A 110,909-nucleotide genomic window follows, 5' to 3' on the forward strand; every position below is an offset into this window, starting at 1 on the left:
TTCATCGAACTGGGCGGCTTCTACACCTCGTTCATGAGCGGCAACACCACGCAACTGGGCGCCGGCCTCGCACATCTGGGCCCCGCGCTGGCACTCCCCGCCGGTCTCGTGGTCATGTTCGTCATCGGCAGCTTTCTCGGCAGCCTAGTCTCCAGTATCGGCAATCGTCGCGGCCGGGTCGGCGTGCTGGCCATCGTGATTGCCGGCCTGCTCATAACCCTGACGCTCCACACCAACGGCTTTTCCGCCGCACAGGCGATGCTCGCGCTGGCGGCTGCCGCGGGGGCACAGAACGCGGTGCTGCCGCAACCCGGCGCCGTCCGGCTGGGCACTACCTTCGTCACCGGGACGCTGTTCGCAGTAGGCCAGGATCTCGCGCGCGCCGTCCGCCGCGAAGCCCCGCCGTTGCGCTGGGCCCAGCACCTGCTGGTCTGGTTTGCGCTGCTGTTCGGCGCCTTCATTGGCGCTGCCGCCTACGGATATTGGCAAGTCGGGGCGCTGGTCATCCCGGGAGCGGTGTACCTGCTGTTCATGATCGGCTTCATCGTCCGCAGGCCGGACTAGTCCATACGCTTTGCGACTCCCGGCAGAGGTGCTAGCCTCTCAACAGTGATGTTCTGAGCATTAGTTCGTCGACATTCTACCCTAGACTTGCTGGTCCAGGCGTTAGCACCCGATGATGACTGCCTCGCAACTCCGTGCCGCTCGGGCCCTGCTCGGTATCGACCAGAAGACGCTGGCCGACATGGCCGGGGTGTCGCTGCCCACGATCCAGCGGATGGAGGCCAGCGACGGCACCGTGCGTGGCATCGTCGAAACCCTCACCAAGGTGATCGAAGCGCTGAACGAGGCGGGCGTCGAACTGATCGGCGACAACGCCCGCAGCGACACGGGCGGCCGCGGCGTGCGCCTCCGACGACCCATGCCCAAGATCGATTGAGTTCCAGACGTCATACGGGCGATCACGGCCCCAGCCCCCGATGATCGCCGCGCTTGTTAGCGAAAGGCGAATGATCCGATGGCCAGTACTGCCCCGACTTCCCGCGCCGCTCGGCCACCCGCACTCGCCGACCTGTTCACCCCCAAACTGATCACAGTCCTCCGCGAGGGCTATGGTCTCGCCGACCTGCGGGCGGACGTTCTGGCCGGGCTGACCGTGGCCATCGTCGCGCTGCCGCTCTCCATGGCCATTGCCATCGCCTCTGGCACCACGCCCGAACGAGGGCTGTTCACGGCGGCCATCGGTGGCTTCCTAATCTCGGCGCTGGGCGGCAGCCGCTTCCAGATCGGCGGCCCGGCCGCCGCCTTCACGGTGCTGGTCGCCGCCACCATCAGCCGGCACGGGCTCGACGGGCTGCTACTCGCCACTATCATGGCCGGGATATTCCTGCTGCTGATGGGCGTGTTCCGCCTCGGCAGCTACATCAAGTTCATACCCTACCCGGTGACCGTCGGCTTCATCTCTGGCATCGCCGTGATCCTGTTCGTCGGCCAGATCCAGGATCTGTTCGGACTCAAGCTGCCGGCTGCAGTTCCCGGAGATATTCTTCCCAAACTCGAGGCGCTTGCCGGCGGCATCGGCACGACGAGCCCCGCCGCGCTCGGCATCGCTGCCCTCAGCGTCGGCATCATCGTGGGGCTGAGGCGCTGGCGGCCGCACTGGCCCGGCATTCTCATCGCCGTCATTGCCGCTTCGCTGGCCGCGGCGCTGCTGAACCTGCCCGTCGAGACGATCGGCACCCGCTTTGGCGGCATCCCCAACTCCCTGCCCAGTCCCTCGCTGCCGTCGTTCTCGCTCGACAAGGCGCAGGCCGTCCTGCCCGACGCCATCTCATTCGCCCTGCTCGGGGCCATCGAGTCGCTGCTCTCCGCCATGGTGGCCGACGGCATGACCGGCCGGCGGCATCGATCGAACATGGAGCTCGTCGCCCAAGGCATCGCCAATATCGGCTCGGCGCTGTTCGGCGGCATCTGCGCCACCGGCACTGTGGCCCGTACTGCCACCAACGTCCGCTCGGGCGCCCGCAGCCCGCTCGCCGGCATGTTCCACTCCGCCTTCATCGTGCTGTTCATGCTGGTCGCGGCACCTCTGGCGAGCTTCATCCCGCTTGCAGCGCTGGCTGGTGTGCTGGTGGTCGTTGCCTGGAACATGGCGGAGAAGCAGGCCTTCGCCACGCTGCTCCGGACGTCACCCGGCGACGCCGTGGTGCTGCTCGCGACCTTCGGCCTCACGGTCTTCCGCGGCCTCACCGAGGGCATCGTCGTCGGCTTTGCGCTCGGCGCGCTGCTCTTCATCCACCGCATGGCGCAATCGGCCGGCGTAGAGGTGCACGTACCGCCCGTCCCCGAGGATCAGGCCGACAGTGCCGGCGCGGCCCGCGGTCCCTATGATCCCAGCATCGCCACCGACCCCGACGTCGCTGTTTACCGCATCACCGGCGCCTTCTTCTTCGGCGCTGCATCGACGGTTGGCTCGGTCCTCGACCGCATCGCCGACCAGCACCGCGCCTTCGTCATCGACTTCTCGGCGGTACCTTTCATCGACTCGACCGCCGCCAACACCATCGAGGGCATCGCCCGCAAAGCCGCCCGCCACCACGTCGTGCTGCTGATCTCGGGCACCACGCCTGCCGTGCGAAAGTCCCTGACGTCGCACGGGGTACGGCCACCGGAGGTGATCTACGAAAGCACCATCGAAGCAGCGATCGCCGCAGCGCACCGCGAAATCACGCGACGAAACGGCTCGGAACCCGCGGTTCCGGCCTAGGTCAGGACAGGAACTCGGTCTGCTGCCGCTCGATCACCAGCGAGCGGATCGCCACGTTCGGTGGCTGGCCGAGCACATAGAGGATCGCCTCCACCACATCGCGATCGGTCAGCGGATCGGCCGCGCCGCGCGGCACGTCCCAGCCCTCCTCGAGCGGCGAGCTATCCTCGATATGTCCCGGATGCACCGACGTGACCCGCACGCTCGTACCGATCATCTCCTCGGTCAGCGCCTGCACAAAGCCGTTCTGTGCATGCTTCGCCGCGACGAACGGCACCGACGAGCCGCGCATCCGTGCATAGGGCAGCCCGCTCATCGATACCACCGTGTGGATGTCGGCATGCGGCCGTGCCCGCAGCAGCGGCAGCAGCCGACGGGTCAGCGCCATCGTTCCGGTCACGGTGGAATCGACCACTGCCGCGATCTGCGCGTCGGTCATCGCCTGATAAGCGCCGCCCACCCATTGCGACCCGGAATTGACCAGGATGTCGAGCTCCGGGCAAACCGAACCGATCTTGCTTGCCGCACCGGCCACCGACACCGGATCGGCAAGGTCGCACACGAATGCATCCGGGCGCTTTCCCGTCCGCACCTCGATCGCCTCGGCAACCGCTCCAATGCCTGCCGCATTCCGCCCCAGCAGCAGGGGGATCATACCGCGGTCGGCCGCGACGATGGCGAGGGCCGCTCCCAGTCCCCTCGCAGCGCCGGTTATCGCGATGGTCTTGCCTGCAAGTCCCATTCGTTCCTCCCCAAGTCTCACCGTCAAGAAAAAGGCCGGGATCGCTCCCGGCCTCGTCTAGTCCCTGCATGGGAACTCAGCTTTTCTCTTCCGCCGGCTTGTCGGCAGCCTTGGCCGGCTTCTTGGCCTTGGGCGCCGGGATCGCCTTGGGCCGGGCCGGCCGCGGCGGAACCGCGATCAGCTCGAGCTTGGCATCCGGGCCGATACCGACCACGGCGACAGTGACCGAACCGCCGTTCTGCAGTTCGCCGAACAGCACCTGGTCGGCCAGCGGCTTCTTGACGTGCTCCTGGATCACACGGCCCAGCGGACGCGCACCCATCTTCTCGTCATAGCCACGGACGGCCAGCCACTCGGCCGCTTCCGGGGTCAGCTCGATCGTCACGCCACGCTCGGCCAGCTGGCCTTCGAGCTGCAGCACGAACTTCTCGACCACGCGACGCACCGTTGCCGGCGGCAGCGGCCCAAACGAGATGATGGCATCGAGGCGGTTGCGGAACTCCGGCGTGAACATCCGGTTCACCGCATCCTCGTCGTCGCCTTGCTCGCGCTTGCGGCCGAAACCGATCGGCGCCTTGGAGAGCTCCATGGCACCGACGTTCGAGGTCATGATCAGGATGACGTTGCGGAAGTCGACGGACTTGCCGTTATGGTCCGTCAGCTTGCCGTGGTCCATCACCTGCAACAGGATGTTGAACAGGTCCGGGTGGGCTTTCTCGATTTCGTCGAGCAGCACCACGCAGTGCGGATGCTGATCCACGCCATCGGTGAGGAGGCCGCCCTGGTCGAAGCCGACATAGCCCGGAGGGGCACCGATCAGCCGCGAAACGGTGTGCCGCTCCATGTACTCGGACATGTCGAAGCGCAGCAGTTCCACACCCAGCGTATCCGCCAGTTGCTTTGCCACCTCGGTCTTGCCGACGCCGGTGGGGCCGGTGAATAGGTACGAGCCGATCGGCTTTTCCGGTTCGCGCAGGCCGGCACGGGCCAGCTTGATCGCCGAAGCGAGCGCAGTGATCGCCTGGTCCTGACCGAACACCACCGTCTTGAGGTTGCTTTCCAGGTTGGCGAGCAGTTCGGTATCCGACTTCGACACCGACTTGGGCGGGATGCGGGCCATCGTGGCGATGGTCTGCTCGATATCCTCCACGTCGATCGTGGTCTTGCGGTTCTCCGGGGTCAGCAGCATCTGGCTGGCACCGGTCTCGTCGATCACGTCGATCGCTTTGTCCGGGAGCTTCCGATCATTGATGTACCGGGCGCTGAGCTCGACAGCCGCCTTCAGGGCGTCATCGGTGTACTTGAGCTTATGGTAGTCCTCGAAATACGGCCGTAGCCCCTTCACGATCTCGATCGCATCGGGGATCGTCGGCTCGGCGACGTCGATCTTCTGGAAGCGCCGGACCAAGGCCCGGTCCTTCTCGAAGAACTGGCGGTACTCCTTGTATGTGGTCGAGCCGATGCAGCGGATGTTGCCCGAAGCCAGAGCCGGCTTCAGCAGGTTGCTGGCATCGAGCGCGCCGCCCGAAGTGGCACCGGCGCCGATCACGGTGTGGATCTCGTCGATGAACAGGATAGCGTCCGGGTGCTTCTCGAGCTCCTTCATCACGGCCTTCAGCCGCTCTTCGAAGTCGCCGCGATAGCGGGTCCCGGCTAGCAGAGAACCCATGTCGAGCGCGTAGATCACCGACTCGCGCAGCACCTCGGGCACGTCGCCTTCGATGATCTTGCGGGCCAGGCCTTCGGCAATGGCGGTCTTGCCCACGCCGGCGTCGCCGACATAGAGCGGGTTGTTCTTCGACCGCCGGCAAAGGATCTGGATCGTGCGGCGCAGCTCGGCGTCGCGGCCGATCAGCGGGTCGATCTTGCCGGCGCGAGCCTTCTCATTGAGGTTCACGCAGAAGTCGGCCAAGGCTGAGCTCTGCCCGTTGCCGGACCGCTCGCCTTCCTCGCCCTGCCCGCTGCCACTCGGAGTTTCGGCGCCACGCACGCGCCGCTCCTCGGTCTGGCCCGACTTGGTGATGCCGTGCGAGATGAAATTGACCGCGTCGAGCCGCGTCATGTCCTGCTGCTCAAGGAAATAGGCAGCGTGGCTCTCGCGCTCGGCAAAGATAGCGACGAGCACGTTCGCACCCGTAACCTCCTCCTTACCGGACGACTGGACGTGGATCACCGCGCGCTGGATGACGCGCTGGAATGCTGCCGTCGGCCGCGCATCTTGCCCGTTGGGCACCACGAGGCTGTCGAGCTCTTCGTTGATGAAGTCCTCGAGGTCCGACTTCAGAGCCTCGATGTCGACGTCGCAACCGGTGAGCACCGCGATGGTGTCACGGTCGTCAGTCAGGGCAAGCAGCAGGTGCTCCAGGGTCGCGAACTCATGCGCCCGTTCGCGGGCCAGGTTCATTGCCTGATGGAGGGCCTTCTCAAGTCCGCGGGAGAAAGAGGGCATATGTCGGTTCCTATTGCTTTTCCATCACGCACTGAAGTGGGTGCTGGTTCTTGCGCGCCGCGTCCATGACCCGGGTGACCTTGGTCTCGGCCACCTCGAAGGGGAACACGCCGCATTCGCCTACGCCCTGGTTGTGGACGTGAAGCATGATGCGCATGGCCTCTTCGCGGGTCTTGTTGAACACATCCTGCAGCACCAGGACGACGAACTCCATGGGAGTGTAATCGTCATTCAGCAGCAGCACCCGGTAGAGGCTGGGCCGCTTGCTCTTGGTCTTCGGCTTGGTGATGGTCGCCGTATCGTTCTTGCTTCCCCCATTGCCGTTGCCGTCCTTGCGGTCGTCGTCGGCCCCGCGCAGCGGTACGCCAGAGGCGCCAACCGTCAGGAGCGTCAGGTCGATGGCTGCACGCATGGCTCGGGTCTGGGGAAGATCGGTTCGAAGCAGCATGGTGAGGCCATTATGTAGGCAAAACTCCCCCACTGTTAAGTGCCGAACTACCTAAACTTTGGAGCAGGTCGCGCGGGTCACCTCCGCTTAACCAAGTGCCCGAAATCCATCGCATTTTACGGAATGGTAAGACCGCTTGCCTAAGCTGCCGTCTGACAGGGAGCGTGGCGGGTCTCGTTTGGGGAGGACCTGCCGCCGCTTCTCCAAGAGTAGAGTACGGGTGGCGTTACCGCCCGAGAGTAGTTGGAGTACCGGGTGCTTTCGCAAAAGCATTTTTCCCTTATGCGCGGGCTGTTTTCGCGCCTTGTGGCAGCGGTGATGCTGGCCTTTGCATTGATCCTGCCCATGGTCAGCGCAGCCGACGCCGCGTCCGTGCCGCGCAAGTTCGCGGGCATCGTAATCGACGCCAAATCCGGCAAGGTGATGTACGAGAGCTCGGCAAACGCCGCGCGCTACCCGGCGTCCGTCACCAAGGTGATGACCCTCTACGTCCTGTTCCAGGAACTCGAGGCCGGTAACATTACCTTGAAGACCAAGTTCACCGTCTCGAAATACGCCTCGCAGGCGGTGCCGACCAAGCTCGGCCTCAAGGCCGGCTCGACCATCACCGTCGAGAACGCCATCAAGGCGATCGTCACCATTTCCGCCAACGACATTGCCCGCGTCATCGCCGAGAACATCTCCGGCTCAGAGAGCGCGTTCGCAAAGCGCATGACGTCGACAGCCAAGGCGCTCGGCATGGCCAGCACCACCTACCGCAACGCCTCGGGCCTGCCGGACAAGGGCCAGGTTACCACGGTGCGCGACCAGGCCATCCTCGGCATCGCCGTCTACCAGCACTTCCCGAACTACTACGAGTTCTTCCAGACCAAGAGCTTCTCGTACGGCAAGCGCACCTACGGCAACCACAACCGCTTGCTCGGCAACAATGGCGTCGACGGCATCAAGACCGGCTACACCAATGCCTCGGGTTTCAACCTGCTCACCGCCGCCCGCGCCGATGGACACCACATCGTCGTTGCCGGGTTCGGCTTCGATTCCAGCGGCGCCCGCGATGCGAAGGTGCGCGAGCTGGTCAAGAAGTACCTGCCCAAGAGCCGCAGTGGCGGCTATCTCGATGTCGCAATGATCCCGCAGCCTGGCCGCAAGGGCGCCACCGTCATGGTCGCCTCCGCCGATCCGGTGCCGGTCATGCCTGCCCCCTACCCATCCTTCCGCCTCGATGGCGGCACGGTGAGCGTCACGGCCAAGCTGCAGCCGGTGGAAGCCGCGCAGCAGCCCGACGATATCGTCGTCGCTTCCATCGGCGAAGCCGCGCCGTTGCCGGAGGCACGTCCGGCCGACCTCGGCTTCGACGAGGCAGTACAGGCAGCGAACACTCTCGCCACCCGGCCGACCATCGCCAGCATCGCCCCGCAGGAAGAGCGTCCGCTCGATGTGATCGGCGCCTGGCTCAGCGATACCTTCTCGCTCGGCGCAGCCCCGGCCCCGCTGGGCCAGACCGCCCCGTCCGCTCCGCTGCTGCCGCCTGTCGGCATCGGCGAGGAAGGCCAGCCGATCGACCTGATGACGTCGGGCGGCATCGGCGACACCGCGCCAGATATCATCGAGGACCAGACCCCTCCGCCGGCGCTGCAGGTCGCAACCGTGACCGAGGAGCCGCAGGCCGTCACCGGTGGCTGGATCGTCCAGATCGGCGCTGCGCCCACCGAAGGTGGCGCCAACTCGCTGATCACCGATGCCTCTTCCAAGGTCGGCGACCTCACCGGGTTCCGTTCTTACGTCGAGCGGTTCGAGAAGAACGGGCAAGTGTTCTTCCGCGCACGCTTCGGCGGCTTCGGCGGCCGTGAAGATGCGGCCGGTGTGTGCAACGAGCTCAAGAAAGCCAAGATGAGCTGCCTCGCGATGCAGTCCTAAGCACGCGAAAGGCAGCCGCCCCAGGGAAGCGAATTTGTGGCCTGTGTTGGAGTAGCCCAAATGAGCGATACGTCTAGCCTATCCGAACTCGCCCGATTTGTAGGGCAGTCGGCCCTCGCGTCCGAAGATGCCGTTGTCCGCAGGCAGGCGGTCAACGCCATGGTGACGCGCTTCAATCCGGGCCTCAAGCGCCGCGGTGTCGGGGATCTGCTCGGCGTGGTGATGGCACTCAGCGCCCGCACCCGGCGCATGCTGATGCCGCATGTCGAGATCGAACTCGACGTGTTCGATCCGGACGGCGCACGCGCCGTTCACATCACCCTGCCCCGGCGAACCTGAGTTCTGCCGCGCCGCGCCTGAGGTCTATTCGCCGGCCATGTGCTCGAAGGTGACCGGCTCGCCCGCCGTGGCGGCCAGCGCCTTCTCGCCTTCGATCCGCGCCTTGGCCCGCTCGCTCACCGGCAGCTTCAGCGCCTCGACCAGCGCGCGGTACTCCTGACGGGCACTGAGATGCGACATCGAAGGCAGCCCGCCGAGCATCTCTTCGTCGAGCGGATCGAACACGGTCATCCCGGTCGGGAACAGCGAGCGAAAGATCACGCGCTCGGCTATGCCTTCTGCCACACGGCAACCGAGCCTTACTGCAATCTTCTCTATGGCGCCCTGTACGATCCGGGTGCTGCGCGACGGCAGCATCGAGATGCGATTGCGCACGATCACCCAGTCGATGGTCCGTCCATCGATCGACAACCGCTCGGTCCGCGCCCGTTGCACCAGCCGTGCGTAATGGCTCATCTCCCGCGGATCGCCGGTTACCGGATCCACGTGCGCCATCACGTCGAGGTCGATGATCGAGTCGTTCAGCGGGGTGATCAGCGTATCGGCCAGCGAGTGCGCCAGCCGAGTTAGATGGGTGTCAAAACCCGGCGTATCGACGATCAGGAAGTCCGCGTCGCCCTCGACCTCGATGATCGCCTGCCGGAACAGGTCGAACTCGACTCGCTGGTTCTCCTTGACCGAATCCGACTTCGACAGTGGCAGGTGATAGTGCGTCGCATGCGGCAGCTTCAGGTCGTGTGCCTGGGCCCAGTTGCGGCGGTTGCGGACGTACTGGGTGAGGGTCTGCTGGCGGCTGTCGACGTCGATCGAGGCGACGCGAAAGCCTTGATACATCAGGAAAACGGCGAGATGGAATGCAGTGGTCGACTTGCCTGAGCCGCCCTTCTCATTGCCCACGACAATGACATGCGTCCCTGTCCTGCCCATCAGTCTCCCCTGCCGCTCCGGTGACCCGAAGCGACGCGATTTCGGGATTCGGTATGTATCTGCCCGCCGGAACTATTGATGAGATCGCCTGCACCGTTCAAGGGGTGTTTCAGCATCTGCCGATGACGGGCGTAGACCGTCACCCTAAAGCCGCGCTTCCAGCTCCGCGCGGTCGGCAAGAAACAGCACCTGTCCGCGCTTGTTGCTCTCATAGACGAAGTCGCGCAGCGATGGGCTCTCGGCGGTGAAGCGGGAAATGTCGCCGAGGATGGCGACCCGGAAGCCATACTGCTGGAACTTCTGCAGCACGGCACCGGCGAGCCTGCTGCTCAGCCAGAAGAAGTCATCCACCAGCCGCTCCACAGGAATCGCGATGAGATCGACGCCCAACCCGTAGGTCGAGCCGATTACATCGTTCGAGTCCGCTTCGGTCGCGATGGTCGGCCCCTCGTAGAAGCCAACAGTGACGCCCTTGATCTCAGTCACGTCCATCAGATCAATCCCAATCGTGCCAGTTCCTCGGCGATCTCTATCGAGCCCTCCTCCTCGAAGCCGCCCTGGCCAATGTCGGGCGGAGCGTCCTTCGGGTCGAGATAGCGCCACCCCTGGAACGGCGATTTCGGCCGCGGGATCGTGCGCACCATATCCGGCGCCATGATGATGTCGCAGCACTTCAGACCCTGCTCATCCACCGCTTCGGCGAGCCGCAGGATCGGTTGGCGGCAGCGCACGACACCCGAGATCACCCAATAGATCGAGCCCTGCCCCTCCATCTCGTCCTTGCGCTTGGGCATGGTGCGGGTGCGGTGGACATGGACGTCCTCGCCATAGTCGGCGCCCCACCAGTGAGCCCGCTCGTTGCGATAGCTCTCCAGTTCCTCCAGCGTCGCCACACCGACGCAGAGCTTGATCATATGCATCATGCGTTGCCGGCCGCGTCCCGCTTGGCGTTGATGATGTCGATCTCGTCTTGTTCGACCACCCAGGGCTCCTTCACCGCTTCGGCCAGCCACTCTTGGAACGCCGGAAGCGCATAGATCGCCTCGACATATTCCTGCGCCAGGTCGCTGACCGGCAGCTCGTAGGTGCGGATGCGAGTGGCCACCGGGGCGAACATCGCGTCCGCGGCGTTGAACGCGCCGAACAAATACGGCCCGCCCGAGCGCGACAGCAGATCGCCCCACAGCCGCTCGATGCGCTTCAGGTCATCGGCGACCTCGTCGAAATCGACCTTGCCCGGATGCGAGGCACGCAGGTTCATCGGCGCAGCGTCGCGCAGCGCGTTGAAACCGCCATGCATCTCGGCTGCGGCAGAGCGCGCATATGCCCGCTCGACCCGGTTGGACGGCCAGATGCCCTTCGCCGAGTACTTGTCGTGCAGGTACTCGAAAATGGCGGTCGTCTCGGGGAGCACGACGTCGCCATCCACCAGCACCGGCACCCGGCCGCTCGGCGATTTTTTGCGGAGGTTTTCTTTCCAGCCTTCGCCGCTGAGCAGGACCAGGTCCTCGTCGAAGGGGATTCCAAAGTGGCGGAGCACCAGCCAGGCGCGCAGCGACCAGCTCGAGTAGTTACGGTTGCCGAAGATTAGCTTCATGGTAGGCCTCAAATGCGGAAGGGCGCCGGTGGCCCGGCGCCCTTCCAAAATTCTGTACTATCGAAGGACCTTCAGGTCCAGTTGCGCTCCGTCCTAGGCGCCGGCAACGATAGTGAACACGAGTGACATTGCCAGCAAACAGACCAGTGTCCAGGACACCGTCGGCACTGCCGAACGCCACCATTCGGTCTTTGATTGGCCTCTCATCAAAGCTCCTTCTTGCCGTTCACAGGGCTGCCGCAACCACACACAGTGACGGAATTGCGACAGTAATGATTCGTTAACCCGGCAAGGGCGTGGTTGGGAAGTGGCGGGAAAGCCACAGTGGATAGGTCGTGTATTACTTGTGGACGGCTTTCAGAACAGCCCGAACCACAGCCCCGCCAGCCCGAGAAACGCGAAGAATCCAATGACATCGGTCACGGTGGTGACGAACACCGAGGAGGCGATCGCGGGGTCGACCTTCAGCCTGTTGAGGCTCAGCGGGATCAATATTCCAGCGCTGCCTGCCGCAATCATGTTGATGATCATGGCGAGGCCGATCACCAGCCCCAGACTCAGATTTGCGTAGCGCAGCCAGGTGACCAACCCGATCAGCACCGCGAAGATGCAGCCATTGAGGAAGCCGCCGGTGACTTCGCGGGTGATCAGCCGGCGGACCCGGCCGCGATCGAGGTCGCGCGTCGCCAACGCACGCACCGTCACCGTCATGGTCTGCGTTCCGGCGTTGCCGCCCATCGAGGCGACGATGGGCATCAGTGCGGCAAGCGCCACCATCTGCTCGATGGTGCCATTGAACAGGCTGATGACGAACGAGGCCAGCATCGCGGTGAAGAGGTTGACCACCAGCCACGGCGCTCGGCTGCGCACGGTCGACAGCACGTTGTCCGACAGTTCCTCATCACCCACGCCGCCGAGCAGCTTGATGTCTTCGGTGGCCTCTTCGTGGATCACGTCAACGATATCGTCGACCGTCAGCACGCCGACGAGCCGCTTGTTCTCATCGACCACACCCACTTCGACGAGATCGTAGCGCTCGAAGTCGCGCGCCGCCTCTTCCTGGTCCTCGGTCGCATCGACGGTGAGGACATCGCGGTTCATCAGGTCTTCGATCCGCACCTGCCGCCTGGCGCGCAGGAACTTGTCGAGCGGAATGGTGCCCAGCACCCGGTAGCTCGGATCGACGACGTAGAGCTGGAAGAACTCGTCTGGCAGATCCTTCTCGACGCGCAGGTAGTCGATGGTCTGCCCGACCGCCCAGAACGGCGGGATGGCGATGAAATCGGTCTGCATCCGCCGGCCGGCGGAGTCCTCGGGGAAATCGAGGCTGCGCTTGAGGCTCAGCCGCTCGAAGGCCGGCAGCTGCGCGAGGATCTCCTCGCGGTCGCCGGCATCCATGTCCTCGAGGATGTAGACGGCGTCGTCGTTGTCGAGCGTCGCGACGCCGCGGGCCACGTCCTCGGCGGGCAGTTCCTCGATCAGGTCGGTACGAACGTTGTCGTCGACCTCGGTCAACGCCAGGTAGTCGAACTTATCGCCCAGCATCTGGACAAGCGCGACGCGCTCGTCCTGCTCCAGCGCCTCCAGCACGTCGCCCGCATCGGATGCGTGCAGCGGCTCCATCATCTCGGCGACGTCATGCTCTTCGCCAGCCGACAAGTGGGCGCGCAGGCGCTCGATCCACTCCTGGTTAAGGTGATCGTCCGGGCCGCGAAGCGCGTTCGGATCGGGCCGGGTTTCCCCGATTTCCGCGATGTCGGATTCGTTGGTCATGGAGACCCCGGGAGGCTGGCGCTTCGGGTTCAAGGCTGGTGTAGCCAATCGGTTGCAGATGCGCCAGACTTGCTGCCCAGTCGACCGCTGTTTTTTGCTTCGCTCAGAGGGAGATGGCGATGGCGAGGACCAAGGAAGCCGAGATGGCCCGCATGCTGCGCCTGTGCTCGGCGCTAGGCCTGCCCGAGGTCAGTCAATCCACCAGCTACGGCGCGCCATCGATCAAAGTGAAGGGCAAGAATTTCGCCTCGGTGCGCGGCCCGCAGGAGATGGTCCTCCACTGCCCGCTTGAGCAGAAGGAGCTGCTGATGGAGATGGCGCCCGACATCTACTGGCAGACCGACCACTTCAAAGGCTGGCCGGGCCTGCTGGTGCGGCTCGAAGTCATTGGCGACGAAGAATTGTCGCTGCGACTGGAGGACGCTTGGCGGTTCCGCGCCCCGAAGCGGTTGGCCGACGCGTACGCCGCCTCGAAGTCTTAGGGCGTCAAATCCCTCGGCGGCTCGATGCCGTTGATCAGCGATGCCGTCGTCACCGTATTGGCCAACAGGCACACGATGGTCATCGGCCCGACACCACCTGGCACCGGCGTGATCGCTCCTGCCACTTCCGACGCGGCCGCGAAGTCGACGTCCCCAAGCAGCCGCGTCTTGCCCTCGCCGCGCTCCGGCGCCGGGATGCGGTTGATGCCCACGTCGATCACTGTGGCGCCCGGCTTGATCCAGTCGCCCTTGATCATCTGCGGCCGGCCGACCGCCGCCACGACGATATCGGCCCGGCGCACAACGTCCGCGAGATCCTTGGTCTTGGAGTGCGCCACCGTCACCGTGCAGTTCTCGCGCAGCAGCAGTTGCGCCATGGGCTTGCCGACGAGGTTCGAGCGCCCGACGATCACTGCGTTCAGTCCTTCGAGCGAGCCGAGCGTGTCGCGCAGCAGCATCAGGCAGCCGAGAGGCGTGCACGATACCGGGCCGGGAAGGCCGATCTGCACCTTGCCGACACTAGCCGGGGTGAAGCAGTCGACATCCTTGTCCGGCGAGATGGTGGCGATGACCTTGTTGGGGTCGATCTGCTTGGGCAGCGGCAGCTGCACCAGGATGCCGTGGATGGCCGGATCCTCGTTGAGGTTCTTGACCAGCGCCAGCACTTCGGCCTCCGAAGCGTCCTCGGGCAGCTCGTACTTTTCCGAGTGCATGCCGACCTCGACGGTCTGCTTGGCTTTCTGACTCACATAGATCTGGCTACCGGGATCATGCCCGACGATCACCACAGCCAGCCCCGGCGTCACGTCGTGCTCCCGCTTCAGCCGCTCGACATGGCCGGCGATGCGCGCGCGCAGCCCCTCGGCATAGGTCTTTCCGTCGATGATCTTGGCGGTCATGGAGGCTCCTTGGGCTGGAGCCGCCGATATGGAACAAGTCGCGCGCCGGTGCAACCTCAGTAAGGCGCGCGGATCGCGATCCCTTCCGCCTGCAGCGCCTGCCGCACGGCGCGCGCAATCGCTACCGCCTCCTCGGTATCGCCGTGAATGCAGAGCGAGGTGGCCCGGGTCTGGATCACCGACCCGTCGATCGCCACCAACTCCCCAGCCCGCGCCAGCCGCACTGCCCGCTCTGCAATCGCGCCAGCGTCGTGCAGCACCGCCCCCGACTCCGACCGCGGCACCAGTAGCCCGTGGGGCTGATAGGCCCGATCGGCGTACGCCTCCCGCACCACCGGATAGCCAAGCGTCTCCGCCACCTCGACCTGTGCACTGTCGTCGATCGCCAGCACCGACAGCCCCGGCACCAGTCCGGTGACCGAGGCGAAGCACAACGCCGCCACCGCCGGCTCTTCGGCGGCCATGTTGGCCAGCGCACCGTGCAGCTTCAGATACCGCACCGGGACACCTTCCTCCTCGGCGAACTCCACCAGCATCTGCACCTGGCTGCGCACCTGCTCGTCAAGCTCCTCCGGCGGCAGGAACAGCCGACGCCGTCCGAAATGCTCGCGATCGGCAAACCCCGGATGCGCCCCCACCGCCACGCCGCGCGCCTTGGCAGCGCGCAGGGCCAACCGCATCGTCGTCTCGTCGCCTGCGTGCCCGCCACAGGCAATCGAGGCCGACGAGACGATGTCGAGCAGCGCCGCATCGTGCGGCATGCCCTCGCCAAGGTCGGCATTGAGATCGAGTTCGTTCACCGCTTCAGTCCTTCAGCATGCGCCACCGTCACTGGCTCGAACCGCACCTCGGCCCCTGGCCGCAACTGCGCGAACCGATCGAAATCCGCCGATGCAACGGTCGCGATCCGCGGATAGCCCCCGGTCGGCTGGTGATCCCGCATCAGCACGATCGGTGTTCCATCGCCGAGGATCTGGATATCCCCCGGCACCACGGCATCGGAAACCAGCGACAGTATCTTCGCATCGGCGAACACCCCACCGCGGTCTCCCAGTCGCACCCCCATCCGGTCCAACTGCGGCGACACGACGAAGCTTTCCGTAACGAACCGCTGACGCGTCACGGCGGAGAAGCGATCGGCGTGGATGCCCCAGACGATACGAATGGGGCCATCCGTCACCGGTGTCGGCCGCGGATGTTGCGATGGACGCCGGGGCGACGGGTCGCCGAGGCTCAGGAGATCACCAGCCATCAGGGCCCGTCCACCATACCCGCCAATCCCGGCGATCGAACTGGTGGACCGGCTGCCCATCACCAAGGGCACGTCGATCTCCCGATCGAACCGCAGATAGCCATAATTGCCCGCCGGGCCCGGCCTGATGTCGACTACGGCATCCGCCTTCAGCACCGCCCGCGTCGGCCAGGATTGAGCCACGTCGTCGATGCTCAGTTCGAACACTCCACCATCGCAGGCCATGCTCACGTTGCCGCCGACCGCAAAGCTCAACCCTGCCATCGTGAACTCGATCCCGGTCGCCCCAGCCGCGCCGAGCCAGCCCCCGGCGCGCTCGAACGCCGCGCGATCCATTGGACCCGAGGCGCTGATCCCATGTCGCAGCAGCCCCGGCCGCCCACCATCCTGCAGTGTTACCAGCGGCCCGGCACGAACGATGCGGATCGAGATCACGAGGCAACCTCGAAGCGAATCTGGTCGCCGGCGCGCACCGTCGTTGGTGGTTCACGAGCAGGATCGAAATTCCGAAAGCCGGTGCGGCCGATGACATGCCACCCGGTCGGGATCGGCGTCGACGTTATCGCCGTCTGCCCCGCCGCAAACAGCACGGTACCAGCCGGCACCTGCCGTCGCACGACCGTGCGCCGCGGCACGACCAGTGCCTCCGCATGCATGCCGCAATAGATGAACCCCGGGGCAAACCCGGTCGCCAGCACGCGCAGCGGCGCGACGTTGTGGCCCGCGACGAATGCTGTAGCCGACAGCTTCGCAAGACTCGCCACCTCCTCGAGGTCCGCGCCATCGAACGTCACCGCCACCTTGTGCCGCCTCCCAGGGGGCACCGCGTTACCCGGACCGGAGATCAGTAGCCGCACCTCACCAGCCAGTCGGTCGAAAGTGATCGTCGCGGGCTCGTAACGCAGCAGCACCGAGACAAGGTTCGGCACTACCTCGACGACACCGGGAACGTCTGCTGCCTCAACCCGCGTCGCAAGGTCAATCGCCGCGCGGTTGGCCTCGTCGGACAGCGTCTCGCCGAACCGCACCAGCAGTCCCCGGTCGCCCAGTGGCAGGATCAGCGGTGTCAAATTTGGGCTCCGGACGCTCACGCTCCTGACCTAGCATGGGCCCGCCGCGCCGAAAGCCCCAATCTCCATTTGCTGCCGGTCGTGCGGCGCGCTAGAGCCGGATCATGTCCATTCCCGACTCCAGCGTCATCGTCGAAGGCCACGCCATCGTCTCGGTGGACGGCATGATCGCCGCCGCCGGCGGCACCATGCCACCGGCGCTGCGCAATGAGGCCGACTGGCGCATCTTCCAGGCGGCGCTCGACGCGGCGGCGTTGGTGGTGCTGGGCCGGCTCGGGCACACACGGCATCCCAATCCCGGCCGTCGCCGTCTCGTGCTCAGCCGCTCCGTGGCCGACCTGCGGCCCGATCCGGACGACGCGCTGACCACGCTGTGGAACCCGTCCGGCATGGAGATCGGCGTGGTGCTGGAGCGCCTCGGCATCGCCAAAGGCGTGATCGCCATCACCGGCGGGACCGGCACGTTCGACCACTTCATCCCCTTCTACGACCGCTTCGTGCTGTCGGAAGTCCGTGGGCTCAGCCTCGAGGATGGCATCCCCTGCTTCAGCAAAGGACACCCGCGCTTTGTCCTTCCCGGCGCAGGCCTCGAAGCTCGCGACATGGAACTGATCGACCGTGGCGTGGTGCAGACCCAGTGGGTGCGCCCGTAAGCGATCAGCTCGGATCTTCGATGCGGAAGCCGACCTTCAGCACCACCTGATACTGGGCGACCTTCCCCTCGAAGATGGAGCCACGCACCTGCTCGACCTCGAACCATTCGAGGTTCCTCGTGGTCTTGCTGGCCCGCGCGATGGCCCCCTCGACGGCGTCGGTGATGGACACCGACGACGAGCCGACGAGATCGATCTTCTTGTAGACGTGGTTTGGCATGTCAGTCCCCTTCGGTTGAAGAACGGGCGATGAGCCTGATGCCGCCGTGATCCGGCAGACAAGTTACGGCGCTCTCTTTCGCAAGGACTGTCAAGGGTCGCGTCGGCGCCCGGTTCTTGCTAAATGCCGTCGACAGAATACCGTGATAAGGCCGCGCCGCCCGATGGTGAGCCGCCCTTTCCGCGAAAACTCGAGGTTGTACGACATTGAAGAAGATCGGTTTTCTCTCGTTTGGGCATTGGACGCCCTCCTCGCAGTCGCAGACCCGGTCGGCTTCCGACGCCTTGCTGCAGTCCATCGACCTTGCGGTCGCGGCCGAAGAGCTGGGGGCTGACGGCGCCTATTTCCGGGTCCACCATTTCGCGCGGCAGCTGGCTTCACCGTTCCCGCTGCTGGCGGCCGTTGGCGCCAAGACCAGCCGCATCGAGATCGGCACCGCTGTCATCGACATGCGCTACGAGAACCCGCTCTACATGGCAGAGGACGCCGGCGCCGCCGACATCATCGCCGGCGGCCGCCTGCAGCTCGGCATCAGCCGTGGCTCGCCCGAGCAGGTAATCGATGGCTGGCGCTACTTCGGCTACGCCCCAGAGGAAGGCAAGACCGACGCCGACATGGCCCGCCGCCATGCCGAGGTCTTCCTAGACGTGCTGCAGGGCAAGGGCTTCGCGCAGCCCAACCCGAGGCCGATGTTTGCCAATCCGCCCGGGCTGCTGCGTCTCGAGCCCCATTCGGAGGGATTGCGCGACCGCATCTGGTGGGGCGCCGCGACGACCCCCACGGCGCAATGGGCCGGCACGCTCGGGGTGAACCTGCAGAGCTCGACCCTCGTCATGGCCGAGTCCGACAAGCCCTTCCACATCCAGCAGGCCGAGCAAATCGCCGCCTACCGCAAGGCCTGGGCCGATGCGGGCCACACGCGTACGCCGCGCGTCTCGGTCAGCCGCTCGATCTTCGCTTTGGTCAACGACATGGACCGCGCCTATTTCGGCGGCGATGGCCAGAGCCAGGACCATTTCGGCTACATCGAGCCGGGCAAGCAGGCGGTCTTCGGCCGCAGTTACGCCGCCGAGCCCGACGTGCTGGTCAAGGAACTGGCCGAAGACGAAGCCATCAAGGCCGCCGACACGCTGCTGCTCACCGTCCCCAACCAGCTGGGCGTCGACTACAACGCCCACGTAATCGAATCCATCCTGACCCACGTAGCGCCCGCGCTCGGCTGGCGCTAGTCGGCTCTTGGCGACCGGGCATCCGTCCGGTCGCTCCGGCTGTCGATCTGGTGGAATGGCGGGCAGGGAGGGATTCGAACCCCCGGAACGCTTTCACGTTCGCCGGTTTTCAAGACCGGAGCAATCAACCGCTCTGCCACCTGCCCGACGGTCACGCGTTTAGCGTCAGCCGCGCCTTACGGCAAGAGCAGCGTCGAGCCGGTGGTGGCCCGCGCCTCGAGCGCCTTCTGCGCTTCCACGGCTTCGGCGAGGGGGCGAGTCTGGTCGATGGCGATCTTGATCTTGCCCAGCTCGATGAGGTTGAACAGTGCATCTGCGGCGATGCGCAGGTCTTCCGCCGTACGGAAGTACCCCGCCCCAGTCGGTCGCGTGACATAAAGCGACCCCTTCTCGGCAAGGATGCCGAGCTTTGGGATCGACACGGGGCCCGAGGCGTTGCCGAAGCTGACCATCAGGCCACGCACCTTGAGGCAGTCGAGCGACGGCTCGAACGTCGCCTGCCCCACCCCGTCATAGACCACGTCGACGCCCTTGCCCCCGGTGAACTCCTTCACCCGCGCCACGAAGTCGTCGGTCTTGTAGTTGATCGCTAGGTCGGCGCCGTTCTTGCGAACGATCTCGCACTTCTCCTCGGAGCCGGCGGTGCCGATGACATTGGCGCCGATGGCCTTGGCCCACTGCGTGAGGATCTGCCCGGTGCCGCCGGCGGCCGCGTGGACTAGGATGGTCTCGCCCGCCTTCAGCTCATGCGTCCAGTGCAGCAGGTAGAATGCGGTGGCGCCCTTCAGCAACGCGGCGGCGGCCACCTCGTAGCTGATGCCGTCCGGCAGATGCACGGCCTTCTCGGCCGGCAGCAATCGCTCGTCGGCATAGGCCCCTACTGGTCCCTGATAGGCGATGCGATCGCCGACCTTGAAGCCGGCAACGCCCGGACCGACAGCGATCACCTCGCCGGCCCCCTCGTTGCCCGCGGTGAACGGTAGTGGCGTCTTGTAGAGCCCGGTGCGCTGGTAGACATCGACGAAGTTGAGCCCGATCGCCTTGTTGCGGATCTTGAGCTGCCCTTCGCCGGGCGCACCAACTTCGACCTGTTCGAGCTTCAGCTGCTCGGGGCCACCATACTCTCGGACGACGAAGGCGCGGCTCATGGCTTACTTCCTCGGCGCTGACTTGGGCTTCGCGCGGGCGCGCGACGACGGCGTGGATTTGGGCTTCGGCTTGGACGGCGCGATCGCTTCAGCGGCGGCGTTTGCCGGCACCAGCGCGGCGGCGGCGGCCTTGTGCGGCAGGCCGGCTGCGGCGGCGCGCTTGTTCCGGCGCTCCTTGGCAATGATGTTGATCGCTTCGACCAGCACCGAGAAGCCCATCGCGGCGTAGATATAGCCCTTGGGAATGTGGAAGCCGAGGCCATCGCCGACCAGCGACACGCCGATCAGCAGCAGGAAGGCCAGCGCCAGCATCTTGGTGGTCGGATGCTTGGCGACGAAGTCGGCCACCGGGCCGGACGCCACGAACATGATGCCGACCGCGACGATCACCGCGGCGATCATCACCTCGACATGGTCGGCCATGCCGACTGCCGTGACGATCGAGTCGATCGAGAACACCATGTCGATCACGATGATCTGGCTGATGATCGCGGCGAAGGCCATACTCGCCTGCTTCTTCAGGTCCGGCTCGTGCGGCTCCTCGATCTCGGCATGCATCTCGTGCGTCGCCTTGTAGATCAGGAAGGCGCCACCGGCGATGAGGATGAGGTCCTTCCACGACGGGGCAAAGCCATTGAAGTCAAATACCGGCTGGGTCAGGCCGATGACCCACGAAATCACCAGCAACAGCAGGATGCGGAAGATCAGCGCCAGCGACAGGCCGAGGCGGCGGGCCCTGTCGGCCTGCTCCTTGGGTAGGCGCGAAACCAGTACCGAGATGAAGACGATGTTGTCGATGCCGAGAACGATCTCCATCACGGTGAGGGTCAGGAAGGCGGCCCACACGTTGGGATCGTAGAGGAGTTCCAGCATCGACAGCTCCGTTTTGTTTTTGGCGTGGCGACATACTTAGGGCGCTGAGCCCACAGTTGAAAGAGTTCGCGGCCCGCTCAGCACAGGGTGCGGTTTTTCACCGCGCCCCCTGGCCGTGGGATGATCGCATCGTGCCGAAGCTGGTCCGTCGACCCTGCCGCTGATACTGTAAGTGCCAGATCCCATTCGAAAGTTCCTCAATGGACTCGTTCTCTCCTATCCCCGCCTTGATTGGCGGTGTGCTCATCGGGCTCGCCTCGGCGGTGCTGTGGCTCGGCAACGGCCGCATCGCCGGCATCTCTGGGATTTTTGGGCAGTTGCTGCCGCCGGCGCGCACCGTTGTGTGGCGCCTGGTGTTCCTCGCGGCTCTGGTACTAGGCGCCCTTGCGGCGTCGTACCTCTTCCCAGGATTGGGCGTCGGCGGTCCCCGCGGTCAGCCGGCGCAGCTTGCCGCACCTCCGGCGGGCTGGGGCATCCCTGCCCCGCTCTGGATCGCTGCGTCGGGCCTGCTGATCGGATTCGGCACCAAGATCGGCAACGGCTGCACCTCCGGCCACGGCGTCTGCGGTATCGCGCGGCTATCGAGGCGCTCGTTCGTCGCGGTCGGCGTGTTCTTTTCCGTTGCTATCCTCACTGTCGCCATCACCGGGATCGTCTGACATGGCCGCCTCCATCCGCCTCCCCTATCTCGCCACCGCCGCCGTCAGCGGCCTGCTGTTCGGTGCCGGGCTCTACATCTCGCAGATGGTGGATCCCCTGAAGGTGCTGCGCTTCCTCGACTTCACCGCCATCCCCACCGGCGGCTGGGATCCGAGCCTAGCCTTCGTCATCGTCGCGGCGATCGGGGTGATGTTCGTTGCCATCCGCATCGGCCGCCGGCGCCAGGCGCCGCTGTTCGATGCGCAGTTCCATGAGCCCGAGTTCCACCATATCGACGCCCCGCTGGTCGGTGGCGCCGCGCTGTTCGGCATCGGCTGGGGCATGTCGGGCATCTGCCCGGGCCCGGCTATCTCGCTGATCGCCTTCTGGCCGGACAACCTGCTGCTGTTCCTGCTTGCGATGTTCGCCGGCTCCTATGCCGGTGCGTTGATCATCCCGAGCGGACGCGACAAGCGGCTGGCGCTGGCCCGATGAGCGGCGCGCCCGAAGCTGTCGTCGTGGGTGGTGGGCTCGCCGGGGTCGCTGCCGCGGTCGCCGTAGCGCGCGCCGGGCTGCGTACCGTCCACCTCGCGCCCAAGGGGCCGCCCGATCGCCGCACCTCCGCCCTGATGGGGCCGAGCGTCGACTACCTCCGCGCTTCCGGCCTCGTCACCGATCCTGCCGCGCTGGGCCACCCGCTGACCCAGATCCGCATCATCGATGCCACCGATCGGCTGATCCGGGCGCCGGAGACGCTGTTCGACAGCAAGGACGCGGGCCTCGATGCCTTCGGCTGGAACTTCCCCAACATCAAGCTGCTCGAAGCCTTCGAGGCGGCGCGTGCAGCGCTCGACAATCTCGAGACGCGCGAAGTGGCCCTCTCCAGCATCGATCGCGGCGACAACGGCTGGGTGCTCACCCTCGCCGATGGCGGCATCATCGAAGCGCCGCTGGTGGTCGGCTCGGACGGCAAGAAGTCGCTGGTGCGCGTCGCCACGGATTTCCGCGCCCGCGAGCACGGCTTTACCCAGTCGGCATTGGTCTGCGACCTGGAGCTCGGCCGGCCGCTCGGCGGCGCTTCCGTCGAGTTCCATTACGAGCAGGGGCCGTTCACCCTGGTCCCTGCCGGCGACGCCCGCGCCAACCTCGTCTGGATCGACGATCGCGAGGTCCTGAAGACAGCGCAGGCCGCCGGCCCGGAAGGGCTGCGCGAGATCTTCCTCAAGAAATCGCAGCGGCTGTTCGGCGACATCAAGCTGCTGACGCCGGCGCACATGTTCCTGCTCTCGACGCTCACCGTCGAGCGGGCCGGCATGGATGGCATCGTGCTAGCCGGCGAGGCAGCGCACGCCTTCCCGCCCATCGGCGCCCAGGGGCTCAATCTCGGCCTGCGCGATGTCGCGGACCTCGCTGCGTCGCTCATAAACGTGGACCGCGGCGCTCCCGGCTGGCCCAACGCCGTCAGCACCGACTACGCCGCCCGCCGCGCCGACGATCTCGAGCGCACCGGCGGCATGGTCGACGCGCTGTTCCGCTCCCTGCTCAGCGACTTCCTGCCGGCACAAGCGCTGCGCGCTGGCGGCCTCTGGGCGTTGCGCCTGCTGCCGCCGCTACGCAAGCAGGCCTTCGGCCTCGGCATGGGCAGCCGCTGACACAAAAAAGGGCGCCCGAGGGCGCCCTTTTCAATTCAATCGTCGGACCCGCTTACTGTGCGGGAGGCGTCGCCGGCGGAGCAGCGCCATCGGTGCCGAGCTGCTTGCGCAGTTCTTCGGCGCGATCCTGCAGCTGCTTTTCCAGCGCGGTCGGCGCGGTCGACTGCTTGTTGAACTCGTCGAAGGTCATCGCCGCCTCGCCGTCATAGACGGTGGTGAAGCCGGCCAGCGTGATGTCGATCACGAGGTCCTTGTTCTGGCGATTCTTGGCGGTGAGCTTCAGCACGCCGCCCTTCTTGAGGCTGTTCACGTAGGCCTCGTTGATCACCAGCTGGGTGGCGCAGCTCTGCGGATCGCAGAGCATGAACGGCACGCGGATCGGCTTGCCGCCATCGATCTGCCAGGTGAGGCCGAAGGGCAGCAGCACCCCGAGCGGCACCGCCGCAACGGCGAGCAGACGGCTCTCCTGGCCCGGATCGTCGCGCAACAGGAACGAGCCGAGGAACTGGCCGTTGGCGACGACGACCTGGCGCATAATGCAAGCCTGCTTTCCGCCGTCGATCGGGTCGCAGACCTTGAGCCAGTTCTGGCCCGGGTTGGCAGCGGCTGCCGGCGCGGCGGCTGCATCAGCAGCAGGCGCCGCCGGTGCGGCCGCACCCTCGGCGGGGGCTGCCGGGGCGGCGTCCTGCGCGAGCGCCCCGAAAGAGGGCATCATCAGTGCGGCGACCGCGAAACCAGCAACGACGAGCTTTTTGAGGGTCATTGAATTTCCTTGTGGTGTCCTACCATCGGTGGCTCTCCCGGCCACCCTTGTTCGTGCGCTCTTCAAGGCACGAAACGCGGCAATAACATGACCGAGAGGGCTTCCGAAAGCTTTAACCTGCAAGTGTTGCCGCAGCGCCTGACTCCGAGGCCAGCCGGGCCATCCTTGACAGAATTGCCGCCGTTCCCTTCAGCCGCGCCTCCGGACTCGGCCAGTCACGACTGAACACGAGTTTCTGATCGGGTTTGATCCGGACCTGCATCTGCGGGTCGGAGACCATGCGTACCAGTCCGGCGGGGTTCGGGAATTCCTTGTGCCGCAGGGTCACGACCGCGCCCTTCGGGCCGGCATCCACCTTCTCGACATTGGCCGTGCGGCACAGCGCCTTCACGAGGATGACCTTCAGCAGCGCCTCGACCTCTTCCGGCAACGGCCCGAAGCGGTCGATCAGCTCGGCACCGGCCGCATCGATCTCTCGTGCGTCCGAGAGATCGCCGAGTCGGCGATAGAGCTGCATCCTCAATTGCAGGTCCGGCACGTAGTACTCGGGGATCATCACCGGCATGCCCAGCGAAATTGTCGGGCTCCACTCACCGCGATCCTCGTACTCGGCATCGCCATCGCGCAGCGCCGCAACGGCCTCCTCCAGCATCGCCTGGTAGAGTTCGAAACCGACCTCGCGGATGTGGCCCGACTGCTCGTCGCCAAGCAGGTTGCCGGCGCCGCGGATATCGAGATCGTGGCTCGCCAACTGGAAACCTGCCCCCAGCGTCTCGAGCGACTGCAGCACGGTCAGGCGCCGCTCGGCGGTGTCGTTGAGCTTGCGGTCAGGCGGTATCGTGAACAGCGCATAGGCTCGCTGCTTGGCCCGGCCGATGCGGCCGCGGATCTGGTACAGCTGCGCGAGCCCGAAATTGTCGGCCCGGTGCACCACCAGCGTGTTGGCGTTCGGGATATCGAGGCCCGATTCGACGATCGTGGTGGCCACCAGCACGTCGAACTTGCCGTCGTAGAAGTTGTTCATGATGTCGTCGAGCTCGCTCGGCGGCATCTGGCCGTTGGCCACGACGTAGCTGACCTCCGGCACCTGCTGGCGCAGGAACTCGGCGATATCGGGCTGGTCCTTGATCTTGGGCACCACGTAGAACGCCTGTCCGCCACGATACTTCTCGCGCAGCAGTGCCTCGCGCACGCTCAGCGGATCGAACGGCGAAACGAACGTGCGGATGGCCAGGCGGTCGATCGGGGGCGTCGCCAAGAGCGACAGGTCGCGCACGCCGGTGAGCGCCAGCTGCAGGGTGCGCGGGATCGGTGTCGCGGTCAGCGTCAGGACGTGCACATTGCCCTTCAGCTCCTTTAGCCGCTCCTTGTGGCCGACGCCAAAGTGCTGCTCCTCGTCGATGATGAGAAGCCCGAGATCCTTGAACTGGATAGATTTCGCGAGCAGCGCGTGGGTGCCGATGACAATGTCGACGGTGCCCTTGGTCAGCTCTTCCCTCGTCGATTTCAGCTCGGTCGAAGAGACCAGACGCGACGCCTGCCTGATCCTAAGCGGCAACCCGGAGAAGCGCTCGGTGAAGGTCTTGAAGTGCTGCCGCGACAGCAGCGTCGTCGGCACCACCACCGCCACCTGCCGCCCTGACATCGCCACTGCGAACGCGGCCCGCAGCGCCACCTCGGTCTTGCCGAAGCCGACGTCGCCGCACACCAGCCGGTCCATCACGCGACCCGACGACAGGTCCTCGAACACAGCGTTGATCGCCGCCAGTTGATCCTCGGTCTCGTCGTAGGGGAAGCGAGCCGCGAACTCCTCATAGAGCCCCGGCTGCACGTCCATCGGCTGCACGGTCGACAGCTGCCGCAGCGCTGCGATCTTGATCAGTTGCTCCGCCATGTCGCGGATGCGCTTCTTTAGCTTGCTCTTTTTGGCCTGCCACGCCACGCCGCCGAGCTTATCGAGCTCGATGATCGCATCTGCGCCATAGCGCGACAGCAGCTCGATATTTTCGACCGGCAGATAGAGCTTGGTGTTCTGCGCGTACTCGATCTCGACGCAATCGTGCGGCGCGCCCTGCACCTCGATGGTCTTTAGCCCGAGGAACCGCCCGATGCCGTGATCGACGTGCACCACGAGGTCGCCAGCGGCGAGGCCAGCGGCTTCGGTCAGCGCATCCGAGGCCCTCTTACGCTTCTGTGGCCGCAGCAGGCGTTCGCCGAGGATGTCCTGCTCGGACAGCACCAGCATGTCGTCGGTCTGGAAGCCGGTCTCGAGCCCCAGCACGACCAGCGCCGTGGTCTCCGGCGATGTCGTCTCCGCGTCGCGCCAGTTCTCGGCCAGGCGCGGATGCGCAAGACCATGATCGGCGAGCACCTGCGCCATGCGGTCGCGGGAACCTTCCGACCAGCACGCGATGATGGTCTTCCGCGCCTTCTTCCGCTCGGCGCGGAACAGGTTCACCACCGACTCGAACAGGTTGACGTCCTGCGCCTGCCGCTCTGCGGCGAAGCTCGGCGCTACGCGCCCACCGGCATCGTCGGCATGCTTCATGTCGGGCGTCGCGAACGGCGACAGCTGCACCACGCCCCCGTCCGGTGCCAGCGCGTAGGGGTGCCGCTCCATCTCGTAGAGCTGCGCTGGCGGTACCGGCTTGTATGGCGCGGCGCCCTGCGAGGACTGCTTCTCGTGCCGCGCATCCTCACGCGCCTGATAGTAGTCGGAAACCTGTGTCTGCCGGTCGGCGAACGCTTCCCTCGCCTGATCGTCGAACACGAACGGTGCATCGCCGGCATAGGCGCCGAGGTGGTCCAACTCGTCGTAGAAAAACGCCATCCAGTGCTCGACGCCCGGGTAGCGCTGCCCAGCGCTCACCGCCGCATAGAGCGGATCATCGACGGTATTTCCGCCGAACATCGTGGTGTAGCGTGCCCGGAAGCGACGGATCGCCTCGTCGCTGAGGAGCACTTCGCTCATCGGCGCCAGCGCGATGCGCTTCAGGTTGCCGGTGGTGCGCTGAGTGTCCGGGTCGAAGGTCCGGATGGTCTCCAGTTGCTTCCCGAAGAAGTCGAAGCGCAGCGGAAACTCGACGCCGGCCGGATAGAGGTCGATCAACCCGCCACGCACCGCGTATTCACCTGTCTCGCGCACCGTCGGCACGCGCAGGTAGCCGTTGCCCGAGGCCCAGGCGATCAGCTTCTCGCTGTCCACCACCTGCCCTGCCGCAGCGGCAAAGCTCATCCCCGCAACCGCGTCGCGCGGCGGCAACTTCTGCACCAGCGCGTTGACCGTGGTGAGGACGATCGCGCCTTTCGCCGCACCGCTGGCGACGGTCGACAGCGTCGTCATCCGCGCCGCGATGGTCACTCCGTTCGGCGACACGCGGTCATACGGCAGGCAGTCCCATGCCGGCAGCGTCAGGATCTGGTGCCCCGGCATCATCTGCTCGAGGATCTCCACCATGCGCTGCAGCCGCCGGCCGTCGCGGGCGACGAACACCGCGCTCACGGTCGCATCGGGTGCGGCCTTCAGCCGGTCCTCGACCAGGCGCGCGAGCACCACCGGCTGCATGCCGTCGGGGACATTGGCGATCGTGCGGTCGGCGCGCTGGTCGGTCATTTGGCGGTTCTGAACTTGAGCAGGTCGGCGAGCAGGTCGGCATCGGCGTCGGCGGGTATGGGCTCCTGGCCCATCAGCCACTTCAGGAGATCGGTGTCGGCCTCCTCCAGAAACGTCTCGAAGCGGTCGAGTTCCGCCACCTCCATCCCTCCCAGCCGGGCGTCTGCGTAGGGCCCGAGCATCAGGTCCATCTCCTTGGTGCCGCGATGCCAGGCGCGATAGCGGAGGCGCCGGAGCCGCATAGACAATTCTTCACCGGCGTCTTTTTGAAGGGCCATGATTGGGTGGTCTCGGGGATGTGGATGGCGTGTTTACGCGGATATCGAGCCTCTGTCACGTGGCAGACCTGAACTGTCTCGGCTAGATTCTGGGCCGGAGGTTCCCCGACTCGTGTCCCGCCCGGCTGCCCTCGATCCGTTGTTTCGCTCGCTCCACTCCATCAAGGGCGTGGGGCCGCAACTGTCCGCGCTGCTCACCCGCTTCTTCGGCGCGCCCGAGGGACAGGAAGCGATCGCGCTCGACCTGTTGATGCACATGCCGACCGGCATCGTCGATCGCCGCCGCATGGATGGCATCGCCGGCGCCATACACAACAACATCGCGACGCTGAAGCTCCACATCGACCGCCATCAGCCGCCGCCCAAGGGTCGTCCGAACATCCCACACCGCGTGTTCGCGCATGACGAGACCGGCGAGATCCAGCTGGTGTATTTCCGGGCACAGGGCGGCTGGGTGGAGAAACTCCTGCCGGTCGGCGAGACGCGCTACGTCTCCGGCACCATCGGCTTCTTCCAGGGCGAAAAACAGATCACCCACCCCGACTACGTCGTCGAGGCCGACAAGTTCGAGGACGTGCCGCTGGTCGAGCCGGTCTATCCGCTCACCCAGGGCCTGAGTTCCCGCGCCCTGATCAAGCTCACCCGCCAGGTGCTCGAGTCGTTGCCCGATCTCCCCGAATGGATGCCCGCCCAGCGTATCACCGAGTTCGGCTGGCCCACCTTCCGCGCCGCCATGACTTCGTCGCATGCGCCGGTTGATCCGGAGGACGCACAGCTCTGGTCGAAGAACCGCATGCGCCTCGCCTATGATGAGTACCTCGCCGCCCAGCTCGCCCTCCTCATCGTCCGCTCACAGCTCATCGCCCCCCGTGGCATCGCCCGCACGTTTACCGGCGAGATCACCGCCAAGGTGCAGGCCGCCCTGCCCTATACCCTCACCGAAGGGCAGCGCCTCGCCGTCGAGGACATCCGCAACGACCTCGCCGCGCCCGAGCGCATGTCCCGCCTGCTGCAGGGCGATGTCGGCGCCGGCAAGACCGTGGTGGCGCTGATGGCGATGGCCGGCATGGCCGAAAGTGGCGCGCAGTCCGCGCTGATGACGCCGACCGAAATCCTCGCCAGCCAGCACTACAAGACGCTGAAACCGCTGTGCGACCAGGTCGGTCTCGGCATCGTGCTGCTCACCGGCAAGATGACCGCCGCCGAGCGCCGCGCCGTGCTCTCGGGCATTGCCGATGGCTCGACCAGCATCGTCGTCGGCACCCACGCGCTGTTCCAGTCCGGCGTCGAGTTCCACAACCTGGGCCTGACCGTCGTCGACGAGCAGCACCGCTTCGGCGTCCACCAGCGCCTCGCGCTCAGCGATAAGGGTTCGCACGCCGACCTCCTCGTCATGACGGCCACCCCGATCCCACGCACACTGGTGCTCACCCATTTCGGCGACATGGCCGTCAGCATCCTGCGCGAAAAACCGCGCGGCCGGCAGCCGATCGACACCGCCGTGCTGTCGATCGGTGAGTACGACCGAGTGATCCAGCGGCTCGCCTCACGCATCGAGGAAGGCGCGCAAGCCTTCTGGGTCTGCCCGCTGGTCGAGGAGAGCGAGCATCTCGAAGTCGTCGCCGCTGAGGATCGCTTCGCGGAGCTGAAGAAGGTCTTCGGCGAGCAGGTGGTCCTCATCCATGGCCGCATGAGCGCTGCCGCCAAGGCGGAAGCGATGGACCGCTTCCAGCGCAACGAAGCCAAGGTCCTCGTCGCCACCACCGTCATCGAAGTCGGCGTCGACGTCCCCAATGCCACCATCATGATCATCGAGCATGCCGAACGCTTCGGCCTCGCGCAGCTCCACCAGCTCCGCGGCCGCGTCGGACGCGGCAGCCAGCGCTCGGCCTGCCTGCTGCTCTACAAGGAACCGCTGAGCGAAACCGCCAAGGCTCGGCTCGAAACCACCAAGGGCACCGAAGACGGCTTCATCATCGCCGAGAAGGACCTCGAGCTCCGTGGCCAGGGCGACGTGCTCGGCACCCGCCAATCCGGCATGCCCGGCTACCACCTCGCCGTCCCCGACGTGCACCGCCATCTGCTCGAGTGGGCTCACGAAGACGCCAAGGATGCGCTGACGCGTAACCCCGGACTTACGGGTACCGATGGCGAGGCGCTGCGCACCCTGCTCTATCTGTTCCGCAAAGACCTCGCGATCCCTTTGCTGAGAGCGGGCTAGCCCCATGCATATCCGCCCCTTCGAACGCCGCGATACCGACGCGGTCATTGCGCTGTGGCAGGCCCGTGGCCTGACGCGGCCCTGGAACGATCCGCTGAAGGACATCGAGCGCAAGCTCGCCGTGCAGCCCGAGCTGTTCCTCGTCGGCGAGTTGGACGGACAGATCGTTGCGACCGCCATGGGCGGCTACGATGGACATCGCGGCTCGGTCTATTATCTCGCGGCATCCGAGGGGCATGCTGGCAAGGGCTACGGCGCCGCGCTTCTCGCCGAACTCGAACGGTTACTCACCGCAATGGGCTGCCCCAAGCTCAACCTGCTGGTTCGCGCCGAGAATGAGGCCGTCGCCGCCTACTACGCGCGCCAAGGCTACGAGCAGCACGCATCCTACAGCTTCGGGAAGCGCCTCATCCCCGACTAGTCGATCGCGTACTTCCTCAGCACCTCGAGCTCGACATATTCGAGCACTGACTAGTGCGTCGCCTCGAGCACGACCTTGGGCGCCATCCCGGCCTCCAGGGCCTCGATCCAGCGCAAGGCGACGAGGCACCAACGATCGCCCGGCTGGAGGCCCGGGAACGCATATTCAGGGATCGGTGTGCTGAGGTCGTTGCCGCGGGACTTCGAGAACGCCAGGAACTCGGCCGTCATCTCGGCGCACACCGTGTGCCGGCCGACATCCTCCGGCCCAGTCATGCAATGGCCGTTACGGAAGAACCCGGTCAGCGGGTTGAGCGAACACGGCTTCAGCGGCTCGCCATGAACGTTCAGTTCGGGCTCTGCCTCGAAGAATGGCTTATTCAACCGTGACGCTCTTGGCGAGATTGCGCGGCTGGTCGACGTCCGTGCCCATGAACGAGGCGGTGTGATAGGCCAGCAACTGCACCGGGATCGTCGCCAGGATCGGCGCCACGAAGCTCGCGACCTTAGGGAGCACGATAACCTCCGCCACGTCGGGACCCACGCTCTGCTGCCCGACTTCGTCAGTGATCAAAATGATCTTGCCACCACGGGCCGCGACTTCCTGCATGTTGGAAAGGGTCTTGGCCATCAGCTCGTCGGACGGCGCGACGACGATCACCGGCATCAGTTCGTCGACCAGGGCGATGGGTCCGTGCTTGAGTTCGCCCGCCGGATAAGCTTCAGCGTGGATGTAGCTCAGTTCCTTGAGCTTCAGAGCGCCTTCCATGGCAATCGGGAACATCTGGCCGCGGCCGAGATAGAGCACGTCCTTGGCCTTGGACAGCCGCTTGGCGATGGCTTCGACGTGCCCCTCGAGCGCCAGCGCTGCCGAGATGGCAGCCGGTAGCGTGGTGAGGCTCCGCACCAGTTCGGCTTCCTGCGCAGGCCCGATGGTACCCCGCGCCACGCCCGCCGCGATCGCAAGGCTGGCGAGTGCCGTCAGTTGCGCCGTGAACGCCTTGGTCGAGGCGACACCGATCTCGGGACCGCACAGCGTCGGAAATACCACCTGGCTCTCGCGCGCCATGGTCGATTCCGGCGAGTTCAGCAGCGAGGCGATGTGCTGCCCCTGCCCGGCGCAATAGCGCAACGCCGCGAGGGTATCCGCCGTCTCGCCCGACTGCGAAATGAACAGGCTCAGCCCGTTCTTCTCCAGCGGCGGCTCGCGATAACGGAACTCCGACGCCACGTCGACATCGACTGGCAGCCGCGCATAGCGCTCGAACCAGTACTTGGCGACCGTACCGGCAAACGCCGCCGTGCCGCAGGCCGAAATGGTCAGCCGCGACAGCCGAGCGAAATCGAACGGCAGCGTCTCGCGCAGCGCCACCTTCTCGGCGCCCATGTCCACATAGTGGCTGAGCGTGTGCGAGACGGTCTCGGGCTGTTCGTAGATTTCCTTTGCCATGAAGTGGCGGTGGTTGCCCTTGTCGACCAGCAGCGCCGAGGCAGCCGAAACCAGCATCTCGCGCTGCACGATCGCGTCGGAGCCATCGCGGATGGTGACGCCGCTCTTGGTCAGCACGGCCCAATCTCCGTCAAGCAGATAGCTCAGCCGCGAGGTGAACGGGGCAAGCGCCATTGCGTCCGAGCCCAGGTACATCTCGGTTGTACCATAGCCGATGGCCAGCGGCGCACCGCTGCGAGCCGCGATCAGTAGCGCATCTTCGCCCTTGAACATGAAGGCCAGAGCGAAGGCCCCGCGCAGCTCTTTCAGCGTCCGCGCCACCGCCATTTCGGGATCGAGGCCCCGATCGATCTCGCGGGTGACCCACAGCGCCACGGATTCCGTGTCGGTCTGCGTCTTCGGCAGGTAGCCGTCCTTGGCGAGGTCGGCGAGCAGCTCGCGGAAATTCTCTATGATGCCGTTGTGGACCACCGCCACCTTGTCGGTCGCGTGCGGATGCGCGTTGCCCTCGGTCGGCGCCCCGTGTGTCGCCCAGCGGGTGTGGCCGATGCCGATATTGCCGTTGAGCGGTTCGAAACTCAGCTTCGCTGCGAGGTTGCCGAGCTTACCCTCGGCACGGCGGCGGCCGATCTGGCCACCGTCGATCGTCGCGACCCCGGCGCTGTCATAGCCGCGATACTCGAGCCGCTTCAGCGCATCGACCAGCCGCGGCGCGACCGGTTCCGTCCCGATGATCCCGACGATGCCGCACATATGAGGCTCCCTACTTGCCAGCTTTGGCGCGTTTGACGGCTTCGGCACGCGCCTTCAGCTTGGGCGCATAACCAGCCTTGTTCTCTTGCCGGGCGCGGCCGATAGCCAGTGCATCCGGTTCGACATTGTGAGTGACGACGCTACCCGAAGCGATATACGCGCCGTCGCCGATAGTCACCGGTGCCACCAGCGACGAGTTCGAGCCAATGAAGGCGTTCGCCCCGATGGTGGTCTTGGATTTGTTCACGCCATCATAATTGCAGGTGATGGTCCCTGCCCCGATGTTGGTCTTCGCCCCGATCTCGGCGTCGCCGAGATAGCTCAGGTGCCCGGCCTTCACCCCGTCATGGATCACCGACTTCTTCACCTCGACGAAGTTGCCCAGGTGCACGTCCTTGCCCAGCTCAGCGCCACCGCGGATGCGGGCGAACGGCCCGATGCTCGAGCCCTCGCCGATCTTCACATCCTCGATATCGCAGAACGCCCGGATCTCGACCCCATCGGCAATCTTCACGCCCGGGCCGAACACCACGTTCGGGAAGATCGTCACGTCCCGCCCGATCTCGGTGTCGTACGAGAAATACACCGACGCCGGATCCTTCAGCGTCACCCCCGCGCGCATGAAATCGTCGCGCCGCAGTTCCTGAAACTGCGCCTCGGCCCGAGCGAGCTGCGCCCGGTCGTTGACACCCATCACATCCACTTCCGGCGCGACCGCGTAGCTCACGTTGTAGCCGGCGGCGTTGGCGAGCTCGACCAGGTCGGTGAGGTAGTACTCCCCCGCGGCGTTATTCGCATCGAGCTTGTCGATCAGCGAACGAAACACTTCGGCGCGGAAGGTGAGAATGCAGGCATTGCAAAGCCCGATCTCGCGCTCCTCGGGCGTCGCGTCCTTGTGCTCGCGAATGGCAAGGAGGCGCTCGCCGTCGGTGATCAGCCGGCCATAAGTCAGCGTATCGGGTGGCTCGAAGCCGAGAATCGCCGCGTCCCACCCGGCGTCCAGCCGATCGAGCACTCCGCGGAAATTCTCCGGGCGCAGCAGTGGATGATCGCCATAGATGACGGCAATGTAGCCGCCAAAATCGGCGAACGCCGGGCGTGCCATGGCTGCGGCGTGACCGGTGCCCTTGCGCTCGGTCTGCTCGAAGAACTGTACCGCGGGAGCGAAGACGTTGATCGCCTCCCGGACCGCGTCGTGTCCTGGCCCGGTCACCACCGCAACACGGCTCGAACCCGCTGTCATCGCGGCGTTGACGACATGGCCGACGATGGAGAGGCCTCCCACCTGGTGCAGCACTTTCGGCATGGCCGAGCGCATGCGGGTGCCTTCGCCCGCAGCCAGGATGATCGACAGCAATTCAGTCATGAGGGGCCCTCTTCAGGGTCATCGTTTCCCCCGTGTTTATGGCAGCAAGTTGTTGGGAATCCGATAACACGGTTACGGAGTGGTAAAGTCACAAATGGCCCTGATTCGTGGGCTTTCGAGGGATATGACTTTTGGCCAAGGCAGCTGATCAGTTTCGTTCGGTGGACGTCACCTTGTGGGGCATCACGGCGCTCGGCATCTGGGCCGTGGCAATCCTTGGCGCAAACCTCTCCGGCCTGATCCCGGCAAGCGTCTACGGCGCGCTGCACGCCTCGCGCCTCGAGGGCTCGACCCTCAACCAGCTTCATAGCCAAGTCGCGACGCTCGAGGAAGAGACGTCGAAGATGAAGCGCGACAACACCCAATTGCTGCAGCGCTTCTCAATGAACGAGGAAGCCGCCGGCGCCGTGACCCAGCGCGTCGGTGCGCTCGAAATCAGCGTGCCCAAGCTGCTGGAGCGCGCCGCCGAAGCCAGGGCGCCCGCCGCCGTCGATAACACCCCCACCGGCTCCATTGCCGCCGGCAAGACCCTGACCTTCGAAACCGACGGTGGCTCCGTCTCCGTGCAGCAGCGTCCCCTCCTCCCCGGTTCGGGCGAGGTGAAGCTGAAGGTCGTGCCGCTCGCCGGCACCATGCCGCAGCCCCTCATTCCCGACGGCACCGCTCCCGGCATCGCGCTGGGTTTCCCCGTGCAGCCCGACACTGCCGAGGCGCAGTGGCAGGAGATGCTTGCGCAGGTCGGCACCATGCTGGTGGGCCTGTCGCCGGTGCTCGCGGACAAGGACGGCACCGATGGCAAGATCATCGTCGCTGGCCCGCTGGTCGACCGCGCCTCCGCCGTCGAACTCTGCGCCCGGCTCGATCGCGCGGGTGTGCCGTGCGAGCCCACCCCCTATGCCGGCCAGCCGGTGCCACTGCTCAACTGACGGCCATTCGCCGATAGCAATTGACAGCAGGGGCACAATGCCTATGTTCCGCGCCGATCCGCCCAGGTGGCAGGATCGTTGACATGTGCGGGATCATATCCCGCCCCGGGCGCCCGTAGCTCAGTGGTAGAGCATCCGACTTTTAATCGGATGGTCGATGGTTCGAATCCATCCGGGCGTACCACTTTTCGCGCAGTTTCAAGGCCAAGCGCCATGGAACTCGCTGCACACCCCATCGATTGATAGCCACGCGTCACAGATGCAGGGCTCGATCATGTCTCAGAGTTTCTTCCACAGCTTCTCCAACCTCGTTTCCCGGGGCGCCGGCAAGCCGGTGGCCTTCTCTCTTGCCTGCGGGCTCATCGTCCTATGGGCGGCGAGTGGGCCCTTCTTCGGGTTCTCGGAAACCTGGCAGCTCGTGGTCAACACCGCGACCACCATTATTACCTTCCTCATGGTGTTCGTGGTGCAGCACACACAGAACCGCGACGGCGAGGCCGTGCAAGCAAAGCTCGACGACCTGATCCTCGCAGTACGCAAGGCGGACAACCGGTTGATCGGCGCCGAGGACCTGACCGGCCAAGAGTTACACAAGCTCAAGAAGATGATCGCCGACCGCGTCGAACGCGATGAAAGCACCCTCCAAGAGATCGATCGGCGCACCAAGGAGACCGACTAGGAATATCTACCGATCTGGCGCAACCAATGACCTCGATCCGACTTTCTCCATGACCGTAAAGGTCAAGGAGACAACAAGAAAATGAACGGCATTATCTATCTGGTCGGCCTCGTGGTCGTGATCCTGGCGGTACTGTCCTTCTTCGGCCTTCGTTGAGGGACGCACCATGACCATTCCCTCGGTTACAGATGTCATCGTCACGGCGCCCCCGGCCGTCAATGTCGACAACAGTTCCTATGTCGACTGGCCGGCAATCATTGCCGGTATCGTGATTGCTTCGGCAATCTCGCTGGTGCTGCTCAGCTTCGGTTCGGCGATCGGGCTCAGCTTCGTCAACTTCCACGCCGGCCCCGATGTTGCACCGATCTGGATCGCGATCGCGGCGGCGCTCTGGCTACTCTGGGTCGAAGTGTCCAGCTTCATGGCCGGCGCCTATGTGACTGGACGGCTGCGCCGGCGTCACCATGATGCCAACGAAGACGAGGTCGACGTGCGTGATGGTGCGCATGGCCTGCTCGTCTGGGGTGGCGCCCTGGTCGTCGGCGGACTGATTGCCGTCGGCGGCATCACCGCGGCGGCGAATGCCGTCGGAGGCGCGGCGGCGACGCTGACCAACGCCGCGGCCACCGTTGCTGACGACGCCGGTAGCGTCATCGATCCCAACGCCTACTTCGTTGATACGCTGTTCCGTCCCTCGCCAACCGCCGCGCCCGCCGCACCTGCGACTGACACCCCTGCGGTTCGTGGCGAAGCCGGACGGATCATCGCCCAGGGCGCCCTCGCCGGATCGGTGAGCGATCCCGACAAGGCCTACCTGGCCCAGGTGGTTGCGGCCAACACCGGCCTCACCGCTGAAGAAGCGACCACGCGTGTCAACGACGTGATGACTGCCGTCGACAAGGCCAAGGCTGACGCCGCGGCTGCCGCCGAGACCGCTCGCAAGACCGGCATCGTCGCCGCCTTCCTGACTGCCGCCTCGCTGCTGGTCAGCGCCGTCGGCGCGTTCTGGGCCGCGCAGCAAGGTGGCAATCACCGCGACAAGGGCACCGCGTTTCGCTCGGTGTTCCGTCGGGTCTGACAGAGAGGAGAAGAACAATGCTGAGAGGACTTGGACTCTGGCTGCTGGGCGTTCCCATCTGGCTGATCATCATCATCGTACTGTTCATCCGCTGAGGATTGGCGCAGCATCGAATGGAGGCGGGCTACAGCCCGCCTCTTTCAGTGAGAGGGAAGGACGCAGAGCCATGAACACTGCCAACCTGCAGCTCGAAGGCCTCTACCTGGTCATCGCGGCAATGCACGAGACGATGATCAGCAAGGGGCTGGTGTCCCGCCAGGAAGTCGACGACGCCATGCGCGCGGCGGAACAGACCGCCATCAACGACAATCGCTCGGTGGAGAATCTCCGGCCGGCGGAGCGCGATGCCCTGGCGTTCCCTGCGCGGCTGCTGCGCATGGCCAATGCCACTGTTGCGGACGATGGTGCGCTGTCGTTCTCGGCGCTCGCCCGTCGCGTCGGCTCGGTGAAGATGCCCTACAACGACCAGCGCTAGCGGGCCGGATCAGGGCCGACCCAGATGCGCCGATGCGTGCCGTCGGTGGCGGGCGCGAACACTTCGGAGCGGCGGCCCTCGTCGCCGTAGGTGATGGCGATCCGCCTCGCCTCGTTCTGGGCGTCATCCCGGGTATCGAATGGGCCGTAGGACTTGCCCTCGCAGTCGACCCACCAGGAGTCCATGCTTTCGATGACGATGAACCAGCAGGTCTTCATACGTGCTCCCCGGCCGTGACAACGGCCACCATCGGTTGCAATTAGTCGCGACGTCCCCCGGCCATGCGCTGGGCCACGGACAGAGGGGCGAACAGCCGGGCGATACGCGCTGCGCTGATCCCTTCATCGAGTTCGCCAAAGGCGGTGATCAGGCCCCGATCGGGCCCGTCCTCGCGCCGCAGTTCCTGCATCGGCACCGCCACTTCGACCCGATGCCAGTTGCGCGCCGCATCAAGTGTGAAGGCCGCGCTGATCATGAAGCTGTCGTTGTCGGCCTCGTCCGGCCCGAAGCGGACCAGGAGGTGGCTGCAACGATCGGTGTTGCGGGCCACGAACAGGCTTTTCTCGCGCTCCAGCGCGCTGGAGATGTCGTCGTCCAGGACGGACGAACGGATGGTCAAGGCAGTCATCGGAATGCCCCCCGATTTGCTGCGGATACCAACAAACGCTAGGGAGCCAGTGTGGCCCGGGCAGGACGGCAATGGGGCAGAAACACGGTCGCTCAAATTGTCGCTATCGTGCAGCCCTTGGGCGTTTGCAGTGTTACTTCTAGCAGTGACGCCGCGTGTCAACCGGACACGATGGGCACGGGGAACATTGCGGTTTTTCCGGTTTCCCGCCTTGGCCGACGAAATGGCAGACGAGCCTCTGTTCCATCCGCGGCGTCACTTCGCAGTTCCAATTGTGGCACGAGCCGCTGTAACGCCATGTTTCAATATGGCTGATAAGCCGTGACGCATGCACGAACTCGAATCGCAAAGCCGTACCAATAGTCCCCTTCGCGTCCTGATCCTCGGGGCCAATTCCGGTATCGCCGAAGCCACCGCACGGATCTACGCCGCCGAAGGCGCGTCGCTGCTGCTGGTCGGACGCAGCGCCGAGCGGCTGCAGGCTGTGGCACAGTCCCTGCTGGCCATTGGCGCCACCCGTTGCGAGACTGCTGTAGTGGATCTGGCCGCGTCCGATCAGGCCGCCGAACTGCCGCGCCTCGTTGCCAGTCTTGGCGGCGCCGACCACATCCACATCGCCTACGCCATCATGCCGACGCAGACCGAAGCGGCGAACGATCTCGCGGTGGCGGCAGCGATGATGACGACGAACTACACCTCCACCGCGCTCTGGTCGCTCGCCGCCGCCAATCTCCTGGAAGCGCAGGGCCATGGCTCTCTGGTGGTGCTGGGATCAGTCGCCGGCGATCGCGGGCGACGGAAGAACTTCATTTACGCCTCGACCAAGGCCGGCATCGCCACGCTGGTCGAAGGCATCGCTCATCGCTTCGTCGGCAAGGGCCCGCGCGCTGTCGTGGTGAAACCCGGCCCCACCGCCACGGCGATGACCGCCAACGGCCCACCTGGTCGCCGGCTGATCTCTGCCGATGAGGTCGCCCGGCTGGTGCGCCGTGCTGCCGACCACGGCGGTCCGGTGCAATATGCGCCACGCCGCTGGCGGCTGATCATGCGTATCGTTCGCGATATGCCGTGGTGGCTGTTCCGGCGGATCGATCTCTAGGAACGAGAAAGGGGCCGTTTCCGGCCCCTCCCCTACTCAGATCTCAGTACCAATCGTCGTCGTCTTCGTCTTCCTCTTCCCAGATCGGGTAGAGCTTCTTGATCTTGTCGACGACGCCCGAGCAGCGGTTGACGCGGAACGAGTAGTACCACTCGTCGTAGGCGGCCTCGACGCGCACCCGGTTCTTGCTCAGGTGATCGACGATGTGCACGTCCTCAAAGCCGTAGTTGATGAGACCCTTGCGGATCTGCTTGTCGGTCAGGCACCAGTTGAAGAAGTCGTTCGGGCCGAAGTCCTTCTTCTTGTACTGTTGGAGCTGCTTCTGGTTTTCGCCGCCCTGCGGCTTCACGTCGAGCGAGAAGCCCTGGAGAGGAGCTGCCTGCACTGGAACCGCGCTCAGGGCGGTGCCGGCGAGGACGACGGCGAGGACCGCGGCGCGGCCGGTCTGCCGAAGGGTGTTGAGAACGGTCATTTCAGTAGTCCTTGGGTTCGATCAGTGCCGCATCTGCAGCGTTGAATTCACCCTAGCGCACTGATTTTGAACGCGTTTGGAACCGACCCTTCAGAAACCATTCAGCGCAGCGCCGCACTTATGCCGCGGTCACCACAATGGCGCCACGACGCGTCGCGACGACGGTGTGCTCGTACTGCACACATGGCGCCAGCGGGCTCGCCACCAGCGTCCACTCATCGTCCTCGTCGCGCTGCTCGGCAAGCTTTCCGCCCAGCGACAGGAACGGCTCGACGGTGAACACCAGCCCCTCGGTGATCACCCGCCGGTCGGATTTGTCCGGCCAGGTAGCGATCTCGCCTGGCTCATCGTGCAGGCTGTCGCCCACTCCGTGGCTCGCGAGGTTTTCGATCAGCGTGTAGCGGTGCTTCTTGGCAAAGGCGCCGATGGCGAGACCAATGCCGTTCAGCGGTGCACCCGTCTTCACCGCGCGGATCCCCTCCCACATCGCCCGCTTGCCATCCCGGCACAGCGCCACTAGCCGCGGATCGGCCTCCGGCACGAGGTAAGACGCACCGGTATCGGCAAACACTCCATCGAGTTCCGCCGAAACGTCGATGTTCACCAGATCGCCCGCCCGGATCACCCGTCCGCCCGGAATGCCGTGCGCGATCTCTTCGTTCACCGAAATGCAGGTCGCACCCGGAAAATCATAGGTGATCTCCGGCGCCGAGCGTGCCCCGGCCGCATCGAGGATACGCCGGCCTATATCGTCCAGCTCCTGCGTCGTGATCCCCGGCGCCAGCGCTGCCGCCATCGCATCGCGCGCCACGGCGCAAACCCGGCCGATGGCCTTGAGCTTTTCGAGTTCGGTTTCGGTGGTGATGGTCACCTTGCCCCGCCCCCTTCCGCCATTCTTTCGAGATCGTCCATCAGCGGATGGTGTTCGCCGGCATGGATGACGTCGACGTGGCGCAGCCACCACCACATGACGAGCCGATGCAGCAGCAGATAGATCCAGATCGCTGAATCCGGATCGGGGTGGTCGATCGGACCGTAGCCCTCGCGGATCGGCGCCGCACTGCCGGCGGCCTGGTGCTCGCTGCAGAACAGCGCCTTGGCCAGATCACAGATCGGATCCGATGCCCGGGCATTGCCGAAGTCGATCAGCCCGGTGAGTTGCAGCCGCCCGTCCGAATCCCGCTCGGCCAGCACGTTGCTGGGGTGGAAGTCGTCATGCGCGAACACCGCGCCCCGGCTATGTGCGATCACCCCAGCGTGCGCGTTGACGATCGCTTCCAGTCGCTGCGCCAGTGCCTCGTCGCCGCCAAAGTGGCGGAACCGGTCGAAGGCATAGGCGAAGAACCGGTCCACGTACGCGGTGTTGGTCGGCAGGGCATTGACGAGCCCCCCCTCGCCGAAGTCGCCGTAGCTGGGCAGGGATACGCTATGGAGCTTGCGTAGCAGCGCTCCCATCTGCCGGTATGCATCGGCGACATCTGGTGCATCCCTGAACAGCACCACGCGCTCTCCGGGCAGGTAGTTGGCGATGGTGAAGCGGAACGGCAGCAGCGCGCGGCTCTCGTCGGCGGCAAGGAAGCGGGTCCGCGGCACGTCCAGGTCGCGCAGCAGGGCTCCGGCGTAGGTTTCCTTCTCCGTCGAGTACGGCAATGCGTCGTTGTAAGCCTTGAGGACCAGTGGCGCATCGTCCACACGGTCAACACGGAACGAGCGCGCTCCACCTCCGGGCAGCTCGGTCACTGCCGCGGGCCTTCCGAGGCCGAGTTCTGCGAAGGCGACCACGAGTTGGCCGAGCTCAACATCTACCGGCGCAGACTTGTAGACCCGCTGCGGCGGGTTGGTGTACCTCATTTCCTCCATCACTACCCCCTGTCTCCAATCTGGCCAAGCTCGGCGAGAGTGGGCTGCAGCCCGGCCATTCGACCGCAGCCGGATGCTGCGGTCGAATGGCTTCAATCATTTGAGCTTCAGATACGCATCGACCAGCCCCCTGGTGGAGCTGTCATGCCCATCTGCCTTCTGCGCGCCCTCGACCTTGGGCAACAGCGCCTTGGCCAACTGCTTGCCCAGTTCGACGCCCCACTGGTCGTAGGAGTTCACCCCCCAGATGGTGCCCTGCACGAACACCTTGTGCTCGTAGAGCGCGATCAGGCTGCCCAGCCGCTCGGGCGTCAGCTTGGGATACATCAGCGTGTTAGACGGCCGGTTGCCGGGGAACATCTTGTGCGGCGTCAGCGCCTTGATCTTCCCCTTGTCGATGCCCTGCGCGGTCAGCTCCGCCACCACCTCGTCCTTGGTCTTGCCCAGCATCAGCGCCTCGGACTGCGCCAGCACGTTCGCCACCAGCTTGTCGTGATGCGGCGGCAGCTGCTCATGCGGCTGCGCGGCGATCAGGAAGTCCACCGGGATCACGTCCGTGCCCTGGTGGATCAACTGGTAGAACGCGTGCTGCCCGTTGGTGCCGGGCTCGCCCCAGATGATCGGCCCGGTCGGGTAGTCGACAGGCTTTCCCGCCAATGTCACGGACTTGCCGTTCGACTCCATGTCCTGCTGCTGCAAGTAAGCGGCGAAGCGCGACAGTCGCTGGTCGTAGGGCAGCACCGCATGTGTCGAGAACCCCCAGGCGTTGCGATACCACACGCCGAGCAGGCCCATGATGACCGGCAGGTTCTTCTCGAGCTTGGTCTTGAGGAAGTGCTGGTCCATCTCGTAGGCGCCTCTGAGGAACGCCTCGAAATTCTCGTACCCGACAGCAATCGCCACGGGCAGCCCGATCGCCGACCACACCGAGTAGCGCCCGCCGACCCAGTCCCAGAACCCGAAGATCCGATCCGACTTGATCCCGAAGTCCGCGCATGCCTTGAGGTTGGTCGAGAGCGCCGCGAAGTGATCCGGCACCGCCGCCTCGCCCAGCGTACCGGCGATCCATGCCCGCGCCGTTGCGGCGTTGGTCATCGTCTCGTCGGTGGTGAAGGTTTTCGACGCCACGATGAACATCGTGCGCTTGGGGTCGAGCCGCTTCAGCGTGTCATGCATATGCGCGCCGTCGACGTTCGACACGTAATGCGCCCGCAGGTCCGCCCGGGTGTAGGGCTCCAGCGCCAGCGTCACCATCGCCGGGCCAAGGTCCGAACCGCCGATGCCGATATTGACGATGTCGGTGAACGCCTCGCCGGTCGAGCCCTTGATCGAGCCGTCCCGCACCGCATCCGAGAACACCTTCATCGCGGCCAACACGCCGCGCACGTCCGGCATCACGTCCTTGCCGTCGACCTTGACCGGCTTGTCGCCCATGTAGCGCAGCGCCATGTGCTCCACCGCCCGGTCTTCGGTGGTGTTGATGTGCTCGCCCTTCCACATCGCGTCACGCCGCTCCTCGACGCCGGCAGCGCGCGCCAGGTCGAACAGCGCGGCCATCGCCTTCTCGTCGATGCGGTTCTTCGAGTAATCGAGCAGCAGGTCGCCGGCCTTCACCGAGAAGGTCTTGAACCGGCTGGGGTCCGCCGCGAACAGCTCGCGCATGTTCGTGTCCGCAAGCCGCTTCCGCGACTTCATCAGCGGGTTGAGGAGGGACTTGCGGGGGGTGGCCATGACGCTGTTCTCCGGGAGATATCAGAGCGGCGGCAAGTCGCCGGCTGCCCATGTTGCTCGGGTTTGTGCCGCATAATCGGCGAAGCTTCCAGCCTCAATCGCCGTACGGGCACCTATGCAAAGCTGCTGGTAGTAGCTGAGGTTGATCTGGCTCAGGATCATTGCGCCCAGCATTTCCTCGGTGCGGATCAGGTGGTGCAGGTAGGCGCGGCTGAAACGGCGGCAATTCGGGTTCGGCGACGTCTCGTCGAGGGGACGCGGATCGTCCTTATGCCGGGCGTTCTTCAGGTTGATGACACCGAAGCGCGAGTAGGCATGCCCGTGCCGCCCGGCCCGCGTCGGGTGCACGCAGTCGAACATGTCGACGCCCCGCTCGATACCGCCGAGGATGTCGTCCGGCTTGCCCACGCCCATCAGGTAGCGCGGCTTGTCCGCTGGCAGCTCCGGCGTGATCTCCGACAGCACCCGGAACATCACTTCTTGCGGCTCGCCCACCGCGAGGCCTCCGATCGAGTAGCCGTTGAAGCCGATCGACTTCAGCCCCGCCGCCGACTTCCCCCGCAACTCCGCGTCGTCGCCGCCCTGCACGATGCCGAACAGCGCCCGGTGCGGCTGATGACCGAACGCGTCCTTGCTCCGCTGCGCCCAGCGCAGCGACAGCTCCATCGCCCGCAGCATCTCTTTGTGCTCCGACGGCAGCGGGATGCACTCGTCGAGCTGCATGATGATGTCGCTGTCGAGCAGCGTCTGGATCTCGATCGAGCGCTCTGGCGTCAGCTCATAGGCCGTGCCGTCGATATGCGAGCGGAAGGTCACGCCCTTCTCGGTGAGCTTCCTCAGCTTGGCCAACGACATCACCTGGAAGCCGCCGCTGTCCGTGAGGATCGGCCGCTGCCAGTCCATGAAATCGTGCAAGCCGCCCAGCGCCGCGACGCGTTCGGCGCCGGGGCGGAGCATCAGGTGATAGGTATTGCCGAGCAGGATATCCGCGCCAGTTTCGCGCACCTGCTCGGGGTACATGGCCTTGACCGTGCCGACGGTGCCCACGGGCATGAAGGCAGGCGTTTGGACGTCGCCGCGAGAGGTGTCGATCCGCCCACGGCGGGCCATGCCGTCAGTGGCTTGCAGGGTGAAGGAGAAGTCGGTCATGCGCGCCTATTAGCGGGCCGGCGCGCGCCTGTCACCCTGCCCGGCGATCAGATGCTGCCGATGATCTTGCGATAGTCGGCTTCGGCAAAGGCCTTGAGGGTCGTCGCCCGGATATTGCCGGCCATGCCCGTGCGCAGTACGAACGTGGCAGCGGCCTCGTCATTGGGGGCATCGAGGACGGTCACGAGGTCATAGGCGCCGAAGGTCATGTAAATGGTTTCAAGCGTACCGCCGACGGCCTTGGCGGCCTCCTTGGCGGCATCGTAGCGCTTGGTCGACTCCTTGACGGTCTTGGCACCCTGGTCGGTCCAGTTGAGTAGCAGAATGTATTTGGACATCTTTCGCTCCTCCCTGTTGTCGAGGGCTAAATCCCCTCGCCAAACGAGAATATCCCTCACGCGGACGGGCCGCAAACTGGATGATGTCTTTCGCTACTCGCCGAATTCCTTGGCACTGCGCGGCGCACCGGGTCGCTGCTCTCGTCGAGATCAGGCGCGGAACAGCAGGCTCGCATCTCCATACGAATAGAACCGATATCCGTTCCCGATGGCATGCGCATAAGCGACATGCATCGTCTCGAACCCGGCAAAGGCGCTGACCAGCATGAACAGCGTCGAGCGCGGCAGGTGGAAGTTGGTCATCAGGATGTCCACCGCGTTGAAGCGGTAGCCCGGCGTGATGAAGATGTCGGTGTCGCCGACGAACGGCTGCAGCGTGCCCGTCGCCCGTGCCGCCGTCTCCAGCAACCGCAGGCTGGTCGTCCCCACCGCCACCACGCGCCCGCCCTTGGCCTTGGCGGCAAGGATGCGCTCCACCACCGCCGCGGGGATATCGCCCCACTCGGCGTGCATCACGTGGTCCTTGGTGTCGTCGACCTTCACCGGCAGGAACGTCCCTGCCCCGACATGCAGCGTCACCCGCTCGACGCTCACCCCGAGATCAGCCAGCCGCTGCAGCAGACCCTCGGTGAAATGCAGCCCCGCCGTCGGCGCAGCCACGGCGCCGTCACGCGCGGCGTAGACCGTCTGATAGTCCGTCTTGTCGCGTTCCTCGGTATGGCGCTTGGCTTCGATGTACGGCGGCAACGGCATGGCGCCATGCGCCTTGATCGCCTCGTCCAGTTCCGCACCGCTGAGGTCAAACTCGAGCGTGATCTCGCCCGTCTCGCCCTTGCCCGTGACGGTGGCGCCAATCGAGCCATTGTCGCCCAGCTCCAATCGGTCGAGCAGGTGCAGCTTCTTGGCCGGCCGTGCAAAGGCCCGCCAGGTATTGGCATCCACCCGCTTGTGCAGGTTGAAGCTGACATTGGCGCGAAGCTCGCCCCGGACACGAGTGCCGATCAGTTCGGCCGGCAGCACGCGGGTATCGTTGACCACCAGCACGTCGCCGGCGCGGAGCACCCGCAACAGATCGGTTACCCGACCATCCTCCAGCGGCTCGCCGGACCGCACGATCAGCATGCGCGCGGAATCCCGCGGTTCGGCAGGATGGAGCGCTATGCTCTCGGCGGGGAGTTCGAAATCGAAATCGTCGACGCGCATCAGGGGCCGGTGCAACTCACCGCCCAGGCACCCTGCCCGGGAATACGGAGCGTGCCCGCATAGATCGAGGCATCGGCCTCGGTCGCCTTGAACAGGCGCAGCTCGGCGATCTTGGTGGTGACACCCGGATCGACCGCGTCGACCAGCATCATCGTGTCGGTCTCGAACGCCTGCCCGACGCTCACCGGATCGCCGGGGCCATAGGCGGGGTCGGTCGCCCAAACCTTCTCGCCGACCGTGATGGTCATGCCGGCGACAGAGAGCACGTCGGTGGTGCCGACCAGAATATCGAAACTGGCGCCGCCGTCCGGCGACACGCAGTTGATCCACTCCGTCGCCAGCGACGGGGTGGCGAGGCCGCAAAGGCTCAGGGCTATTGCGGCCAGCCGGATCATTCGGCGATGTCTGCCGCGACCTTCACGGAAACCATCGAGTCCGGATCGCGCACCGGCTCGCCGCGCTTGATCTGGTCGACGTTTTCCATGCCTTCGATGACCTTGCCCCAGACCGTGTACTGGCGGTCGAGGAAGCGGGCGTCGTTGAACACGATGAAGAACTGCGAGTTGGCGCTGTCCGGGTTCTGCGAACGGGCCATCGATGCGACACCGCGCACGTGCGGCTCGGCGTTGAATTCCTGCTTCAGGTTCGGGTACTTCGACGAGCCCGTGCCGGTGCCGGTCGGATCGCCGGTCTGCGCCATGAAGCCATCGATCACGCGATGGAACACGATGCCATCGTAGAAGCCTTCGCGCGCCAGCTTCTTGATATGCGCAACGTGGTTCGGCGCCAGGTCCGGGCGCATGGCGATGACCACCTTGCCCTTGGTGGTCTCGATGACGAGGGTGTTCTCGGGATCAGCGTAAGCCATCAGATGGGCCTTCCTTACTTGTATTCGATTTTTGCGGAGATGATCTTGTCCGGGTCCTGGACCGGCTGGTCGCCGGCGCCCTTCTTGATCAGGTCGACGAACTCCATGCCCGAAACGACCTTGCCCCAGATGGTGTACTGGCCATCGAGGTGCGGCGCGTCGGCGAACATGATGAAAAACTGCGAGTTGGCGCTATCCGGGTCGCTGGAGCGCGCCGCCGCGACGATGCCGCGAGTGAAGTGCTCCGCGGTGGTGAATTCGGCCTTCAGGTCCGGCAGGTCGGAGCCGCCCATGCCGGTGCCGGTCGGGTCACCGCCCTGCGCCATGAAGCCGTCGATGACCCGGTGGAACACGATGCCGTTGTAGAAGCCCTTCTCTGTCAGCTCGATGACACGCGCCACGTGGTTGGGCGCCAGTTCGGGCAGCAGCTCGACATCGACCACACCGTCCTTGAGCTCGAGAATCCAGTGCGGCTTGCCGGACTGGGCGTGCGCAGGGGCGGCGATCGAGACGGTGAAGAAGGCGGCGACCGCGGCGAGAAGAATGCCGAGGATGATGCCGGCGCGCTTGATAGGATCGGACATTATTTGTTCAGTGCCTTCAAAACGATGGGCGGGACGAAGGCGCTGATGTCGCCTCCGAGCTCGGCGATCTGACGCACGAGCGTGGCCGAGATGTGGCGGACATGCGGGCTCGATGGCAGGAAGACCGTCTGCAGGTCCGGCGCCATCTGGGCATTCATGCCCACCATCTGCATCTCGAAATTATAGTCAGTGGTATCGCGCAACCCGCGGATGATCAGCTTGGCGCCTGCCGCGCGGGCGGCATTGACCATCAGTCCGGTGAAATCGACGTACTGGAATTCGGTCTCGGTGCGCTTGCCGATCGGCTCGAGCACCGCCTTGAGCAACGCAACGCGATCCTCATGGCTGAACAGCGGCTTCTTGGAATGGTGGGTCCCCACCGCGATCACCAGCGTATCGACCAGCTTGCAGGCACGCTCGATGACATCGAGGTGGCCGTTGGTCAGAGGATCGAAGGAGCCGGGATAAAAGCCGACTAGTCTGGCCATGGCGGAGCGCCCTCCCCGTTGTTGTTGGCCCGGGTTCTGTCACGGCTCGGCAATTCTGGCAAGCCGGGGCGCCCATCAGCGGCGCGGCTGCGATATACTGCCCCACTGCTCGACAGGAACCGGCGATGACCGAAATCACCTTCCATCCGCTGTCCGGCATCCCCGCCGCCGAGCTCGTCGGACTGCTCAACGATCCTGATGTGCGACGGCACATGCCGCTCGCCGGTGACCACTGGGACGAGCCCCGCGCCATCGACTGGGCGAAAGGCAAGGATGCGCAGTGGCAGGAGAACGGCTACGGGCCGTGGGCCATCCGCATCGACGGGGCCTTCGCCGGCTGGGGCGGCTTCCAGCGGGAAGGCGACGAGGCCGACCTCGGGCTGGTACTGCTACCTGGCCACTGGGGCCACGGAGCGACGATCTTCCGCGAAATGCTCCGGCGCGGCGCCGAGATGCCACTGGGCGCCGTCACCATCCTCCTGCCGCCGAGCCGGGCGCGCACGAAGGGGCTAGCGCGGCTGGGTTTCCAGCCAGCCGGCGAAATCGAGTATGCGGGGCAGCGTTTCCTGAAGTTCCGCCTGGCCGGCTAGTCGGCCTGCGCCCTCTCAGGCGGCAGCGCTGCGGCACGAATCAACTCCAGCGACTGGCCGATGCGGGTGAGCGCCCGCGACATCGCCTCGTCGGCCTCCGACGCGTTGAGGGCGAGGCCTTCTAGGTAAGTGGCAAGCGGCAGTTCCATGGTCCGCTCGAGCATCCGGACGATGGCTTGCCGTGCGTTGTCGAGCGGCTGATGCACGCCGGCCGCGAAGTAGATCGCCAGATCGGCCGCCAGCGCCTCCATGGCTCTCGCGTAGGCCGTCTCGGTAGCCAGCAGCACGCACGATTCAGCGACGATCATTCCGCTCGCCCTCCGATCTGTCGCGTCAGTATCCAGAAGCTGTGCCGTCGTGCACTACCAAACGGAGGTTGTTCGTTCACATTTTCCAAGATTCACCGGGTCTACGCCTGGTGCTGCAGCACCAGCCAGATGGCGGCGCCGATCAACACGATGCCGGCGATGCGGTTGACCAGCAGCATGCGGTCATCGCCAAGCGCGCCGCGTGCCCTGGCGGCGAGGTAGATGTAGGCACAGTCGGTGACCAGACCCGCGCCCATCTCGATCAGCCCGAGCACAATCACCTGCGGCCAGGCCGGGTGCGCCGGGTTGACGAACTGCGGCAGGAACGCCCCGAAGAAGATCAGCGCCTTGGGATTGCTCCACAACACGAAGAAGCCGGACGCCGCCTGCTGCAACGGCGAGCGCGCCGCGATCGGCGTGTCGGTGGCGATGCCATGCCGGCTGGTGATGTAGCCCCAGCCGATCCAGATCAGGTACGCCGCGCCCGCATACTTGATGATGTCGAATGCCGCCCCGACGAAGCCGGTGACTGCCTGCAGCGCCAGCGCCACCACCAGCACCATGGTGAAGCGCCCGACCTGCACCCCCGCTTCCATCCACAGCCCCGCCGCCATGCCACGGGCCAGTGAGGTGCTCACCAGCGCCGAAACCGTGACGCCGGGGACAATGACGACGACGAACGCCGCGACGATGAAGGAAAGGAGGATCGGTAGATCTGGCATGACGGCGGTGCCCTAGCACCGCCGCGCCGATTCAGACAGCCCCGGCCGGGATCAGCTGCGCTTCTGGAACGCCAGCCACACGCCGCCGAGCATCAGGATCACGCCGGAGACGCGGTTCATCATTCGCACGCGCGCTGTGGTCAGTAGCTGCCGGGCGCTACCGGCAATCACCGCGTAGACGCAGTCCGAGGCAGTGGCGACCACCATCACGATCAGCCCCAGCACCATGATCTGCTCGAAGGCCGGGCGGCTCATGTCGATGAACTGCGGCAGGAACGCCCCGAGGAACAGCAGCGTCTTGGGGTTCGACCAGTTGATCAGCGCACCCTGCCAGACGTAGCGGCCAAGCGGCAGCTTCTCCCCGGGCGTGCCCATCTCGAGCTTGCCCGACGAAGTGAACATCCTGAACCCGATCCAGACGAGGTAGGCTGCGCCGGCCAACTTGATGATGGTGAACGCCTCCGACACCAGCGTCATCACGGCGTCCAGCCCGACCGCCACGATGAAAACCATAGTCAGCATGGCGATCTCGGTGCCCAGGATAGTGAGGAGCCCCGCCTTGGTCCCCCTCGCCAGCGAATTGGCCACCACGACCGTCACCGACGGGCCGGGCACGATCGCGAACAGCAGGCAAGCGGCGACATAGGGAAGAAGGATGGCGGGATCGATCATCTGAAACTCCGGATCACGAGACAGGCTGCCTGCAGCGAGCCAGCCACAACATTTGTCGCGCCGCAAGTCGGATCGGCCGCTCCGGCGATGCGACTTACATCGTCCGTCATTAATGCGGAGATATCAAGCAATATCCGTTGTTTTGACGGCGTATGACGTCGATGAGCTCGGCCGCCAGCGCCTTGTCGAGATAGGTTTCGAAGGCCGCATCGAAATCGAGGTCCGGCACCGCCTTCCAATGCGCGGAGCTTCCCTCGATGGCGGAACGCAAACGGGCGGCCAAGGCCGCCCGTTGCTTGACAGTGGGAACCGCGCCGTCAGGCGGCGGCGTCATCGCCGGGCTCGCCGCCCTCGGTGTCGTCCTCGCTTTCGGGCTCGCTGATGCGTTCGACCGACACCACCTTCTCGCCGTCAGCGGTGTTGAACACCGTGACGCCCTGCGAGGAGCGGCCTACGATGCGGATGCGGTTGTCCGGGCCCGCATCGACCGGCACGCGGATCACCTGGCCGCCATTGGTCACCAGCATGATCTGGTCGCCGTCTTCCACCGGGAAGGAGCCGACCAGCGGGCCGTTGCGCTTGTTCACCGCCATGGCGACGATGCCTTTGCCGCCGCGTCCGGTGATCCGGTACTCGTGGCTCGAGGTGCGCTTGCCGTAGCCGTTTTCCGAGATCGTCAGGATGAACTGCTCGGCGGCAGACATCGCCGCATAGCGCTCCTGGCTCAGTTCGCCCGCCGGCACCGCATCCTCGGCGTCGTCTGACGTCTCTTCGGCTTCGCTTTCGCCGCGAACGGCTCGGCTCATCTTCAGGTAGGCAGCCCGCTCCGCCGACTCCGCGTCGAAGTGGTGGACGATCGCCATCGAGATGATGCGGTCGCCCTCTGCCAGGCTGATGCCGCGCACGCCGGTCGAATCGCGGCCCTTGAACACGCGGACCTCGTCGACCTGGAAGCGGATCGCCTGCCCCAGCGCGGTGGTCAGCAGCACGTCGTCATTGGCCGTGCAGGTGGCGACATCGACGATGCCGTCCCCTTCATCGAGCTTCATGGCGATCTTGCCGTTCTTGTTGATCTCAACGAAGTCGGCCAGCGAGTTGCGCCGCACCGTGCCGCGGATCGTCGAGAACATCACATCGAGCTGCTGCCAGCTGCTCTCGTCCTCGGGCAACGGCATGATCGAAGTGATGCGCTCGTTCTCGTCGAGCGGCAGCATGTTGATCAGGGCTCGGCCGCGCGCCTGCGGCTCGCCGATCGGCAGGCGCCACACCTTCATCTTGTAGACCTGGCCGGCCGACGAGAAGAACAGCACCGGCGTATGCGTATTGGCGATGAACAGCCGCGAGACGAAATCCTCGTCGCGCGTCGCCATGCCGGAGCGGCCCTTGCCGCCGCGACGCTGCGCCCGGTAGGCCGTCAGCGGCACGCGCTTGATGTAGCCGCCGTGCGTGACGGTGACCACCATGTCCTCGCGGGCGATCAGGTCCTCGTCCTCGAAGTCGCCGGCGGCGTCGTCGATGACGGTGATGCGCGGGGTATTGAACTGCTCCTTGATCTCGGTCAGCTCGGTGCGGACAATTTCCATCACCCGCTCGCGCGAACGCAGGATGCTCAGGTACTCGGCGATGTCCTTGCCGTGCCCGTTGAGTTCCTCGCCGATCTCGTCGCGGCCGAGCGCGGTGAGGCGGGAGAGGGTCAGCGCCAGGATGGCGCGGGCCTGCTCGTCCGAGAGCCGGAAGGTGCCGTCATCGCTGATCTTGTGGCGCGGGTCGTCGATCAGCGCGATCAGCGGGGCGACGTCCATCGCCGGCCAGTCACGCTCCATCAGCCGCTCACGCGCGACAGTGGCATCGGGCGAGGTGCGGATCAGGGCGATGACTTCGTCGATATTGGCGACCGCCACGGCAAGGCCGACAAGGATGTGGGCGCGGTCGCGCGCCTTGTTCAGCAGGAACCGGGTGCGGCGGGTGACCACCACTTCGCGGAATTCGATGAACGCCTGCAGCATCTGCTTGAGGTTCATCAGTTCCGGCTTGCCGCCGTTCAGCGCCACGAAGTTGCAGCCGAACGAGCCCTGTAGCGGGGTGAACCGATAGAGCTGGTTCAGCACCACGTCGGGCACGGCATCGCGCTTCAGCTCGATGACCACGCGCATGCCATTGCGGTCGGATTCGTCGCGGATGTCGGAGATGCCCTCGATGCGCTTGTCGCGCACCAGTTCGGCCATCTTCTCGATCATCGTCGCCTTGTTCACCTGATACGGGATCTCGGTGATGATGAGCGCCTCGCGCTCCTTGCGCATTTCCTCGGTGTGGACCTTGCCGCGGATGAGGATCGAGCCCCTGCCCGTCTCATAGGCCTGGCGGATGCCGGAACGGCCGAGAATGATGGCGCCGGTCGGGAAATCCGGGCCCGGCAGCACCGTCATCAGCTCCTCGGTGATCGCACCGGGGTTGTCCATAAGCATCAGGACAGCGTCGATCACCTCACCCAGGTTGTGGGTCGGGATGTTGGTCGCCATGCCGACCGCGATGCCGCTGCCGCCGTTGACGAGAAGGTTCGGGAAGCGCGCCGGCAACACCGTCGGCTCGCGCTCGGAGCTGTCGTAGTTGTCCTTGAAGTCAACCGTGTCCTTGTCGATGTCCTCGAGCAGGGAGTTGGTCACCTTCTCCATGCGCACTTCGGTGTAGCGCATGGCGGCCGGCATATCGCCGTCGACTGAGCCGAAATTGCCCTGGCCGTCGATCAGCGTGACCCGGAGCGAGAACTCCTGCGCCATGCGCACCAACGAGAAGTACACCGCGTCGTTGGAGTGTGGGTGGTACTTACCGATCACGTCGCCGACCACGCGGGCCGATTTGCGATAGGGCCTGTTCCAGTCATAGCCCTGCTCGTTCATCGAATGCAGGATGCGCCGGTGCACGGGCTTCAAGCCGTCGCGCACGTCGGGAAGCGCCCGGCTCACGATCACGCTCATCGCGTAACTGAGGTAGGACTCCCGCATCTCGTCGCTGATCGAAATCGGAGCGATGTCGGAGGGCGGCGGCGGTGCGCCGTTCTGGTCGTCGGTCTTGTCTGCCACGGGGCCGTTTTCGAACTATGAAACCTGGGCGAAGCTGTAGGCGATTCCCGTGACGAAGACCAACCGGCGCTGGCCGGCCGGCCTGGATGTCCACGATATTGGAAAAGAGCCGACGCTTCGAAGAAATCACAATGACGTGGGTTTGCGGCAACTTTGGGCCGAAATCGCCGGATCACGCCGCAATCGGGCTTGCACGCGCGGCTCAAACGGCTGGACGCGCCGCCACCAAGCCCTTAGTAATCCGCGCCTGACGCGGGGCGCACCGTCTAAGGGAAGATTCTATTGTCGAAGAATACTCTGCTGGGCCGGCTCTGGAACTGGGCCTTCGGGCATGACCGTTCCATCGGCTTCGGACTCGAAGCGCTTGGCCATCTTACGCTCAAGCAGCCCCGGATCGTCGCCGTCTTCGTGCTGCTGGTGACCATCTTCTGTGCGGTGAATGTGCCGCGCGCCAGCGTCGATGGCGACATGCTCCGCGTGTTCGCTCATTCGGGCGTCGAGTACGACAACTACGAGCATCTTGCGACGACTTTCGGCACGTTCGAGAACGATATCTACCTGCTCGTCAGTTCGCCCAATCTCACCAATCCTGAGACCCTCGAGAACATCCGTGCGCTGGCGCTCGACATCTCCACCAGCGAATACGTCACCGGCACCATGTCGGCGTTCACCCTGCGCAAGCCCGCCGCGGACGGCACGACGCTGCCGGCTGTGCCGGAAGGGATGACGGACCCCGCGCAGGTCAAGGCAGCTCTCACCGAGCTCTACGAAACCGACCCGATGATGCGCAACCTCATCAACCCGGACCTGTCCGGGGTGGTGATCATCGTGTTCCCGAACCCCGAGATGACCAAGGGTGGCGGCACCAAGGACATGATCGCGAGCCTTCGCGACGTGGTGAAGGACTACGAGAGCACCGACGTGCAGGTCGAGTTGACCGGCCCGCCGATCTGGACCTCGGAAATGCTGAGCGCCGCGGTCGGTGACCAGATCAAGTTCACCGTCTACGGCTTCGCGCTGGGCTCGCTGATCGCGCTGATCGCGCTGCGCTCGTTCTGGGGCGCCGTGCTGGTCGCTGCCACGCCGTTCATCGCCATCATGTGGGTGATGGGCATCATCATCTTCCTGTTCGGCTCGTTCTCCTTCCTCACCATCATCGTCACGACCATCGTATTGGTGATCGCCTTCGCGGAGAGCTTATTCTTCATCTTCAACTGGCTCGCCTATTGGCGAGAAGGCATGGATCCCTACAAGGCCGTCGACGAAACGGTGCGCGTCGTGGGCCCGGCCAGCGCGCTCACCATGCTGACGACTCTCGTGTCGTTCGCCTCGCTGTCGCTGACCGCGGGCCAGGGCATCCAGGAGTTCTCGCTGGCCGGCACGATCGCTTCGCTGACCAACTTCATCTGCCTGATGACCTTCCTGCCGCTGCTCCTGAAGCTTGCCATCCGGCTGAAGTTCAAGGCACCGAAGCCGAGCTTCGCCATCACCGCGCCGATCCCGCTGGCCTGGTTCCTCGCCACCAAGTTCGGCCGCCCGATCGCGGCGCTCGCCATCGTCGGAACCGGCCTGCTGCTGATCCCCTACTTCCTGATCCAGCCGCACTTCTCGTTCGAAGACTTCATGGCCAAGGGCTCTACGGCGCTGACCGCCGCCGAGCAGATCGACCAGGGCGTCGGCGGCGTGGCGCCGCTCTATGTCAGCGTGCCGCTCAAGGAAGGCGTCTCGGACGTCGGCGACGAAGACTTCAAGACCATCAAGCTCGTCCACGACATCGTCGAAAAGCACCTGGGCGCGAACAAGGTGATCTCGGCCGCGGCGTTCACGCACTATGCCGACTCCGGCTTCACCCGCGAGCAGATCTTCAACGCCGTGGGCGACCTGAAGCGTCGGTTCGTCAGTGACGACGGGATGCACGCGCTGGTCACCGGCTTCATGCCGACGATCATCGACTCCGAAGAGCTGGTGAAGCTCAAGGAGGGCATCCAGGCCGACGTCAAGGCGGCGGGCATCGAGGGGGCCGAAGTCGGCGGCTTCCGGGTGATGACCACTTACGCCACCGACAACATCGTGCGTGGCCTGCAGCTCGACCTCACCATCTCGGTGATCGTCAACCTGTTCCTGATCGGCTGGGCCTTCCGTTCGCTCCGCGTGGCGGTGGCGACCGCCATCCCCAACCTGTTCCCGATTCTGGGCACCGAGGCCTACCTCTGGTGGTCGGGCGCCGGCCTGCAGCTCACCACCGTGCTGTCGCTCACCATCGCCTTCGGTATCGCGGTCGACGACACCACGCATTTCCTCTCGCACTATTTGCATGCGCGACGAGAAGAAGGCCGCTCGCACATGGATGCCATCCATCACACGATGGAGCGTATTGGTGGCGCCATCATCGCCGCTACACTGATCCTCTGCTCCGGTACGGCAATCGTCATGTTCTCCGAACTGCCGCAGGTCGCATTGTTCGGTACTCTTTTTGTGATAACTCTCGGCTTTGCAGTCATTGGAGATGTGTTCATCCTGCCTGCACTGCTGGTCGCCGGGGGGCGATTCTTTCATCCGCTTGGAGGCGTTAGGAAATGAAGTTGTTCGGACCCCTGCTGCGAATCATCGCGCTCGCCGGTCTGCTGGTCGCAACCCCGATGGCTGTGGCGCCGGCTCTGGCCGCGCCGGCCGACGTGTCGCTGCTGAAGTCCTTTGTCGGCAGCTGGAAGGGTCGCGGCACCCTGATCGGCGCCGAGAGCGAGTCGGTGGTCTGCCGCCTGTCGCTCAGCGAGGGCAATTCCGACAAGGTGAACTACTCGGGCCGCTGCTCGCTGGCTGGAACCGCGCTGTCGGTCAACGGCACGCTGGCCTTCAACGACCAGGCCCGCCGCTATGAGGCCGCGATGACCTCCAACGTCACCTTCTCCGGCCTCGCGGTCGGCAAGAAGCAGGGCGATGGCGTCCTCTTCAACCTCAAGGAGCGGAACAAGGACGAGGAAGGCAACGACCTCACCGTCACCGCGGCGATCGCGCTGAAGGGCAGCGGCAAGAGCATCCTGGTCGAGTTCCAGGTGGTGTTCAATGCCACCGGCGATATGCTGAAAGCCTCGGTGCCGTTCACCAAGTAGGCCTCGCCAGGGCCCAATTGCTACGCGTTTTGACGGACGGCCATTGGCCGTCCGTTTGCGTTTTGGTGAACGGATGAGGGACGATGCTAAGTTCCCGCTTCTGCCGATGTTAACGAGAGCATGCGACACAGTCCGGGACAGAATCCGTTCCGGAAGCCTCGCCTCATGGTCCGTCCGGCCCCGAAATCGCTGACTCTGCGCGCGGCGCTCTACGTGCTCGCCATTTGCGCGGCGATCGTCGCGCTCGAGGGCTGGCGCGAGTGGGTGGCCTATAATGCAGCGCTGCAGAAGGCCGAGCTCGAGACGCGCAATCTCGCCCGCTCGATGCGCCAGCATGCCGAGGACACCTACGAGATCGCCGACCAGGCGGTGTCCCTGGTGACCTTCGAGATCGAGACCGCCGGCACCGACCCCGAGGGGGTGAAGGAGACCGAGGCCTTCATGCTGCGCACCATGGAGAGCGCGCAGCGGCTGCACGGCATCTATGTCTACGACGCCGACGGCAACTGGATCGTCACCACCTCGGCCAACATGCCGCCGGGCGATAACCAGAGCACCTACAGCTATTTCCGCGACCACATGAACTCGCCGAGCGACGCGCCGTCCTTCGGCGCGCCGATCCACACTGGCGACAACGCGCTGATCACCACCGTCAGTCGTCGCTTCGACAAACCGGATGGCAGCTTTGGCGGCGTGGTCGTCGCCGCCATCGATTCCCGCTATTTCGCGGACGTCTATGACGGCATCGATGTCGGCGCCATGGGCACCATCAGCCTCTATGACAATGACGGCCTGCTGCTCAGCCGCAAGCCCTACCGCCCCGAACTGATCGGCGCGGACCTCGGCGAAGGCGACCTGTTCGATGCACGCCGACCCGCCAATGCCTCCGGCGCCTATCACTACGACTCCGCCATCGACGGCCACCGCCGGATCGGCGGCTACGATCGCGGCTCGCGCTATCCGGTGGTCGCGGTGGTCGCGGTTTCGCACGCCGAAGCTCTGGCCGGCTGGTGGACCGGCGCCCTGCAGCGCAGCGCCATCACCCTCGGTATGGTGCTCGCCGCCGCGTTGCTAGGCCTCCGCCTCACTGACCAGATCCGCCGCCGGCAGAGCAGCGAGACCGTGTTGGAGCAGAAGGAAGCGGAATTCCGCCTGCTCGCCGAAAGCGCCAGCGACCTGGTGGAGCGCTTCGACAGCGATGGCACGCGCACCTACATCTCCCCTGCCCTCGAGCGGCTGACCGGCTACCGGCCGGCGGAGATGCTGGGCAAGAACGCCTTCGAGGTGGTGAACCCTCTCGACCGGCCCGCGGTGGAGGCCGCTGCCGAGCGGTTGCGCAAAGGGCTCTCCGAACAGGAGACGGTGGCCTTCCGGGTGCAGCACCGGGATGGCCGCGAGATCTGGCTGGAGACTTCGTTGCGGATCGCGGCCGAACGCTCCGAGCGCGTATCGGTGGTCGGTGTCACCCGCGATATCAGCGAACGCAAGCGCCTCGAGCTGAAGCTCGAAAGCCTCGCCATGCGCGACGGGCTCACCGGCATCGCCAACCGGCGCGCCTTCGATACTGCGCTTACCCGTGAAGTGGCCCGCGCCAGCCGCCTCGCTTCACCGCTGTCTCTGCTGATGATCGATGCCGACCGGTTCAAGCGGTTCAACGACGACCACGGCCACCTCGCGGGCGACGCCTGCCTGAAGGCGATTGCCGCGGTGGTTGCCATGGCCGCCCGACGTCCCAGCGATCTGGCGGCCCGCTATGGCGGCGAGGAGCTGGCCCTTCTTCTCCCCGACACCGACGTCGACGCTGCGCGCACGATCGCCACCGAGCTCTGCCGGCAGGTGCAATCGCTGGCTATCCCGCACGAGCGCAACCTGCCCTGGCGCGTCGCCACCATCAGCATCGGCGTCGCCACGATCGACCCGCGCGATGAGGACGCGGTCCACGACGGCTCCTGGCTGATCAGTACCGCCGACCTCGCCCTCTATGACGCCAAATCCCAGGGGCGCAACCAGAGCGTCGCCGCGCCGAGACGGGTGAGATCACGGCTGGCCGGCTAAGCGTCGTCGATCTGGCACCATCGCTTGTTATGCTGTCGACTGGTTGGAGGCAGCCGATGAACGATCGTCCTGGGGCATCATTCGAGGAATGCGAGGTCGTCGACCTCTACCCCTATCGCCCGCCCTACCCTGAAGCGGTGTTCGAGAAGCTGCACCAGCTGGCGCCTCGGCATGACGCGATGCTGGATATCGGCTGCGGTCCGGGCAAGGTGTCCCGCCCACTGACCCGGTGCTTCGCCGATGTGGTTGCCGTCGACCCCTCGCGGCACATGATCGCACTCGGACATACCCTCCCCGGCGGCCGGGCGCCGAACCTTCACTGGGTGCGAGGCCTCGCCGAAGAAGCGCCGCTCGACGGCCGGCGCTTCGACCTCACCGTTGCCGCCGCCAGCATCCACTGGATGGATCACGACCGGCTGTTCCCCAGGCTCCTGCTGCACGCGGCTCGTGGCCACGTCTTTGCAGCGATCTCTGGCGATGACGCCTTCGAACCCCCCTGGGATGCCGAATGGAAGCGTTTCCTCGGCAAATGGGTGCCAGAAGTGACCGGCCGGCCGTTCGAACCGCGGTGGCTGGATGCGATTGCAGGCAATTTTGGCGGTCACGTCGATGTCGCCGGCCGGCAGCACTTCGCCGCGCCGTTCAGCCAGAGCGTCGAGGATTTCATCAAGTGCCAGCACTCGCGCGACACCTGGGCCTACTCGAAGCTCGGCGATCGGACAGCGGCGTTCGACGCCGAACTCGCTGAGCTTCTCGCTCCCTACGCCGCAGCGGGCCAGCTGACCTACACGGTCAGGACCCTGGTGATCTGGGGCAGCATCGTGCCGAGATAGTCCCGGAACTTCCCACAAAACAAAACGGGCCGCCTGGGCGACCCGTTTCAACCTCACGTCCGATGCTACGCCTGTAGTCCGGCGCCGCCTCAGAACGGGATGTCGTCGTCCATGCCGCCGGACTCAAACGCCGGAGCCGAGCTCGGGCGGCGCTCCTGGCGGGCCGGCGGGCCACCGAACGACGAGGACTCGCGCGGGCTGGAGAAGCCGCCGGCGCTGTCGCCGCCGCCTTCGCCGCGGCCGTCGAGCATCGTCAGGGTCGAGTTGAAGCCCTGCAGCACGATTTCAGTCGAGTACTTGTCCTGGCCGGATTGGTCCTGCCACTTGCGGGTCTGCAACTGGCCCTCGATGTACACCTTGGCGCCCTTCTTCAGGTACTGCTCGGCGACCCGCACCAGGCCTTCCGAGAAGATCACCACGCGGTGCCACTCGGTACGCTCCTTGCGCTCGCCGGAATTCTTGTCGCGCCACTGTTCGGAGGTCGCGACGCTCAGGTTCACCACCTTGCCGCCCGACGGCAGGTTCCGCACTTCCGGGTCGTTGCCGAGGTTACCGACGAGGATGACCTTGTTCACGCTGCCAGCCATGGCACTTTCCTTTCAACTTTCCCGGATACGCGCCCGGGAGAAACTCCGGCGCGTATCCTACCGCTATCGTCCGGACGGCGCGCGCGACATTCGCCGCTCGCCCACAGTTTCGTCCGTTCTCTTTATGTTCTATCCGCCGGCCGGTTTGTCAAGCGTGCGGCGAACAGATTCCGTCAGCAGCGGTCTTGACCGACTCTGCTTTGTTCCGCTTATGTTCACATCACGTTTGAGCGGGATGTCGAACGGTCGTGGTGACAGGAACCGTTGCGGCGTGGTTAAGTTGCAAGTCGGGCGCCGGATACCCAGATGTGCGGCCTAGCCCCTCTTTTTTGAAACCCTGACACGATTTGGCACAAAGCGGCACTATGTTCGCTCGCCCTCGTCAAGTGGAAGTCTTTGATGGCCGATAGACCTAATCCGAACCGCGATCTCGTCATCAGGGGCGCCAAGGAGCACAACCTCAAGAACATCGACTTGAGGCTGCCCCGCGATAGCCTCATCGTGATGACCGGGCTCTCGGGCTCAGGTAAGTCGTCGCTCGCCTTCGACACCATCTACGCCGAGGGCCAGCGCCGCTACGTGGAGTCGCTTTCCGCCTACGCGCGCCAGTTCCTCGAAATGATGCAGAAGCCGGACGTCGAGCAGATCGACGGCCTGTCTCCAGCCATCTCGATCGAGCAGAAGACGACCAGCAGAAATCCACGGTCTACCGTTGGAACTGTCACGGAGATCTACGACTATCTGCGCCTGCTCTTTGCGCGCGTTGGCATCCCCTATTCGCCGGTCACCGGCCTCCCTATCCAGAGCCAGACCGTCAGCCAGATGGTCGATATCGTCATGGCGCAGCCGCCGGAAACGCGGCTTTACCTGCTGGCGCCGATCGCCCGTGGCCGCAAGGGCGAGTATAAGCGCGAGCTCAACGATCTGATGCGCAAGGGTTTTCAGCGCGTGAAGATCGATGGCGAGTTCCACGACATCGAGGACGCGCCCAACCTCGACAAGAAGATCAAGCATGACGTGGAAGTCGTTGTAGACAGACTCGTTGTCGGCCCCGACATCGCTACCCGCCTCGCTGAGAGCTTCGAGACCGCCCTGAAGCTCGCCGACGGTATCGCCTTCGCCGAGTTCGCCGACGAACTTGGCGAGAACGGCGCCCCGAAGCGGCTGATCTTCTCGGAAAAGTTCGCCGATCCGATCTCGGGCTTCACCATTCCCGAGATCGAGCCGCGGCTGTTCTCGTTCAACAATCCGTTCGGCGCCTGCCCGGTCTGCGACGGTCTGGGCACCGAGCAGAAGATCGACCCGAACATGATCGTCCCCGATGTCAGCCTTTCGCTGCGCGACGGGGCCATCCTGCCATGGTCTAAGACATCAGCGCCCTATTACCTGCAGACGCTGCAGGCCGTGGCCAAGCACTATGGCGCCTCGACCGGCACCGCGTGGGAAGAGCTGCCCTTCGAAGTGCAGCACGCGATCCTCTTCGGCACCGGCTCGACGCCGATCAACTTCGTCTATGACGACGGCCTCCGCACCTACAAGAGCACGAAGCCCTTCGAGGGCGTGATCGGCAACCTGGAGCGGCGCTACAAGGAGACCGAGAGCGCTGGCATGCGCGAGGAGATTGAGCGCTACATGTCGCAGGCGCCTTGCCTCGCCTGCAACGGCTACCGCATGAAGCCCGAAGCGCTGGCCGTGAAGATCGACGGCCTCCACATCGGACAGGTCAGCGAGAAGTCGATCAAGGCGGCCGCCGAGTGGTTCACTGAACTGCCGAGCCGCCTCACCGAGCAGCAGAACCAGATCGGCGAGCGCATCTTCAAGGAGATCCGCGAGCGCCTGGGCTTTCTCAACGCCGTCGGCCTCGACTACCTGACGCTGGCCCGCAACTCAGGCTCGCTGTCGGGCGGCGAAAGCCAGCGCATCCGCCTCGCCAGCCAGATTGGGTCCGGCCTCACCGGCGTGCTCTACGTCCTCGACGAGCCTTCCATCGGGCTGCACCAGCGCGACAATGCCCGGCTGCTGGAGACACTGCAGCGGCTCCGCGACATCGGCAACACGGTGATCGTCGTCGAGCATGACGAGGACGCCATCCTCACCGCCGACTACGTGGTCGATATCGGCCCCGGTGCCGGCGTCCATGGTGGGCACATCGTCGCCGAAGGCACGCCGCAGCAGGTGATCAGCAACCCCAAGAGCATCACCGGGCAGTACCTCTCGGGCGCGATGATGATCCCGATGCCGGTCGAGCGCCGGAAGCAATCGAAGACCAAGAAGCTCCACATCGACGGCGCCACCGGCAACAATTTGAAGAACGTCTCGGTCGACGTGCCCCTGGGCAACTTCGTCGCCATCACCGGCGTCTCCGGCGGCGGCAAGTCGACGCTGATGATCGACACCATGTACCAGGCCATCGCCCGCCGGCTGAACGGGGCGCGCGTCAACCCGGCGCCGCACAACCATCTCACCGGGCTCGAGCACCTCGACAAGGTCATCGACATCGACCAGTCGCCGATCGGCCGTACCCCGCGCTCCAATCCCGCGACCTATACCGGAGCCTTCACGCCGATGCGCGAGTGGTTCGCCGGCCTGCCCGAGAGCAAGGCGCGCGGTTATGGCCCGGGCCGGTTCTCCTTCAACGTCAAGGGCGGCCGCTGCGAGAAGTGCGAGGGCGACGGCGTCATCAAGATCGAGATGCACTTCCTGCCCGACGTCTACGTCACCTGCGAAGTCTGCAAGGGCCACCGCTACAACCGCGAGACGCTCGAAGTGCAGTTCAAGGGCAAGTCGATCGCCGACGTGCTCGACATGACCATCGATGAAGCGGTGGACTTCTTCGCCGCCGTGCCGTCGATCCGCGAGAAGTTCGCGACGCTGCAGCGCGTTGGGCTGGGCTACGTCAAGGTGGGCCAGCCGGCAACGACCCTCTCAGGCGGCGAGGCGCAGCGCGTCAAGCTCTCGAAGGAACTGTCGCGACGCGCCACCGGGCGCACGCTCTACATGCTGGACGAGCCGACCACCGGCCTCCACTTCCACGATATCGCCAAGTTGCTCGAGGTGCTGCACGAGCTCGTCGACACCGGCAACACCGTGGTGGTGATCGAGCACAATCTCGAGGTCATCAAGACCGCCGACTGGGTCATCGACATGGGGCCCGAGGGCGGCGACGGCGGCGGCCAGGTGGTCGGCGTCGGCACCCCCGAGGATATCGCCGCGAACAAGCACTCGCACACCGGCCGCTTCCTCAAGGAAGTCATGGAGCGCCGTCCACAGCGCACCGCGGCCGAATAGGGCACTGTTCGCGCCGGGCCGGGCTATTTGCCCGGCACATCGGCGCTGAGCAGCGAACGCACCAGCGCAGCCTGGTTGCGCACGCCGGTTTTGTCGAAGATGCGTTGCAGTTGGGTGCGCACTGTATTGACGCTGACGGCGAGGAGTTCACTGGCGCTCGCCAGGTCGTGGCCGTCAACGATCAGGCGCGCCAGCTTCACTTGCGTCGGCGAGAGACCATACACCTCCTGCGCTCCCGTGATGCGGCGCGCCAGGGTCTCGGCGTCATCGAACGACACCAGCGCCTTGCCGTCCTCCAGCAAAACCCAGCAATGCTGCGGCACTCCGGCTTCGTCGTCGCCGAGAGCCACCGCCCAGGCCTGCTTTGGTGCAACGCTCAACGGCCTTTGGCTTTGCAGCTCGGTGAACGCAACACGCACCGCCTCACGAAGACCGGCATCACGTTCGCGCCGGCGGGCCCGGAGCCGACCCGAGGAGGCGACGAGACCGGGATGACCGCGGAGCCGCTCCTGTGCCTCCCGGTTCGTCCACAGGATGCGCGCCTCCCCGTCGACCTCGATGAGCGGACAGCTTGCTTCCTCGACAGCGCCTTCCATCATCACCATGCAGGCGATCTTCCACGTGCCGCCGACGCGGTGCAAAATCCGCAACTGACGTTTGCGGTCCTCCCCTGTGTCGCTGCCAATCTGATCGAAGGTCATCCACGCCACATCCCCGCCGACGACGATGTTGACCTTTTCCCAGCGCACGCGCCCGTCGAACGGCTGTTTTTCCGGGAACCTCTCGACGATCTTCCTGAGCCTGGCGGAAATTGCATCCCAGCCCTCGTCCACCCGGACGCCGAGCGTGGCGAAGTACTCCATTCTTCGCGTCTGCGGCGATTGCACCCAGTGGCTGGCCAGCGCCTCGAAGTCGCGTTGCAGCCAGGCCTCGGTCTCGCCACGGATCACAGCGACGACTGCCGCCTTGTCGGCCTGGTTAGCGTCCATCACACAATCTCCTGCGACGTCGGAGTGAAACGTATCATCACTCGTATCGTGTCGCACGGCACGCGCTCAGGTGAAGGCCACCAGACCCGCGATCAGCATCACGCAAACCGTCAAGGCAACGGACCTGAGCATCGTCGGGCTCAGCTTCGGCAAGGTGAACTGGCTCGCGTAGTAGCGGTCCTCGGCACGGGCGCTCATCGGCTCCTTGCGAGACCGGTCTTGCAGGTTTGCCGCGAAGAGACTGTAGATGTCCAGGATTGCCTCCATACTGACGCGCTCAACTCAAGGCAGCGTGACACGGACGGACACCGCCGGCTGTCATCCGCACGGACGACGCTCTGGATCGGCTGCATCACGCAGCCGTCGCGCAACATGACAGTAGAATGAATTTGCCATGCGCGTGACGCATGTCGGCACTGAAAACTCGCTGCATGTGCCTTCGCGCAAATCGGCTCATGCTACTTTCGTGGTGATCCGAAAAGGAGAACGCCATGTTTGTTCGAGCCGTCTGGCGCATGAAGCGGCTGGTCGACATCAAGCAGACGCTGCGGGAGATGGATGTCCCCACGATCCGTGACGCCCTAGGGCTTTCGGGCGCCGACTTCCAGAAGATGACCCGCGGGCTGTTCGACCGCTGAGCCTCATTCGTCGCTAACCATTCGAGAATGGCCGCCGTGTGCCCGGCGGCCATTTTCTTGCCCTGGCGCGGCCGCGAACCTGAATCGCAGATGAACGTGAGCGGTTAATGCCATGCGCTGCTCGCATAGCTGTACTCGAACATCTCCATCTGCTCGTTCCCCGTGAACGGGACTATCTACGTCCTCGTAAACGAAAGGAGACTTCCAAATGGGTATTCGCACCACGCTGAAGAAGTGGGCCGCTTATCAGCAGACCGTCCGTGAGCTCAACGCTCTCGACACCCGTCAGCTGAGCGATCTCGGCATCACTCGCACCGACATCCAGCGTATCGCCCGCGACCATGCGCGCACCATCTAACGGTTCGCTTTCTGGTTCGTGTTCGACGCCGGCATCCTAGAACGCTCGCTTCCTGATAGAAGCGGGCGTTCAGCCTTTCTGGGGCTCCGTTCGCGCTAGAACGCCAGCCGCCCCACCAGTTCCTCATATGACACGTTGATCGCCTTGTGGAACGCCGCGCGCTCGTTGAGCCGGGCGTGCCACGCTTCGACATGCGGCAGCGACGGCCGCTCGATCGCCATGGTCGACCAGCGGAACATCGCCGCACCGGCGACGATATCGGCATAGGTGAGATCCTCGCCCCCGAGATACGGCACCTGGCTCAGCCGCGCCTCCAGCATGCCAAAGCACTTCACCGAAGCCGCGAAAGCCTTGGCGATAGCCGCAGAGTCCTGCTGTGCCACAGGCGTCCTGACCTTTAGCCAGAACAGCGAGATCCAGGCCGGCTGGAACGTCGTTGCCGTCCAATCCGTCCATTGGTCGACGACCGCTCGATCCCGCGCCTCCATCGGGAACAACAGGCCACTGCCGTACTCGGCGCCGAGGTATCGGACGATCGCGTGACTCTCCCACATCGTCAGGTCGCCATCGCGCAGCGTTGGCACCAGCCCGTTGGGGTTCAGCGCCAGATATTCCGGCGTGTCGTTGCCGTTGAAGCTGCCCCCGAGCGGGACATGCGTGTAGGGCAGTTCGAGCTCCTCCAACGCCCACACCACCTTCTGCACGTTGCCCGAACTCAGGCGTCCCCAAAGCGTGGTGGTCATGGTGTCTCCAGAAAGCTGCGCGGTCCTGCCTCGCTAGCTATCCGGCGTTCAATCACAAAACAAGAGCAGCGCGACCGAGGCGCTCATGGGCATTCGCAGGCCTGCGCCTCGCAGCTTTAGTTCGCCGCCGGGGGCTTCATTGCACCCATCTGAGTCATCATCTGCAGCAACTGTTCGACGTGCCAGACTTCGGCGAGCTTGCCGTCACGGACAAGCCAGACGTCGATCGCCTTGAAGTCCACCGGCTTGTTGGTGGCGGGCATCTCCATCATCGCCCCGTCATTGGTGCCCTTGGCCGTGGAGACCACGGTCACGTAGTCACCACTCACCAGCACCAGCTCGTTCTCGATCTTCATGTCGGAGAAGGCGGTGGCAAAGCCCTGAAGCTCCTTCGTCAGCCCCTCGACGCCCGCCGCCATGTCGGGTCCGCCGGTGTGATCGACGACATCAGCGGCGATGAATTCCGGAAAGGCAGCGAAATTCCGGGCATTGAACTCGGTGTAGAACCGCCGGGCGAGTGCCTCGTTGGCAGCATCATCCGCAAACACCGGCCAGACAGTCAGGGCAATCGCCCCGAGGGCGACAAAACCAACGAACATTCTATTCATGTGGGCCTCCCTACGCTTGGTGCACACTGCCCGGGACCGGACCGTGACAGGTGGGAAACGCGTCGCCGAGGGGGCGACCCGGCCAATCCAATTTTTAGCACCCGGGCGCGCCGCCGGTAACACACGTCCCCGTGTCGTCCGAGGGCTGTGCTGAAAGTTGCGCAGCCCGGCCCCGCTTGCTATCTGGCGCCCATGTCAAAACACGATGAACCCATTCATGTGATCGGCGGCGGTCTCGCCGGCTCAGAAGCCGCCTGGCAAGCAGCCGAGGCCGGCGCCAAGGTCGTGCTGCACGAGATGCGCCCGGTCCAGAAGACCGATGCGCACCAGACCGAAGGCTTTGCCGAGTTGGTCTGCTCCAACAGCTTCCGCTCCGACGATCACCAGCATAACGCTGTCGGCCTGCTGCATGAAGAGATGCGGCGGTGCGGCTCGATCATCATGCGGGCCGCCGATGCGCACAAGCTGCCTGCCGGTGGAGCGCTTGCGGTCGATCGCGACGCATTCTCGGATGCGGTGACCGCCGCGATCCACAATCACCCCAACATCAGCATCGAGCGCGGAGAGATCGCCGGGCTACCGCCGGAAGAGTGGCAGAACGTCGTCGTGGCGACCGGGCCGCTGACCTCCCCTGCCCTTGCCTCCGCCATTCAGGCGCTGACCGGCGAGGATTCGCTGGCATTCTTCGACGCTATCGCGCCGATCGTCCATGGCGACTCGATCGATCGCGACATCGTCTGGGCGCAGTCGCGCTACGACAAGGTCGGTCCGATGGGGAACGGGCAGGATTATCTCAACTGCCCGATGGACGAGAAGCAGTACAACGCCTTCGTCGACGCCCTGGTCACCGCGCCGCTGCATGAGTTCAAGGACTGGGAGAAGGTGCCGTACTTCGACGGCTGCCTGCCGATCGAAGTCATGGCCGAGCGCGGCCGCGACACGCTGCGCTGGGGCCCGATGAAGCCGGTCGGCCTCACCAACCCGCGCAACCCAACGGTCAAGGCGCACGCCATCGTACAGCTCCGCCAGGACAACGCGCTGGGGACGCTGTGGAACATGGTCGGGTTCCAGACCAAGATGCGCTACGGCATCCAGGCCGAGATTTTCCGCATGATCCCGGGGCTTGAGAACGCCCAGTTCGCGCGGCTCGGCGGCCTCCATCGCAACACCTTCCTCAACTCCCCCAAGGTGCTGGGACCGGACCTGAAGCTGAAGGCCATGCCGCGCCTGCGATTTGCCGGCCAGGTGACCGGCGTCGAGGGTTATGTCGAAAGCGCCGCTGTGGGCCTGATGGCGGGCCGCATGGCCGCCGCCGACGCGCGCGGCGAGCAACTGGCGATCCCGCCGGAGACGACGGCGATGGGCGCGCTGATCAACCACATCACCGGCGGTCACCTCGAGGCGGAAGCCTATTCCGGTGCCCGCAGCTTCCAGCCGATGAACGTCAATTTCGGCCTGTTCCCGCCGGTATCGATCAGCAAGCCTGAGGGCCATGTCGGCCGCTGGAAATCGACCGAGAAGACGATCGCCAAGAAAGAGGCGATCACCTCCCGGGCACTCGACGACATCATGGCGTGGGCTTAGGCCGGTCCGAGAACAGCTGGCCTATGACAGTGCTCAGCGTGCGAGGGCCCGCGTTGTTCTCGCCGCGGTCGAAGGTCATGGACTCGACGGCGAGCCGGTAGCTCCGCCCGTCCACCACAAAATCGAGCCAGGGAGAGACCAGATAGCTGCCGTCCTGCTGTGTAAACCAGGGTACCAGGTCCAGCTTGGTGAGCGCCTCGGGCCCCGCGCCTTCCGCTCCGACCCACAGCTCGCCGCTCTTGGCTTCAAACCGGAGCGGGCTGGCGTCGAGCACCGCGTCTCCATAGATGCTGACCGGCCGGATCAGGTAGGGCGTGGCCGAAACGTCCAATGCCACTGCGAAATCTCGCCAGAGCGTTGCATAGCGCGGCAGCCCGTCGACTGTCGGCTCGCTCACACCCAGCGCCTCCAGTACGACGTAAGAACCGTCCTGTGCGGGATCCCAGCTGACGCCGTACTTCCCCATCACCTCCCGGACCGCCAGCCGCCCTCCGGGCGAGCCCGCCAGGTAGTCGATGATGCCGCGCGCCTCGGCGATCTCCGCGGCGTTCCAATCGCCACGCGGCGGCGACGCGCTCTTGTCGGCGCCGGCGTTCATTACCACCGCGTCGAGCCGCAGCGCCTGGCTGCTGACCGGAAGATTGGCGTAGTTCCACGGTCCCACCGACAGCGCCAGCAGGATGATGCCGGCGAGCGCCGGGATCAGCCGGATATCGCCGCGTCCGAGGAGGTAGACCACGGCGAGCCCCGTTGCCCAGAATCCTCCGGCCGCGAGCAGCATGCGCTCGTCGGTAAGCCCATAGGCATCGATGCGGATCCAGACCGCCACGAAGAACAGCGCCAGCGGGATCAGCGTCAGCCAGAACCACCAGGTGCGGAACAGGCGGACGAGAGGTCGGGTCCGCACGAAGGGCGGGTGCAGCACCAGCCAGGTGGCGGCGCCGATGACGACGAAGCCGAGGACCATCCAGCCGATCATGCCTTCGGGCAGCTTCTGGGTGACGACGATCTGCCCGGTGTAGACCAGGAGGATCAGGGCGTAGATCAGCAGCAGCGGCACCAGCACGAACTGCCCCAGGAAACCGAACGCCTGCGGCAGGAAATCCGCCTGCTCCAGTTCCTCAGCGCGGTAGGCCGAGACGTGCGGCAGGGTCGATAGCCAATAGACCGGGGTGAGGAACAGGCCGGTGAACGGCAGCACCCAGTTGTAAAATACCTGCCCGGTCTCGAGCCCGAACAGGATGGCAAGCGAGCGCTCGATGGCGGCGAGGCCCAGGGCGATGATGAGGAACGCCGCAGCTGCAATGACCGCAGTCGCGAAGGCCTGGAAATTGACCCACCAGAAGCGGTTCTGCTGCTCTTCGCGCGGCACGCCCCGTTCTATCCGGGTGAACGGCGACACCGAAAGCCAGAGCACGGCCACGGCAGGGATCGCGAACGGCACAAACCAGCTGATGTCCCGGATCTGGAAGGCGGCGACCACCGCTATAGGCAACGCATACTTGAGGAGCAGAGCGGCAAGGCGCGCCTCTGGCCGGCTCTCGGCGAAGTAAACGCCCGCGACGGCGAGCACCGCGCCAGTGGCAAGACCGAGAGCGGCGCGCGCCCACACTTCGTCGCGCATCCATTCGAGGCCATTGATGGCGCCGATGACAATGATGGTGGTGAGGGCTGCGAGCAGGATGGCGAACGGAAAGCGTTGGCCGGTCATTAGGAAATCCGGAGCCTGCTTCTCCAACCAGGCCCTGAGATTCATGCGATCCCCTGTCAGTGGCGTAACGCCCACCAACTCATCATGGCGATTTTTCGCCAGTCCGCCAGATCAGCAATCGGTGCAAATGGCGTTCGCGATGACGCGATACGCCGAAGCTGCGAGGCCAGCAGTGCGACCGGCGCGAAAGCCGGGCGCAGCGGCTTCGGCAACGCGCCAATGGCGGCGCCAGCCTTCTCGATATGCTCGACAGCGAGATCATTGATCTGCCCAAGCGCCGCAAACAGACCGTCGCTTTCCTGCCCGGCCAGGATCTCCCCATCCGTCACGCCATTGGCGCCGAAGATACTCATCGGCAGGAAAATGCGGCCCTGTGAGGCGTTGAAGCCAAAGGCGCGGAGATGCCCGGTCAGCGCATGGGCGACGCCGAGATGGCCGGCCGCATCGCCGGTCTCCACTTCCGTACCGCCGTTGAGGATCATCGCGGCGAGCTGATAAAGCACCGACACCGTCTCGCCCGCGTAGCCCTCCAAGCTCGCCACATCGGGCATCGGGTCCTGGTAGAGATCGAAGCGACGCGCGGCCACCAGCCGCAACAGCGGTCCGGCCGGTAGGCCATAGGTGGAGATCGCGTCGAGCAGCGCCGCCGCGAGCGGGTTCTGGCGGACATTGCCATGCCCCTCGCCTTTCAGGGCATCGACCCACCACTGCAGCCGAATCTCGCCAGCCGCCGGCTCTCGCGCCCGATCGCGGATCGAAGCCACGTCGGCGCTGAAGGCGTGGAGCGACTGGATGGCGGTGCGCTCTGGCTCCTTGAGCAGCAGGGTCGCGAAATAGCGGTCGCGGTCGGCGTCGCGGAGGAAGCTCGCGACGTAGCCGGCGTTGTCGCTCATCGGGCGTTCTCGACAGCAAGCAGCGCCGCTCCAACCGCGCGGTCCTCGGCGAGCAGCACGTTGTAGGTGCGGACGGCACCGCCGGTGGCGATCGCCTCGACGATGATCCGGCGTTCCCTGAGGGCCGCGCGGATGGCGGGATCGAGGATGGCAATATCGCCGCCGAGCCCGATCAACAGCACATCGAGCTGATCGGCCACGGCAAACACCGGAGCAAGGCTCTGCAGCGTCACATCCGCCGGCTGGCTCGGCTCCCAGGCGAACATGCCGCCCGGGAGACAGAGGAGCGAGCCGCGGTGCGACAACCCGGCGAAGCGGAAGCCGCCGTTGCCGTAGGCGTCGATCTGGGTCTGCCGGGGGTAAAACCCCTCCCCCCGTTCAACCATGGACTAGACCGCTGCGCCGTCGGCGCGCTTGTCGGCCTTGGCCTTCTTTTCCTTGGCCTCTTCCATCTCGCTGCGCGGCTTTAGGCCGAAGTGGATCAGGATCGGGCCGCCGATGAAGATCGACGAGTACATGCCGAAGATCGAGCCGAAAGTCATCGCGATGGTGAAGCCGCGGATCGACTCGCCGCCGAGGAACACCAGCGGGAACAGCGCCAGGAGCACGGTGAACTGCGTCAGCGAGGTGCGCACGATCGTCTGGTTGATCGAGAGATTGATGATCTCGGCGACCGACATCTTCTTGTATTTTCGCAAGTTCTCTCGGACGCGGTCGGAAATGACGACCGTTTCGTTGAGCGATAGACCCACTAGTGTCAGCACTGCCGCGATCGAACTGAGGTTGAACTCCAGCCCGGTTATCGAGAACAGCCCCACCGTCATGATCACGTCGTGCAGCGTCGTCGTCACGGCCGCGAGGCCGAACTGCCACTCGAAGCGGAACCATACGTAGATCAGGATGGCGACCAGCGTTACGAGCACCGCGATGGTGCCGTTGAAGGCCAGTTCGCCCGACACGGTGCCGCTCACCGCTTCGGTGCGGCGCACCTCGTAGTTCTCGGTTGCGAGGGTCTTGGTGACCTCCTGCACGGCCACCTGCTGTGCGGCGTCGCCACCGTCCTGCAGCTGGATGCGGACCAGCAGGTCCTGCGGGTTGCCGAAGCTCTGCACCTGCACTTCGCCGAGGCCCAGCGGGTCCAGCAACTCGCGTACTCTGGCCGGGTCCGCGTCGCCCTCGGCGGTGTGCTGCACCTCGATGGCGGAGCCGCCGACGAAGTCGATGCCGAGGTTGAAGCCCTTGACGAAGGCCGTGCCGATGGCGAGCACCGTGAGGACGATCGAGATGATGATCGCGGTCCGCGACATCTTCATGAAATCGATCTTGGTACCGTCCGGGATGAAGCGGAAGTGCTGGATCCGGAGCGTCTTGGGGCGCTTCCAGTGATACCAGATGCCGATGAAGAAGCGGGTCACCGTATAGGCGGTGAACAGCGAGGTCAGGATGCCCAGCGCCAGCGTCACGGCGAAGCCCTGGATCGGGCCCGACCCGAGGAAGTACAGCACGATGGCGGCAATCAGCTGCGTCAGGTGGGAGTCAATGATCGTCCCCCAGGCGCGGTGGAAGCCCGCATCGAGCGAGGCGAGGATCGACTTGCCGGCCCGCTGCTCCTCGCGCATGCGCTCGTAGATCAGGACGTTCGCGTCCACCGCGACGCCGATGGTCAAGACGATACCCGCGATACCGGGCAGTGTGAGGGTCGCGCCGATGGCCGACAGCGAGCCAAGGATCAGCACGACGTTGAGCAGCAGCGCCACGTTGGCGAACACGCCGAACATGCCGTAGGCTATGACCATGAACGCCAGCACCAGCACGGACGCCACGGCGCCGGCAGTGATACCCGCACGGATGGAGTCCGCGCCGAGGCTCGGGCCGACCGAGCGTTCCTCGACCACGTCGAGCGAGGCCGGCAGCGCGCCGGCGCGAAGCAGCACGGCGAGGTCGTTGGAGGTCTGCGGCGTAAAGTTGCCGCTGATCTGGCCCGAACCGCCGGTAATCGGCTGCTGGATGACCGGAGCGGTGATCACCTGGTTGTCGAGGACGATGGCAAAGCGCTTGCCGACGTTCTTGGAAGTGATTTCGCCGAAGGTGATGGCGCCGCGGGTATCGAACTGGAAGCTGACGACGGAGCGCGATGTCTGCTGGTCGAAGCCGGGCTGCGCGTTGGTCAGCGATTCACCACCGAGCTCGACGTTCTCGTTGAGCAACTCCTTGCCGCCATCGGCGCTCGGCAGGATGAAGTAGCCGGCGGGGATGCCCTGGGCCTCGGCCTGCGCCGCGGTCATCGTCGGGTGCACCAGGTGGAAGGTCAGGCGCGCCGTACGCGAGATCAGTTCCTTTAGGCGTGCGGAATCTTCGAAGCCCGGAACCTGAACCAGCACGCGGTCCTGGCCCTGGCGCTGAATGGTCGGCTCGGTGGTGCCCACTTCGTCGACGCGGTTGCGGATGACTTCCATCGACTGCGCGACCAGCGAAGACATGCGCTCCTTGACGCCGTCGGGCGTCAGCGACACGACGAGCTTGCCGTCCGCGGTCTCGGAGAATGCCAGCTCGGGCACGCCGCCAACGCCGAAATTGCTCGAGATGTTGGTCTGGAGCTTCTGGATGGCCGCCAGGGCGGCCTCCTTCTGGGTCGGGTCCGTCAGCTCGATGGTGATCGAGTCCGCACTTGTGGTGATCAGGTTGCCAATGCCGTTGTCGTTGGCGAGAGCCGAGCGCACATCGCGCCGCAGGCTCTTGATGCGCTCGGCAATGATCGAGTCACGGTTGACCTGCAGCAACAGGTGCGAGCCACCCTGCAGGTCGAGGCCGAGGACCACGGTCTGCTTGGGCAGGAAGCCGGGCCAGGCGGCCAGCATGTCCTTGGGCAGGAAGCTCGGAATGGTGAACAGGATGCCAAGTATCGCAACGATGACGATGATGGCTGACCGGATTGGCGATGACTGCATGGTCGGAACTTGGATCCTGTATGGTGCCCAATGGCGGCGGCAAGCTGCCCAGGGGCAAGCGGAGCCCAGTGGCTCCGCGTCTATGTCAGAAATGCGTCAGCCGGCCCACTTGCGCGGTGCCGGCTGAAAGGAGTGGCTCAGGAAGCCTTGTTGTCGTTGACCGGGGTCGACTTGGAGCGCACGTCGGTGATGCCGGAGCGAGCGATCTTGACGCGGGTGCCCTGGGCGATCTCGACCTCGAGATCCTCGCCATCAACGGCCTTTGTCACTTTGCCCACAATGCCGCCGGAGGTGACGATGGTATCGCCACGGGTGATCGCGCCGAGCATCGCCTGATGCGCCTTCATGCGCTTCTGCTGCGGGCGGAAGATGAGCAGCCAGAAGATCACGACCAGCAGCAGGATCGGGGCAAACTGGATAATCAGATCCATGCCGCCACCGGGGGCGGCGGCGCCTGCGGCTTGCGCATAGGCGGGGGTCACGAACATTAAGAAGCTCCTTGCTTAGTGGCTGTCGGCACGTCGGATGGCCGTTGTTGACCCATATAGGGCTGGTTTCCGGCGAAGGGCAGTCCTACCCGGCAAAAATCGGCCGGAATATAGAGGCGGTGCACAAGGATTGCAAAGCCAATCGGGCTGCGTCAAAACGGGGGCGTACCCGGGAGTTCTGCCCTTATGACCGACGACCATTCCGCCGCCATCGCGGCGGCCCTCGCGCGCATCGCCGACACGCTGGAAGCCATGAAGCCGAGCATCGCTGTCCCTGCCCCGGCGCTGACGGAAGCCAGTGCCTATCACTGGGACGCCGCCACCGGCACGCTGCTGCCGGTGCCCAAGGTGTCGCGCGTGCCGCTCAGCATGCTCAAGGGCATCGATGACGTGCAGGAGATCCTGCTGCAGAACACCCTGCAGTTCGCGCACGGCTATGCGGCGAACAATGCGCTGCTATGGGGCGCGCGGGGCATGGGCAAGAGCTCGCTGGTGAAGGCCGTGCACGCGCATATCGACGCCCTGGGTGAAGCCGGCCTGAAGCGGCTGATCCTCATCGAGATCGCCCGCGAGGATATCGAGGCCCTGCCCCGGCTGATGCGGCTGATCTCGCGCGAGGACGCCCGCTTCATCGTGTTCTGCGACGACCTCAGCTTCGACAAGGACGAGACCAGCTACAAGTCGCTGAAGACCATCCTCGATGGCGGGCTCGAAGGCCGACCGGAGAACGTGCTGTTCTATGCCACGTCGAACCGGCGCCACCTGATGCCGCGCGACATGGTGGAGAACGAGCGCTCAACCGCGATCACGCCGGGCGAAGCGGTGGACGAGAAGGTATCGCTATCGGACCGTTTCGGGCTGTGGCTCGGCTTCCACAACTGCGACCAGCCGACCTACCTCGCAATGATCCGCGGCTATTGCGACGAGTATGGGCTCACGATCGACGACGAGACGCTGCGGGCTCGTGCGGTGGAATGGTCGATGACACGGGGCGCGCGCTCCGGTCGCGTCGCGATACAATTCGTGCGAGCCATCGCCGGGGAGCAGGGCAAGGCTATCTAGCCCCAAGTGCCGGCGGCCAACTCAGACCTATTTCCGAGTTCCCTTAGCTTGCGGCGCAGGACCGATACTGCAACGAATGCCTCCGATTTCCAGACGAGGGGCCGAGGGAATTATGAGCGTTTCGCATAAGTTGAGGTGGTCGCACGGCGAAGCGACCATCCTGAGTACGGCTGCCATGCTGGCCGACACCACCTTCCTGCTCGACGGCAAGCCGTTCAAGCCGTTCGCGCGGGCGCCATGGCTCGGCACGGTCGACGATCCCTCGATCACCGGGCACCTGCGCGTGCTGGCGGGCGATTTCGTCGGTCTGCCCTTCGGCACCGGCGGCCGCACCGCCGGCCCGAACCTGCCCGAATGGGCCAGTCTGATGACGCAGAGAGCCAACGACACCATCCATGGTCCGAGCGCCCATCGCGAGTGGACCATCGTCCAGGGCGACGACCGCAGCGTCACGCTGTCGCTCGACTACGATCCGGACTCGGTGGTGCGCAAGGTCGAGCGGGTGATCACCGCTCGCGAGGGATCGCCGGAGCTCGATTTCACCATGCGGATCTTCGCCCGCCACAGGGCCGCGATCTCGGCGGGCCTCCACCCCAACTTCCGCATGCCCGACGATCCGGGCCGGCTGGAGTTGAAGCTCGATTTCCAGTTTGGTCTCACCCATCCCGGTCAGACCGCCGAAGGCGATCCGCAGGAGTTCGAGAGCCTCAGCTCGGTGCCGAAGGATGGTGCCCATGTGGACATGTCCCACGTCCCGCTGTCGCCGCGTACCGACAAGAACGTGCAGCTCTGCGGCGCCACGAGCCCGCTCACTGGGATCTATCTCGATGAAGGCGCCGGCTTCGAGCTCGACTGGGACCGCGATCTGCTGCCCACCCTGATGATCTGGCACACGGACGGTGGCATCAAGGGCGAACCGTGGAACGGCCAGTTCCGCGCCATCGGCCTCGAGCCCCTCGCCTCGGCCTTCGACCTCCACACCGACGTCTCCACCGGCCCCAACCCCATCAACAAGCGCGGCATCAAGACCTGGGTGGACATCGATCCGGCCAAGCCGCTGGAGATCCGGCACTCGGTACGGGCGTTTCCGGTTTAGCCCACCCACCGGCCTGCCTTCTCCCCTTGTGGGAGAAGGTGGCGCGCAGCGCCGGATGAGGGGTCCGCATCGCTTGCGATGCGCGATCGGAGCGCAGCGACGAGCGACCCAGCACGTGGAGACAACCCCTCATCCGCCCTTCGGGCACCTTCTCCCGCAAGGGGAGAAGGCACTCGGCTTCAATGTCGTGCCCCAAAACAAAAGGCCCCGGATCGCCCCGGGGCCTTCTCAATTCTAGCGTCCGAACTCAGCTGGCGAGCAGCGGCAGCGGGTCCACCGGTGTGGCGCCCTTGCGTAGTTCGAAGTGCAGCTGGGACTTCGACACCGAGCCGGTCTTGCCGGCGGTGCCGATATTGTCGCCGCGGTTCACCACGGTACCCTTGGCGACGTTCATATCCTTGAGGTGGGCATAGGCCGAGACATAGCCATTGGGGTGGCGGATCAGCACGAGGTTACCATAGCCCTCGACACCGGAGCCGGCGTAGATCACCTGGCCGTTCTCGGCGGCCCGCACGGCCGCGCCTTCCGGCGCCTCAATGTTGATGCCGGTGCCCTTGGAATTGGCGAAGTCGGTGATGACGCGGCCCGAGATCGGCCAGCGGAACTTGTCGGCGCCGGAGAGCACGGGCTCGGTCTTGGGCTGCTGCAGCGGCTGGGCTTCGGCAACCGACGGGGCGGCAGCGGCGGGAGCAAGCGGCTTGACCGTCGCCAGCGGCATTTTCGCCTCGGGCTCGATGGATGCAACGGTGACCGGCTTGGGCGCGGCCAGATCGGACGGAGGCGCGCCGAGCGTCTGCGGCTTGGTGCCCTTGGGGCCGAGCGCCGCGAGGTTCGAAGCCTTGCCCGGGATAACGATCTTCTGGCCGACATAAATCTTGTCCGGCGAAGAGAAGCCGTTGGCCTGGATGATCGCCTGGGCCGTTACGTTGTAGCGGCGTGCGACGGTGTAGAGGCTTTCACCGCTTTCGATCACGTGGACGTAAGCGTCCGAGGGGACAGAGACGAGGGTGTTCGAAGCCGGGGCGGACGCCAGAGTGGTAGTGGCCGGAACCGGGCTCAGGGGCTGGGCAGCGGGCATCATCTGATTGCTTCCGTTGGCTGATGAAGTGAGCACAGGCAAGTCTTCGGTCGATACTGAGCCAAGCGGCTGGCTACCCATGGGCTGACTGCCCATGTTGTTGGAGCCGACCAGCGCAGGACCGGAACCGCCGCCAATGTTTTCTGGAGGAACGAGCGTCTTGGGCATGGCCTGCGCCGTGTTCATCGGCGCGGCGGAGTTGACCGAGCCGGTCGTCGTCCGGTCAAAGCCGAGGCCACCAAGCGAGCTACACCCCGAGAGCGCCGTGGCACCTGCGAACAGGCCCACAATCGCGGCGGTTCTAAACGTCTTACCGGTCACGCGGTTACTCATCAGTCCACTCTACGCAGGTACTCAATGGACTTGAGATTAGGGCGTTAAGGTAAAGAGTGATTTAAACGCGACGCAAATTGCTCAAATCGCCGATCACGAGATTCAGGAGTCGGTAGGGTTAAGGGACCCTGCACCTGAACAACGCTTCAGAACGCCTTCACGTACGGACAAACGAGCGGCGGCGACATGGCAGCTACCCTGCCCCATCTCCCGCGTCGACGGTGCGCGATCCGCCCCACAGCTTGGCAAGACCTTCCAGGCTCCGGGGCCCGCCGGCCGCTTATCCCCGCGCGCGCCGACGGTGTCACAATGGCCGTATCGAAGTCAGAGGGGAGGGAGAAATGCACAAGGATTTGCAAGGATACGAATTGAACGAAACCAGTTCAGTTCGTTCAATTCCGGTCAGAGCGCCAGGGCGCCGTCCAGCTGGCCGACCATCTCGTAATGCGTGTGCTGCAGCATCAGCGGGGTCACCGTGATGGCGTTGCCGTGCATGGCGAGCCGGAAGTCGTGCTCTTCGTCGAGCGGCTTGGGCGTCTCGGGGATCGCAATGAAGAACTTCCCGGCGTTGTCGCTGGGGTAGTAGGCCATGGGTGAGCGGGCGAACCGCTGGAACGGCACCACACGGATGCCGGCCACGTCTTCGGGCGCGCAGAACGGGATGTTGACGTTGAAGTAGGCGTCGCGCCCCTTCACCGACCCCATCAGCTGGCTGACCACGCGCGCCGCATACTGGCGCGAGTTGGTCCAGTCGACGTCGGTCCCGCGCTCATAGTCGACGCCCTGGCTAATGCCGATGCCGAGCGCACCGTGCAGCGCCCCTTCGCGGGCGCCCGCGACCGTGCCGGAGCAGTTGAGGATATCGCCGAGGTTCTGGCCGTTGTTGATGCCGGACAGCACCAGCCCTGGCTTCAGGTCCTTGCAGATATGGGTCATGCCGGCAACCACGCAGTCGGCCGGAGAGCCGCCGACGATGGCGTACACCCGCTCCTCACGCCGATCGACCCCAAGTTCGCGCCCGAAGGTGAAGCGATGCGAGGCACCGGATTGGTTGCCATCGGGCGCCACCACCCAGACGTCATCGCTGATCGTTAGCGCAATCTCGCGCATCACCGCGATGCCCGGGGCGTCCACGCCGTCATCGTTGGTGATAAGGATTCTCACGCGGTTCTCACTCAAGATTTCGCGCCGATCGACTTCAGGCCCTTCATGTACGGCTGGAGCACGTCGGGGATGGCGATCGAGCCATCTTCCTGCTGATAGTTTTCCATCACGGCGATCAGAGCCCGGCCGACGGCGACACCCGAGCCGTTTAGCGTATGAACATGACGGATCTTGCCGTCCTTGCCCTTCACCCGCGCATCCATCCGGCGCGCCTGGAAATCCCCGCACACCGACACCGACGAGATCTCGCGGTAGGTGTCCTGCCCCGGCAGCCAGGCCTCGAGATCGTAGGTCTTCTGAGCGCCGAAGCCCATATCGCCGGTCGAGAGCATCATCACGCGGTAGTGGATGCCGAGCTGCTTCAGCACGTCCTCGGCGTCCGACAGCATCTTCTCGTGCTCTTCGCCCGAGGTTTCCGGCGTAGTGATCGCCACCATCTCGACCTTGTTGAACTGGTGCTGCCGCAGCATGCCGCGGGTGTCACGGCCCGCCGAACCAGCCTCGGACCTGAAGCACGGGGTGAGTGCCGTGAGGCGCAGCGGCAACTCATCCTCGGACAGGATACTGTCGCGCACGAAGTTGGTGAGCGGCACCTCGGCGGTCGGGATCAGGGCCAGCCGACCGTCGCCATGCGGGGTGAAGAACAAGTCGTCGGCGAACTTCGGCAACTGGTTGGTGCCGTAGAGCGCGTCGTCCTTCACCAGCAGCGGCGGCTGGACTTCAGTGTAGCCGTGCTGATCGACGTGTAGATCGAGCATGAACTGGCCAATCGAGCGCTCGAGCCGTGCGAGGTGGCTCTTCAGCACCACGAAGCGGCTGCCGCTGATCTTGGCGGCGACTTCGAAGTCCATTTGGCCCATGGCCTCGCCGGTTTCGAAGTGCTCCTTCGGCTTGTAGCTAAAGCTGGGCTTTGCCGGTCGCGCCTTGGCGGCGGTGGCGGGAGAGCCGTTTAGGCCAAAGTACTCTTTGTTGTCAGCCTCGTCGGCACCGCGGGGCACTTCTTCGAGCGGGATGTTGGGGATGACGAGCAGCGCGTTGCGGAGCCCCTCTTCCGCGTCCCTGCGGGCGGCTTCGCCGGTCTGGATCGCGTCCTTGAGCGAGGCGACCTCGGCCATCAACTCGTTGGCCTTGGCCTCGTCCTTCTGCGCCTTGGCCTGGCCGATCAGCTTCGACATGGCGTTGCGCTTCGCCTGCGCTTCCTCGACGGCGAGGATCGCGGCGCGGCGGGACTCGTCCATGGCGATCAGCTCGGAGGCCTTGAACGGCACGTTCTTGCGCTGGGCGAGCGCAGCGTCGAACGCGGCGGGATTGGCTTTGATCCAGTTGATATCGAGCATGGGAAGACCTGCGGCGGGAGAAGGGCTCTGCTTTACCGGATTGGGGTGCCAGCGCAAGTCCCTGCCGGGACCGCGCCCCCCATCGGCAGCGCCCTACTCGGACTTCTCGACGTCGGTACCTTCAGCGCCCTCGGCGGCCAGAGCGGCGGCACGGCGTTTCTCGATCCACCGGACGGAAAGGATGGAGATTTCGTAGAGCAGGTACATCGGCAGCGCGAGGCCGATCTGCGAGATCGGATCGGGCGGCGTGATGAAGGCGGCGAACACGAGGATGCCGACGATGGCGTACTTCCGACCCTTCTTGAGCGTGCCGCTCGAGATCAGATCGATCTGAGCGAGCAGCGTCAGGATCACCGGCAACTGGAAGCAAACGCCGAACGCGAGGATCAGCGTCATCGCGAGGCCGAGGTACTCGCTGACCTGCACGAGCATCTCGATGTCCTGGGTCTGCATCGAGAGGAAGAAGCGCATCGCCATAGGCAGCACGGCGAAATAGACCAGCAGCCCGCCCATGAAGAAGAAGACCGGCGTCGCGACCAGGTATGGCAGGAAGGCGCGCCGCTCCTTCTTGTAGAGCCCTGGCGCGACAAAGCCGTAAACCTCGATCGCGAGGTACGGGAAACCGACGAAGATGGCGGCGAAGAACGCAACGTTGAGCTGGGTGAAGAACAGCTCCTGCGGTGCGGTGTAGATTAGCCGGAAGTCATCCGGAATCACCGACTGCGCGCCATGCGGAATCACCGCGAGGTAGGCCGCGCGATACGGCTCGATCAGAACCTCGAGGATGGTCTGCGAGAAAAAGAAGAAGACAATGAGCAGGCCGAAGATGACCAGCAGCGAGCGGATCAGGCGCTTGCGCAGTTCGACGAGATGATCAAGCAGCGGCGCTTCGCTACCAGCGAGTTCGTCCTCATCGGTCTTGGGCGCGTCTTTGGGCGCTGCTAGCTTGGTCTGTTCGGCCATGGTCACGGCTTCTTGGCGGCAACAGCCGGCTTCTTGGTGGCGGGCTTGGTCGCAGGCTTCTCAGCAGCGGCAGGCTTGGCCACCGCCTTAGCCGCAGGTTTGGCAGCCGTCTTGGCCGCGACGCTTTGAGCCTTCGTCACCGGAGCAGCGGCTTTGACGGTGGCCTTCTTTGCAGGCGCTGACTTCACCGGAGCGATGGCCTCGACGGGCGCGGGCGAGTCGATTGGCTTCGCGGCCTTGGGCGCAGCCTTCTTAGCCGGGGCGATGTCGGCGGTGGCGACCTTGCTCTCCGTCGGCGCCTTGACGCGCGGGGCGCGGGCGGCCTTGACCGGGGTCTTGGCGACTACGGCGGGAGGGGCGATCGGGGTCATCACTGGGGTAGCGGCGGCGGGCGCAGTGATGCCGGCTGCAGCCTTGATCTCGTCGACGACGCTCTCGACCTTGGGGTCGGCCGGCTTGATGACGCCCGAGGGCTTTACCTCACCGGTTGCCGTCGTCGCGTTGAATTCCTTGCGGATCGCGTCGGCCGTGGCCTTCAGCGGCTGCGTCACCGACTGGCGGAGATTGGCGATCTCGTTGAGACCAGTGGTCTTGTTCAGCTCACGCTGAAAATCGGCGCCCATACGCCGGATAGTGCCGGCGAACTTGCCGACCCTGTGCATGAGAGCGGGAAGCTCTTTGGGACCGATGACGATCAGGGCCACGACCCCGATCACAAGCATTTCGGTCCAGCCGACGCCGAGCATATGGTTGGCTCCTGGGAGCGGCCGTCAGACGATCAGGCGTCCTTGGCCTTCTCGGTCTCGCGGGCAGGTTCGACCGTGGTCGAAGCGTCGATCTGCGCAGCAGGCTTCTGCTCTTCGTCGCGCATGCCCTTCTGGAAGGACTTGATGCCGGAGGCGACTTCGCCCATCAGCCCGGCGATCTTGCCGCGTCCGAACAGCAGGATCACCACGATGGCGACGACGATGATGCCCCAAATCCCTGGCGCGTGCATGGATGGTCTCCGAAAGAATGCTCTACGCTTACACTAGCGCAGAGAAATAGGTTCAATCCTTGGCGAACACAAGGACGTGTTCCGGGTTGAGGGTCAGGAATACGTCCGAACCCACGACAAGGTTACGATCGGCGCGGCGGCGGATCTGGATGGGGCGGTCGAGACCGGTGACGCTGACCTCGCAGAGGTCGATGCCGATGGCGTCGCGCTTGGCCAAGACACGCCCCGGAATCCCGGGGCCTTCCGTCGCCACGTCGAGGGAGCCGATGGGCCGGATGGCCACCGTCACGGCGGTGCCATCGGCATGCTTTGGGGCCGGGACCGGACCGAGCGGCGTCTCCACCCTGCCAGACTGCACCCGTGCCTCGATCTCGCTCAGCGGCGAAAAGAAGCGGGCAGCGTTCAGGTCGACCGGACGATTGTAGATTGCGGAGGCGGTATCGATCTGCGCCAGCTTGCCGTGGCGGAGCAGTGCGATGCGATCGCCGAGCAACATCGCTTCCTCGGGATCGTGCGTAACGATGATAGTGGTGGCGTGAGTCTCGCGCAGCACGGCGAGGGTCTCGCTGCGTACCGTCTCGCGCAGGCGCGCATCGAGGCTCGAGAACGGCTCGTCCAGCATCAGGATGCCCGGCCGCGGGGCAATCGAGCGAGCGAGCGCCAGGCGCTGCTGCTGGCCGCCAGACAGGCGATGGGGATAGTCCGCCTCGCGGTCATCGAGGCCAACGCGCTTCAGAGCCTGCCGGGCCTGGTTCAGAGCTGCAACGCGGCCGAGCTTGCGTAACCCGAAGGTGACGTTCTGCAGCAGCGTCAGGTGCGGGAACAGCGCAAAGTCCTGGAACATCAGGCCGATGCCGCGCCGATCGGGCTTGGCATGGACGCCGGGGCCGGAGACGATCTGGTCGTTGATCTTCACCGTGCCGCCGTCGATCCGCTGGATGCCGGCGGCGACGCGGAGGATGGTGGACTTGCCTGAGCCGCTCTCGCCGAGCAGGCAGACGATCTCGCCCGGCACCAGAGCCAGCGAGAAGTTCTGCAGCACCGGCCGGCCGCCGAGGGTGACATCCACGGCGTCGAAACGAAGTGCCGCGGCGAAGGCGACGCCGGCAGTGCCGCGCGGGCCCCAGTCTTCTAGTTCCGGGCTGTCAGTCATTGAACGCCGTCGCTCTCGCCCTGGTCGTCGGGCTCCAACGGGTCCTCATCGTCGCGCAGCGGGCCATCGAAGGGCAACGGGACCTGGAAGGCGGGAGGCAGGCGGCTCGAGAGCAGGCCGGAGCCTTTGAGTTCCTCAAGGCCGGGCAGATCGGCGAGGCTTTCGAGGCCGAAGTGATCGAGGAAGGCCTCGGTGGTGCCGTAGGTGACCGGTCGGCCCGGTGTGCGACGACGGCCGCGCATGCGGACCCAGCCGGTTTGCATCAGCACGTCAAAGGTGCCGCCACCGCTGGCGACACCGCGGACCTCCTCCACCTCGGCACGGGTCGCCGGCTGGTGGTAGGCGATGATGGCGAGGGTTTCCAGCGCCGCGCGGGAAAGCTGGCGGCTTTCGGTCTCTTCGCGGCGGAGCAGGAACGACAAGTCGTCGGCGGTGCGGAAAGCCCATTTGTCGCCGCGGCGGACCAGTTGCACGCCATGGCCGATATAGCGCTGCGCCAGCCTCTCAAGCAGGACCGGCACGTCGGCACCGTCACCGAGATATGGCGCTATGTCGGCCGGAGACAGCGGTTCGGCGGAGGCGAACAGGATCGCTTCGAGCACCCTGAGGTTGCGCTCGGCGATCTCGCCATGTTCGTCGAACTGGTCGTCCGGCGCTTCGTCGGTCATTCAGGCTTCTTTCCATCGACCTTGCGGCGCATGAACAGCGGGCCGAAGGTCAGGGTCTGGCGCAGTTCTATTTGCCCCTGCCGGGCAAGTTCAAGGCTTGAGGCAAAGCTCGAGGCAGTGGCGGTCTTCCGCTGCTCAGGGTTGCTCAGGTATTGGTCCAGATAGGCGTCGAGCGGCACCCAGTCCATGCTTTCGCCGATCAGCCGCGTCAATATCTCGCGCGCTTCCTGCAGCGACCAGACGCTGCGCTCGAACAGGTGGTAGTCCTGCGGCACGTTGCGCTCGCGACCCGTGGCGTATGCCTTCAGCAGGTCGTAGAGCGAGGCTTCCCAGAGGTTGCGGCGCTCCACGAGCACCGGCTCAGGCTGGCCGCGCGCATGCACTTGCCGGCCGAGGCGCGGGCGGTTGATCAACTGCATAGCGGACTTCCGCATCGCCTCCAGCCGCTTCAGGCGGAACTGCAGCAGCGCCGCCATCATCTCGCCGGAAGGTTCGTCGTCGCTGGGCGCCTGCGGCACCATCAGGCGGCTCTTGAGGTAGGCGAGCCAGGCCGCCATCACGAGGTAGTCGGCGGCGATTTCGATGCGCTTCTCGCGCACCGTCTCGATGAAGCTCAGATACTGCTCGGCGAGCGCCAGGATCGAGATATGGGAAAGGTCGACCTTCTGCCGGCGGGCGAGGTCGAGCAGCAGGTCGAGCGGGCCTTCGTAGCCAGCGACGTCGACATACATCACCTCGTCGCGCGGCGCGTCCGGCGTCGCGAACCAGTCCGTGGATGTGTCGCTCATGAAGTCGCCTGCCCGCTCAGCTCGTGCGAGCTTGGTCCCGAACCGAGACGGGCGTCAAGGAATTGCGGGTGCCGATCAACCGCCGATCGGCACGCAATCCACGCCATTTGCCTTGAGGCTGGCGCAGGTCTGGGTGGCTTCCTGGAACGAATCCACCGGCAGCACGACGCGATACCACGTGCCCTTGGCACCAAGGTTGACCTGACGCACGGCCAGGCTGCGCCCTGCCAAGAGACCCGCGAGGCGGTTCTGGGTGGTGCGGAGCGACGATTGCGCGTCGCCCTCGGTGGGCTGCGAGCTGAGCTGCACGTAAGGGCCGCTGCCGCTTGCCGCGGGTGCAGAGGCCTGCGCCGCGGGGGCCTCGACGCCCAGATCCACTGCCTGGGTCGGTTCGACCACCGCTACGGTTTGATTGGAGCCGCCGCCGAGAACCGAACGATCCGCCGGGCGGGCGACCGGAACCGGAGCAACGATGCTCGGATCGATCGTGGGCGCCGGCCCTGTCTCGGCGAGGGCCGAAAGCTGGGTAGCGTCGGCCGCCGGTTCGGGACCAGTGGTGATGGCTGCACCGATCGGATCGGCGGCAGCATCGGGAACAGCGGCGAGAAGCTCGGACGGCTGCACGTCGGCACCGGGCAGATCGGGCACGGCTGGCCGGTCGACCGGCAGTTCCTCGTTGCCGGCGACGGCTTCGTCACCCGAGACGATAGTGCCGTCCGGGCGGACCGTCACGGTGCGAACCTTGCGGTTGGCGAGTTCGCTTTCACTCGCGGCATCGTCGCCTTCACCCACGGTGCGGGCCACGTCCGCAACGCTGGTCTCCGCGCTGTCGTCACGCGAGACGAGCTGCTCGTCGGCCGGGTTTTCGGTGCCATCAAGCTCGTTGAATACCACCGAGCCCTGCTGGGTCGGGGAGCTTGCGGCGGGAGGTGGTGTTTCCTTGACCGGCGTCGCGTCGGCCTGGAGCACTGGCGCATCGGCATCGGTGCCGCGGCCCATGCCGAGCACCCAGTAGAGGCCGAAGCCCGCGGCAAGCAGAAGCGTGCCGGCGACGGCCATGCCGACATACTGGCGCATGCCGCTGGAACGGCGCTCGGGCTTGGACTTGGGGCGCTTGTAGGGGCTCTGCTCGGCCGCCATGCCATCGATACGACCGACTTCCGCACCGCTGGCTGCCGCCGCGGCAAGAATGGCGGCTTCGGCCGACGGAACCTGCGGCTCGGTATCCTTGAGCGCAGCCCGGCGCGGCGCAAAACCGGTGGTGAGCGGCGGGACGACCGGAGCGGCCTGGGGTGCCGGAGCGGGCGCCGGCATAGCCGGCCGATCGCTGGTCAGCTCGACGCGGACCGCTTCGCCGATCAGGCTCTCGATCTCATCCATCGGGTCGCGCTCAGCAGGCGGCTGGGGCGGCCGAGAGGCTTGCACCTTGCTGGTCGGCCCGAAGACCGGCGCGACGCCGAAGCGATCTTCCGCGCGGGGTGCCGGCGGGGCCGGCTGTGGTGCAACAGGGGCACGGAACTGGACGCTGCCGGCAGGTGCACTGCCGGCCGGACGCGGCGCAGGAACGGCACCCGGTAGCGGGAAGCTGCGCGGCGCAGGCTGCGCCAAGGCGGGACGATGCTCGACCTCCGCCTCTGCAGACCCTTCGACCTCGGCGGAATCAAGTTCCATCGCGATCAGGTCGGCGATCGGATCGACTGACGAGGCCGCGGGAGCAGCAGGCGGCGCCGCAGGCTTGGGCTGCGGGCGGGCATCGGGCGGAGCGATGGGCGCCGGAGGCGCGGAACCGAAGCCGAAATCGAAATCGAAGCTGTCGTCCGGCGAAGACGCCTTGGCGGCGGCGACCATGGGAGGCGCCGGAACCGGAGCGACGGCAGGCTGGGGCGCCGGGCGCGGAGCGGAGAAGGTGGGCTCCGTGCGGGGCGCCGGGGCCTTCACTTCAGGCTCGACAGCGACGGGCTTCAGGTCGGCTTCGAGTTCGGCCATGGGGTCGGCGAGCGGCGCTTCGACCAAAGGGCGAGCTTCCGCGGCGGGACGCATGACCGGCGGCATTTCGACGGCAGCCGGACGCACTGGCACCGGGGTCTCGATGGCGGCGGGACGAACCGAAACCGGCGGCTTTGGGATCTCGCGATCCTGCCAGTTGGACATCGGCTCGGGCTTGAAGGTGGTCGACGCAGCAGGCAGCGTGCCGAAATCGAACGATGCGGCGGGCTTGGTCTCACCCTGGGGTGCAGGCGCCGTCACCGCCGGAGCGGGCGCGGCAGCGACCGGCTGATCCATGCCGGGTATGCGCAGCACACCGGGCGCAATCGGAGCCGGACGATCGGACGGAGGCGGTACGGGTGCACTTGTGGCCTGAGCCGAGGGGGCGGCGGGTGCGTCCATTCCCGGGATGCGCACCAGCGGAGCCGGCCCCTGCCCTTCAGGCCTGGGCGTCTCGTTGAGGGTGACGAGCTTGGGCGCTGGCTTGGCCTCCGGCTCGGCGCCCTGGGCGTTGTTCGCCATGAGTTTGGCGAGCTCGGCGATCAGGTCGTCGGATTTATCCTGGCCATCAGGCATCTGCTGCGGTCTCGCTGTCATTGAAAGCAGCGCCCCCTAAACTAGTGGTCTCGGTGCTCGCCCTGACCCCCGCCGAGCAAGCCGGCCACTCTAGCAACCAATGCGCCGGAATTATGAAAGCTCCTCCGGGGCACTAACACCAAGCAGGGTCAAGCCGTTAACGAGCACCTGACGCACAGCACCGACAAGGGCGAGTCGGGCTGAAGTCAGCATTGAATCATCGGCGTTAACAAAACGTAAGGCAACATCTTGATTGCCCTTCGCCCAGAAGCCGTGGAACGCCGCCGCAAGTTCATAGAGGTAGAACGCTACACGGTGCGGCTCATGTGCACTTGCGGCCGAAGCAACGATGCGCGGCCACTGCGCCAGGGCCTTGATCAGCTCAAGATCAGCCTCGGAAGAAAGCAGCGAAATATCGGCTTTCGACAGCGCCTGGGCAGAAGCGTCGAGGGCCGGCATCTCATCGGCGACCTTGCGGAACACCGAGTACGTCCGGGCGTGAGCGTACTGGACGTAGAACACCGGGTTGTCGCGGGTCTGTTCCTTGACGACGGCGAAATCGAAATCCATCGCCGCATCGTTCCGCCGGTAGAGCAGCATGAAGCGGGTGGCGTCGGAGCCGACTTCCTCGACCACGTCGGAGAGCAGGACGAGGTCGCCGGAGCGCTTCGACATCTTGAACGGCTCGCCGTTCTTCATCAGCCGGACCAGCTGGCAGATGCGCACGTCGATATCGGCTTCGCCATGCGAGACGGCCTTTACGGCCGCCTTCAACCGCGAGACGTAGCCCGAGTGATCGGCGCCCAGCACGTTGACCATGTGGTTGAAGCCGCGCAGGTACTTGTTCCGGTGGTAGGCGATATCAGCGGCGAAGTAGGTGTAGGCGCCGTTCGACTTGACCAGCGGGCGATCGACGTCGTCGCCATAGTTGGTGGCGCGGAACAGCGTCTGCTCGCGATCTTCCCAGTCCTCGGGGGTCTTGCCCTTGGGGGGCTCGAGCCGGCCCTGGTAGATCATGTCCTCGGCCCGCAGCCAGTCGAGGGTGGTGTCGATGTCGCCACCCTGCCCGTGTAGCTGGCGCTCCGAGAAGAACACGTCGTGGTGGATGTTGAGCTGGGCGAGGTCGGCCCGGATGAGGTCCATCATCGCGGCAAGGACGCGATCCTTGGCGATCGCCAGCGCCTCAGGCTCCGGCTTCTGCAGCAGCGCATCGCCGAACTCGGCCTTCAGCGCCTGCCCCACCGGGATGAGGTAGTCGCCGGGGTAGAAGCCGGACGGGATCTCGATGGTCTCGCCGAGCGCCTCGCGGTAACGGAGCATGGTGGACTTGGCCAGCGTGTCGATCTGACTGCCGGCGTCGTTGATGTAGTACTCGCGCGTAACGGCGTAGCCCGAATAGGCCATCAGCGAGGCCAGTGCGTCGCCGAACACGGCGCCGCGGGTATGGCCGACATGCATCGGGCCGGTCGGGTTGGCCGAGACGTATTCGACGTTGACCCGCTCGCCGCCGCCGACATTAGAGCGGCCGAAGTCGCCGCCCTGCGTCGCGATCGACTTCAGCACGTCGTGCCAGACCGGGGTCGCGAGCCGGAAGTTGATGAAGCCGGGGCCGGCGACCTCCACCGAAGTCACATCCTTGTCGGCCTTGAAGTGCTCGGCGAGCGCCGTCGCCACGTCGCGCGGGTTCCTGCCGAGCGGCTTTGCCACCACCATTGCGGCGTTGGTCGAGAGGTCGCCATGCGCGGCATCTCGCGGGGGCTCGACCACGATGCGCGACAAGGCTTCCTCGGTGATCGAGGGATAGAGCCCCGTTAGGGCGTCAGCGACACGGGTGGCAAACAACGCGAAGACGTTCATGGCAGTACCTTTGGAAGGGACTGAGCCCCTACCCTATGTGGCTTTGACCGTCAAACCGGCGGGCATGCTGCTCGAGCGCGTAAGGGTCAGTCATGCCGGCGATGAAGTCGGCAACGATGCGAGCACGAGCGGCGCGATCCGGCGCGTGACGGGCTGCCTCGCCCCAGCGGCCGGGCATGTCGCCGGTAACGAGGTAGTGGTCGAACAGCATAGAGACCACGGTCTGGCTGTGGCGGACCGGGCCCATCACCTCGTCGCTGCGGTAGACGCGTTCGAACAGGAAGCGCTTCAGCGCCTGCTCGGCCGCCGCTACCGGCGGCGAGAAACGGATCAGCGTCCGCCCGGCGTTGCGGACGTCGTCGGCCGACTGCGGCGCTACCTCGGCAATGGCGCGGCCGCTCTCGGCGATGACGTCCTCGATCTGCACGGTGATGAGCCGGCGCTGTACCTCGTGCGCCTGCCGGCTGCGCTCGATATCCGGCCAGCGCTCCAGCACTTCGCGGACCAGCGGGCCGACCAGTGGCACGTCCACAAGGTCCGGCAGCCGGATCAGGCCGGCGCGCAGCGCATCGTCGATATCGTGCGAGTTGTATGCGATGTCGTCGGCGATGGCGGCGGCCTGGGCCTCGAGGCTCGCATGGCTCCAGGTCATCAGGTCGGCACTGGCCGGGATGTCATTGAGCCCCTGCGGCAGCGGTTTGCCGGCGTGCAGGGCGCGGCCATGGCGGTCGGTGAGCGGGCCGTTGTGTTTGAGGATGCCCTCTAGCGTCTCCCAGCTGAGGTTCAGCCCGTCATGCTCGGCGTAGCGGTTCTCGAGCCGGGTGACGACCCGGATCGCCTGCATGTTGTGATCGAACCCGCCCCATTCGGCCATCTTGTCGTCGAGCACGCGCTCGCCGGCGTGGCCGAACGGGGTGTGGCCGAGATCGTGCGCCAGTGCCACAGCCTCGGCGAGATCCTCGTCCAGCGCCAGGGCCCGGGCGATGGAGCGGGCCATCTGGCTGACCTCCAGCGTGTGGGTCAGGCGGGTGCGGTAATGCAGGCCCTCGTGGTGCAGGAACACCTGCGTCTTGTGCTGCAGGCGGCGGAAGGCGGCGGAGTGGACGATACGGTCGCGATCGCGCTGGAATTCCGAGCGCGTCGGGCTGGCGCTCGGCGCGAAAAGCCGGCCGCGGCTCTGCGAGGGATCGGAGGCATAGGCGGCGCGTTCACCCATAATGCGGCCAAGACCCTTTTCATCGTCGCCTAACGATATTAGATTTAGCCTCCAGCGCTGCCCTCGATGGGTGGCCGAAAGGTACCTGATGTCCGAAGCTGCTCTAGCACCGAACAATGTCATTTTGACAGACCGCGCCGCCAAGAAGATCGGCCGCATCCTCGCCAAGCAAGGCGAGGGCACGGTGCTGCGCATCGCAGTGGCGGGTGGTGGCTGTTCCGGCTTCCAGTACGAGTACAAGCTGGTGAAGGAAACGCCGGCGAACGACGACCTGGTGCTGGCCAAAGACAGCGCCACGGTGCTCATCGATTCCTTGAGCCTCGAGTTCATGGGCGGCGCCGAGATCGACTATGTCGACGATCTGATCGGCCAGAGCTTCCAGATCAAGAACCCGAATGCCGTCGCCGGCTGCGGCTGCGGCACGAGCTTCGCGGTCGCCTGATCCCACTCGCCTGAACCATTGTCGGCCTTGCCTCGATAGCTTCGGCTCGCTAGCGTCCGCGCGGATTTGGGAGGCGGACTGTGGATTTGGCTGGGCGAGTCGAGGCGGCGGTCGGTCGCGCGATCGATGAGAAACGCATCGTCGGCGCTGTTGTCCTCGTCGGCAAGCATGGCGAGCTCCTGTACGAAGGTGCCCATGGCCTGGCCGATCGAGAGGCAGGGCGGCCTATGGTCCCCGACGCGATCTTCAGGCTTTCCTCGCTCACCAAGCCGATCGTCGCCGCAACGATCCTCGCATTGGTCGATACGGGGAAGCTCGGGCTCGACTCCGCGATCACCGACTATCTTCCAGAGTTTCGCCCGCGCCTGCCCGATGGCACCGCGCCGACCATCACCATCCGGCAGTTGCTCACGCACACGTCCGGCCTCTCCACCGCTTCGATCCTCACGCCAGAGGAACAGGCTGCGGGCGTGAATCGCTGGCGCCTCGGCGACGACGCGATCATCGCTCGGATCGGCGCACTGCCGCTGCTTTTCGCACCCGGGACTGGCTGGACTTACGGGCCCTCCATCGACGTCCTCGGCCACGTGGCCGGGCGGCTTGTCGGCGGACGGCTCGAAGACGCCATCGGCCGGTACGTCACCGGGCCGCTGGGCATGAACGACACCGGCTTCAGCGTCCCCGACCTCTCCCGGCTGGCAACCCCATATGCCGACGGGGCTGATGGCCCCGACCGGATGGTGTCGGTACACACCATCCCTACTCCTTGGGGCAGCGCCGTAACCTACGATCCGGATCGGATCTTCGATAGTGCGGCCTTTCAGTCGGGCGGTGGCGGAGCGGCCGGCAGCGGCCCTGATTTCATGCGGTTGCTGGAAGCACTGCGTGCCGGCGGTGGGTCGATCCTGCGGCCCGAAACGGTGGCGCTCGGCCTTGCCAATCAGACCCCACAATTGAGTCAGGCCGGATCGCCGGGTTGGCAGTTCTCCCTGTTCGGCGCCTGGCTCGACGATCCGGTCGCGGCGGGCTCGCCGGCGCCGCGCGGCACAGTGCGCTGGGGCGGCATCTACGGGCATAACTGGTTCATCGACCCCAGTGCGGGGCTGTCGGTCGTTTCCATGAGCAATACCGGGCTCGAGGGATCGGACGGCAAGTTCCGCGACGACATATTGCAGGCCGTGTACGCTTAGGCAGCGATCCCTGAGCGTCGAACGGACATTGGAATTGGGCGAAGGCCCGCGTGAGACCGGAGTAGGCAAATGGACTTGGCTGGGCGGATCGACGCTGTTGTCGACGGCGCAATCGCGAATGAGACGATCGTCGGATCGGTGACGCTGGTGAAGCGGCACGGAGAGCTGGTCTATGCACGGGCGGCGGGCTGGTTCGACCGCGAGGCCAAGGTGCCGATGCGGCGCGACGCGATCTTCCGGCTGGCCTCGGTGACCAAGCCGATCGTCGCGGCGACGGCACTGGCAATGATCGAGCGCCGGCTGATTGGGCTCGACAACGCAGTCAGCGATCACCTGCCCTACTTCCGGCCGAAGCTGAAGGACGGCAGCGAGGCGCGCATCCTGATCCGGCACCTGCTGAGCCATTCCTCGGGGTTGGGCTATGGCTTCAGCAACCCGGCAATTACCACGGGGCTGCAGCAGACCGAACTCGACCACGAGGCCAACCTGACGCTGATTGCGCAGGAGCCGCTGCTGTTCGAGCCGGGCACCGGCTGGGAGTATGGCGTCAATATCGACGTGCTGGGCGCCATCGTCGCCAAGATCCACGGCGGCACACTGGGTGAGGCAGTGGAGCACTACATCGTCGGGCCACTCGGGATGAAGGACACCGGGTTCTCCGTCGGCGACCAGAGCCGGCTGGCAGTGCCCTATGCGGATGGCCCGCCGGGACTGCGACGGATGGGCGACCCGGATGTGCTGATCAATCCGCTGGGCGAACGGACGGACTTTTCGCCCTCGCGCATTTTCAACAGGAAGGCATTTCAATCCGGCGGCGCCGGCATGGTCGGCTCGGCCGATGACCTGATGACCTTCTTCGAGACCATCCGCGCCGGCGGCGGCGATGTGCTGCGGACCGAAACCGTCGAGATGGCGGCGCAGAACCAGATCGGCGACCTGCCGCGCCGGCCGCAGGATGCGGGCCAGCGCTTCGGCTTCCTGTCGGCGATCGTCGACGATCCGGTCGCGGCAAACAGCCCGGTGGCGCGAGGTACGCTGCGCTGGGGCGGGGTCTACGGCCACGAGTGGACGGTCGATCCGGCCAGCGGCATCACCATCCTGTCGATGACCAATACGCCCTATGAGGGCTGCAGCGGCCAGTACCGGTTCGACATCCGCGACGCGGTTTACGGCAGGACGGGCGGCCAGTAGGCTGCTCCGCTCAACTGGAGTCGGCCGCATGCGCATCGCCACCTGGAACATCAACGGCGTCAAAGCCCGGCAGGGACTGCTGCTCAAGTGGCTGGAGGATGTCTCGCCCGACATCGTGTGCCTGCAGGAGATCAAGTCGGTCGATGATGCGTTCCCGCGCATGGAGATCGAAGCCCTGGGTTACAACGTCGAGACGCATGGCCAGAAGAGCTGGAACGGCGTCGCGATCCTGTCCAAGCATAAGTTCGACGAGGTGACGCGGGGATTACCCGGCGACGATAGCGACGAGCAATCCCGCCTGATTGAGGGAGTGTTCTCGGTCGAGGGCGGCGTTGTGCGGGTGTGCGGCATCTACCTGCCGAACGGAAATCCGGTGGGCACCGACAAGTTCACCTACAAGCTGAGCTGGATGGACCGGCTGCACACGTTCGTCGAGGGTAGGCTGGCTTTGGAAGAGCCGTTCATATTGCTAGGCGATTACAACATCATCCCGGCGGCAGTGGATGCGAAGAATCCGAAGCAGTGGGTGGGGGACGCGCTATTCCGGCCGGAGAGTGCCGAGAAGTGGCGGGCGCTGCTGAACCTGGGGCTCACCGATGCGGTGCGGGCGGTGACCGATGAGCCGTCCTACACGTTCTGGGACTTCAAGACCTTCGGGTGGGATCGCGATGACGGGATACGGATCGACCACCTGCTGCTGTCACCACAGGCGGCGGATCGGCTCAACGACGTGATCGTGCACCGGGAAGTGCGCGGCATGGACAAGCCGAGTGACCACGTGCCGGTCGAGGGCGATTTCGCGTTCTAGCGGATATTGCCGGCCGTGTTCTTGGCTTTCAGCACATTGCTGGCGTCGGCCACCTGAACCGTTTCGTCGCGATCGAGGAACTGCGCGATCGAGGCCGTTGCGATGCGGGCCTGGTCCGAGACGTCGTTGACGAACCCGCGGACATCCTTGGGGAGCGTGATGACGACGATGAGAGCGAGAATGATCGGCAGGCGCATGATGGAAATCCAACGGGAGAATGGCCCGATGGTTGCACCAGTGCGGCTGAATTGATCCTGAACGCGGCGGTCAGAGTCCGCCGAAGCGGGTGCCGAGCGAGTCGGCGAGCTCGACGGCTTGCTTGCGCTGCTCGGGGGTAGCTACGGACATCGCGTTGGTGAGCAGGTCGTGGATCCAGCCGTCGTCGGCGGTCCCGGCGGCACGGCGCGAGGCGACGGTGAGCCACATCAGACCTTCGATCGGATCGGCTTCGATCCCCTGCCCGTTGAACAGCATGCTGCCAAGCTTGGCCTGGGCCCCGGCATGGCCCTTGCGGGCCGCGAGGTTGAGCCAGCGGGCGCTCTGCAGCGGGCTGTCGCCGAGTTCGGCGTCATCGAGATAGAGTTCGCCCACCTTGTACTGCGCATCGGCGTCGCCGAAGTAGGACGCGGCGTGCATGATCAGCTTGTTAGAATAGGCTTCGTTCTTGGGAATACCGGCTTCCGGCAGGCCGGTGCGATAGTACTCGCCGATCTTGAGGAACGACTGCGCGACGATATCGGCCTCGACGCCCTTGGGGGCGGTATCGGCGTGCTCGTCGGCGATCTGGCTGAAATAGCCGAAGGCCTTGACCGGGTCCTTGGCGACGCCCTCGCCGCTCTCGTACATCAGGCCGAGCTGGAACAAGGCCATCGGCTGGCCCGCGAGCGCCGCATCCTCCAGCGCAGCGACCAGGTCGGCGCTGGAGATGCCACCGCCGGCGCCATCGAGCTGGTTGGCCATGGCGAGCGCCGCATCGGCAGCCGTCTCCGGCGCAGCCGGCATGGACGGCAGCACGCCGCTCACCTGAGCGGCGGCCGGGGTGACTACGCCCGCAATCGCGAGCGCAGCCCAAAACGCAACGGAGACAAGGGCTCCTGCCCTAAATGTCCGCATACTGCTCCTTCTCGCCCTTGGCGCCGGGGTTGGTCAGCGCGCCGTAACGCGCCGGTCCCACCAGCTGGGCATACTTCCAGATTGCGCCCGAGCCATACTCGGTCTCGCGCGGGGCCCAGCTCTTCGAGCGCCGGGCAAACTCTTCGTCGGACACGTTGACCGAAATCTCGCCGGCCGTGGCGTCGAGCGTGATGATGTCGCCGTCCTGAATGTGGGCGATCGGGCCGCCGATGGCAGCTTCGGGGCCGACATGGCCGATGCAGAAGCCGCGGGTGGCACCCGAGAAGCGACCGTCGGTGATGAGCGCAACCTTGTCGCCCATGCCCTGGCCGTAGAGTGCCGCCGTGGTCGACAGCATCTCGCGCATGCCGGGGCCGCCCTTGGGGCCTTCGTAACGGATGACGAGCACGTCGCCTTCCTTGTAGGTCCGCTTCTCAACCGCCTCGAAGCACGCCTCTTCGTTGTCGAATACGCGCGCCGGGCCGACGAAACGCAAGTTCTTGAGGCCAGCAACCTTAACGATGGCGCCGTCTGGTGCCAGATTGCCACGCAGCGCCACGACACCGCCGGTGGGCGAGATCGGGTTCGAGGTTGAGCGGATGACGTCCTGCTCGGTGTTGAACTTCACCTTCTCGAGGTTCTCGGCGACGGTCTTGCCAGTGACGGTCATGCAGTCGCCGTGGAGGAAACCGCCCTCGAGCAGCGCCTTCATGACCAGCGGAATGCCACCGGCCTCGAACAGGTCCTTGGCGACGTACTTCCCACCCGGCTTCAAGTCGCCGATGTACGGGGTCTTCTTGAAGATCTCGCCGACGTCGAACAGGTCGAAGTCGATGCCCGCCTCATGCGCCATCGCCGGCAGGTGCAGCGCAGCATTGGTCGAGCCACCAGTGGCGGCGACGGTCATGGCGGCGTTCTCGAACGCCCTGCGGGTGACGATGTCGCGCGGGCGGAGCTGCACCTTGAGCAGTTCCATTACCTGCTCGCCGGCCTTGGCGCAGAGCGCGTCACGGATTTCGTAAGGCGCCGGGGCGCCACAGCTATAGGGCAGCGCGAGGCCGATAGCTTCGGCCACCATGGCCATGGTGTTGGCCGTGTATTGGCCGCCGCAGGAACCGGCCGACGGACAGGCGACGCGCTCGAGCTCGTCGAGGGTTTCGTCGTCCATCTTGCCGACCGAGTGGAGGCCGACGGCCTCGAACAGGTCCTGCACGACGACATCGCGGCCACGGAAGCGGCCCGGGAGGATGGAGCCGCCATAGATGAAGATCGACGGCACGTTGAGGCGGATCATCGCCATCATCATGCCGGGCAGCGACTTGTCGCAGCCGGCCATCGCAACCAGCGCGTCATAGGAATGGCCGCGCATGGTGAGCTCGACCGAGTCGGCGATGACGTCGCGGGAGGCCAGCGAGGACTTCATGCCGGCATGGCCCATGGCGATGCCGTCGGTGACGGTGATTGTGGTGAATTCGCGGGGCGTGCCATGATTGGCGGCAACGCCCTTCTTGACGGCCTGCGCCTGGCGGCCGAGCGAAATATTGCAGGGAGCGGCCTCGTTCCACGCCGTCGCCACGCCGATGAGCGGCTGGTGGATCTGCTCGCTGGTCAAGCCCATGGCGTAGAGATAGGACCGGTGCGGAGCGCGCTCCGGGCCTTCGGTCACATGCCTGCTGGGAAGACGCGATTTGTCGACGTAGTTCGATGTCATTTCTTCGTCCTGCTTGTCCGGCCGGTGTTGTCCGGCGCCCCTCAGAAGGCGCCGTTTATGGGGTTCGGCCTGACAAGGCACAAGGGCGGGAAGCGCACGAATGGTTCGGTGTGAAAGCTAATGGCTTCCACATTCGTGCAGCCCGTCCGAGTTTTGTCCTCTGCTTCTTTTAGGGTCACATTGTGGCGGGGTTCCTCAGCAAAACGTTGATCCCGATGCGCGGTGAACGGGATTCAAAGTTGCTGTTGCAAAAACGTCACGTGCGATTCATCCGGCGTTCAGGAAGCAGGCGTGATGAGGCCTCCGACCGGCCCGCGCCGTCGGTTTTGGAGCAGACGAAGCGGGACCGGCGAGGCGTTTGCCCCGTAGCGGTAGTCCGCGAATGAATGAGGCTCACGCCTCGCCGGCCGGCCGGGGTTTTGGGCCTATGCCACCAGTGCCGGGGCGCATCCCCTGCCGCATCGCGGGAACGATGGCAGCTTGGTCGGCGGCCGGAGTGCCAGCACCGCGTTTCCTTGCTCCCGCCCGGCTCATGCGTGCCAGGCTTCGTCCCTTGGGCCACTCCGCATCGAGCGACCCTCGCGTGATAGCGGCTTGACCGGCGAACCGGTCCTTGCCGTGATGGTTTCCGCCTGAGGCAGCACGACTGCTGCTCACCCGGTCTCCACCGCACCAACCACTCGTCATGATCTCGCTTCGGTGCAGCGGATGGGTGGGAGAATCGCATGGCTGGGGAGCGGGGGGACAGATCGGCGCAAGATTCTCGCAACGCCTTGCCCGGCCTCGCGATTGTGGCTCCACTCACCCCATCCATCCTCCCCGTCAGAGGGGGAGGTGCCGCATCGAGTTTGGGGCACCATCGAGCCCACCTCGCCGGCCGTCATCCCGGCGCAAGCCGAGACCTGGTGCACCGGTTGATCCACCCGCGCGAGCACGTCCGACCCATCTGTGATGGACCGGCACGGTTCGTGCCGCACCAACGATCCGAGCAGTGGGTCCCGGCTTTCGCCGGGATGACGGCTGGTGGGGAGAGACGGAATCTAGCGGCTCGTCAGCCCCTTACATCCATTTCTTCTTGCGCATGAAGAGGTAGATGGCGACGCCGAGGACGCAGAGGAAGCCGGTGACGATCCAGAAGGCGTAGGGGCTGTCGTGGAAGGGGATGCCTTCGACGTTCATGCCGAGGATGCCGCTGATGACGGTGAGCGGCATCAGCACCACAGTGGCGGCGGCGAGCAGCAGCATGGTCTGGTTCATCTGCTCGGCGCGGGTATCGAGCAATTGTTCGTGCACCAGCACGGCGCGCTCGGAGAGGGTCTGCATCTCGTCGCCGAGGCGGGCGGTGCGCGCGGCGGCCTCGCGCAGGCGGACGCGGTCGCGGGTGGTGAAGAAGCTCAGGTCTTCGATTTCGAGCGTCGTCAGCACGTCGCGCTGCGGCCAGATCAGGCGGCGCATGTTGATGAGCGTGCGGCGCAGGTGGGCGAGGCGAGAGCGGGTATCGCCGCTGCGGTTCAGCATCAGCGTTTCCTCGATGGTGTCGAGGCTATCGCCCATCCGCTCGATCAGCGGCTCGATACGATCGGCGGCGCGCAGGGCGAGGCGTGCGACGAGGTCAGCCGGCGAGACCGGAGCGTGATGGGTCTGCTGCCACTGGGTGATGCCGAGGAACTCGACGATGTTGAGTTCGGACGCGATGATCACCCGGCCCTTCTCGATCCAGAGGCTCAGCAGCTGGCGGCCGACATCCTCGGGATCGGCGCCGGGGCGGGCCACGCGCAGCACTACCAGGGCGCGGTCGTCGAGCACGGTGCAGCGGCTGCGGGTGGAGGGCACCGTGATCAGGTCGGCATTGAAGTCGCCGAGTTGGCGCTTGAGCCAGACCTTGAACTCCGGCGCCCGGGAATTGCCCGAGATCAGCGCGAAGCCCTTGGCCGGGGTGGCGAAATCCGCCTCCTCGGCCTCTTCGAGCTTGCGGACGCCGCCGCGGCCGTCGAACTGGACGATGGTCATCCAGTCCTTGATGGGCTGGCGGTGGCTGCTGGAAGGCAAGGTGTCGCCCATCGGGGCTCCGTTAGCTCAGCCGCGACAGCGCTTCGATGAGGCGCGCACGGCGATCCTCCGCCTCGGCGCGGCGGCTGCGCTGTTCTTCGATGACCTCTTCGGCAGCCTTGGCAAGGAACTGCTCGTTGCCCAGCTTCTTGTCGATCTTTTCGATCTCGACCGTTTCCTTGGCGATGTCGCGCTTCAGTCTAGTGCGTTCTGCATCCAGATCGATGACACCGGCGAGCGGCAGCACAAAGGTGGCCTCGCCGAGGATCAACTGGGCGGAATCGCGTGGCACGTCGGAGGTGTAATCGACGCTTTCGAGACGGGCGAGACGGGTGAGCGCCGACAGGTTGGCCTCAATCCGGGTGCCGGTGGTCTCCCCTGCCCCGACGACAAGCAGCTTCACCTTGGCGCCGGCGGGGACGTTCATTTCCTGGCGGACCGAGCGGATGCCGGAGATCAGGGCGACGAGCCAATCGAGCTCGGCCTGCGCATCGGGATCTTCAAGGCCCGCGAGTTCGGGCCATTCGGAGACGATCAGCAGCTTTTCGCGCGCCGGACCGGTCTTGCCGGTTTCTGCCCACAGCTCTTCGGTGACGAAGGGCATGAAGGGATGGAGGAGCTTGAGGATCTGGTCGAGGACGAAGCCGGCGGTCGCCTGAGTCTCGGCCTTGTGGGCCTCATCCTCGCCGGTGAAGACGGGCTTGGCCAGCTCGATGTACCAGTCGCAGAAGGTGCCCCAGACGAAATCGTAGGCAGCGTTGGCAGCTTCGTTGAACTTGTAGTCGGCGATGGCGGCGGTGACGTTGGCGACGGCGCGTGTGGTGGAGCCGACGATCCAGCGGTTGAGCGCCAGGGTGTTTTTCTTGGGGTCGAACGCCTCGACGCGGGCGCAGCCGTTCATCTCGAGGAAGCGCGCGGCGTTCCAGAGCTTGGTGACGAAGTTGCGGTAGCCCTCGACGCGGGAAATGGCGAGACGCATGTCGCGGCCCTGCGCGGCCATGGCGGCGAGGGTGAAGCGGGTGGCGTCGGCGCCGTACTCGTCGACAAGGCTCAAGGGGTCGATGACGTTGCCCTTGGTCTTGCTCATCTTCTGGCCCTTCTCGTCGCGGACCAGGGCGTGCATGTAGACGGTGTGGAACGGCTCGGTGCCGGTGAACTCCAGCCCCATCATCATCATGCGGGCGACCCAGAAGAAGATGATGTCGAAGCCGGTGACGAGGACGTCGGTCGGATAGTACTTGGCGAGCTCGGGGGTCTGGTTGGGCCAGCCCATGGTCGAGAACGGCCACAGGGCGGAGGAGAACCAGGTGTCGAGCACGTCTTCGTCGCGATGCAGCGGGACCTTGCTGTCGCTCAGTTCGGCGAACGGGTCCTTGTGCTTGCGCATGTTCCAGGTGTCGGCGTTGAGCCGGTCGCGCTGGGTGGTGTCGAAGGTGGTGAAGGCCTTGACGTAGTCGGGCGCGGTGGCGCCGCCGCCGTAGACCTGGATCTTGCGATTGCCGTAATAGGCCTGCGCCAACGTGATGGCTTCGGCTTCGTTGTCGGCGACGAAGCACTTGAGGCCGGCATCGCGGTTGTTGAAATCGGGGTCGGTGTTGAGCCGCGGGCCGTACCAGGCCGGGATCTGATGGCCCCACCAGAGCTGGCGCGAGATGCACCAGGGTTTGATGTTCTCCATCCAGGCGTAATAGGTGTTCTCGTAGCTCTTGGGGACGAACTTGGTCCGCCCCTCCTTCACCGAGGCGAGCGCCGGCTCGGCCAGGATGTCGGCCTTCACGAACCACTGGTCGGTGAGGAACGGCTCGATGACGATCAGCTTCGACTTTTCGTCGTAGGGGACCATGATCTTCTTGTCGTCGACCCAGACGAGGACGCCCGACGCTTCGAGCTCGGCGACGATCTTGTCGCGCGCGTCGAACCGATCGAGGCCACGGTACTCGGCGGGAACCGTGTTGTTCAGCTTGGCCGTGGTGGTGAAGATATTGATCGGCTTCAGGCCGTGGCGTTGGCCGACTTCGAAGTCGTTGAAATCGTGCGCCGGGGTGATCTTCACCGCGCCCGAACCGAGTTCCGGGTCGGCATACTCGTCGCCGATGATCGGGATGCGGCGGCCGACGATCGGCAGGATGGCGTGCTTGCCGATGAGGTGCTTGTAGCGCTCGTCCTCGGGATGCACGGCAACCGCGACGTCACCGAGCATGGTCTCGGGGCGCGTCGTGGCGACGGTGATGGTCTCCTCGCTGCCCTCGATGGGGTAGCGCAGGTGCCACATCTTGCCATTGGTCTCGATGTTCTCGACTTCGAGGTCGGAGATGGCGGTCTCGAGCCCGGGGTGCCAGTTCACCAAGCGCTTGGCGCGATAGATCAGGCCCTTCTCGTAGAGCGTGACGAACACCTTGCGGACGGCCTCGCTGAGGCCCTCGTCCATGGTGAAGCGCTCGCGCGACCAGTCGGCGGAGGCGCCGAGGCGGCGGAGTTGGTTGAGGATGGTGCCGCCGGATTCGGCCTTCCACTCCCAGACACGCTCGAGGAACTTTTCGCGGCCCATCTCGCGACGGCCGGGCTGCTGGCGCTCGGCCAGCTGGCGCTCGACGATCATCTGGGTGGCGATACCGGCGTGGTCGGTGCCGGGCTGCCACAGCACGTCCTTGCCGCGCATGCGCTCGAAGCGGATCAGGATGTCCTGGATGGTGTTGTTGAGCGCGTGCCCGATGTGTAGCGAACCGGTGACGTTGGGCGGCGGGATGACGATCGAGAAGGTCTCGGCGCCGGGCTTGGCCCCTGCCCCGGCCTTGAAGGTGCCGGCCTTGTCCCACTGCTCGTAGATGCGGGTCTCGACGGCGGCGGGGTCGTAAGTCTTCTCAAGCATCGGTGGTTTCCAACGGCAACGGCCCGCGCGCACCAAAGTGCCGGCGGGCCCCAGAACTCAGTGGCTAGGTCTAAAGCAAAGGCGTGAGGGGGAAGTCAACACAAAGCCATGTGGTGACGACGAGGTATCCAGCGCAAGGGGCGGCCGGTGACGGCCGCCAGTCGTCAGCGATCGACTACTTGCCGCCGCGCGAGACCCGGGCGATTTCCTTTTCCACCATCCGCTCGACGACGGAGGGGAGGTTCTCGTCCAGCCATTCCTTCAGCATGGGGCGCAGCATTTCGCGCATCATGTCTTCGATGGTGACGCCGCTGGTGACGGTCGAGAGGCCCGAGAGCCGGGCGAAGGTGCTCTTCACCGCCGACTGCGTGGTCGGCTCCAGCAGCTCTTCCGCGAGATCGGACGAAAGGGTCGGGTCCGGCATCGGCGCGGCCATGGCTACGGCGGCGGCCGGGCGCGGTGCCGGGCGCTCGTAGGCGGGCGCGGCAACACGCGGCGGCGGCACATAGGCCGGCACCGGCGCGGGCTCGTCTTCCTCCTGGTCGAAGGAAATGTCGTCCGGATCGATGAGCGTGGCATCGAGATCGGGCGCCGGAGCGGTGCCTCCGAGCAGTTCGGAGAAGCTGAGGCCGGGCTTGGCTTCGTCCTCGGCGGCGGTGTCGCGCAGGATCTGCTCAGGCGACAGCGCCAGCGGCTCGGGCTCCGGCTCGACCGGGCGCGGTTGCGGCACGAAGCTGCGGGCCGGCGGCGGTGCGGGCATTACCGGCTTTTTCGGCGCTGCCCCAGCGTCATCATCGGCGATGATCTGTCGGATCGAGGACAGGATCTCGTCCATCGAGGGCTCTTTGGGCGCCGGCTTGTTCATAACTGCCTCACATTACCCGCCAGATACGCGGCCGCACTTTGGGCAGACTCGGCGATAAACCGAATCGGCTGCACTCAATCTAGTGCAAGCGATGGCGCTTTGTGAATCGGCGGCACACCAGCAGTAGAAGTCTTCCCCCAGACAAATCCGGGGGAAGATCCCAATGTAGCGGCTTGACCTAGGCCAGCGCCGCCCGATTGCGGAAGATGGTGTAGACGAAGATCAGCATGCCGATGATGGTGGCGATGGAGGCGATCTGTGCCAGCCACTCGCCCTGCCCCGAGGTGGCCATGGCAACACCGATGCCGATGGTCAGCGCGCCGAGCAGTGCGACCCAGAAATGCACCAGCGCCACGCGGGTCTGCGCCGCGGCGGGCACCAGCTTGTAGTAGACGCCATAGATCACCATCGTGACGAAGCCCACGAGGTTGTTGTGGGCGTGGCCAGGCGAGAGCGCGTGGTCCTGTGTGATGGCCATCTGGATGCCCCACGCCATGCCCGCGAGCCCCAACAGCGCGCCGATGGCGATGAACCAGAACGGTAGTGACTTCATTGCTTTCCCCCAAATCGGCGGGCCGCCCCTCGCAGCCCGCACAGAAAAGCCGCGACGCGGGACTCGCGTCGCGGCTTGATTCGGAAGGTTAGGCCACTGCCTCGCCGGGGTCCACGCCACCCCGAGCACGAACTCAGTCGTCGAGCGCGCGCAGTTCTGCCCAGACGTCCTCGACGGTCGCAATGTAACCGTTGGCCGAATGCACCGGCACGTTAAGGCCCAGCACTTCGGGGGACAGCTTGCCTGCGGCAGAAAGCAGCGAGAAGGCGGCGATCATCCGGGTCGAGCGGGCAGTGATCAGCGACTCGCGGGCGGTCGTCAGTTCCGCCTGCGCGTTCAGCACGTCCAGCGTCGTCTTCTGGCCGACATCGCGCTCCTGAATGGTGCCTTCGACCACGAGCTGGTTGGAGGCGACTGCCGCCTCGGCGGAGGTGATCTGGGCCGTGGCGTTCTGCAGCGTCGACCAGGAGGAGATCACCGCTTCCCGGATGGTGTCGCGCGCCGAGAGCGCGTCCACTTCGCTGCGGATCTGTTCGATATTGGCCTTGCGCAAGCTGGCCGACAGCGCGCCGCCCGAATAGATCGGGATCGAGAGCTTCAGCTGGGCCGAACCACCGAGGCTGCTGGTCGTCGCATCGGTGATGCTGCTGTACTGCATCTGAGCCTCGATGCCGCCGATCAGGCTGAGCGTCGGGCCGAATGCAGCGCTCGCCGCGTCCGACCCTGCCTGGGCGACACGGATGGCGGCGCGGGCGGACAGCAGCGCCGGGTGCCGATCCTCGGCGGAGGCTATGGCGCTGTCGATGGAGGCCGGCAGCGACTTGCCGAAATTGAAGTCCGACGACAGGCCCTTGGGCTTGTGGCCAACATAGCGCTCGTAGCTCGCCTGGCTGGTCTGCAGCGAGGCGATAGCCGCGCGGTAGGACGAAACGGCCGCCGCCTGGCGGGCCTTGGCCTGCGAGACATCGATCTTGGTGCCCTCGCCAAGACGAAGCCGATCATCGGCCGAGCTCACCTGCGCATCGAAGAAGCTCATGTTGTCGGCGCGCAACTGCACCAGCTGGGTGTCGCGCAACACGCCGTAGTAGGCCTGCACAACCGCCAGCAGGACGTTCTGCTCGGTGTTGCGCAGCGCGTATTTGGAGACCTCGGTCCCGGCGCGCGCCTGCTCGATATCGGCGTCGGTCTTGAAATTGTCGAACAGCGTCTGGCTGTAGTTGATCCCCGCGGTGGACGCGAACGCCGTGGAAAGGTCGCCGCCCTGCGGCGCGGACCAGGAACCGCCAACGGTGCCGGAAGCCGCGATGGCGGGCAGCTTGCCCGACTTGGCCAGCGCGATGTTCTCGGCACTCGCCTTCACGCTCAGCAGCGCCGACATGATTTCGGGATTGTTCTGATAGGCGCTCTCGAGCGCCGAGCGGAGACTCTCCGCATGTGCCGCCGTCGCCAGCAGACTAATAGCCATGGCAAGGGCGCCCGCCCGCATTGCCCCCAGGTAACGCATAGTCCAAAACCTCCGACAGCCGACCGACGATATGCCGGGCACATGGGACGCACAACCTCGCAACTCAAGTGTTGCGACGTTTTAACCTTTGAAATGTTTAGCCGCGTGATTGAGCGGCAACACTGCCGAACCGCGGGTCAGTTATGAACCAGTAGTCTTGCCGCGCCTTTAAAACACGAAATTTTCGGCGCGCGGCGCTGCGGCCAAAGGCGGCAGGGTGGTGTTGAACTCGCTGCGGCCGGCGACTTCGCCGCCCGATTTGACGAAGACATGGGCGACCGATGGTCCGTCGGCGCTGATGAGCGCGACCAGCCGCCCGCCATCGCGGAGCAGATGGAACAGCGAGGTGGGCTCGGCGCGCAGCGTGCCTTCGACGACGATGGCGTCGAAGTGGTCGACGGGCAGGCTGGAGCCGTCGAAGCCGCCGACAGCGATCGTCGCGTTGGCAACGCCGGTGGCACGCAGATTAGCGCGGGCCTTGTCCGCGAGTTCCGGGTCGGGCTCGAGACCCGTCACTTGGGCGGCCAGCCGCGCCAGTACAGCAGTGGAGTAACCTGTGCCGGCGCCGACATCGAGCACGTGATCGGTCGCTGCAATCTCGGCGAGCTGGACCAGCCGGGCAAACGGCGCCGGCGCCCCAAGGTACCGGTCGCCGCCGAGCGCGTGCACCACATCGGCATAGGCCAGCGCCTCGCGATCGGCCGGCAGGAACGCTTCGCGCGGCACTTCGCCCATCGCAGACAGCAGACGATGATCGGTAACGGTGCTGGTGCGCAGCTGGTTGTCGACCATCCTGAGGCGGGCAGTAGCGAAGTCGGCCATCTCGGCTCCCTTGGTTGGAGGCGTCAGGCAGGTGCATACCGCCCACAGATGAATGCTTCAAGGAGGCGCGGACGACGCTGCACCGGCAAACGACGGCGCGATCCCGCTCCGGCTATCGGAAGCCCAACCGGATCGGCGACTGGCCGCGAAGAACCTGCAGCAGGGCTGCCACGTTGATGATGACCCCGAGCATTTCCAGCAGTTCCTCCAGGGCGATGACCCGGGTCCAGTTCAGCCAGGAGGGGAACTGCGCCTGGCCCTCGATAACCGAAGCACCGTACATTTCGACGCCCAGGGCGCCGGCGAGAAACACCAGCGCGGCCACGGCAAAGGTGGCGGTTATTGCGGGTGGCAGGGTCAGAATGAACCTGCCGAACACGGCAGCGACAGCGATAAACAGCCCTCCGCCGAACAGCACCCAGGACCATGCGAGCACACCCTCCATGTGCACGACCAGATCGAGCAGCGCGCCGATATTCTCATGGAGTGAAGCCGCCTCGTCGAGCGACAACAGCACAAATACCGCGGCAAGGCCGAGCCAATGCCAGACGGCACGTCCCGCCTGCCTGTCCCCGGCAGCTGCAACCGCAGCCAGCCCTGCAGACAGCATCCACAGGGCCGAACTGAACCAGGAAGGGACGGTGCCCTCCGCGTTCATATCGAACATCAGACGCCAGTAGCGTTCGACCTCGACGTCGGTGTGCAGATAGCGGCTGGTGACAAAGTACGCGACGGTGAGTGCAACCGCCGCGACCAGCAAGGTGAGGAGCAGCATCACGGACGAGAACGTCAGGGTCCGATCGGGAACCTCCCCCGACACACGCTCGTAGGCGTCGTCGCGTGCGCTCATCTTCGACCCTCGAAGCCGCAAGACGATACTATTGCGCACCGGGACAGAAGACAACACGCGTCCAGGTGATGAAGCACCGGCAGCATCGACAGCCATTTAGGGAGAGGATTGGAGGCCACATCCGGAATCGAACCGGAATACACGGATTTGCAATCCGCTGCGTAACCACTCCGCCATGTGGCCCCACCGTCGCGGTTCATATGGCAGAGCAATTCTTTCTGCAAGCTGAACGGCGAGGGATGTCAGCGGAAATGACCGGGGCCCGCGTGCGGGACCCGGTTGATGCACCCGGTGGTGATCAGAAGTGGAAGTTTACGCCGACGCGGACGGCAGACCCGTCAATGTCGAACGGCGCGCCGTAGCCTTCGACGTCGACGGTGCCGAAGTTGGTATAGAGATACTCGGCCTTCAGCGAGACGGTCTCAGTGACCATGTACTCGGCGCCCAGGCCGGCGACCCAGCCGCCAATCGTCTGTGCTTCGTCGTAGGTATCGAGATTGGCGACGGCGAGACCCGCCGTGCCGTAAAGCAGCAGGTCGCCGATGGCAAAGCCGAGGCGGCCCCGCAAGGTGGCGAGGCCATTGATGCCGTCGTTTTCCTCGAAGTGGTCGGTGTCACTGCCTTCGACGATGCCGGCAGCCGAGAGGTCTGCCTCGAGGCCGAAAACCACCGAATCGACCTGGAGGTTATAGCCGGCCTGCACGCCGCCCAGCCAACCGCTGAGGGCCGAAACGTCGGAGTCATTGCCGTTGTGTGCGGCGCCGAAAGCACCGTAGCCACCATGTGCGCCGATGTAGAAGCCGGTCCAATCGCGGCTTGCGGTGACGATTGCCTCATCGGGCGTTGGAACGTAGAGGTCGGCAGCGGTTGCGGTGCCGGTGAGCAGCCCGGCAAACGCCAGGGCGCCAAAGATACGCGTAGTCATATAGACTCCAGTAGACTGAAGCCCCCCGACGCCGCTCCTCTATGGTGGCCGGAAGATTGTCAAGGGAGCGAGCCATTGGGCGGCGAGATATGGTGCAGAATCAACACACTACAGCAGGCTTGATCCTCGCCGGTGGGCGCGGCGAGCGGCTCGGGGGGACAATCAAATCGGAGCTGGTGGTCGGCGGCGTGAGGCTGCTGGAGCGGGTCGCGAGCCGGCTCGCCGGCTGCGCGCCGCTGCTGGTGGCACACGGGCGAATCGAGCCGGCGCTGCTGGGGCTCGAGGCACGGATGATGGCCGTTCCCGACCTCGATGGCGACTATGCGGGGCCGCTGGCTGGACTGGCCGGCGCCATCGCCTATCTCAATGGGCTAGCGAGGGCGCCGAAGCTGTTGATCAGTGTGGCGGTCGATACCCCTTTCCTGCCTGAGGACTTCGTCGGGCGGCTGGTTGATGGCCTCGGCGAAGCGCCGGCGGCGATCGCGTCGTATGGGGGGCAGCCCTACCCCACCAACTCGATCTGGCGCGTGGCGCGATTCCATGACCTGCCGGAGCGCGTAGCGGCGGGGAGCGCGCCGCGCAGCCTCAAATCGCTGTGCAGGGAGGCCGGCGGCATCGAGGTCGAGTGGCCGGTTGCCGCTGGAGGCGATCCGTTCGGCAACGTCAATACGCCCGAGGATCTGGCCGAAATGGAGCGTCGCTCGGCCATCGCGGCGGTACAGCGGGATTGAGTTTTCCAGATCGGAAATTCGGGCTTGGCAAAGGAAATCAAAAGCGCTAAACGGGCGCTGCCTTCCCCGGAGGGCTCGTGTTCCGCGATAGCTCAGTTGGTAGAGCATTCGACTGTTAATCGAATGGTCCTTGGTTCGAGTCCAAGTCGCGGAGCCACTTTCTTCTCAACATCCAGACGACGTAAAGCCAGTCAGCCCAATGGGTTAGCTGCGTTTTTGTATGCGTGACGCGAGCCGACCTCAGTGGTCGTCCGGTCAGGTTGGCACGAAGTGCGACCCCAGGAAGTATGGCCAGATCACCAACCCCAGCAGGCCCATCAGAAAGTCCAGCTTCAGATACCCGATGGTGAAGAGCCAGCCGGCAAACCACGCCGCTCCCAGAGAGCTGTGCTGCGTAATGTGAATGCGTTCCATGATGATCCTCCTTGGAGATGTCGACGGACACCTAACCTGATTGTCGCCCCGGGACCTTGATCTGCGTCAAAGGCTCGGCCCCTCGGGAAGCAGTGCCCCGACCGCGACCGAGGTCGGTAGCGGAGCGCGGGACATCAGTGTGCCATCAGTACCGGAACCTGTGAATTGACGAGTACCTGGCGGGTGGCGCCGCCAAGCGCCCACTCGCGAAAGCGCGAGTGACCGTAGCCGCCCATCACGATCAGGTCGGCCTGCATCGCCTTGGCCTCGTTCAATATCGCCGAACCGGCGTCGGGCCATCCGTTCACCATCCTGACCTCGCCGAGTACGCCGTGGCGGCTCAGATAGCGGCCAATATCTGCTCCCGGTTGATCGCCGAACCGTTCGCTCGCCCCCTCCTCTTCCACCAATCCGATGACGACCAACTTCGCGCGTTGCAGGAGCGGGATGGCCTCGGCGACGGCCCGGGCGGCTTCTCGGGTGTTCTTCCAGGCGACGAAGACCGCCTCGATCTTGCCCGATAGCTTGGCGCTCGGAGGTACAAAGATGCACCCTCTTCCCGAGCTGAAGAGCACGGCCTCCTCGACGCCATGCTGGCGAGCCGGATCGCCGTAGGGCCTGGTGCCGATGAACAGATCTGCCGTCCGCGTCTCGGCCGCGAGGGCCTCGCCGACCTGTCCCGGGTACACATCAAGGCGCCGGAGTTCGGTGGACTCTCCCAGTTTCGCCAGCTGGGTGCGCAGGGCAGCGGTGACTTTGTCGGCGGCCTTGGAGGATTCATCCAGCAGCGCTCGCAGGAAGGCTGAACCCGACGGGTCGGTGATGGAGATCACGTCCGGCAACGCGTGCACCTGCAGGCCGGTGACCCGAGCCTCCTGCGACTCGGCAAGGACCTTGGTGAAGGCCAGCCTCACGGCGTCCTCTGGAGAACCGGTGAGATGTACGACGATATCCTTGACCATGTTGGAGCTCCTGAGCGGCGAACGTTTCGCGTGCAGCAACCCCTTCACAAGTGGACGGTGGCCACATTGATCTATCGCAAATCGAGAGTGCGTCCTCGGGGCCGCGCCAGCTCGTGTCGCAAGCAAGTGGCCGGTTGTTGTATCCCCAGATGCTAGCGGCTACACACGATTCATGGACAGGCTGCCCTCCCATACGACCGATCGAAAAGACCTCATCGTCGCCGGCATCGCGGCTATTTGCCTTGTCCTGGCTGCCGGGATGGCTCTCGCGCCGGAGCCCGTACTCTCACCGGGCTTGCGTACAGCAGGGTCGCTGATACTTGCCGGCCTGGGCCTGGGCGCCATCTATTGGCTGTTGCGTTCGGTCCTCGGCTTGCGCAGGACATCGCAGCGCACCGGGGAAACGCTCCGCGAAAAGGAGGCCCACCTCCAGTCCATCCTCGACACTGTGCTGGATGCAACTGTGGTCATCGACCCGGACGGCATCATGCTCTCGTTCAATGCTTCCGCGGTTCGGCAGTTCGGCTACACGCCGGAGGAGGCAATCGGTCAGAACGTCAGCATGCTGATGCCGACACCCTATCGCGAGCAGCACGATGCCTACCTCGCGAGGTACCTCAGGACCGGGGAGAAGCGGATCATCGGTATCGATCGCGTGGTGGTGGGGCGGCGCAAGGACGGGTCGACGTTTCCCATGAAGCTTGCGGTGGGAGAGATGCGGCAGGGGGACCGCGTCTACTTCACCGGTTTCATCCGCGACCTCACCGAGCGTGAAGAATCGCAAGCGATGCTCGATCAGGCTCGGAGCGAGCTGGCCCGGCTGGCCCGGCTGAACGAACTTGGCGAGATGGCCTCGACGCTGGCGCACGAACTCAACCAGCCCCTGTCGGCGATTGCCAACTACGTCCAGGGATGCCGGCGCATGCTGGACAAGATCGACGAGGAATATGCCAACCGCATGCGCGGCGCTCTCGACGAGACCGCCAAGCAGGCGCTGCGAGCCGGCGATATCATTCGCCACCTGCGCGAGTTCGTGACCCGCGGCGAGACCGACAAGGGGCCGGAGGACATCAACCATCTGGTCGAGGAGGCGGGAGCGCTGGCCCTGGTCGGGTCTCGAGAGCGTGGCATCAAGTCGGTGTTCGACTTCGGATCAGACAGCAGCATCGTGGTGGCGGATCGGGTGCAGATCCAGCAGGTCCTGATCAACCTGATGCGTAACGCCATGGAAGCGATGCGCGACAGCCCCGAAAAGCAACTCATCGTCCGCACGCGGCACGTGTCGCCGGACTGGCTGCAAGTTGAAGTCGAAGACACGGGGCCAGGGATTTCTGACGAGGTCGCTCCGCAGTTGTTCCAGCCGTTCGTCACAACCAAAGCCAACGGCATGGGTATAGGGTTGTCGATCTCCCGCCGCATCATCGAGTCTCACGGCGGCGAACTCACGGTGGCCAAGAACGCGGCGGGCGGCGCCACATTCAGTTTCTCTCTTCCCGTGTTCGCGGAGGCCCCTGTTGAGTACAGCTGACACTGTCGTCCACATCGTCGATGACGAGGAAGCCGTGCGCAACTCGCTGGCATTCCTGCTATCGGGGGCGGGCTTCGCGGTGCGCGTCCACGAAAGTGCAACCGCCTTCCTCGCGATTGCGCCCCAGATCACGAACGGTTGCCTGATTACCGACCTTCGGATGCCGGACATGGACGGCGTCGAGCTGCTTCGGCGCCTGCGCGACGCCGATGCGCTGTTGCCGGCGATCGTGATTACCGGTCATGGCGACGTTCAAATGGCCGTCGAAGCCATGAAGAGTGGCGCCATCGACTTCATCGAGAAGCCGTTCAGCGACGATGTGATCATCGAGTCCATTTCGAGGGCAGCAAGCCGTGCGGCCGAGCGCGTACAAAGCGGGGCCGCC

At 65.2% G+C, this 110,909-nt stretch carries 110 protein-coding genes and 4 tRNA genes (2 of these 114 cut by a window edge); 38 read left to right on the forward strand and 76 right to left on the reverse strand.

Annotated features, from left to right (window positions below; all coding sequences use genetic code 11):
* From AC1DYL_RS04540 to AC1DYL_RS04550, 3 genes are all read left to right on the forward strand, one after another.
* Positions 1 to 564, forward strand: partial view of a YoaK family protein gene (locus AC1DYL_RS04540; protein ID WP_477172205.1) — the 3' portion only. It extends 72 nt beyond the left edge of the window; the window shows 564 of its 636 coding nt (coding positions 73-636); its start codon lies off the left edge, out of view; it ends in the stop codon at positions 562 to 564.
* Between the two features lie 112 nt (positions 565 to 676).
* The gene (locus tag AC1DYL_RS04545; RefSeq protein WP_477149141.1) at positions 677 to 940 is read left to right on the forward strand and encodes a helix-turn-helix domain-containing protein; all 264 of its coding nucleotides are present in this window, start codon (positions 677 to 679) and stop codon (positions 938 to 940) included.
* Positions 941 to 1,018: 78 nt separating this feature from the next.
* Positions 1,019 to 2,767 carry a SulP family inorganic anion transporter gene (locus tag AC1DYL_RS04550; protein ID WP_477172206.1) on the forward strand — a complete coding sequence of 583 codons (1,749 nt, stop codon included), beginning with the start codon at positions 1,019 to 1,021 and terminating at the stop codon, positions 2,765 to 2,767.
* A 1-nt stretch (position 2,768) separates the two neighbouring features.
* Here the strand turns inward: AC1DYL_RS04550 and AC1DYL_RS04555 are convergent, their stop codons facing one another.
* The 3 genes from AC1DYL_RS04555 to clpS form a co-directional block, all read right to left on the reverse strand.
* Positions 2,769 to 3,509, reverse strand: coding sequence for an SDR family oxidoreductase (locus AC1DYL_RS04555; protein WP_477172207.1), 741 nt, complete (start codon positions 3,507 to 3,509; stop codon positions 2,769 to 2,771).
* A 76-nt stretch (positions 3,510 to 3,585) separates the two neighbouring features.
* On the reverse strand, positions 3,586 to 5,958 hold the full coding sequence (gene clpA / locus AC1DYL_RS04560; protein ID WP_477149138.1) for an ATP-dependent Clp protease ATP-binding subunit ClpA: 2,373 nt from the start codon (positions 5,956 to 5,958) through the stop codon (positions 3,586 to 3,588).
* A 10-nt stretch (positions 5,959 to 5,968) separates the two neighbouring features.
* Positions 5,969 to 6,370: an ATP-dependent Clp protease adapter ClpS gene (gene clpS / locus AC1DYL_RS04565; protein WP_477158178.1), complete on the reverse strand. Its 402-nt coding sequence runs from the start codon at positions 6,368 to 6,370 to the stop codon at positions 5,969 to 5,971.
* Between the two features lie 291 nt (positions 6,371 to 6,661).
* Between clpS and AC1DYL_RS04570 the strand changes: the two genes are divergently transcribed.
* Together AC1DYL_RS04570 and AC1DYL_RS04575 are read left to right on the forward strand one after the other, a co-directional pair.
* Positions 6,662 to 8,323, forward strand: a complete 1,662-nt coding sequence (locus tag AC1DYL_RS04570) for an SPOR domain-containing protein (protein ID WP_477172208.1) — start codon at positions 6,662 to 6,664, stop codon at positions 8,321 to 8,323.
* Between the two features lie 60 nt (positions 8,324 to 8,383).
* Entirely contained in the window at positions 8,384 to 8,662 is a 279-nt protein-coding gene (locus tag AC1DYL_RS04575) for a hypothetical protein (protein ID WP_477149135.1), read from the forward strand.
* Between the two features lie 24 nt (positions 8,663 to 8,686).
* Here AC1DYL_RS04575 and AC1DYL_RS04580 read toward each other — a convergent pair whose 3' ends face one another.
* The 5 genes from AC1DYL_RS04580 to mgtE form a co-directional block, all read right to left on the reverse strand.
* A complete protein-coding gene (locus AC1DYL_RS04580; RefSeq protein WP_477149134.1) occupies positions 8,687 to 9,589 on the reverse strand; it encodes a division plane positioning ATPase MipZ in 903 nt (300 codons plus the stop codon).
* Between the two features lie 144 nt (positions 9,590 to 9,733).
* On the reverse strand, positions 9,734 to 10,081 hold the full coding sequence (locus tag AC1DYL_RS04585; RefSeq protein WP_477172209.1) for a DUF4180 domain-containing protein: 348 nt from the start codon (positions 10,079 to 10,081) through the stop codon (positions 9,734 to 9,736).
* A complete protein-coding gene (locus AC1DYL_RS04590) occupies positions 10,081 to 10,509 on the reverse strand; it encodes a DUF1489 family protein (RefSeq protein WP_477172210.1) in 429 nt (142 codons plus the stop codon). The genes AC1DYL_RS04585 and AC1DYL_RS04590 overlap by 1 nt, the downstream gene beginning before the upstream one ends.
* Positions 10,509 to 11,186, reverse strand: a complete 678-nt coding sequence (locus AC1DYL_RS04595) for a glutathione S-transferase family protein (protein ID WP_477172211.1) — start codon at positions 11,184 to 11,186, stop codon at positions 10,509 to 10,511. The genes AC1DYL_RS04590 and AC1DYL_RS04595 overlap by 1 nt, the downstream gene beginning before the upstream one ends.
* Positions 11,187 to 11,543: 357 nt before the next feature.
* On the reverse strand, positions 11,544 to 12,959 hold the full coding sequence (mgtE, locus tag AC1DYL_RS04600; protein ID WP_477149130.1) for a magnesium transporter: 1,416 nt from the start codon (positions 12,957 to 12,959) through the stop codon (positions 11,544 to 11,546).
* 119 nt (positions 12,960 to 13,078) lie between these two features.
* Between mgtE and AC1DYL_RS04605 the strand changes: the two genes are divergently transcribed.
* Complete coding sequence (locus AC1DYL_RS04605; protein WP_477149129.1) at positions 13,079 to 13,441, forward strand: MmcQ/YjbR family DNA-binding protein; 363 nt, start codon at positions 13,079 to 13,081, stop codon at positions 13,439 to 13,441.
* Here the strand turns inward: AC1DYL_RS04605 and AC1DYL_RS04610 are convergent.
* The 4 genes from AC1DYL_RS04610 to AC1DYL_RS04625 are packed head-to-tail and all read right to left on the reverse strand — an operon-like array spanning position 13,438 to position 16,662.
* Entirely contained in the window at positions 13,438 to 14,340 is a 903-nt protein-coding gene (locus AC1DYL_RS04610) for a bifunctional methylenetetrahydrofolate dehydrogenase/methenyltetrahydrofolate cyclohydrolase (RefSeq protein ID WP_477172212.1), read from the reverse strand. The genes AC1DYL_RS04605 and AC1DYL_RS04610 overlap by 4 nt on opposite strands.
* 56 nt (positions 14,341 to 14,396) lie before the next feature.
* Positions 14,397 to 15,140: a LamB/YcsF family protein gene (locus tag AC1DYL_RS04615; RefSeq protein WP_477172213.1), complete on the reverse strand. Its 744-nt coding sequence runs from the start codon at positions 15,138 to 15,140 to the stop codon at positions 14,397 to 14,399.
* Positions 15,137 to 16,027, reverse strand: a complete 891-nt coding sequence (locus AC1DYL_RS04620; protein WP_477172214.1) for a 5-oxoprolinase subunit C family protein — start codon at positions 16,025 to 16,027, stop codon at positions 15,137 to 15,139. The genes AC1DYL_RS04615 and AC1DYL_RS04620 overlap by 4 nt, the downstream gene beginning before the upstream one ends.
* Positions 16,024 to 16,662: a 5-oxoprolinase subunit B family protein gene (locus AC1DYL_RS04625; RefSeq protein WP_477172215.1), complete on the reverse strand. Its 639-nt coding sequence runs from the start codon at positions 16,660 to 16,662 to the stop codon at positions 16,024 to 16,026. The genes AC1DYL_RS04620 and AC1DYL_RS04625 overlap by 4 nt, the downstream gene beginning before the upstream one ends.
* 104 nt (positions 16,663 to 16,766) lie before the next feature.
* Here AC1DYL_RS04625 and AC1DYL_RS04630 point away from each other — a divergent pair, with 104 nt between their 5' ends.
* A complete protein-coding gene (locus AC1DYL_RS04630) occupies positions 16,767 to 17,315 on the forward strand; it encodes a dihydrofolate reductase family protein (protein WP_477172216.1) in 549 nt (182 codons plus the stop codon).
* Positions 17,316 to 17,319: 4 nt separating this feature from the next.
* On the opposite strand, the gene AC1DYL_RS04635 is transcribed toward AC1DYL_RS04630, so the two are convergent.
* Positions 17,320 to 17,535, reverse strand: coding sequence for a dodecin (locus AC1DYL_RS04635; RefSeq protein WP_477158186.1), 216 nt, complete (start codon positions 17,533 to 17,535; stop codon positions 17,320 to 17,322).
* Positions 17,536 to 17,741: 206 nt separating this feature from the next.
* Here AC1DYL_RS04635 and AC1DYL_RS04640 point away from each other — a divergent pair, with 206 nt between their 5' ends.
* Complete coding sequence (locus tag AC1DYL_RS04640) at positions 17,742 to 18,764, forward strand: LLM class flavin-dependent oxidoreductase (RefSeq protein WP_477149122.1); 1,023 nt, start codon at positions 17,742 to 17,744, stop codon at positions 18,762 to 18,764.
* A 56-nt stretch (positions 18,765 to 18,820) separates the two neighbouring features.
* Here the strand turns inward: AC1DYL_RS04640 and AC1DYL_RS04645 are convergent.
* The 3 genes from AC1DYL_RS04645 to AC1DYL_RS04655 all read right to left on the reverse strand — a co-directional run bounded on the left by AC1DYL_RS04645 (position 18,821) and on the right by AC1DYL_RS04655 (position 20,785).
* Positions 18,821 to 18,910, reverse strand: a tRNA-Ser gene (locus AC1DYL_RS04645).
* Between the two features lie 30 nt (positions 18,911 to 18,940).
* Entirely contained in the window at positions 18,941 to 19,912 is a 972-nt protein-coding gene (locus AC1DYL_RS04650; RefSeq protein ID WP_477149121.1) for a quinone oxidoreductase family protein, read from the reverse strand.
* A gap of 3 nt (positions 19,913 to 19,915) precedes the next feature.
* Positions 19,916 to 20,785, reverse strand: coding sequence for a TerC family protein (locus AC1DYL_RS04655; protein ID WP_477172217.1), 870 nt, complete (start codon positions 20,783 to 20,785; stop codon positions 19,916 to 19,918).
* A 200-nt stretch (positions 20,786 to 20,985) separates the two neighbouring features.
* Here AC1DYL_RS04655 and AC1DYL_RS04660 point away from each other — a divergent pair, with 200 nt between their 5' ends.
* Genes AC1DYL_RS04660 through AC1DYL_RS04670 form a run of 3 tightly spaced genes read left to right on the forward strand, consistent with a single transcriptional unit; the run spans position 20,986 to position 23,076 of the window.
* Positions 20,986 to 21,444, forward strand: coding sequence for a YeeE/YedE family protein (locus AC1DYL_RS04660; RefSeq protein ID WP_477172218.1), 459 nt, complete (start codon positions 20,986 to 20,988; stop codon positions 21,442 to 21,444).
* A gap of 1 nt (position 21,445) precedes the next feature.
* Positions 21,446 to 21,919, forward strand: a complete 474-nt coding sequence (locus AC1DYL_RS04665; protein WP_477172219.1) for a DUF6691 family protein — start codon at positions 21,446 to 21,448, stop codon at positions 21,917 to 21,919.
* Positions 21,916 to 23,076 carry an FAD-dependent monooxygenase gene (locus AC1DYL_RS04670; RefSeq protein WP_477172220.1) on the forward strand — a complete coding sequence of 387 codons (1,161 nt, stop codon included), beginning with the start codon at positions 21,916 to 21,918 and terminating at the stop codon, positions 23,074 to 23,076. Before AC1DYL_RS04665 ends, AC1DYL_RS04670 begins: the two co-directional genes overlap by 4 nt.
* A gap of 52 nt (positions 23,077 to 23,128) precedes the next feature.
* Here the strand turns inward: AC1DYL_RS04670 and AC1DYL_RS04675 are convergent, their stop codons facing one another.
* The 3 genes from AC1DYL_RS04675 to AC1DYL_RS04685 form a co-directional block, all read right to left on the reverse strand.
* On the reverse strand, positions 23,129 to 23,839 hold the full coding sequence (locus AC1DYL_RS04675; protein WP_477149116.1) for an invasion associated locus B family protein: 711 nt from the start codon (positions 23,837 to 23,839) through the stop codon (positions 23,129 to 23,131).
* 112 nt (positions 23,840 to 23,951) lie between these two features.
* Positions 23,952 to 27,452, reverse strand: coding sequence for a transcription-repair coupling factor (mfd, locus tag AC1DYL_RS04680; RefSeq protein ID WP_477172221.1), 3,501 nt, complete (start codon positions 27,450 to 27,452; stop codon positions 23,952 to 23,954).
* A complete protein-coding gene (locus AC1DYL_RS04685) occupies positions 27,449 to 27,694 on the reverse strand; it encodes a succinate dehydrogenase assembly factor 2 (RefSeq protein WP_477172222.1) in 246 nt (81 codons plus the stop codon). The genes mfd and AC1DYL_RS04685 overlap by 4 nt, the downstream gene beginning before the upstream one ends.
* Before the next feature lie 148 nt (positions 27,695 to 27,842).
* On the opposite strand from AC1DYL_RS04685, the gene recG reads away from it, so the two are divergent.
* Both recG and AC1DYL_RS04695 read left to right on the forward strand, forming a co-directional pair.
* Complete coding sequence (gene recG / locus AC1DYL_RS04690) at positions 27,843 to 29,951, forward strand: ATP-dependent DNA helicase RecG (RefSeq protein WP_477172223.1); 2,109 nt, start codon at positions 27,843 to 27,845, stop codon at positions 29,949 to 29,951.
* Positions 29,952 to 29,955: 4 nt separating this feature from the next.
* Positions 29,956 to 30,372: a GNAT family acetyltransferase gene (locus tag AC1DYL_RS04695; protein ID WP_477172224.1), complete on the forward strand. Its 417-nt coding sequence runs from the start codon at positions 29,956 to 29,958 to the stop codon at positions 30,370 to 30,372.
* A gap of 50 nt (positions 30,373 to 30,422) precedes the next feature.
* On the opposite strand, the gene AC1DYL_RS04700 is transcribed toward AC1DYL_RS04695, so the two are convergent.
* From AC1DYL_RS04700 to glmU, 3 genes are read right to left on the reverse strand one after another with little or no spacing between them, the layout of a single operon-like run.
* A complete protein-coding gene (locus AC1DYL_RS04700) occupies positions 30,423 to 30,755 on the reverse strand; it encodes a DUF2237 family protein (protein ID WP_477172225.1) in 333 nt (110 codons plus the stop codon).
* Entirely contained in the window at positions 30,748 to 32,574 is a 1,827-nt protein-coding gene (gene glmS / locus AC1DYL_RS04705) for a glutamine--fructose-6-phosphate transaminase (isomerizing) (RefSeq protein ID WP_477172226.1), read from the reverse strand. The genes AC1DYL_RS04700 and glmS overlap by 8 nt, the downstream gene beginning before the upstream one ends.
* Before the next feature lie 10 nt (positions 32,575 to 32,584).
* Positions 32,585 to 33,940 carry a bifunctional UDP-N-acetylglucosamine diphosphorylase/glucosamine-1-phosphate N-acetyltransferase GlmU gene (gene glmU, locus AC1DYL_RS04710; RefSeq protein ID WP_477172227.1) on the reverse strand — a complete coding sequence of 452 codons (1,356 nt, stop codon included), beginning with the start codon at positions 33,938 to 33,940 and terminating at the stop codon, positions 32,585 to 32,587.
* 131 nt (positions 33,941 to 34,071) lie between these two features.
* On the opposite strand from glmU, the gene AC1DYL_RS04715 reads away from it, so the two are divergent.
* From AC1DYL_RS04715 to AC1DYL_RS04735, 5 genes are all read left to right on the forward strand, one after another.
* Complete coding sequence (locus tag AC1DYL_RS04715) at positions 34,072 to 34,866, forward strand: hypothetical protein (protein ID WP_477172228.1); 795 nt, start codon at positions 34,072 to 34,074, stop codon at positions 34,864 to 34,866.
* A gap of 109 nt (positions 34,867 to 34,975) precedes the next feature.
* Positions 34,976 to 35,050, forward strand: a tRNA-Lys gene (locus AC1DYL_RS04720).
* The gene (locus tag AC1DYL_RS04725; protein WP_477172229.1) at positions 35,024 to 35,545 is read left to right on the forward strand and encodes a low affinity iron permease family protein; all 522 of its coding nucleotides are present in this window, start codon (positions 35,024 to 35,026) and stop codon (positions 35,543 to 35,545) included. Before AC1DYL_RS04720 ends, AC1DYL_RS04725 begins: the two co-directional genes overlap by 27 nt.
* A 166-nt stretch (positions 35,546 to 35,711) precedes the next feature.
* Positions 35,712 to 36,623 (forward strand): hypothetical protein, encoded by a 912-nt coding sequence (locus AC1DYL_RS04730; RefSeq protein WP_477172230.1) that lies wholly within the window; start codon positions 35,712 to 35,714, stop codon positions 36,621 to 36,623.
* A 166-nt stretch (positions 36,624 to 36,789) separates the two neighbouring features.
* Positions 36,790 to 37,098 (forward strand): hypothetical protein, encoded by a 309-nt coding sequence (locus AC1DYL_RS04735; protein ID WP_477151994.1) that lies wholly within the window; start codon positions 36,790 to 36,792, stop codon positions 37,096 to 37,098.
* Here the strand turns inward: AC1DYL_RS04735 and AC1DYL_RS04740 are convergent.
* Positions 37,095 to 37,316 carry a hypothetical protein gene (locus AC1DYL_RS04740; RefSeq protein WP_477172231.1) on the reverse strand — a complete coding sequence of 74 codons (222 nt, stop codon included), beginning with the start codon at positions 37,314 to 37,316 and terminating at the stop codon, positions 37,095 to 37,097. The genes AC1DYL_RS04735 and AC1DYL_RS04740 overlap by 4 nt on opposite strands.
* A 41-nt stretch (positions 37,317 to 37,357) precedes the next feature.
* The gene (locus AC1DYL_RS04745; RefSeq protein WP_477172232.1) at positions 37,358 to 37,717 is read right to left on the reverse strand and encodes a hypothetical protein; all 360 of its coding nucleotides are present in this window, start codon (positions 37,715 to 37,717) and stop codon (positions 37,358 to 37,360) included.
* 337 nt (positions 37,718 to 38,054) lie between these two features.
* Between AC1DYL_RS04745 and AC1DYL_RS04750 the strand changes: the two genes are divergently transcribed.
* Entirely contained in the window at positions 38,055 to 38,825 is a 771-nt protein-coding gene (locus AC1DYL_RS04750) for an SDR family NAD(P)-dependent oxidoreductase (protein ID WP_477172233.1), read from the forward strand.
* Positions 38,826 to 38,868: 43 nt separating this feature from the next.
* On the opposite strand, the gene AC1DYL_RS04755 is transcribed toward AC1DYL_RS04750, so the two are convergent.
* From AC1DYL_RS04755 to coaD, 11 genes are all read right to left on the reverse strand, one after another.
* Positions 38,869 to 39,297 carry a hypothetical protein gene (locus tag AC1DYL_RS04755; protein ID WP_477158206.1) on the reverse strand — a complete coding sequence of 143 codons (429 nt, stop codon included), beginning with the start codon at positions 39,295 to 39,297 and terminating at the stop codon, positions 38,869 to 38,871.
* Positions 39,298 to 39,415: 118 nt separating this feature from the next.
* The gene (gene map, locus AC1DYL_RS04760; RefSeq protein WP_477172234.1) at positions 39,416 to 40,168 is read right to left on the reverse strand and encodes a type I methionyl aminopeptidase; all 753 of its coding nucleotides are present in this window, start codon (positions 40,166 to 40,168) and stop codon (positions 39,416 to 39,418) included.
* Positions 40,165 to 41,157 carry an aminoglycoside phosphotransferase family protein gene (locus tag AC1DYL_RS04765; protein WP_477172235.1) on the reverse strand — a complete coding sequence of 331 codons (993 nt, stop codon included), beginning with the start codon at positions 41,155 to 41,157 and terminating at the stop codon, positions 40,165 to 40,167. Before AC1DYL_RS04765 ends, map begins: the two co-directional genes overlap by 4 nt.
* A gap of 96 nt (positions 41,158 to 41,253) precedes the next feature.
* Positions 41,254 to 42,888 carry a glucose-6-phosphate isomerase gene (gene pgi, locus AC1DYL_RS04770; RefSeq protein WP_477172236.1) on the reverse strand — a complete coding sequence of 545 codons (1,635 nt, stop codon included), beginning with the start codon at positions 42,886 to 42,888 and terminating at the stop codon, positions 41,254 to 41,256.
* A 21-nt stretch (positions 42,889 to 42,909) separates the two neighbouring features.
* Positions 42,910 to 44,037: a tRNA guanosine(34) transglycosylase Tgt gene (gene tgt, locus AC1DYL_RS04775; protein ID WP_477172237.1), complete on the reverse strand. Its 1,128-nt coding sequence runs from the start codon at positions 44,035 to 44,037 to the stop codon at positions 42,910 to 42,912.
* 47 nt (positions 44,038 to 44,084) lie between these two features.
* Positions 44,085 to 44,375: a GYD domain-containing protein gene (locus AC1DYL_RS04780; RefSeq protein ID WP_477152003.1), complete on the reverse strand. Its 291-nt coding sequence runs from the start codon at positions 44,373 to 44,375 to the stop codon at positions 44,085 to 44,087.
* Between the two features lie 150 nt (positions 44,376 to 44,525).
* Complete coding sequence (queA, locus tag AC1DYL_RS04785; RefSeq protein ID WP_477172422.1) at positions 44,526 to 45,578, reverse strand: tRNA preQ1(34) S-adenosylmethionine ribosyltransferase-isomerase QueA; 1,053 nt, start codon at positions 45,576 to 45,578, stop codon at positions 44,526 to 44,528.
* Positions 45,578 to 45,973 carry a hypothetical protein gene (locus AC1DYL_RS04790; protein WP_477172238.1) on the reverse strand — a complete coding sequence of 132 codons (396 nt, stop codon included), beginning with the start codon at positions 45,971 to 45,973 and terminating at the stop codon, positions 45,578 to 45,580. Before AC1DYL_RS04790 ends, queA begins: the two co-directional genes overlap by 1 nt.
* Entirely contained in the window at positions 45,970 to 46,446 is a 477-nt protein-coding gene (locus tag AC1DYL_RS04795; protein ID WP_477172239.1) for a peptidylprolyl isomerase, read from the reverse strand. Before AC1DYL_RS04795 ends, AC1DYL_RS04790 begins: the two co-directional genes overlap by 4 nt.
* A 14-nt stretch (positions 46,447 to 46,460) precedes the next feature.
* Positions 46,461 to 47,030 (reverse strand): peptidylprolyl isomerase, encoded by a 570-nt coding sequence (locus tag AC1DYL_RS04800; RefSeq protein ID WP_477172240.1) that lies wholly within the window; start codon positions 47,028 to 47,030, stop codon positions 46,461 to 46,463.
* Positions 47,030 to 47,518: a pantetheine-phosphate adenylyltransferase gene (gene coaD / locus AC1DYL_RS04805; protein WP_477152006.1), complete on the reverse strand. Its 489-nt coding sequence runs from the start codon at positions 47,516 to 47,518 to the stop codon at positions 47,030 to 47,032. The genes AC1DYL_RS04800 and coaD overlap by 1 nt, the downstream gene beginning before the upstream one ends.
* A gap of 125 nt (positions 47,519 to 47,643) precedes the next feature.
* Between coaD and AC1DYL_RS04810 the strand changes: the two genes are divergently transcribed.
* Entirely contained in the window at positions 47,644 to 48,108 is a 465-nt protein-coding gene (locus AC1DYL_RS04810) for a GNAT family N-acetyltransferase (protein ID WP_477172241.1), read from the forward strand.
* On the opposite strand, the gene AC1DYL_RS04815 is transcribed toward AC1DYL_RS04810, so the two are convergent.
* The 5 genes from AC1DYL_RS04815 to gyrA all read right to left on the reverse strand — a co-directional run bounded on the left by AC1DYL_RS04815 (position 48,105) and on the right by gyrA (position 52,890).
* Positions 48,105 to 48,416 (reverse strand): hypothetical protein, encoded by a 312-nt coding sequence (locus AC1DYL_RS04815; RefSeq protein ID WP_477172242.1) that lies wholly within the window; start codon positions 48,414 to 48,416, stop codon positions 48,105 to 48,107. The two genes, AC1DYL_RS04810 and AC1DYL_RS04815, sit on opposite strands and share 4 nt — an antisense overlap.
* Positions 48,417 to 48,517: 101 nt before the next feature.
* On the reverse strand, positions 48,518 to 49,138 hold the full coding sequence (locus tag AC1DYL_RS04820) for a LysE family translocator (RefSeq protein ID WP_477172243.1): 621 nt from the start codon (positions 49,136 to 49,138) through the stop codon (positions 48,518 to 48,520).
* A 51-nt stretch (positions 49,139 to 49,189) separates the two neighbouring features.
* Entirely contained in the window at positions 49,190 to 49,810 is a 621-nt protein-coding gene (locus AC1DYL_RS04825) for a LysE family translocator (RefSeq protein WP_477172244.1), read from the reverse strand.
* A 109-nt stretch (positions 49,811 to 49,919) separates the two neighbouring features.
* Positions 49,920 to 50,144, reverse strand: coding sequence for a hypothetical protein (locus AC1DYL_RS04830; RefSeq protein WP_477172245.1), 225 nt, complete (start codon positions 50,142 to 50,144; stop codon positions 49,920 to 49,922).
* Entirely contained in the window at positions 50,128 to 52,890 is a 2,763-nt protein-coding gene (gene gyrA, locus AC1DYL_RS04835) for a DNA gyrase subunit A (protein ID WP_477158216.1), read from the reverse strand. Before gyrA ends, AC1DYL_RS04830 begins: the two co-directional genes overlap by 17 nt.
* A gap of 282 nt (positions 52,891 to 53,172) precedes the next feature.
* Between gyrA and AC1DYL_RS04840 the strand changes: the two genes are divergently transcribed.
* The 4 genes from AC1DYL_RS04840 (at position 53,173) to AC1DYL_RS04855 (ending at position 58,888) form a co-directional block, all read left to right on the forward strand.
* The gene (locus tag AC1DYL_RS04840) at positions 53,173 to 55,470 is read left to right on the forward strand and encodes an efflux RND transporter permease subunit (protein ID WP_477152013.1); all 2,298 of its coding nucleotides are present in this window, start codon (positions 53,173 to 53,175) and stop codon (positions 55,468 to 55,470) included.
* Complete coding sequence (locus AC1DYL_RS04845; RefSeq protein WP_477158217.1) at positions 55,467 to 56,000, forward strand: hypothetical protein; 534 nt, start codon at positions 55,467 to 55,469, stop codon at positions 55,998 to 56,000. The genes AC1DYL_RS04840 and AC1DYL_RS04845 overlap by 4 nt, the downstream gene beginning before the upstream one ends.
* 165 nt (positions 56,001 to 56,165) lie before the next feature.
* On the forward strand, positions 56,166 to 58,055 hold the full coding sequence (locus tag AC1DYL_RS04850; protein ID WP_477172246.1) for a sensor domain-containing diguanylate cyclase: 1,890 nt from the start codon (positions 56,166 to 56,168) through the stop codon (positions 58,053 to 58,055).
* A gap of 56 nt (positions 58,056 to 58,111) precedes the next feature.
* Entirely contained in the window at positions 58,112 to 58,888 is a 777-nt protein-coding gene (locus AC1DYL_RS04855) for a class I SAM-dependent methyltransferase (protein ID WP_477172247.1), read from the forward strand.
* An 89-nt stretch (positions 58,889 to 58,977) separates the two neighbouring features.
* On the opposite strand, the gene AC1DYL_RS04860 is transcribed toward AC1DYL_RS04855, so the two are convergent.
* Positions 58,978 to 59,475: a single-stranded DNA-binding protein gene (locus tag AC1DYL_RS04860; RefSeq protein WP_477152017.1), complete on the reverse strand. Its 498-nt coding sequence runs from the start codon at positions 59,473 to 59,475 to the stop codon at positions 58,978 to 58,980.
* A gap of 399 nt (positions 59,476 to 59,874) precedes the next feature.
* On the opposite strand from AC1DYL_RS04860, the gene uvrA reads away from it, so the two are divergent.
* Positions 59,875 to 62,763 (forward strand): excinuclease ABC subunit UvrA, encoded by a 2,889-nt coding sequence (uvrA, locus tag AC1DYL_RS04865; protein WP_477172248.1) that lies wholly within the window; start codon positions 59,875 to 59,877, stop codon positions 62,761 to 62,763.
* A 23-nt stretch (positions 62,764 to 62,786) separates the two neighbouring features.
* On the opposite strand, the gene AC1DYL_RS04870 is transcribed toward uvrA, so the two are convergent.
* On the reverse strand, positions 62,787 to 63,752 hold the full coding sequence (locus tag AC1DYL_RS04870) for a LuxR family transcriptional regulator (protein WP_477172249.1): 966 nt from the start codon (positions 63,750 to 63,752) through the stop codon (positions 62,787 to 62,789).
* A 66-nt stretch (positions 63,753 to 63,818) separates the two neighbouring features.
* The gene (locus tag AC1DYL_RS04875) at positions 63,819 to 64,019 is read right to left on the reverse strand and encodes a hypothetical protein (protein ID WP_477172250.1); all 201 of its coding nucleotides are present in this window, start codon (positions 64,017 to 64,019) and stop codon (positions 63,819 to 63,821) included.
* Positions 64,020 to 64,243: 224 nt separating this feature from the next.
* Between AC1DYL_RS04875 and AC1DYL_RS04880 the strand changes: the two genes are divergently transcribed.
* Together AC1DYL_RS04880 and AC1DYL_RS04885 are read left to right on the forward strand one after the other, a co-directional pair.
* Positions 64,244 to 64,390: a hypothetical protein gene (locus AC1DYL_RS04880; protein WP_477152019.1), complete on the forward strand. Its 147-nt coding sequence runs from the start codon at positions 64,244 to 64,246 to the stop codon at positions 64,388 to 64,390.
* 208 nt (positions 64,391 to 64,598) lie between these two features.
* Positions 64,599 to 64,748 (forward strand): DUF1127 domain-containing protein, encoded by a 150-nt coding sequence (locus tag AC1DYL_RS04885; protein ID WP_082434573.1) that lies wholly within the window; start codon positions 64,599 to 64,601, stop codon positions 64,746 to 64,748.
* Positions 64,749 to 64,843: 95 nt separating this feature from the next.
* On the opposite strand, the gene AC1DYL_RS04890 is transcribed toward AC1DYL_RS04885, so the two are convergent.
* The gene (locus AC1DYL_RS04890) at positions 64,844 to 65,491 is read right to left on the reverse strand and encodes a glutathione S-transferase family protein (protein WP_477172251.1); all 648 of its coding nucleotides are present in this window, start codon (positions 65,489 to 65,491) and stop codon (positions 64,844 to 64,846) included.
* Between the two features lie 116 nt (positions 65,492 to 65,607).
* Positions 65,608 to 66,099 (reverse strand): ester cyclase, encoded by a 492-nt coding sequence (locus AC1DYL_RS04895; RefSeq protein ID WP_477172252.1) that lies wholly within the window; start codon positions 66,097 to 66,099, stop codon positions 65,608 to 65,610.
* 192 nt (positions 66,100 to 66,291) lie between these two features.
* Here AC1DYL_RS04895 and trmFO point away from each other — a divergent pair, with 192 nt between their 5' ends.
* On the forward strand, positions 66,292 to 67,683 hold the full coding sequence (trmFO, locus tag AC1DYL_RS04900; protein ID WP_477172253.1) for a methylenetetrahydrofolate--tRNA-(uracil(54)-C(5))-methyltransferase (FADH(2)-oxidizing) TrmFO: 1,392 nt from the start codon (positions 66,292 to 66,294) through the stop codon (positions 67,681 to 67,683).
* Here the strand turns inward: trmFO and AC1DYL_RS04905 are convergent.
* The 5 genes from AC1DYL_RS04905 to yajC all read right to left on the reverse strand — a co-directional run bounded on the left by AC1DYL_RS04905 (position 67,667) and on the right by yajC (position 73,723).
* Complete coding sequence (locus AC1DYL_RS04905; RefSeq protein WP_477172254.1) at positions 67,667 to 69,394, reverse strand: DUF4153 domain-containing protein; 1,728 nt, start codon at positions 69,392 to 69,394, stop codon at positions 67,667 to 67,669. The two genes, trmFO and AC1DYL_RS04905, sit on opposite strands and share 17 nt — an antisense overlap.
* A 56-nt stretch (positions 69,395 to 69,450) precedes the next feature.
* Positions 69,451 to 70,287, reverse strand: coding sequence for a phytoene/squalene synthase family protein (locus tag AC1DYL_RS04910; protein WP_477172255.1), 837 nt, complete (start codon positions 70,285 to 70,287; stop codon positions 69,451 to 69,453).
* Entirely contained in the window at positions 70,284 to 70,673 is a 390-nt protein-coding gene (locus AC1DYL_RS04915) for an Mth938-like domain-containing protein (RefSeq protein WP_477172256.1), read from the reverse strand. The genes AC1DYL_RS04910 and AC1DYL_RS04915 overlap by 4 nt, the downstream gene beginning before the upstream one ends.
* Positions 70,674 to 70,676: 3 nt before the next feature.
* The gene (gene secD / locus AC1DYL_RS04920; protein WP_477172257.1) at positions 70,677 to 73,235 is read right to left on the reverse strand and encodes a protein translocase subunit SecD; all 2,559 of its coding nucleotides are present in this window, start codon (positions 73,233 to 73,235) and stop codon (positions 70,677 to 70,679) included.
* Between the two features lie 137 nt (positions 73,236 to 73,372).
* Positions 73,373 to 73,723 carry a preprotein translocase subunit YajC gene (gene yajC / locus AC1DYL_RS04925; protein WP_477152027.1) on the reverse strand — a complete coding sequence of 117 codons (351 nt, stop codon included), beginning with the start codon at positions 73,721 to 73,723 and terminating at the stop codon, positions 73,373 to 73,375.
* A gap of 186 nt (positions 73,724 to 73,909) precedes the next feature.
* Between yajC and AC1DYL_RS04930 the strand changes: the two genes are divergently transcribed.
* Positions 73,910 to 74,785, forward strand: a complete 876-nt coding sequence (locus AC1DYL_RS04930; protein ID WP_477172258.1) for an ATP-binding protein — start codon at positions 73,910 to 73,912, stop codon at positions 74,783 to 74,785.
* A gap of 112 nt (positions 74,786 to 74,897) precedes the next feature.
* The gene (locus tag AC1DYL_RS04935; RefSeq protein WP_477172259.1) at positions 74,898 to 75,881 is read left to right on the forward strand and encodes an aldose epimerase family protein; all 984 of its coding nucleotides are present in this window, start codon (positions 74,898 to 74,900) and stop codon (positions 75,879 to 75,881) included.
* Between the two features lie 247 nt (positions 75,882 to 76,128).
* Here the strand turns inward: AC1DYL_RS04935 and AC1DYL_RS04940 are convergent, their stop codons facing one another.
* The 12 genes from AC1DYL_RS04940 to AC1DYL_RS04995 form a co-directional block, all read right to left on the reverse strand.
* The gene (locus AC1DYL_RS04940; RefSeq protein ID WP_477152030.1) at positions 76,129 to 77,292 is read right to left on the reverse strand and encodes a peptidoglycan DD-metalloendopeptidase family protein; all 1,164 of its coding nucleotides are present in this window, start codon (positions 77,290 to 77,292) and stop codon (positions 76,129 to 76,131) included.
* A 402-nt stretch (positions 77,293 to 77,694) separates the two neighbouring features.
* Positions 77,695 to 78,456: a 5'/3'-nucleotidase SurE gene (surE, locus tag AC1DYL_RS04945; RefSeq protein WP_477172260.1), complete on the reverse strand. Its 762-nt coding sequence runs from the start codon at positions 78,454 to 78,456 to the stop codon at positions 77,695 to 77,697.
* 11 nt (positions 78,457 to 78,467) lie between these two features.
* On the reverse strand, positions 78,468 to 79,793 hold the full coding sequence (gene serS, locus AC1DYL_RS04950; RefSeq protein WP_477172261.1) for a serine--tRNA ligase: 1,326 nt from the start codon (positions 79,791 to 79,793) through the stop codon (positions 78,468 to 78,470).
* A gap of 93 nt (positions 79,794 to 79,886) precedes the next feature.
* Entirely contained in the window at positions 79,887 to 80,756 is an 870-nt protein-coding gene (gene tatC / locus AC1DYL_RS04955) for a twin-arginine translocase subunit TatC (RefSeq protein ID WP_477152033.1), read from the reverse strand.
* A gap of 2 nt (positions 80,757 to 80,758) precedes the next feature.
* The gene (gene tatB / locus AC1DYL_RS04960) at positions 80,759 to 81,502 is read right to left on the reverse strand and encodes a Sec-independent protein translocase protein TatB (protein ID WP_477172262.1); all 744 of its coding nucleotides are present in this window, start codon (positions 81,500 to 81,502) and stop codon (positions 80,759 to 80,761) included.
* A 32-nt stretch (positions 81,503 to 81,534) separates the two neighbouring features.
* Positions 81,535 to 81,753, reverse strand: coding sequence for a twin-arginine translocase TatA/TatE family subunit (tatA, locus tag AC1DYL_RS04965; RefSeq protein WP_055048811.1), 219 nt, complete (start codon positions 81,751 to 81,753; stop codon positions 81,535 to 81,537).
* A 52-nt stretch (positions 81,754 to 81,805) separates the two neighbouring features.
* Positions 81,806 to 82,906: an ABC transporter ATP-binding protein gene (locus tag AC1DYL_RS04970; protein WP_477152035.1), complete on the reverse strand. Its 1,101-nt coding sequence runs from the start codon at positions 82,904 to 82,906 to the stop codon at positions 81,806 to 81,808.
* Complete coding sequence (gene scpB, locus AC1DYL_RS04975; RefSeq protein WP_477172263.1) at positions 82,903 to 83,574, reverse strand: SMC-Scp complex subunit ScpB; 672 nt, start codon at positions 83,572 to 83,574, stop codon at positions 82,903 to 82,905. The genes AC1DYL_RS04970 and scpB overlap by 4 nt, the downstream gene beginning before the upstream one ends.
* Positions 83,571 to 84,362, reverse strand: a complete 792-nt coding sequence (locus tag AC1DYL_RS04980) for a segregation and condensation protein A (protein ID WP_477172264.1) — start codon at positions 84,360 to 84,362, stop codon at positions 83,571 to 83,573. The genes scpB and AC1DYL_RS04980 overlap by 4 nt, the downstream gene beginning before the upstream one ends.
* Before the next feature lie 75 nt (positions 84,363 to 84,437).
* Positions 84,438 to 86,945: an SPOR domain-containing protein gene (locus AC1DYL_RS04985; RefSeq protein ID WP_477172265.1), complete on the reverse strand. Its 2,508-nt coding sequence runs from the start codon at positions 86,943 to 86,945 to the stop codon at positions 84,438 to 84,440.
* Positions 86,946 to 87,035: 90 nt separating this feature from the next.
* On the reverse strand, positions 87,036 to 88,781 hold the full coding sequence (argS, locus tag AC1DYL_RS04990; protein WP_477172266.1) for an arginine--tRNA ligase: 1,746 nt from the start codon (positions 88,779 to 88,781) through the stop codon (positions 87,036 to 87,038).
* Positions 88,782 to 88,809: 28 nt separating this feature from the next.
* The gene (locus tag AC1DYL_RS04995) at positions 88,810 to 90,036 is read right to left on the reverse strand and encodes a deoxyguanosinetriphosphate triphosphohydrolase (protein ID WP_477172423.1); all 1,227 of its coding nucleotides are present in this window, start codon (positions 90,034 to 90,036) and stop codon (positions 88,810 to 88,812) included.
* 49 nt (positions 90,037 to 90,085) lie between these two features.
* Here AC1DYL_RS04995 and AC1DYL_RS05000 point away from each other — a divergent pair, with 49 nt between their 5' ends.
* The 4 genes from AC1DYL_RS05000 to xth all read left to right on the forward strand — a co-directional run bounded on the left by AC1DYL_RS05000 (position 90,086) and on the right by xth (position 93,628).
* Complete coding sequence (locus AC1DYL_RS05000; RefSeq protein ID WP_477152040.1) at positions 90,086 to 90,439, forward strand: HesB/IscA family protein; 354 nt, start codon at positions 90,086 to 90,088, stop codon at positions 90,437 to 90,439.
* An 80-nt stretch (positions 90,440 to 90,519) separates the two neighbouring features.
* Positions 90,520 to 91,629 (forward strand): serine hydrolase domain-containing protein, encoded by a 1,110-nt coding sequence (locus tag AC1DYL_RS05005; protein ID WP_477172267.1) that lies wholly within the window; start codon positions 90,520 to 90,522, stop codon positions 91,627 to 91,629.
* 69 nt (positions 91,630 to 91,698) lie between these two features.
* Positions 91,699 to 92,820 carry a serine hydrolase domain-containing protein gene (locus AC1DYL_RS05010; RefSeq protein ID WP_477172268.1) on the forward strand — a complete coding sequence of 374 codons (1,122 nt, stop codon included), beginning with the start codon at positions 91,699 to 91,701 and terminating at the stop codon, positions 92,818 to 92,820.
* A 28-nt stretch (positions 92,821 to 92,848) separates the two neighbouring features.
* Positions 92,849 to 93,628: an exodeoxyribonuclease III gene (xth, locus tag AC1DYL_RS05015; protein ID WP_477152043.1), complete on the forward strand. Its 780-nt coding sequence runs from the start codon at positions 92,849 to 92,851 to the stop codon at positions 93,626 to 93,628.
* On the opposite strand, the gene AC1DYL_RS05020 is transcribed toward xth, so the two are convergent.
* The 12 genes from AC1DYL_RS05020 to AC1DYL_RS05075 form a co-directional block, all read right to left on the reverse strand.
* Positions 93,625 to 93,825: a hypothetical protein gene (locus tag AC1DYL_RS05020; RefSeq protein WP_477172269.1), complete on the reverse strand. Its 201-nt coding sequence runs from the start codon at positions 93,823 to 93,825 to the stop codon at positions 93,625 to 93,627. The genes xth and AC1DYL_RS05020 overlap by 4 nt on opposite strands.
* Before the next feature lie 70 nt (positions 93,826 to 93,895).
* Positions 93,896 to 94,642 carry a tetratricopeptide repeat protein gene (locus AC1DYL_RS05025; RefSeq protein ID WP_477152045.1) on the reverse strand — a complete coding sequence of 249 codons (747 nt, stop codon included), beginning with the start codon at positions 94,640 to 94,642 and terminating at the stop codon, positions 93,896 to 93,898.
* An 85-nt stretch (positions 94,643 to 94,727) separates the two neighbouring features.
* Entirely contained in the window at positions 94,728 to 96,452 is a 1,725-nt protein-coding gene (ilvD, locus tag AC1DYL_RS05030) for a dihydroxy-acid dehydratase (RefSeq protein ID WP_477172270.1), read from the reverse strand.
* Between the two features lie 1,059 nt (positions 96,453 to 97,511).
* A complete protein-coding gene (locus AC1DYL_RS05035; protein WP_477172271.1) occupies positions 97,512 to 98,513 on the reverse strand; it encodes a CorA family divalent cation transporter in 1,002 nt (333 codons plus the stop codon).
* 10 nt (positions 98,514 to 98,523) lie between these two features.
* Positions 98,524 to 101,370 (reverse strand): valine--tRNA ligase, encoded by a 2,847-nt coding sequence (locus AC1DYL_RS05040; RefSeq protein WP_477172272.1) that lies wholly within the window; start codon positions 101,368 to 101,370, stop codon positions 98,524 to 98,526.
* 175 nt (positions 101,371 to 101,545) lie between these two features.
* Positions 101,546 to 102,205, reverse strand: a complete 660-nt coding sequence (locus AC1DYL_RS05045; protein WP_477172273.1) for a PopZ family protein — start codon at positions 102,203 to 102,205, stop codon at positions 101,546 to 101,548.
* A gap of 208 nt (positions 102,206 to 102,413) precedes the next feature.
* Positions 102,414 to 102,788 carry a hypothetical protein gene (locus tag AC1DYL_RS05050; RefSeq protein WP_477151020.1) on the reverse strand — a complete coding sequence of 125 codons (375 nt, stop codon included), beginning with the start codon at positions 102,786 to 102,788 and terminating at the stop codon, positions 102,414 to 102,416.
* A gap of 133 nt (positions 102,789 to 102,921) precedes the next feature.
* A complete protein-coding gene (locus tag AC1DYL_RS05055; RefSeq protein ID WP_477172274.1) occupies positions 102,922 to 104,253 on the reverse strand; it encodes a TolC family outer membrane protein in 1,332 nt (443 codons plus the stop codon).
* A 207-nt stretch (positions 104,254 to 104,460) separates the two neighbouring features.
* Positions 104,461 to 105,114 (reverse strand): protein-L-isoaspartate O-methyltransferase family protein, encoded by a 654-nt coding sequence (locus tag AC1DYL_RS05060; RefSeq protein ID WP_477172275.1) that lies wholly within the window; start codon positions 105,112 to 105,114, stop codon positions 104,461 to 104,463.
* A 112-nt stretch (positions 105,115 to 105,226) separates the two neighbouring features.
* A complete protein-coding gene (locus tag AC1DYL_RS05065) occupies positions 105,227 to 105,964 on the reverse strand; it encodes a hypothetical protein (protein ID WP_477172276.1) in 738 nt (245 codons plus the stop codon).
* Between the two features lie 109 nt (positions 105,965 to 106,073).
* Positions 106,074 to 106,147: transfer RNA gene (locus AC1DYL_RS05070), tRNA-Cys, on the reverse strand.
* A gap of 115 nt (positions 106,148 to 106,262) precedes the next feature.
* Positions 106,263 to 106,889 (reverse strand): outer membrane protein, encoded by a 627-nt coding sequence (locus tag AC1DYL_RS05075; RefSeq protein WP_477172277.1) that lies wholly within the window; start codon positions 106,887 to 106,889, stop codon positions 106,263 to 106,265.
* 89 nt (positions 106,890 to 106,978) lie between these two features.
* Here AC1DYL_RS05075 and mobA point away from each other — a divergent pair, with 89 nt between their 5' ends.
* Positions 106,979 to 107,620, forward strand: coding sequence for a molybdenum cofactor guanylyltransferase (gene mobA / locus AC1DYL_RS05080; RefSeq protein WP_477172278.1), 642 nt, complete (start codon positions 106,979 to 106,981; stop codon positions 107,618 to 107,620).
* Between the two features lie 81 nt (positions 107,621 to 107,701).
* Positions 107,702 to 107,777: transfer RNA gene (locus AC1DYL_RS05085), tRNA-Asn, on the forward strand.
* Positions 107,778 to 107,875: 98 nt separating this feature from the next.
* Here the strand turns inward: AC1DYL_RS05085 and AC1DYL_RS05090 are convergent.
* A complete protein-coding gene (locus tag AC1DYL_RS05090) occupies positions 107,876 to 108,034 on the reverse strand; it encodes a hypothetical protein (RefSeq protein ID WP_477151026.1) in 159 nt (52 codons plus the stop codon).
* Between the two features lie 134 nt (positions 108,035 to 108,168).
* A complete protein-coding gene (locus tag AC1DYL_RS05095; protein WP_477172279.1) occupies positions 108,169 to 108,996 on the reverse strand; it encodes a universal stress protein in 828 nt (275 codons plus the stop codon).
* Between the two features lie 172 nt (positions 108,997 to 109,168).
* Here AC1DYL_RS05095 and AC1DYL_RS05100 point away from each other — a divergent pair, with 172 nt between their 5' ends.
* Both AC1DYL_RS05100 and fixJ read left to right on the forward strand, forming a co-directional pair.
* Positions 109,169 to 110,524: a PAS domain-containing sensor histidine kinase gene (locus tag AC1DYL_RS05100; protein ID WP_477172280.1), complete on the forward strand. Its 1,356-nt coding sequence runs from the start codon at positions 109,169 to 109,171 to the stop codon at positions 110,522 to 110,524.
* On the forward strand, positions 110,511 to 110,909 hold the 5' portion of the coding sequence (gene fixJ / locus AC1DYL_RS05105) for a response regulator FixJ (protein WP_056002081.1). Its footprint extends 219 nt past the window's final position; 399 of the gene's 618 nt are visible here — the first part of the coding sequence; the start codon lies at positions 110,511 to 110,513; the stop codon falls past the right edge of the window. The genes AC1DYL_RS05100 and fixJ overlap by 14 nt, the downstream gene beginning before the upstream one ends.

It is taken from the genome of Devosia sp. P1_H9, from assembly GCF_056405135.1.

Bases quoted from the DNA above. Each gene is read 5' to 3' on its own strand.
- AC1DYL_RS04545 (WP_477149141.1), top strand. From the start codon at position 677: ATGATGACTGCCTCGCAACTCCGTGCCGCTCGGGCCCTGCTCGGTATC.
- AC1DYL_RS04550 (WP_477172206.1), top strand. From the start codon at position 1,019: ATGGCCAGTACTGCCCCGACTTCCCGCGCCGCTCGGCCACCCGCACTC.
- AC1DYL_RS04555 (WP_477172207.1), bottom strand. From the start codon at position 3,509: ATGGGACTTGCAGGCAAGACCATCGCGATAACCGGCGCTGCGAGGGGA.
- clpA (WP_477149138.1), bottom strand. From the start codon at position 5,958: ATGCCCTCTTTCTCCCGCGGACTTGAGAAGGCCCTCCATCAGGCAATG.
- clpS (WP_477158178.1), bottom strand. From the start codon at position 6,370: ATGCGTGCAGCCATCGACCTGACGCTCCTGACGGTTGGCGCCTCTGGC.
- AC1DYL_RS04575 (WP_477149135.1), top strand. From the start codon at position 8,384: ATGAGCGATACGTCTAGCCTATCCGAACTCGCCCGATTTGTAGGGCAG.
- AC1DYL_RS04580 (WP_477149134.1), bottom strand. From the start codon at position 9,589: ATGGGCAGGACAGGGACGCATGTCATTGTCGTGGGCAATGAGAAGGGC.
- AC1DYL_RS04585 (WP_477172209.1), bottom strand. From the start codon at position 10,081: ATGGACGTGACTGAGATCAAGGGCGTCACTGTTGGCTTCTACGAGGGG.
- AC1DYL_RS04590 (WP_477172210.1), bottom strand. From the start codon at position 10,509: ATGCATATGATCAAGCTCTGCGTCGGTGTGGCGACGCTGGAGGAACTG.
- AC1DYL_RS04595 (WP_477172211.1), bottom strand. From the start codon at position 11,186: ATGAAGCTAATCTTCGGCAACCGTAACTACTCGAGCTGGTCGCTGCGC.
- mgtE (WP_477149130.1), bottom strand. From the start codon at position 12,959: ATGACCAACGAATCCGACATCGCGGAAATCGGGGAAACCCGGCCCGAT.
- AC1DYL_RS04605 (WP_477149129.1), top strand. From the start codon at position 13,079: ATGGCGAGGACCAAGGAAGCCGAGATGGCCCGCATGCTGCGCCTGTGC.
- AC1DYL_RS04610 (WP_477172212.1), bottom strand. From the start codon at position 14,340: ATGACCGCCAAGATCATCGACGGAAAGACCTATGCCGAGGGGCTGCGC.
- AC1DYL_RS04630 (WP_477172216.1), top strand. From the start codon at position 16,767: ATGTCCATTCCCGACTCCAGCGTCATCGTCGAAGGCCACGCCATCGTC.
- AC1DYL_RS04635 (WP_477158186.1), bottom strand. From the start codon at position 17,535: ATGCCAAACCACGTCTACAAGAAGATCGATCTCGTCGGCTCGTCGTCG.
- AC1DYL_RS04650 (WP_477149121.1), bottom strand. From the start codon at position 19,912: ATGAGCCGCGCCTTCGTCGTCCGAGAGTATGGTGGCCCCGAGCAGCTG.
- AC1DYL_RS04655 (WP_477172217.1), bottom strand. From the start codon at position 20,785: ATGCTGGAACTCCTCTACGATCCCAACGTGTGGGCCGCCTTCCTGACC.
- AC1DYL_RS04660 (WP_477172218.1), top strand. From the start codon at position 20,986: ATGGACTCGTTCTCTCCTATCCCCGCCTTGATTGGCGGTGTGCTCATC.
- AC1DYL_RS04665 (WP_477172219.1), top strand. From the start codon at position 21,446: ATGGCCGCCTCCATCCGCCTCCCCTATCTCGCCACCGCCGCCGTCAGC.
- AC1DYL_RS04670 (WP_477172220.1), top strand. From the start codon at position 21,916: ATGAGCGGCGCGCCCGAAGCTGTCGTCGTGGGTGGTGGGCTCGCCGGG.
- AC1DYL_RS04675 (WP_477149116.1), bottom strand. From the start codon at position 23,839: ATGACCCTCAAAAAGCTCGTCGTTGCTGGTTTCGCGGTCGCCGCACTG.
- mfd (WP_477172221.1), bottom strand. From the start codon at position 27,452: ATGACCGACCAGCGCGCCGACCGCACGATCGCCAATGTCCCCGACGGC.
- AC1DYL_RS04685 (WP_477172222.1), bottom strand. From the start codon at position 27,694: ATGCGGCTCCGGCGCCTCCGCTATCGCGCCTGGCATCGCGGCACCAAG.
- AC1DYL_RS04695 (WP_477172224.1), top strand. From the start codon at position 29,956: ATGCATATCCGCCCCTTCGAACGCCGCGATACCGACGCGGTCATTGCG.
- glmS (WP_477172226.1), bottom strand. From the start codon at position 32,574: ATGTGCGGCATCGTCGGGATCATCGGGACGGAACCGGTCGCGCCGCGG.
- glmU (WP_477172227.1), bottom strand. From the start codon at position 33,940: ATGACTGAATTGCTGTCGATCATCCTGGCTGCGGGCGAAGGCACCCGC.
- AC1DYL_RS04725 (WP_477172229.1), top strand. From the start codon at position 35,024: ATGGTTCGAATCCATCCGGGCGTACCACTTTTCGCGCAGTTTCAAGGC.
- AC1DYL_RS04730 (WP_477172230.1), top strand. From the start codon at position 35,712: ATGACCATTCCCTCGGTTACAGATGTCATCGTCACGGCGCCCCCGGCC.
- AC1DYL_RS04735 (WP_477151994.1), top strand. From the start codon at position 36,790: ATGAACACTGCCAACCTGCAGCTCGAAGGCCTCTACCTGGTCATCGCG.
- AC1DYL_RS04740 (WP_477172231.1), bottom strand. From the start codon at position 37,316: ATGAAGACCTGCTGGTTCATCGTCATCGAAAGCATGGACTCCTGGTGG.
- AC1DYL_RS04750 (WP_477172233.1), top strand. From the start codon at position 38,055: ATGCACGAACTCGAATCGCAAAGCCGTACCAATAGTCCCCTTCGCGTC.
- AC1DYL_RS04755 (WP_477158206.1), bottom strand. From the start codon at position 39,297: ATGACCGTTCTCAACACCCTTCGGCAGACCGGCCGCGCCGCGGTCCTC.
- AC1DYL_RS04765 (WP_477172235.1), bottom strand. From the start codon at position 41,157: ATGGAGGAAATGAGGTACACCAACCCGCCGCAGCGGGTCTACAAGTCT.
- pgi (WP_477172236.1), bottom strand. From the start codon at position 42,888: ATGGCCACCCCCCGCAAGTCCCTCCTCAACCCGCTGATGAAGTCGCGG.
- tgt (WP_477172237.1), bottom strand. From the start codon at position 44,037: ATGACCGACTTCTCCTTCACCCTGCAAGCCACTGACGGCATGGCCCGC.
- AC1DYL_RS04780 (WP_477152003.1), bottom strand. From the start codon at position 44,375: ATGTCCAAATACATTCTGCTACTCAACTGGACCGACCAGGGTGCCAAG.
- queA (WP_477172422.1), bottom strand. From the start codon at position 45,578: ATGCGCGTCGACGATTTCGATTTCGAACTCCCCGCCGAGAGCATAGCG.
- AC1DYL_RS04790 (WP_477172238.1), bottom strand. From the start codon at position 45,973: ATGATCCGGCTGGCCGCAATAGCCCTGAGCCTTTGCGGCCTCGCCACC.
- AC1DYL_RS04795 (WP_477172239.1), bottom strand. From the start codon at position 46,446: ATGGCTTACGCTGATCCCGAGAACACCCTCGTCATCGAGACCACCAAG.
- AC1DYL_RS04800 (WP_477172240.1), bottom strand. From the start codon at position 47,030: ATGTCCGATCCTATCAAGCGCGCCGGCATCATCCTCGGCATTCTTCTC.
- coaD (WP_477152006.1), bottom strand. From the start codon at position 47,518: ATGGCCAGACTAGTCGGCTTTTATCCCGGCTCCTTCGATCCTCTGACC.
- AC1DYL_RS04810 (WP_477172241.1), top strand. From the start codon at position 47,644: ATGACCGAAATCACCTTCCATCCGCTGTCCGGCATCCCCGCCGCCGAG.
- AC1DYL_RS04815 (WP_477172242.1), bottom strand. From the start codon at position 48,416: ATGATCGTCGCTGAATCGTGCGTGCTGCTGGCTACCGAGACGGCCTAC.
- AC1DYL_RS04820 (WP_477172243.1), bottom strand. From the start codon at position 49,138: ATGCCAGATCTACCGATCCTCCTTTCCTTCATCGTCGCGGCGTTCGTC.
- AC1DYL_RS04825 (WP_477172244.1), bottom strand. From the start codon at position 49,810: ATGATCGATCCCGCCATCCTTCTTCCCTATGTCGCCGCTTGCCTGCTG.
- AC1DYL_RS04830 (WP_477172245.1), bottom strand. From the start codon at position 50,144: ATGACGCCGCCGCCTGACGGCGCGGTTCCCACTGTCAAGCAACGGGCG.
- AC1DYL_RS04845 (WP_477158217.1), top strand. From the start codon at position 55,467: ATGAAGTTGTTCGGACCCCTGCTGCGAATCATCGCGCTCGCCGGTCTG.
- AC1DYL_RS04850 (WP_477172246.1), top strand. From the start codon at position 56,166: ATGGTCCGTCCGGCCCCGAAATCGCTGACTCTGCGCGCGGCGCTCTAC.
- AC1DYL_RS04855 (WP_477172247.1), top strand. From the start codon at position 58,112: ATGAACGATCGTCCTGGGGCATCATTCGAGGAATGCGAGGTCGTCGAC.
- AC1DYL_RS04860 (WP_477152017.1), bottom strand. From the start codon at position 59,475: ATGGCTGGCAGCGTGAACAAGGTCATCCTCGTCGGTAACCTCGGCAAC.
- uvrA (WP_477172248.1), top strand. From the start codon at position 59,875: ATGGCCGATAGACCTAATCCGAACCGCGATCTCGTCATCAGGGGCGCC.
- AC1DYL_RS04870 (WP_477172249.1), bottom strand. From the start codon at position 63,752: ATGGACGCTAACCAGGCCGACAAGGCGGCAGTCGTCGCTGTGATCCGT.
- AC1DYL_RS04875 (WP_477172250.1), bottom strand. From the start codon at position 64,019: ATGGAGGCAATCCTGGACATCTACAGTCTCTTCGCGGCAAACCTGCAA.
- AC1DYL_RS04880 (WP_477152019.1), top strand. From the start codon at position 64,244: ATGTTTGTTCGAGCCGTCTGGCGCATGAAGCGGCTGGTCGACATCAAG.
- AC1DYL_RS04885 (WP_082434573.1), top strand. From the start codon at position 64,599: ATGGGTATTCGCACCACGCTGAAGAAGTGGGCCGCTTATCAGCAGACC.
- AC1DYL_RS04890 (WP_477172251.1), bottom strand. From the start codon at position 65,491: ATGACCACCACGCTTTGGGGACGCCTGAGTTCGGGCAACGTGCAGAAG.
- AC1DYL_RS04895 (WP_477172252.1), bottom strand. From the start codon at position 66,099: ATGAATAGAATGTTCGTTGGTTTTGTCGCCCTCGGGGCGATTGCCCTG.
- trmFO (WP_477172253.1), top strand. From the start codon at position 66,292: ATGTCAAAACACGATGAACCCATTCATGTGATCGGCGGCGGTCTCGCC.
- AC1DYL_RS04905 (WP_477172254.1), bottom strand. From the start codon at position 69,394: ATGACCGGCCAACGCTTTCCGTTCGCCATCCTGCTCGCAGCCCTCACC.
- AC1DYL_RS04910 (WP_477172255.1), bottom strand. From the start codon at position 70,287: ATGAGCGACAACGCCGGCTACGTCGCGAGCTTCCTCCGCGACGCCGAC.
- AC1DYL_RS04915 (WP_477172256.1), bottom strand. From the start codon at position 70,673: ATGGTTGAACGGGGGGAGGGGTTTTACCCCCGGCAGACCCAGATCGAC.
- secD (WP_477172257.1), bottom strand. From the start codon at position 73,235: ATGCAGTCATCGCCAATCCGGTCAGCCATCATCGTCATCGTTGCGATA.
- yajC (WP_477152027.1), bottom strand. From the start codon at position 73,723: ATGTTCGTGACCCCCGCCTATGCGCAAGCCGCAGGCGCCGCCGCCCCC.
- AC1DYL_RS04930 (WP_477172258.1), top strand. From the start codon at position 73,910: ATGACCGACGACCATTCCGCCGCCATCGCGGCGGCCCTCGCGCGCATC.
- AC1DYL_RS04935 (WP_477172259.1), top strand. From the start codon at position 74,898: ATGAGCGTTTCGCATAAGTTGAGGTGGTCGCACGGCGAAGCGACCATC.
- AC1DYL_RS04940 (WP_477152030.1), bottom strand. From the start codon at position 77,292: ATGAGTAACCGCGTGACCGGTAAGACGTTTAGAACCGCCGCGATTGTG.
- serS (WP_477172261.1), bottom strand. From the start codon at position 79,793: ATGCTCGATATCAACTGGATCAAAGCCAATCCCGCCGCGTTCGACGCT.
- tatC (WP_477152033.1), bottom strand. From the start codon at position 80,756: ATGGCCGAACAGACCAAGCTAGCAGCGCCCAAAGACGCGCCCAAGACC.
- tatB (WP_477172262.1), bottom strand. From the start codon at position 81,502: ATGCTCGGCGTCGGCTGGACCGAAATGCTTGTGATCGGGGTCGTGGCC.
- tatA (WP_055048811.1), bottom strand. From the start codon at position 81,753: ATGCACGCGCCAGGGATTTGGGGCATCATCGTCGTCGCCATCGTGGTG.
- AC1DYL_RS04970 (WP_477152035.1), bottom strand. From the start codon at position 82,906: ATGACTGACAGCCCGGAACTAGAAGACTGGGGCCCGCGCGGCACTGCC.
- scpB (WP_477172263.1), bottom strand. From the start codon at position 83,574: ATGACCGACGAAGCGCCGGACGACCAGTTCGACGAACATGGCGAGATC.
- AC1DYL_RS04980 (WP_477172264.1), bottom strand. From the start codon at position 84,362: ATGAGCGACACATCCACGGACTGGTTCGCGACGCCGGACGCGCCGCGC.
- AC1DYL_RS04985 (WP_477172265.1), bottom strand. From the start codon at position 86,945: ATGACAGCGAGACCGCAGCAGATGCCTGATGGCCAGGATAAATCCGAC.
- argS (WP_477172266.1), bottom strand. From the start codon at position 88,781: ATGAACGTCTTCGCGTTGTTTGCCACCCGTGTCGCTGACGCCCTAACG.
- AC1DYL_RS05000 (WP_477152040.1), top strand. From the start codon at position 90,086: ATGTCCGAAGCTGCTCTAGCACCGAACAATGTCATTTTGACAGACCGC.
- AC1DYL_RS05010 (WP_477172268.1), top strand. From the start codon at position 91,699: ATGGACTTGGCTGGGCGGATCGACGCTGTTGTCGACGGCGCAATCGCG.
- xth (WP_477152043.1), top strand. From the start codon at position 92,849: ATGCGCATCGCCACCTGGAACATCAACGGCGTCAAAGCCCGGCAGGGA.
- AC1DYL_RS05020 (WP_477172269.1), bottom strand. From the start codon at position 93,825: ATGCGCCTGCCGATCATTCTCGCTCTCATCGTCGTCATCACGCTCCCC.
- ilvD (WP_477172270.1), bottom strand. From the start codon at position 96,452: ATGACATCGAACTACGTCGACAAATCGCGTCTTCCCAGCAGGCATGTG.
- AC1DYL_RS05035 (WP_477172271.1), bottom strand. From the start codon at position 98,513: ATGGGCGACACCTTGCCTTCCAGCAGCCACCGCCAGCCCATCAAGGAC.
- AC1DYL_RS05040 (WP_477172272.1), bottom strand. From the start codon at position 101,370: ATGCTTGAGAAGACTTACGACCCCGCCGCCGTCGAGACCCGCATCTAC.
- AC1DYL_RS05045 (WP_477172273.1), bottom strand. From the start codon at position 102,205: ATGGACGAGATCCTGTCCTCGATCCGACAGATCATCGCCGATGATGAC.
- AC1DYL_RS05050 (WP_477151020.1), bottom strand. From the start codon at position 102,788: ATGAAGTCACTACCGTTCTGGTTCATCGCCATCGGCGCGCTGTTGGGG.
- AC1DYL_RS05055 (WP_477172274.1), bottom strand. From the start codon at position 104,253: ATGGCTATTAGTCTGCTGGCGACGGCGGCACATGCGGAGAGTCTCCGC.
- AC1DYL_RS05060 (WP_477172275.1), bottom strand. From the start codon at position 105,114: ATGGCCGACTTCGCTACTGCCCGCCTCAGGATGGTCGACAACCAGCTG.
- AC1DYL_RS05065 (WP_477172276.1), bottom strand. From the start codon at position 105,964: ATGAGCGCACGCGACGACGCCTACGAGCGTGTGTCGGGGGAGGTTCCC.
- AC1DYL_RS05075 (WP_477172277.1), bottom strand. From the start codon at position 106,889: ATGACTACGCGTATCTTTGGCGCCCTGGCGTTTGCCGGGCTGCTCACC.
- mobA (WP_477172278.1), top strand. From the start codon at position 106,979: ATGGTGCAGAATCAACACACTACAGCAGGCTTGATCCTCGCCGGTGGG.
- AC1DYL_RS05090 (WP_477151026.1), bottom strand. From the start codon at position 108,034: ATGGAACGCATTCACATTACGCAGCACAGCTCTCTGGGAGCGGCGTGG.
- AC1DYL_RS05095 (WP_477172279.1), bottom strand. From the start codon at position 108,996: ATGGTCAAGGATATCGTCGTACATCTCACCGGTTCTCCAGAGGACGCC.
- AC1DYL_RS05100 (WP_477172280.1), top strand. From the start codon at position 109,169: ATGGACAGGCTGCCCTCCCATACGACCGATCGAAAAGACCTCATCGTC.